Source organism: Pseudoflavitalea sp. G-6-1-2, assembly GCF_012927185.1.
Taxonomy (GTDB): domain Bacteria; phylum Bacteroidota; class Bacteroidia; order Chitinophagales; family Chitinophagaceae; genus Pseudobacter.
Map to the genome: position 1 here is coordinate 1,844,368 of NZ_JABBGB010000001.1, position 115,343 is coordinate 1,959,710.

A 115,343-nucleotide genomic window follows, 5' to 3' on the forward strand; every position below is an offset into this window, starting at 1 on the left:
GGTATGGCGGTGATCTATTTCTCGCACAGAGTTAATTACACCATCTACACACGCGTGGCGCGGATACTGTTTCTCGTTTCGATACCATTACTGATCTACACCTACTTCTTCGGGGTGAGGCTGAACGAAGGAAGCCGATGGCTCAGGCTCCCGATCATCAACCTCACCATCCAAACGTCGGATCTCGCCAAGCTCGCACTGTTCATGTATCTGGGGCGGTTGTTGAGCAAGAAGCAGGATGTGATAAAAGATTTCAGAAAAGGCTTTATTCCTGTGATCACTCCGGTAGTGATCATTTGTGCATTGATAGCCCCCGCGAACCTTTCAACAGCACTGATGGTTGGTGCAACCAGCATGTTGCTGCTGTTCATTGGTCGCGTTAACGGAAAACACCTGCTGATGACAATCGGCGTGGCGCTTGTGCCGGTGATCATTCTCGTTACCATCGCAGTGGCTTACTACGATAAATCCGAAGGACGATCGAAAGACCTTCCTGCGATGCTCGAAGTTGGCCGTATGCCCACCTGGATAAAACGTGTACAGAATTTCGTATACGACAACAAACAGCTGGATAAGGACGAGAACTATCAGATCAACCAATCGAAAATAGCCATCAGCAAAGGTGGCATTCTCGGACTCGGACCCGGCAACAGCGAAACAAGAAACTTTTTGCCTCACCCTTATTCAGACTTCATCTATGCCATCATCATAGAAGAATATGGAATACTGGGTGGTGCCATCATCATATTTATCTACCTGATCTTTTTGTTCAGGTGTATACGCATCTTCAGAAAATGCCCGTATGCATTCGGCGCATTTCTGGCATTGGGACTGAGTTTCACACTGGTGATACAGGCCCTGATCAATATGGCGGTAACAGTGAATCTCTTCCCCGTAACAGGTGTAACCCTGCCGTTGGTGAGTATGGGAGGAAGCAGTTTTCTCTTTACCTGTCTGGCTATTGGCATCATTCTGAGTGTGGCGAGGAACGTAGAACAACTCGAAGGAAAAGAACCGGTACCCGAAGTAAACGCATAGCGAACTGAAATCATGAGCACGAGCAATCAACATAGCGGAAAACGAATCATCATAGCAGGAGGCGGAACAGGCGGACATATTTTCCCCGCCATCGCAATCGCCAATGCACTGAAGAAAGCCGATCCATCCATCGAGATACTGTTCATCGGAGCGAAAGGAAAAATGGAAATGGAGAAAGTGCCGCAGGCAGGTTATACCATCAAGGGTATCGACATTGCCGGATTCAACAGAAGTTCTTTGCTTAAAAATATCGGACTGCCATTCAAGCTCATCAAAAGCTTCTTTCAGGTAAGAAAGATCGTGAATGAGTTTGGTCCGGCTGCCGCCATCGGTGTTGGTGGATATTCCACTTTTCCTGTACTGAAATATGCACAGGCAAAAGGAATTCCCACTTTCATTCACGAATCGAATTCGTTTGCAGGCAAGAGCAATATGATGCTCGGAAAAAATGCAACGAAAATATTTGTGGCAACAGATGGCATGGAGAAATTTTTTCCGGCCGCAAAGTTGCAGATAACGGGCAATCCTGTTCGCGAAGCGATCGTGCAGCAGCATGTAACGCGTGAAGAAGCGAGCAGAAGTTTCGGCCTCGATCCTGCAAAGGAAACGGTGCTGGTAACCGGTGGAAGCCTTGGTGCCAAAGGCATCAACGAAGCCATCGATGCAGAGCTGGAAGCGTTTGCGCAGAACAATGTGCAGCTGATCTGGCAAACCGGAAAGCCTTATGCAGCAAAGGCTGCGGCCCGTGTGAAAGGATTCGACAATGTGTGGACCGATGCATTCATCACTAAGATGGAGAACGCATATGCAGCAGCAGATATTGTGGTGTCGCGTTCCGGAGCCATGGCCATCGCTGAATTATGTGTGCAGAAGAAACCGGCTGTTTTTGTTCCTTATCCGTTCTCTGCAGAGGATCATCAGACGGTGAATGCGAAACATCTGGTAGACAAAGATGCCGGACTGCTGGTGAAGGATAGTGAAGCGAGAGAGAAACTGGTTCCAACAGTAATTGCACTGGCAAAGAACGAAGCACAACAACGCGAACTGCAGCAGAACATCGGCAAGCTGGCCGTAACCAATGCAGATCAGCAGATCGCAACAACAATTTTAGAAGCAATCAAATAAGCGGCAGCAATGCCACAGGATATATGGTTCAATTGGAAGACATAAAAAAGGTATACTTCATCGGCATCGGTGGAATCGGAATGAGCGCCATTGCGCGCTACTTCAAATTCCACGGACGTGAAGTGAGCGGATACGACAAAACTGAAACAGTGCTCACAAAGCAACTGACAGCAGAAGGTATTCCCGTTCACTACGACGACAATCTGGAGCTGGCTCCCAAAGATGCCGACCTGGTTGTGTATACACCTGCCATTCCGAAAAACCATAGCGAACTGAACTGGTATCAGAACAGCCACATTCCTCTGATGAAACGCAGTGAAGTGCTGGGTGTGATCACTGCCGGTTCATTCAATATCTGCGTGGCAGGCACGCATGGCAAAACCACCATCACTACCATGATTGCGCATATCCTCCGCGATACCGGATACGGATGCAATGCCTTCCTCGGTGGAGTGGCCGTGAATTACAACAGCAACTACTGGAGTAACGAACGCAATGTATGTGTGGTGGAAGCAGATGAATACGACAGGAGTTTCCTTCGTCTCAGTCCGGATATCGCCGTGATCACTGCCATGGATGCAGATCACCTCGATATCTACGGAACACCAGAGGCAATGGAAGAAGCCTATATCGAATTCTCCAGAAGAGTGAAACAGGGAGGATGGATGATCAGCAAGCATGGTCTCAAGAGAAGCGATGCACTGGAATCTACTCACCAGATCACTTACAGTCTGCACGATAAAAATGCAGACATCCATACGGACAATATCCGCATGGAGAACGGCAGTTACCATTTCGATGTGATCACGCGCCTCTGGCAGCTGAAAGATATCACACTCAATATGGGCGGATTGCATAACGTAGAGAACATCACTGCTGCCATCATGATAGCACATCATCTCGGCATAGCAGACGATAAGATAAAAGCGGCAGTAGCCAGTTTCAAAGGAGTGAAGCGCCGGTTCGAGTACATGATCAAAACACCATCGCTGGTGTTTGTGGACGATTACGCGCACCATCCCGAAGAGCTGCGGGCATTGATCAGCGGAGCGCGCAAGCTCTTCCCCGACAAGAAATGCACCGTGATATTTCAACCGCATCTCTTCACCCGCACGCGCGACTTCGCAAAGGAATTTGCCGAAAGTCTCGATCTGGCGGACGAAGTAGTGCTGTTGCCGATCTATCCTGCGAGGGAATTACCCATCGAAGGAGTGACCAGCAGTCTGATACTCGACCAGATGACTTTGGAAAACAAACAAATTCTGGACAAGCCGCAGATCCTGGAATACATCAAACAAAATCAGAAAGAGAACTGGTTGTTGATCACAGCCGGCGCAGGAGATATCGATACCCTGCTTCAGCCGATCAAAACCATGCTGACACAATAAGGAACAGTTGATACAATGGCTAAAAAGGGAAAAGCAAAGAAAGTACTCATCTTCTTACTCTGGTTGATCATCGGAGTAACAGTGATTGTACTGTCTGTGAAAGCCATGAATCAACGCAGTGATGATACCTGCAAAGGATACGATATCGAAATCGCAGGTGGAGGAGATCACTGGTTCATCGACAAAAAAGATATTCTGGCAGTACTTTCCAACGACGGAGCAAAAGTTATTCGTGGCCGTTCGCTAAAATCGTTCGATCTTCGCGCGCTCGAAAATAAACTGGAGACATCACCATGGGTGAAAGATGCCAATCTGTTCTTTGATAATAACAATGTATTGCGCGTATCCATTACAGAAAGTGAACCGCTTGCGAGGATCTTTACTGTAACAGGAAATAGTTTTTACATCGACAGCGCGGGCAACCGGCTGCCGTTGAGTTCCAAGCTGTCTGCAAGATTGCCTGTGTTTACAGCATTCCCTACAGACAAAGCAAAACTCGGAACGGCAGACAGCGCATTGATGGCAGATATCAGGATGATGAGCGCCTTTATGCTGAAAGATCCTTTGTGGATGGCTCAGATAGCGCAGGTAGATATCACACCGGACAGAAAGTTTGAAATGATACCCACCATCGGGCGTCACGTGATAGAGTTTGGAAACGGAACAGATTATGAAAAGAAATTCCGCAGACTGCTGATCTTCTACAAAGATGTGCTCAGCAAAACCGGAATGGACACGTATAGCAGAATCAATGTGCAGTTCGAGCGTCAGGTGATTGGAGTAAGAGGAGGAGCTGCACCGCCCCCTAAGCCTTTGCCCGTATTGGCAGATAGTGCATTCAGCCGCACTACCTCCACCTTATCGGCAGCGAAGGTGAATACGGTTAACACCGAAAAACCACCCATAGATTCCAGGCCTGTACCGAAACGGACTAACCAACCCAACGGTAAGAAAAATCCACCTTCGAAAAGCCGTTCCTATGAAACCCCGGCTAAACCGTTGAATGTTCAGGCGAAGCCAACGGATAACAGACCCAAGGCAGTTATGCCAAAACCCAATTCCCATTAGCGAAGAACCGTCAATAACTAAAAAAAACAAACTAGTCAGATAACAACAACTAAAAACAGGATAATTTATGAACAATGAGCAACAACCCATCATCGTTGGGCTGGATATCGGCACAACGAAGATCGCAGCGATTGCGGGTCGAAAGAACGAATACGGGAAACTGGAGATCATTGGGTTTGGTCGTGCTAACTCCAACGGAGTAAAACATGGCCAGGTTTTGAACATCGATGAAACCATCAAGGCCATTCAGATGGCGCTTGACAACTGCTATGCTTCCAATCCCAATCTCGAGATCAATGAAGTGTACGTAGGTATTGCCGGTCATCATATCAAGAGCCTGCAAACCCGCGGTGATATTGTGCGTCAGCATACCGAAGAGGAGATCACTCATCGCGAGATCGACCAGCTTATCGCAGATCAATACAAAACTTATATCCCTGCAGGAGATCAGATCATCGATGTGATCCCACAGGAATTTACGGTTGACAACTTTCAGAACATCCCTAATCCAATCGGATATGGCGGTGTGAAGATCGGCGCCAACTTCCACATCATCACCGGCGACAAAAATGCCATCCGCAATATCAACCGTGCCGTTGAGAAGAGTGGACTGCATACCAAAGACCTGGTGCTGCAACCGCTGGCATCTGCTGCGGCTGTGATGGGACACGAAGACCTGGAAGCAGGTGTTGCCATTGTTGACATTGGTGGTGGTACAACCGACCTCGCCGTGTTCTATGAAGGTATCCTGAAACATACAGCAGTAATTCCTTTCGGAGGAGAAAATATCACCAACGACATCAAGACCGGCCTCGGTGTTCTCAAAACCCAGGCTGAGCAGATGAAGGTGCAATTCGGAAGCGCACTGGCCAATGAAGCAAAAGGCAATGCGTTCATCACTATTCCCGGTCTCCGAGGCATGCCTGCAAAAGAGATCAGCGTGAAGAACCTCGCCAACATCATTCAGGCGCGTATGAATGAGATCATGGATTTTGTGACCTACCATCTCAAACAGGTTGGGTTGGATAACCGCACATTGAATGGCGGCATCGTGCTCACTGGTGGTGGTGCGCAACTGCGTCACCTGATTCAGCTGACAGAATATGTAACCGGACTGAATGCAAGAATCGGTTTCCCTACCGAGCATCTCGCAGCCGGACATATCGAGGAGCTGGCCAAACCAACTTACTCAACCTGTATCGGTCTTATCCTCAAAGGATATTCCGATTACGAGAACAACCGTAAACAATTCGAACACCAGTTCAGAAAAGTGGAAATTCCAGAAGCGCTGAAAAAAGCAGCGATCGAGGAAAAGGTTATGGAAGAACCTGTAGAAATGGAGCAATCCGAAAAAGTAAAGAATCGCAAAGGGATCAAAGACTTCTGGGGCAAGTTCAAAGATGGTATCATCGACTTGTTCAAAGAAGAAGAAGATCACGCTCTTTAACCCCCGGAACCCGACCGATTTTTACTAACCCATTATTAGAAACAGTCTCCGGATGGGCTTTCAGGTGAGTAGAGGCCTGGTGAGACACAAAACGAAAGCTATGATTCATTTTGATTTACCGAAAGAGAAATCGTCCATCATCAAGGTAATTGGTGTGGGTGGTGGCGGCAGCAATGCTGTCAATCACATGTTCGATCAGAATATCGAAGGTGTGAATTTCATTATCTGCAATACAGACGCACAGGCTATTGCGCAGAGCAAAGTTCCCAATAAAATTCAGCTGGGGCCGCACCTCACACAGGGGCTGGGCGCCGGCGCCAATCCAGACATTGGCCGTCAGGCTACAGAAGAAAGTCTCGAAGAGATCAAACGCATTCTGGAAGTGAATACCAAGATGGCATTCATCACAGCAGGCATGGGCGGTGGTACCGGAACCGGTGGCGCTCCCATCATCTCCAAGATCTGTAAAGACCTGGGCATTCTCACCGTGGGCATCGTTACCACTCCTTTCACTTATGAAGGAAAGAAACGTCAGATCCAATCCGAAGAGGGAATCAAATCTCTCAAACAATATGTAGACACCCTGCTGGTGATCAGCAACGATAAACTGCGTCATCAGTTCGGTAATTTGAAAATGAAGGAAGCCTTCATGAAGGCAGACAATGTACTGGCCACTGCTGCAAAATGTATCACGGATGTGATCAACAGCACGGGTCAGATCAACGTCGATTTTGCGGATGTTTGCACAGTAATGCGCAATGGTGGAGTAGCCATCCTCGGAAATGCTTCCGTAGGTGGTGAAGACCGTGCACAACGTGCCATCGAAGAAGCGCTGAACTCTCCGTTGCTGAACGATAACGATATCAGCGGAGCAAAATGGATCCTCATCAATATCAACTCAGCCGAAGGCGAACACGAGTTCACCATGGACGAAGTGGATACCATTCAGAACCATCTGCTCAGTCAGGCTGGCGAAGGAACCGATGTGATCCTTGGTCTGGGATACGATAATTCGCTCGGAGAAAAGATCGGCATCACGCTCATCGCAACAGGCTTCGAGTACAACGATCCTTTCACCAGAAAAGCAGTGCAGCCTAAGAAAGAAGAAAAAGTATTGTTCAGCCTGAATCAGCAGGCAGAAGCACCGGCAGTTGCTCCGGCTCCTCCGGTTTCGCAGCAACCCGCCAACAGCACATCTACCAAAGCTGCTGTGATGATGCCGAAGAAAGAAGAGCCGGTTTATCCGATGGTAACACCGGAACCACCTGCCATCAAAGAAGAGCTGCAACCAAAACTGGTTGATCTCGATTCGCAGGAACCTTCTGCTCCGATGGTGCTTTTCCATAGCGACGAATCAGCTGGTACAAACGATACCAACGAACGCATCGAGTGGGTACTTTCTGAACCTGCTCCCGTTCAAAATCCTCAACCTCAGAAATCAACACAGCAACAGCAGATTGAAAACGGCAATGCCGCTTTCAATAGCAGCAGCTCCGGAAATGCCGGAGGGTTTCTGAACAGGCCTTCAAATATCTATGCAGACAATACGAAGAATGCATTTGAAGAGCCTAAGCAACAAGCCAAACCTGTGATTCAGCCCATCCAGCAACAACCGGTTGCGAAGCCCGTTAAGGAAGAAGATCCTAACGACATGCAGCTGGTGTTCAAAGATGATACTCAGGCGGCGGATATGCCTGGGGCCTACCAGACTCCACCAGTTGTTACGGCCTCTTCTGTTGAGGAACCTGCGATGCAGGACGAAGCTGAAGATCAAAAACGTCGCGCTGCTGAACGTATTCAGAAACTGCGTAATCTCAGTTTCAATATCAACGGCGCCGACCCTAACAATGAGTTTGAAACTGTGCCGGCTTATATCCGCCGCAATCTTGAACTCTACAACACCATCAGCAGTGTTGAGAATTTCTACAGCAATTACGAAGTAAAGAATGATGAGAACAATAAATCCAGCATTTCCACCATTAATACATTCCTGGATGGTGAGAAACCGGATTGATTAAAATAGTTATCTCTTTCCTGTATTTAAGTCTATTACCAAATACAGCGATTGTTGTTTTTAGTTGTTTCCCTCCTGATTCCTCGGGAGGGATTTTTTTTGACTAAATTTGTACAGGCACTCAATTTTCGTGTATGCAAACAATACTTATCTCCGGTGGTACCGGACTGTTAGGATCCGCTCTCACAGAAATGCTGACCGCAAAAGGATACAGCGTAATCATCCTCACACGAAAAGCGAGACCTTCCCATGGCGCAGTATCCTATGCTGAATGGGATCCCGCGGCAGGAACCATCGACCTGAATGCAGTGCAGCAGGCCGATCATATCGTTCATCTCGCCGGAGCCAATGTTGCAGATAAACGCTGGACGAAGAAAAGAAAGAAGGAAATTGTAGACAGCCGTGTTCAATCAGGGGAACTTATTGCGCAGACCCTCCAATCGCATCCGAATAAAGTTAAGTCGGTGATCAGCACGTCTGGCATCGGCTGGTATGGCGATGATAAGATTCGTCCCAAAGAAAAGAATATGTTCACCGAAGAAGATCCTGCCGACACGGAATATCTCGGAGAGACCTGCCGTCAATGGGAACTCAGCCTGAAACCTGTAACAGCAGCAGGAAAAAGACTGGTGATACTTCGTACAGGAATTGTGTTGAGCAAAGCCGGAGGAGCATTGCCGAGTTTTGTAAAGCCCATCAGAATGGGCATTGCAGCTATTCTTGGTAACGGAAGGCAGATGATCAGCTGGATCCATATCGATGATATTACGAGATTGTTTCTCTATGCCATCGAGCAGGAGTCTATGCAGGGCATCTACAATGCAGTATCTCCGCAGCCTGTAACTAATGAACATCTGGTACAGGGCATTGCAAAAAAGATAAAAGGAAAATTCTGTATAGAAGTGAATGTTCCTTCGTTCTTACTGAAACTGGTACTCGGTGAACTGAGTGTGGAAGTGCTGAAATCTGCTACTGTAAGCAGCGGAAAGGTTACCAGACAAGGGTTTCAGTTTTTATATCCCTCCATGAGTGTTGCGCTCGAAAATCTATTGAAGAAATAGGGACATCTCTTTTTCGGATCATCGTCCGGACGCGGGATATAAAAAGGACGGTAGAGAAATCTGCCCGGCAGAGTTGTGTCTACGATCGACACTAACGGGGAGGATGGGACTGAAGTGCTATGATGGAATCCGGAACAACAGATTTCAAGACCGCACTTTTTATATCCCGCGCCCGGACTGTTCCCTAAAAGATATGCAGCGGGAGCTGGGGTATCGGAAGTAGCCTCTGTGCAGGTGGTTGAGAGGAGGTTGTTTTGCTTTTGGGTTAGATGCTGTTTAGGAGTGGGTTTTGTTTTTTGTGGGGAGTTTTGGGTGTATGGTTGAGGCGTGTCAGGATGGAATGTGCTTCTCGTGATAAATACTGGTGAATTCTCCCACAACCGCCATCCCGTTTTCATTGAACAATAATCTGTGCAGCCGCAGATCATCAACATCGGATGGCAGTACTTTGCGCCATTGCGGATCGAGCGTACCTCCTTTTTGTCCGGCAGCAACATTCGGATCGTACTGAAATTGCGGATCACAGAGCGTTCCGCGCGGATACATGATGCCGGGAATGCCTTTGCCACGTATATCGAGCACAGTAGGGTGCTCTAACCCTAATGTATGACCGTATTCGTGTGCTGAAGTGGTGGAGGTTTGCCGCAGGTTGGCGATCTTGAAGTATCCTGTATTGCTGCCAAGTGCATCCACAAAAGAGATATCGATATTGGAATACTCTTCGATACGGAAGAAGTTAAGCCGTGGGTTATCGTTGTACCAAATGTCTTCGGGTTTGAGATCGGGTGCGTAGATACCTTCTATCTGAAATTTCAGCACATAGTCTTCGTGACGAATTCTTACGAAGGCTTCCGGTTCGTTCCAGATCCTCGCAATATCATCGGCGATGGTAATGGCGAGCGATGCATCGGCACAATCTCCGTAGATATGCACTGCGGAATGGATGGTGAGTATATTGTTTACCTGGTCGAGTGAAGCTTCTCCCATAACTGGCAAAATTGGTTGCCAGATAAAGATAAGATATACCTGAAAAGAAAAGGGGTACCCTGTTAGGAGTACCCTCTGTTTTTCTCTCATGTGACTTGCCCCCAGGGCCGAAGTCTGTTTATTGTGGATCCACTAATTGCGTAAAGGTTTGCCGCCTTTCAGAACGCTTTGGATGCGCTCCAGCGTTTTCTTCTCACCACAGAGACTGAGGAAGGCTTCTCTTTCGAGATCGAGCAGGTATTGCTCACTCACCAGTGATTGTTCACTGAGATCGCCACCACACATTACGTAGGCGAGTTTTTTGGCAACTACAACATCATGATCAGTTGCATAGTTGGCGCGCCACATGCCGTTGATGCCGGAGTAGAGGGCGCCGAGTGCGGAACGGCCAAGTACTTTCACATCGGTACGCTGCACAGGCATGGTATAGCCATTATCGTAAATATCGATCACGCTTCTTCTTGCTTCGGCAATTCTTCTTCCCTGGTTCATCACTACTTCATCATGTCCTTTACGGAGGATGCCGATCTCGAATGCTTCTGCTGCAGAGGTAGCCACTTTAGCAGTTGCGATGGTGAGAAAACGGTTCTTCAGTGTGATGGTATCGGGTTCGTCTTCGTGCATTTCGTCGGCTGCGCGCAGTACAAATTCTTTGGTGCCACCACCGCCGGGAATGAGGCCTACACCGAGTTCTACCAGTCCGATATAAGTTTCTGCTGCTGCATGAACTTTATCGGAGTGAAGGCTCAGCTCGCAGGCGCCGCCGAGTGCGAGCGCATGTGGCGCTACCACAACGGGCACTGCCGAATAGCGGGCACGCATCATGGTTTGCTGGAACATGCGGATGGCCATATCCAGTTCGTCGTACTCCTGTTCGATGGCCAGCATGAAGATCATACCAACATTTGCTCCGGCACTGAAGTTGGGACCTTCGTTGGCAATCACCAGTCCTTTGTATTGTGATTCTGCGAGTGCGATCGATTTCTGAATTCCTTCCAGTACTTCACCGCCGATGCTGTTCATCTTGGTGTTCCATTCGAGACCGAGTACATCGTCACCGAGGTGATAGGTACGGCAGCTGCTGTTCTTCCAGACTGTCTGGTTCTCGAAATTCTTCATTACGAGGAAGGCTTCGCCGCCGGGTAATGCTTTGTATGATTTGGAAGGGATATCGTAGTACAGTTTGCGGCCATTCTCCACTTTGAAGAAGGTGGCTGCGCCGGATGCGAGCATTTCATCTACCCATGCTGCTATGGTGTAGCCGGCATCTTTCATTTTCTTTGCGGTGTTGGCTACGCCGAGTACATCCCAGCTTTCGAAAGCGCCGATCTCCCAGCCGAAACCCGCCATCATGGCGTCGTCTACGCGATAGATATCATCGCTGATCTCCGGTATGCGGTGTGAGATGTAAGAGAACAATCCGTAGTGAAAATGACGATAGAAGTCGCCCGCTTTGTCCATGCCGGTTACGAGGGCCTTCAGTCTTGTCTTCAGGTCGTCGATAGGTTTGGCCGCTTCAACCGTAGCGAACTTGGGTTTTTTGCGGGGCTCGTATTCGAATGTATCGAGATTGAGTGTGTAGATTTCTTTTTCACCGCCTGCGCCTTTTCTTTTGGAGAAGAAGCCTTGTCCGGTTTTATCACCGAGCCAGTTGTTGGCTACCATTTTATCGAGCCATGCGGGGATGGCAAAGGCGGCGCGTTGTTCGTCGTTGGGACAGTTATCCGCAACGCCTTTGGCTACTTTCACCAGTGTATCGATACCTACTACATCGGCAGTTCTGAAAGTGGCAGATTTCGGGCGGCCGATGATGGGGCCGGTGAGTGCATCCACTTCGTCGATGCTGAGTTTCATCTTTTCTACCAGTCCGAAAATGGCCATGATGCCATACACGCCGATTCTGTTGGCGATAAAGGCAGGCGTATCCTTACACAATACAGTGGTTTTGCCTAATTGCAAATCTCCGTAGTGCATGAGGAAGTCGATCACAGACTGATCGGTATACGGTGTTGGGATGATTTCGAGCAAACGCAGGTAGCGCGGAGGGTTGAAGAAGTGCGTACCGCAGAAATGTTTTTTGAAATCGTCGCTTCTGCCTTCGGCCATCAGATGGATGGGGATACCGGAGGTGTTTGAAGTGATGAGTGTTCCGGGCTTGCGGTATTTTTCTACTTCGGTAAATATCTGTTGTTTGATATCGAGGCGTTCTACTACCACTTCGATGATCCAGTCGTAGGAACCGATATCTTTCATGTTATCGGTGAAGTTGCCGGTTGTGATGCGTTTGGCTACATCTTTGGTGAAAACGGGAGAAGGATTGCTCTTGAGAGCGGCCGTCAATGCGTCGTTCACCAGTTTATTCCTTTCGGCAGGTTTAGTACTTTCTTCAGCTCCTTTGGTCAGCATATCTAACAACAGTACCTGAAGTCCGGCTCCTGCAAAATGGCAGGCGATCCTCGATCCCATGACTCCGCTTCCCAGTACTGCTACCTTTCTGATGATGCGATTGGACATAGCGAAAAAATTAGTTAGTTAAACAACTATTTCCACCGAAGATAAAACAAATATCAATAGGCGGGTAGTTGGAAAATGAAAAAATTATTCCAAATGTTGAATGGGCGGCAACTGCTTTTGTTTGAGTGCTTTGTGGTACCGGCGCATATATTTTTTGTTTCTTTTGACGCCCACATTGCTGGCGGCGCCGCTGAGCGTCATCTTTATCCAGTAATTGAATATGGAGCGATCGCGGAAGCGCGGGAAGTACACCACGCCGGTTCTTTTGGTATTCTTTTTACGGAGTACGATATGATTGGCCACCCAGGTGAGCAGTCGCGTAACAAAAGTGGTCTGGTCTTCGGCGCTCAGTTTCAGGAATTGCACATTGAGGTTGTGATAATACATATTCATGGTTCCCAAACTGAGATGGTCGCGGCCAACGGCATGCATCACCATAGTGTCTAATTGGCCTCTGCGAACTTTGATGCTCGTGAGCGGTAAGAGCACAGGATTGAGAATTCGCAGGTTGGCAGGCGACATCTGCACTTTGAGCACAAAACCCTGCAGACTGTCGGTATAACTTTCATCCATATGCAGTTTCACACCGATAGAGTCGAGGAAAGTGGCGCTCGCGCGAAGCCTCAGACTATCAGTTGAACCAAGATTGGTATTTCTGACAGGGGATAGCGATGCGTCGAGTTGAGAGAACCGCACCACACCTACTTCATTGGTCTTATTGCTCAACTCTGCGTAATTGGCTTTCATGTTGTGCAGCCTGATAGAATCGATAGAAAAGAAGAATGGGATCTTGCGTACCAACCCCGTAGGCAATGGTTTGTAAATGCCATGCTGAAAAGGTGGACGCTTATCCCTGAACACATCGATGCGCGGATGCGCAATGTCGATGGTATGAATACTCACCGTGCTATCCGCGAAGTATGGATACGGATCGAACTGTGTAATATGTACTGCTCCTGTACTTGCCCTGATATAATCTGTCTGGTAAGGATGCGCAGCAATAAATGCATCCTGATCCATAACAGGAGAGTATCTGAACGAATCGAGTGAGAGACTTTTTTCCGGTCTGCTGTACTGAACATTCTCCCAACTGAAATGATCAGCGCTTGTGGTGTAGTAGCCGGTAAATCGTTGCAATCTGATTGCAGGGCTATGCCTGAAGAACTTCTCCGATTCGTTCACCCAATCGGAATTGAACTGAAAACCCGCTACCAGTGCGGAGTCTATGTGAAAGGTTTTGTGTTTTAGGTTGTTTTGCTGATGCAGTTGCTGAATGCTGCACCGATCGATAAAACCAGAAAGCCCTAACTTCTTAGTGCGTTGCAATGCAAAATCGTGCATGCTGAAACTAAGAGCGGCAATAGATAATTCACTGCTGTCTTTGCCTTCGGTAGACAGTTGCAGCGCATGATTGCTGAAGTGGATCGATGCAGCGCGCAGCTGATCATGCGGCTTGCTGTGCATGCTTAGCCTTTCGATATCGATACGATTATTGGCTGTATTGCTTTTGAATCTGCATGCCGTGATTGCAGAATCTTTGTGAATGGTGAATTGCAGATCCGGGTTTATCAGCGACAAAACATTTACGGTAAGTTCAGGCCAGGGTTTGTTCTTTTGATGACTGCTTTCTTTTTGCTGCATGCGGAAAATTCCTGCCGGATCGTGTATGGAAATGTTATCGATACGTGCCGGTCCCCGTTCAAAAGATGCAAAGTATGGCGTGAACTGAAGCCTGGTGGCAGTCAGCTGCATCGTATCATTCGGCTCTGTGTACGCGAGCTTTACGTTATTGAGTGAAGAAGGCCGTTCGTCACTGATGGAGTATTCAGCAGCTTCGATGCTGGAGCTTCCCTGATTGAATTGGAGATTGTTTCCTTTCAGCAGGAACTCTTTCAGATCGAGCGGTGCATTGGGTGCTTTGATAATGCTTGTTGCCGCTGCCTGTTGTATAAAGGTATGGATCGATTGTTTGGGTGTGGTGAAACTGAAATCTGTATTGTTGAGCTGAATGCCATTCACATGCAGTTTGAGCGGAGGAAGCGGAGCGCTGCTGTCTTTGTGTTGCTTGGTAGCAATGGCCAGCTTTGCATTTTTCCAGCTGATATGGTCGATGCGAAGCAGTTGGATGCTGTCGTTGAGCAGCAGATCTTTCAGTGCTAGGTCCTGCGCTTTCAGGTTGATATTCCCATCCTTGCTTTTCAGATTGAACTGATTGATCACCAGCGATCGGCCACGGCCTTCGAAGAAGGCTTTGTTCATGTCGATACTGAGATGCGGAGTAGTAACGGTTCCTCTGGAAAAAGATAAGCCGTCCACAGCACGTTCGATAAACCCGGATGATCGGGCACTGAGCAGCCGTTCTGTGTTTACCTTGGCATTTACATGATTGAGGATAATGCGGGTATTGCTGTTGAGTTTGTAATCGAGCTCGCCATCGATCATACTGATCTGTTTGAGGTTGATGAGCGTGTCGAGAATGGTAAAGAGTTCGTAGATGGATCGTTTGTCTTTGCTGCCTTTTCCGGCGTTCTTCGCGTAGTTCATCACCGGGCGATGGAGAATGGCTTCGTTGGCTACGATATGTTTGTGAAAGAGCAGCTCCTGCCAGCTCAACCCTTTCAGTTCGAAGAGCGGCATATGATAATTGCGTTGTGCGTCTACGTTAGCGCCGTTTCTTGTGGTCACCGAAAAATTGTTTAACCTCACTGTGTTGTTGGTGAACCGGATGCTGTCGAACTGCAGGCGATAGGCGCTGTCTTTTCCATAAGCATCGTAATTGCGGATGGCCATGAGAAACTGCTCAACCGACACCGGTTGTTCTGCTTTGGTATCTACCACCACTTTGTAGAGTTCAAAATTGTTGTGGCTGCTGGCGAAAGTATTGATCTGATTGTCTTTCTCGGTTGTAACATTCACGCTGGCGTTCTTCACTCCGATATAGGCCAGTTGCATATCACTGGCGAGTCCGCGCAGCACGCGCTGCATCTCCGGCTTTTTATTGCGCTGATGCTGCATGAATCTGATGCTGTCTTCTTTCAGCCGGAGCGTAATATCGCTGTTCACCAGATAGACCGAATCCGCACGGATAAGGCCGTGCCGCGATAATGCCAGGAAGTCTACATTGGTGAGCTTCATGGTGTCTACGAACATGCTGAAATTGGCGGGTGAACCGGGATTGCGGAAAGCCAGGATGGTACAGCTGTCCAGCACTACCAGCTTCTGTCGGATATTGATGCCGAACCCCCTGAAAGCAATATGGTGCCTGCCATCGGGCAACGAAAAGCTTTGATGGTTTGTACTGAGCACTACATTGTCTGAGAAAAGAAATTTATCGAACTGCTTGTGCTTGCTGGTGTCTACTTTGAAATTGTCTATATGAAAATGCAAGCGCGAGATGGTGAGTGGCTGCAGTTGCGCATCGGTTTTATCGAGCAGTGTAATGCGTGCATCATCGATCTGAAAACGTTGGATGGAAAGAACAGCGAGTGCTTTCTCGATGCTCTCATAGATCTTTCCCATCTCTTCCGGAAGCGACAGGTGTTTTTCTTCGCTTTCTCTTCGTTTGGTGATGGTGATATCGGGGTTCTGCACCAGAATGGAATCGATCAGCAATTGCTTATCGAAAATCAGGGAACGCACCGACCGTACTGTCAGATGCAGTTCCCTGATGTGGAAGTTGTACCCCAATGCTTCTTTGGTGGTATCAACCGTATGAAATGAAATATTCTTTAGCGAAAGCTTTCTGCCGTAATTGTATTTGATCTTTCCGATCTCAACTTTCAGTTTGCCGTTCGATTGAAGGCTCACAATATCTTCGATGGCCTTTTCTGCATGATGTATGAACCAGATGTAGAAAACTGCCAGAAGGGCCACGAGTATTGCTACTGTGATCCCGGATATTTTCAACGCTTTTCTGGTCAGCTTAATAAAGGTCATCGAAGTGGTTTCGGATGTATCAGTAATTTACTGATTTATCGCGAACCATCAGCTTACTCCTGCGCCAGGATCTACTACATTTTCAGGTTTAACAAAATGTAGTTTTCCTGATGAGTCTTCAGCCATCAGTATCATGCCATTGCTTTCGATGCCTTTCATCTTGCGCGGAGCGAGATTGGCAACGATCACTACCTGTTTGCCGATGATGTCTTCGGGCTGGTAATGAAGGGCAATACCGGACACGATTGTACGCTTTTCGAAGCCAAGATCTACTTCGAGTTTCAGCAGTTTGTCTGCTTTGGCAACTTTCTCCGCGGAGAGGATGGTGCCTGTACGAAGATCGATCTTAGCGAAATCGTCGAACTGGATCACTGGTTTCACCGTGGCTGCGGTTGGTTCAACAGGAGCCGGCGCTGCTGCGGGTTTTACCAGATTGGCATGCAGCTTCTCCACCTGTGCTTTCACTACGTCTTCTTCAATTTTGTTGAAGAGCAGCTCAGGCGCACGGAGTGAATAGCCGACACTCAGCAGTTTTGTTTTACCTGCATTCTCCCATTCGAGCATCTTTTCCACCACTTTCATTTTCTGGAGCATCTTCTGAGCCGTGAATGGAAGGAATGGATTGATGAGGATGGCCAGGTTTGCAGTCAGCTGCAAACAGATATGCATGGTGTTGTCGATATCTTTCTGAAGCTCCGGATTGTCGGCGAGTTTCTTCTCTACTTTCCAGGGCTCTTTCGTTTGCAGGTATTTGTTGCCTTTGCTCGATAATTCGATCACTTCGGCGAGGGCATCTCTGAATTTGAATTGTTCGAGATGCGCTTCCACTTTGCCTTTGGTGATTTCGAACTCGGCCAGCATGTTCTTGTCTTCCTCTGTGAGGATGTCTGTATGCAGGGCCGGTACTTTGCCTCCGCAGAGTTTGTGCATCAGCACAAATGTGCGGTTCTCGAAGTTTCCGAACGATGCCACCAGCTCGTTGTTCACTCTGTCTGCGAAATCTTTCCAGGTGAAATCGTTGTCCTTCGTTTCGGGAGAGTTGGCGCAAAGTACATACCGGAGCAGGTCCTGCTGTCCGGGGAAATCTTTGATGTATTCATCGATCCATACTGCCCAGTTGCGGGAAGTGGATACTTTTTCTCCTTCGATATTCAGGAACTCATTGGCCGGAACGTTATCGGGCACTACATAACCGCCATGCGCTTTGAGCATGCTTGGGAAGATGATGCAGTGGAATACGATATTGTCTTTACCGATGAAGTGGATGAGACGGCTGTCGTCTTTACACCAGTAATCGGCCCAGTTTTCGGTGAGTTCTTTGGTGGCAGAGATATAGCCGATCGGAGCATCGAACCAAACGTAGAGCACTTTGCCATCGGTATCGGGAAGCGGAACTTTTACGCCCCAGTCGGAATCACGTGTCATGGCGCGGCTCTGGAGGCCGTTCTCGATCCAGCTTTTACACTGTCCGTATACGTTGTTCTTCCATTCTTTGTGGCCTTCGAGGATCCATTCTTTCAGCCATGGCTCATAGTTCTGCAATGGGAAGTACCAGTGTTTGGTTTTTCTCTTAACAGGAACGGCGTCGCTGAGTGAGCTGCGCGGGTTGATGAGCTGATCGGGACTGAGCGAAGTACCGCATTTTTCGCACTGATCTCCATAAGCGTTCTCGTTTGCGCAAACGGGGCAGGTGCCCACAATGTAGCGGTCTGCGAGGAAGAGTCCGGCTTTTTCATCGAAGAACTGTTCGGTTTCTTTCTCTTCGAAGAGTTTATCGTCGTAGAGTTTTTTGAAGAAAGCCTGAGCGGTTTCGTGATGAATTTTATTGGAAGTGCGGGAATAGATGTCGAAAGAAATGCCCATCTGCTCAAAACTGTCTTTGATAAGGGCGTTGTACTTGTCTACCACCTGCTGAGGGGTAACACCTTCTTTACGTGCGCGGAGGTTGATGGGAACTCCATGTTCATCGGAACCGCAGATGAATTTGATATCCGTTTTGCGTGCCCGTTTGTAGCGGACATAAATATCTGAAGGGAGATAGCAGCCTGCGAGGTGACCAATATGCACGGGACCGTTAGCGTAGGGCAGTGCTGCTGTTACTAAATATCGTTTGAAATCTGTCATTTGAATAGTTGAGCTTTTGTATCTGAATCATCAGAGGGTGGCTGCAAAAATACCGCAAAAGGGGGCAACGTCAAAATGCGCGGATTCGATAACTTTAGCGTATGAACCGTAAACATTTCCTGCGTTCCCTGGCGGTGGCCGGGGTAACGTTGCCCGCGATACCAGCATGGGCAGCCCCATTGAAAACTGCGCAACCTGCGGATAACGGGCAGAAAGCTGCTGATCCGGCCATGGATGCGGCAACCGGGAATGCAGACCTGCCGAAGATTCCGCCGTATCTGAAGCCTGGCGATACCATTGGAATTACCTGCCCTGCAGGATTCATTACATTGGAGGCCATCAAACCTGCCATTCAGCAGATGGAAAGCTGGGGTTACAAGGTTGTTCCGGGCAAAACGGTAGGCCGGAGGGATTTCACCTTCGGTGGAAGTGATGCCGACCGGGCTTCGGATATGCAGGATATGCTGGATGATCCTTCCATTAAAGCTATCATGTGCGCCAGAGGCGGGTATGGCGGGGTGCGGATCGTAGATCAGCTGAACTTCTCAAAATTCATGGTTCATCCCAAATGGATCATTGGATTCAGCGATATAACTGTCTTCCATTGCCATCTCAGCGCCAATTATCCTGTGGCGAGCATCCATTCTAAAATGTGCAATAGCTTCCCCGATGATTGGAGCAAGGCAGATCCTGCGCAGCAGGATACCATTCTGAGTATCAAAAGAGCGTTGTCGGGAACGCAGATGAGTTACAGCATTCCGCCTTCAGGGTTCAACCGTACCGGCTCAGCCGAAGGAGTACTGGTGGGCGGCAATCTGAAGACCATCGAAAGTCTGGCAGGCAGCAATTCTGAGATCAACACCGATGGCAAGATCCTGTTTGTGGAAGATACCGGCGAATACCTGTACAGCATCGACCGGATGTTCTGGAACCTGAAGCGTTCCGGAAAACTGTCGAAGCTGGCGGCATTGGTGGTGGGAGGATTCAAAGTAAAGGCCGATGATCCGGGTGAAGAATTCGGAAAAACCGTGATCGATATTGTGATGGAGAAGGTGAAAGAATTCAAATACCCTGTGTGTTTCGATTTCCCTGTAGGGCATCAGCGTAATAACTATGCATTGAAATGCGGAGTGATGCATTCATTGAAAGTTGACGGGGAAGGAGTGAAGCTAACGGAGAAATAATGCCATCCTGGTCAAAAAAAATACGTGTAGTGTTGGTGGACGATGCGGCATGGTGTGCATCCCTGGTAACCGGAGCTGGCGCTACGCTTGCTTTGGTGGGAGCTTACCGCCTCGCCGGTGATCTGGCGGCGGCTAACGGAGCACATATTGCTGCGTTCAGCACTTTGAAAACGGCTACCGGAAGATTGTTGAATACAATCAGTTGCAGGTATTCACTGGCTTGCTGGTGCCACAAACCAGACTGGGCATCTGGGCACGCAATAGTCTGATGCGTTTGCCTGTATTGGGGACAATATCTGCAATGGAACGCAAATTAAACAAGAGCAAACCTGCTGTACTTTCTGAATATAAATAGAGTCAGCCGTTAGTATTGGTATACACTATAAAGACCGGAGGATACTTTTTTTACCGGGTATTGATTAGCTCAGCGGCCTGTTTCAAGTGAGACAGGCCGCACTTATTTTCGTATGTTTTCAAAAGTGGTACCTGATTGTTTCCTGTCTGCATTTTTCCTGATAGGCGGCATTGCATAACTGCCGGATTCCTGCCTTATTTCCGCATAAGCGACATGGTTAGAGAATATTTCAAAAAAAGTTCGCTCCTGGCTAGTAAAAAAAACACCGGATTTTGTTTTCAGCATGGACTGCGTACAAAGAGGGAAAAAAAATTTTCTTGCAGTACGCAAAATGCGAACAATATTTTATAACTTTATTTTGGAATTGAGATGAGAGTACATCTTGTGAAAAAACTAACCTTATTGCGGTATGCAAATGAAAACGCCAGGTTCAGAAGTATAGTCAGGTATTGGCTGAAGAAGCTACAGCAGGCCAATTGGTGCAATACGGCAGACATACTGCACACATTTGGAACCGCAGATATCATCGGCAATGGAACAGACAGGGTGGTATTTGATTTGGGTGATCAGTGCAGGTTGATTTGTCATTATGTATTTGGCGTGCAGGAGGTACACTTGTTTGTGTGTTGGATAGGAACACATTCGGATTATGATGAACTGTGCCGGAAACGGATGCAGTATTTTGTTAGAGCGTATTAAAACTTTTTTATGGAAATAAATCTTCCTTACAAGGTTATCAGAACTGATAAGCAGTACTATGAATATGCAGATATTCTCGAACAGCTTACAATGGTGAAGAAGAGAACGAAGGCGCATCAGGAAACCATCGATCTGCTAACGTTGCTCATAGAAACTTATGATGCGGAACATACCCCGGAAGAAGAGGATATCGATCCGGTGGATTTGCTGAAGTCGCTCATGAAAGATCATGTCTTGAAGTCGGTGGAGCTTGCTGAAGAATTAGGAATCAGCAAGAGCCTGTTGTCTGATATCCTGCATTACCGCAGGGGATTTTCCAAGGAGATCATCCGGAAACTGGCTGAACGCTTTAAGCTAAGGCAGGAAGCGTTCAACAGACCGTATAAACTCCTACCTTCATCCAAAACATCAGTACTCAAATGATTAAAATTCCGGATTATCTTAAACCAGGTGATACCATCGGTATCGTATGTCCTGCTGGATACATGGCCAAAGAAAAAGCGCAGACCTGTATCGATGTGCTGCAGCAATGGGGCTATAATGTAAAAGTGGGCAGCACGCTGGGAAGCAGTTCGGATAATTATTTCTCCGGCACTGATGCCGAGCGCCTGCAGGATCTGCAACAGATGCTGGATGATGATACAGTGCAGGCCGTACTCTGCGGAAGAGGCGGTTACGGAGTTGGTCGCATTATCGATCAGATAAATTTCAGGAAGTTTAAAAAACACCCGAAATGGCTGATTGGTTTCAGTGACATTACAGTGCTGCATTCGCATATCTATGCCAACTATAAAATAGCCACGTTGCATGCGCCGATGGCGGCAGCTTTCAATGATGATGGCTTCAAAGGCGAATATGTACTTTCTCTCAAGAATGCATTAGAGGGCAAAAAGGCTAAGTACTCCTGTGTGCCGCATGTATTCAATAAAAAAGGAGAAGCTGTGGGCGATCTGATTGGCGGAAATCTGGCATTGCTTGCGAACATTACAGGCACCGCTTCTCAGGCTAAGACCAAAGGTCGGATTTTGTTTATCGAAGATGTAGGAGAGTATCTGTACAGTATCGACAGGATGTTCTATCAGTTGAAACGAAGCGGTCAGCTTGATAAACTGGCCGGGTTGATCATCGGTAACTTTACGGATATGAAAGATACTGAGCGGCCGTTTGGAAAAACAGTGAATGAGATAATTCAGGATATAGTGAAAGAGTACGATTATCCTGTTTGTTTTGGATTTCCGGTAAGTCATGGTAAAGAGAATTACGCGCTGAAAGTGGGCGGTGGGTATAAGTTGAAAGTGGGCGCAAATAAGGTGGCGCTGGAAGAATAAAAGCTGCTTTTGTTTCCCGACATTATTCCTTCTCTTGTTATCGCACTGGTTTTTATTTTAAAACCTACATGGTTATTTTATAGCCTGAAGTAACAGTATTGCATAGCTGCGAAATTATTTTGAAAAAAGTTGATGCGCGACTAGTAAAAAAAACACCGGATTTTGTTTTTAGGGAAATAGGTGGGTATGAATTATGACAGGTATGAGTTTGGATATGTGTCGGAAGACGCCAGAGAATTCAGATTTTGCAGTAGTGGCCCGAAGGGGGAGATTGAGATGAAAGTTCAGATGGATGATATCAGTATGCCCCAGGCCTGCAACTTGTCATTCGGCAATTTATTGCCAGATGGAAGCGTGGATGATCAGGTCATAAACCGAAATCTTGATAGAAATAAGGTGTTGGCAACTGTAGCGTCCGCTGTATTTACATTTACTGCAGTATTCCCTGAGAAGAAAATTCTGTTTGTCGGAAGCTGCTCGGCAAGAACAAGATTGTATAGGATGGCAATTGCTAATAATCTGGAAGAGCTTTCTATAAACTTCGACATCTATGGAATTAAGAGCGCAGGTGGATTATATTATCAGGAACCCTTTAGCAAAGGAGTAGATTACTCCGTATTATTAATTCAAAGAAAAATGTATGAAAACTGAAAAAACTCAAAAAAAGAAAAAGTTTAAAGGTGGGGTGTATTATGGTGTTAAATGGATTGTTGATCCGTCAATGAATGCTGAAAACAGGAAAGTAATGTTTCCTGAAAAACTGGCAAGAGTAAATGAAATTCTAAGTAAGTTGGTTGTAAACCCTGAGGCTATGAATAAGTAATTACAAGCCTTCTCATCTTGTCAGAAAGCGATAATTCCCCCCCCCCTGCTACTCATAATTCCTCAAAAGTCTCTACTTTTGGTCATAATTAAGATCGATTGGATTTCCTCCAGTCATAGTCAAAATCTATAGCCGAAATTATGACCTTCGTTCAACTCGAATATATCGCAGCCGTTGATACCTTCCGGCATTTTGCCCTCGCCGCCGAGCATTGCTTTGTTACCCAACCTACTCTGAGCATGCAGATCCAGAAGCTGGAAGAAGAAATGGGCATTAAGATCTTCGACAGAAGCAAGCAGCCTGTGGTACCCACTGAGGCCGGAATGGAGATCATCGAACAAGCCCGCAAAGTACTGGCAGAGCGCAATCAGATCAACGAAATTGTTCAGCACAGGCGTGGCATCCTCACGGGAGAACTCCGCATCGGCATCATCCCCACACTGGCTCCTTATCTTCTGCCATTATTCGTTCCTGCGTTCAATAAGAAATACCCGCAGGTGAAACTGATAGTGCAGGAAATGCGCACCGAAGAAATCATCAGCAGGCTCCGCGAAAGCCGCATCGATACCGGCATTCTCGTAACCCCATTGCAGGAAAAAGGCATCAAAGAGCATGTGCTGTTCTATGAAGAGTTCCTCGCGTATGTGTCCCCTAAAAACGCGGCATACAAAAAGACTTACGTACTGCCACAGGACATCGATCCCGGTAAACTCTGGCTGATGGAAGAAGGACATTGTTTCCGATCGCAGATCGTAAATCTCTGCGAACTGCGAAAAGCCACAGAGATGGGAACTCAATTCGAATATGAAGCAGGCAGTATCGAAACGCTACGGCGAATGGTAGAACTCAATGATGGCATCACCATTCTTCCTGAGCTCACCACCATGGACATGGATGCAAAGAAAATGCAGCTGGTAAGGCATTTCAAAAAACCTGCACCAATGCGTGAAGTAAGTGTGGTTGTGCACCGCGATTTTGTGAAGAAAAGATTGATCGAAGCGCTGAAAGAATCCATCACTACGGCTGTGCCCGACAAAATCAGGAAGAACAAAAACCAGAAAGTTGTTCCGGTCGACTGATCATTTTTTCAGCAGCGAATCCATCTTTTGCTGATACAAGGGAAATTTCGGCAGATCGTTGTGGCCTCCATCTTCAATGGTTACAAACTCATCTCCTGTTTTGAGAGAAGGTTTCAGTTTGCTTGCATTGCGATAAGGGATCACGCCATCGGAAGTTCCATGGAAAATAACTACAGGGGCAGTTACTTCTTTCAGATACTCCCAGGTGGGAAGTTTGTATTTGATCATCCTATCCATCGGATAGATCGGCAGTCTCGAACTCCATATGCTGGGGAGACTGTAGTAAGGTGTTTCGAGTATCAGCCTGTTGCAGTCCCTCTTTGCTCCCAGCCAGGCTGCAATGCCCGATCCCATGCTTCTTCCGTATAAGATGATGCTGTCTTTGGAGTACTTGGCGCGTGCGAGTTTGTAAAGCAGCAAGGCCCAGTCGTATAACTTTTGCTCGGAGAATGTGCCGGTGCTTTTACCGAATCCGGGATAATCGAGCATCCATACTTCGTATCCGTTGCGGGTGAATACAGGAGCGTTCTGCGCATATGCACCGATATTATGGCCATTACCATGAAAGTAAAGCACTACTCCTTTGGGGACAGAATCTTTTGTAGTGAACTGAATCACGTTGATGTTTACATCAGCAGAGAAGGGGAGATTCACTTCACGGTAAGGAGAATCGAATTTGTACTTGTATGTTTTCTCCAGCGCCAGCGGATGGAACATGAAGTAATCCTGCAAGCCGTAAATGAGGATGCCGATAACGCAGTAAACCAGCACTAATATTTTGATCCAGCGGATGATCTTTTTCCTGTTCATATCCTTGTAATGGCGTGCAATTTAGGTTGGATGGGCTTATTCTTTCAGAATATCTCTGATAAAATTATGGTATTCCGGAAAACTGGTGAGGTTGTTATGTCCACCTCCATGTATTCTGATCAGGGTGATCCTTTCTGGGTTGATCGCCTGCAGTTGCTCACTGTGCCGGATGGGAATCAGCCAATCTCTTGTGCCGTGAATGATGTAAGTGTGGCACTGCACTTTCCTGATCCAGATATCTGTTCGGAGATGATATTGCAGCACAATATTCACCGGCAGTATCGGTAAGAAGCGCCTGACCACTTTCTTAAAATTGTAATAAGGACTATCCAGAATGAGGTAGCGCGGATTATTATCCGATGCTATCTTGGTGGCAAACCCGCTGCCGATGCTTCTTCCGTACAAAATCAGGTGATCTTCGGGGTATTGTTTTTTCAGCGTGTTGTATACAGACTGCATATCGGATAACATATCTTCTTCACTTCGTTTGCCGGTGCTTTTGCCGAAGCCGCGGTAATCTACCATCACCACATCGTAATCATAGCGATAGAAGTCGCGCGCGTATTTCGCCCAACCCTTGATGCTGCGCGTGTTTCCGTGGAAGTAGAGGATCAGCCCTTTTGCATCTTTCCGATAGAAATGCAATCCGTTTATCCGAACACCAGGCTCGATTTCGAAGAACAGTTCCCTGAACGGAACATCGTATTTGAACTGAAAATTGGCAGGAAGTTTTTCAGGTTTGAAGATAAATCTGTCCTGAACAAAGTATGCAATGATGCTGAGGGCCGCAATTCCGATGATGATATACCAGACGAATGTGGGCAAATGCAGTTGGTTTGTACCTAAGATAGCGAAAGATCAGGGAATAAAGAAAGCCCCTTCGGTATGCTGCGAAGGGGCTTCGAATATATTGAATGAGGATAGCTTAGTATTCTTCTCCGGGGTCGAATACCCGTTTCAGGTTGAGATTGGTAACCGGCGCTACGATCAGCGGGAACTTCTCTACCGTTACATTGCTCACGTCGAGACCAAATCCTTTTTCTTCTGAAAGACTCCAGTCTTTGATCCAGAAATAGAGTTTCATGATCATTCGCTCAGTGATTGGCAGCTCGATATCCTGACTGAGGAATTTCTCCATCACAATGAACTGAAAATCGCCCACCACATTGTTGCGTTCGAGACTTTCGTAGCGGCTGGTGATATTCACTTCTTTGTTGGCTACGAGATCGGCCACCACTTTGCGGAACATGAGATTGATCTTCGGCTCGATTCTGAATCCGAGCCTGAATTCCACGCGGATGATATCGTTTGGAATGATATGGTCTACACTGTATTCTGTAGTATACGGATCGTCGAGTGTATCAACGTGCACAAACCAGTAGATGTCTGCACGTTTGGGTTTCTTGTTGAGTATGGAGTAGATGATCTTATGCTCGATCTCCTTAGGGTTATTCGCACTGGTGAGATATACCAGGTGAGTGGCGTATTTGGGAACGGTTTTGTCGTTGCTGAGTTCCTGAATCTGCGGAATGTAATGTTCGAGACGCACAAACTCCACGTAGCGGTTCTTGATCTTGCGCGCGCGATACCAGATATACATCACGGCAAAGAGTGCGCCGCCTACTATCAGGGTTACATAACCGCCGTGCGGGAATTTATCGAGGTTGGCAGATAAGAAGCTCAGTTCTATGCTGAGGTATACTGTGAGAAAGAGGTATATGAAGATGGGCTTTACTCTGCGGCTTACCATGTAATTGGCGAAGAGGATGGTGGTGGCGATCATGCACATGGTGATGGCTAATCCGTATGCCGCCTCCATTCTGGACGATTTCTGAAAGTAAAGCGTGATGCCGCAGCATCCTACAAACAACATGGTATTAATGCCGGGGATGTAGAGTTGTCCGCGTTCTTCCGTAGGATAGTTGATGCGCATCTTCGGCCACTGGTTCAGTCGCATGGCTTCACTGATGAGTGTGAAAGATCCGCTGATCAATGCCTGGCTGGCAATGATCGCCGCAGCCGTAGCGATGATGATACCGGGAATCACAAACCATTGTGGCATGATGGCGTAGAACGGATTGAAACCAGCAGCGAGCATATCGGCTCCCATTTTATGCCCTTCAAAATTGGCCAGCAGAAAAGCACCCTGTCCGAGGTAGTTGATAATCAGACAGCTCTTTACGAAGATCCAGGAGCGGCGGATATTTGAACGGCCGCAGTGACCGAGATCGGAGTAAAGGGCTTCGGCTCCGGTGGTGCAGAGGAATACGGCGCCGAGGATCCAGAATCCTTTCGGATAGGTGGTGAGCAGTTCGATGGCGTAATGCGGACTGAATGCTTTGAAAATATGCAGGTCGTCGCTCAGGTGGATGCTTCCCAGCGTGGCCAGCATCAGGAACCAGCAGAGCATGATCGGACCGAACATCTTTCCGATGCTATGCGTGCCGAACTGTTGCAGAAAGAAGAGCACCGTGAGTACGCCAAGTACAATGTATACGATGGTAGAATCGGGGATAGGCCCCAGTTCTTTGATATTTCGCAAACCTTCGATGGAAGAAGTGATGGAGATGGGCGGAGTGATCATACCATCGGCAAGCAGGGCTGCGCCGCCAAGCATGGCCGGCAATACCAGCCATTTCTTCTGTCGTCTCACGAGGGCATACAACGAAAAGATGCCACCTTCTCCGCGGTTATCGGCCCGGAGGGTGAGAATTACATACTTTACTGTTGTTTGTAATGTGAGCGTCCAGATGATGCAGGAGAGGGCTCCGAGGATCAGTTTTTCCGTGATCACCTTATCGCTGATGATCGCATTCAGAACGTATAAAGGGGAGGTACCGATATCGCCATAGATAATTCCTAAAGCAATCATTAAAGTGCCTGCCGTGACTTTATTAATATTTTTGCCCACAGTGAGTTAGCTTATCCCGTTTCAAAGGGTTTTACAAAAAATAATGGCGCCCGGTTATTCCTGGGCGCTGATGCAAAGGTATAAGCAAAAAATTGAATCCGGGAGCGGCTTTTTTGCACTATTCCCAAATGAACATAAATACTTAAAATTAGTCGTAAATTTTGGGTGTGGAAAACACATTGCTTAATTTGGCGTATATGAAAAACGGAATGAAACCCCGGTGGAGCCTGCTTGCCATTCTGCTGGTAGCAGCGCTGCTTCCCCTCACATCATTGGCCCAGAAAATTGCCTACTCGGAACCGGAGCGCGAAGACAACCGACGCACCAATTTCGAGATCATCGGCAAAGTGGGCGCCAATATCCTGGTGTTCAAAAATAATCGCAGTGAAAATGCTATCAGTGTGTACGACAACGATATGAAGCTGATCAACCGTGTGAAGCTCGATTATATGGACGACCGCTGGATCAATGTGGATTTTGTTCCCTATACCGATCATGCCTGGATGATCTACCAGTTCCAACGCAAGAATACCGTTTACTGCATGGCAGTAAAACTCAATGAAGAAGCCAAAAGACTCACCGATCCCATCGAACTCGATACCACACGCATCGGATGGTCGGCCAACAATAAGATCTACACCACCGTTTTCAGCGACGACAAACAGCAGATAATGGTGTTCAAGATCAACAGCCGCAATCAGAGAAACTTTCTCTTCACCACCATGTTGTACGATGCCGAGCTGAAATTGAAGCAACGGCATAATTTCAATCTTCCGATGGAAGAGCGCAACGATTACCTCACAGATTTTCTGGTGGATAATGAGGGAGACCTGGTTTTCGGAAAGTTCAGAAGAAAGAACAGCAGCGATTACGTTACCGATCTGCATATGCTCGTGAAAAAGAGCGACCAGGAGAACCTGGCCGATCACAGGCTCAACGGCGAGGAAAAGATTCTGCTGGACGAAGTAAAGATCAAACTCGACAATACCAATCGCCGCTTCCTCTTCACCGCTCTCTACTACAAACAGAAACGAGGCAATATCGAAGGGCTCTACACGGCGGTGTGGGATAAAGCCACCGATAGCTTGCTTCGCGAAAATACCATGGTGTTCAGCGAAGAGCTTCGCAAGCAGGCCAAAGGCTCCGATGCCAATCTGCGTATAGCTTTCAACGATTATTTCATTAAAAATATCATCATCAAAAAAGATGGCGGCTATATTCTGGCGGCCGAATCGATGTACACCACTTCCCGCGGCGGAGCCTTCAACCGCTGGGATTACATGGGCTGGGGTAACCCCTGGGCTTACCCGATGGATTACTATTCCTGGAACTATTACAACGCGCCCTGGTCTTCTCCCTGGAACCGGTACGGCAACAGATGGGGTGGCATGCAAAGCACGCGCTACTTCGCTGAAAACATTATGGTGCTGAGCTTCGACAAAGACGGACAGATGGTATGGAACAACGTAATTCCCAAGAGCCAGTACGACGATGATACCGATGATCTCATCAGCAACTACATCATGAATACAGGCGGGCAGCTGCACTTCCTTTTCAATGTTTATGAAAGAAGGACCCTCATCTTAAACGATCAGAGCGTAGATGCCGATGGTAAAATTACGAGGCATCCTACGTTGAAGGGGCTCGATAAAGGCGCTGACTTTATGCCCAGAATGGGCAAACAGATCAGCAGCCGCAGCATGATAATGCCTTGTGTGTATCGAAACTATATTACTTTCGCAAAAATAGATTTCTAAACTCTTTTTTGCGTGACAGGAACCTTTAAACAAAAAAACTCCGGCAATGTGCTCGTATTGCTGGTTTATGGTTTAATACTCAAATTCAGCATCTTCCTGCATCCGCAGGCACCTCTTCAGCAACCTGATGATCATTTTCTGTATCGATGGCTGATCAGCTTTTTGCATCCGCTGAACCTATGGCCAGGTGTGTACTCGCTGATCTCTTACCTGTTATTGTACAGTCAGGCTTTGCTGCTCAACAGAGTGTGCAATGCGCAGAAAATGATGGCGAAGCCGAGCTACCTCGTAGCCATGAGTTATATGCTCACCACTTCGCTGATAGTGGAGTGGAATTATTTCTCTGCTCCGCTGCTGATCAATTCGCTGCTGATCTGGTTGTTCTATCGCCTCAATACTTTGTATAATTCTCCCAGACCGGGTTCGGTGGTGTTCAATGCCGGACTGATAATGGGTTTCATCACACTGCTCTATCAGCCGGCGATAGTATTTGTGTTGTTCCTGATGTTCGCCGTGTTTATAGTTCGGCCATTCAGAATAAAGGAATGGCTGATCGGATTGCTGGGAGTAACAGCTCCTTATTATTTTTTGGGGCTGCTGCTGTTTCTCACCAATCAGTGGGACTGGAAAAAGATACAACCGGATATTTCCTTTAGTCTTCCTCCGATGCCGGGCTCCATATTTGTTACCATCAGCATTGCATTGCTGGTATTGCCATTCATCATCGGCGGATTTTACGTGCAGAATAACCTCAGCAAAATGTTCATCCAGGTAAGAAAGAGCTGGAGTTTGTTGCTGGTTTGTCTGCTGATTTCCATGCTCATCATCCTCATCAATGGCGGCACCAATTATGTGAACTGGAGCCTCTGCATAGTGCCGCTGGCGGTATTTCATGGGGCGGCCTATTTTTATCCGCACAGCAGATTGTTTCCGGCAATTATGCACTGGATCATATTCGGATATGCTTTGTATGTGAATTACTGGCTTCCTGCATGATTCAACTGCTGAAACCAATTCTATTTCCTAACTTTGCAATCCTCAATAGATACTCATTATGAAATTTGGCGTTGTAGTATTCCCCGGTTCCAACTGTGACAGAGACATGCAGGACGCACTGCAGAACGATTTTAACAAAGAAGTGATCATGCTCTGGCATAAAGACAAGAACCTCAGCATGTTCAGCACAGACGACTGTATCGTTCTTCCCGGTGGCTTCTCTTATGGCGATTATCTCCGTTGCGGAGCCATTGCACGTTTCAGCCCCCTGATGCAGAGTGTGATCGAATTCGCCAACAAAGGCGGTAAAGTACTGGGTGTGTGCAACGGATTTCAGGTGCTTTGCGAAGCAGGATTACTGCCGGGAGCACTCTTACGCAATGCAAATCAGCAATTTATCTCCAAGAATATTTACATGAAGGCCCTGGGTTCAGACAAAGCCCTCAAAATTCCTATCGCACACGGAGAAGGCCGCTACTACGCCGACGAAAAAACTCTGGATGCACTGGAAGCCAATGGCCAGGTGATCTACAAATACTGCGACGAAAACGGATTCATCACTGCTGAATCCAATCCAAACGGGGCGATCCGTAATATCGCCGGTATCCGCAATTCCAATGGAAATGTATTCGGAATGATGCCTCACCCGGAGCGCGCTTCTACCGAAGCATTGGGAAATATCGACGGACGTACCGTGTTCAACGCCTTGTTGATAAACCCGGATGCCGCATTGGTAAAGGGTTCCGCCGAGTTGGTCAACTTTTAAACATTTGTTAGCGTTTTTTCATAGAAATTTACAGGCATGATCGTCAGATAGTTTTTTCTCCCGTACCCACGCGTACAAAAACACTGACGAAAACTGTAAACTTTTAATATTACTACAATGAAAAAGTTCCTGCTACTCGGAATAGTTGCCCTGATTGGCTCTGTTGCTATGGCTCAATCTTCAAAGGCTGTTAAATGGACATTTTCCTCTAAGAAAATCGCTGCCGGCACTTACGAAGTTCGTATGAGCGCCGCCATCAGCGGAGACTATCACATGTACGCCCAGAATGCAGGCGTTGACGGTCCTCTGCCAACCGCTATCAGCTTCAACAAAAACCCACTCGTTACCGTAGATGGTAAAGCAAAAGAGGTAGGTAAAATGGTGAAGAAATTTGAAAGCGCATGGAGCGGTACTGTAAACTACTACGAAAAAACTGTCGACTTCGTTCAGGTAGTGAAAGTAAAAGGAAAAGCCAAGACCAACGTGTCTGGTAAAGTTGAGTTCATGGTTTGTAACGATGAACAATGTCTCCCTCCTTCCGAAGAAGAATTTACTGTTAATATCGGAGGTTAGTCGTAATGCGACTAAACCAATCATCATACAAACGGGTTCTTTATTCTATGAAGACCCGTTTTTATTTTTTGTACCAGCATTAATTCATCGTAATGAAGCAATTTATTACCCGGTCGCTCTCGTTGCTCCTTTTTGTGTTCCTCTCTGCAGGCGCCTGGGCACAGGACTCCACCCCCGTAAAATTCACGTACTCTTTTGAAAGACTGAACAAAGAAGAAGTTCTCCTCACCATTAAGGCCGCTGTGGTTGGTGAAGGAAAGATCTACTCTGTAAACAAAACCTCAGAAGACGCTCTCGTTTCTATTGTAGAGTTCGACTCTGCATCGAAAAAATACCTCAAAGAAACCATCATCGAGAAAGGAAACATCCTCGGTGAAAAAGATACTACTGTTGGCGTAGAGGTGAAGTTCTCGAAGGACAGCCTCATCTGGCAACAGAAAGTTGCTCTGCCCGATACCGTAAGCAAAACATTTGAAGGAAAGATCACTTACCTGGTGAATCAGGGAGGTGAGTTCAAGAATGATGATGCTGAGTTCAGCATCAAAGTAACAAAGCCTGGAGATGATGCAGCAAAGAAAACTGCCGGAGGAGAAGAACCTAAATCTCTTTGGGAATTCTTCCTTGTAGGATTGCTCGCAGGCTTCGGCGCATTCATTATGCCCTGTATCTATGCGATGGTGCCTGTAACGGTAAGCTTCTTTACAAAGCGCAGCACAAGCCGCGCAGCTGGTATTAAAAATGCCCTGATCTATTCTGTTTCGATCATTGCTATATACACTCTCATCGGTTTTCTGATCACGCTGATCTTCGGGCCTGGCGCCTTGAATGAAATGGCGAGCAGTGCCGTATTCAACATCTTCGTGTTTGCGATGTTCGTGATATTCGGTATCTCCTTCCTTGGAGCATTCGAGATCACGCTGCCCGCATCATGGGGCAATAAGGTCGATTCAAAATCAAACTTTGGTTCTCTCTCCGGTCTGTTCTTTATGGCGCTTACGTTGGTGATCGTTTCGTTCTCCTGTACAGTTCCATTTATCGGAGGACTGACCGCATATACAGCTAAAGGAGGATCCATGGCTGCACCACTCGTTGGCTTCTTCGGATTCTCTCTCGCATTGGCATTGCCGTTTGCCGTGTTCGCATTCTTCCCTGCATTGCTCAATAAAATGGGTAAATCGGGCGGATGGCTCAATACCATCAAAGTGGCACTGGGCTTTATCGAACTGGCACTGGCACTGAAGTTCCTGTCGAGCGCCGACCTCGCTTACCACTGGGGGCTCCTCGACCGCGAAGTATACCTCGCGCTCTGGATCGTGATCTTCGGATTACTTGGTCTGTATCTTTTGGGCAAACTCAGGTTCCATCACGATAATGATCTTCCGCTGAACGATTACGGCAAACCATACCTTACTGTAACACGACTGTTCTTCGCCATCGCAGCACTGTCGTTCACTGTATTCCTTATTCCCGGTATGTGGGGTGCGCCATTGAAAGGATTGAGCGCCTGGTTGCCAGAAATGAAAACACAGGATTTCAATCTCAATAAAGTAGTAACCGTTTCTGCATCTGAAGGAACTTCCGGTACTGCAAATAATGCAGGTGGCGAAAGCATCAAACCTGTGAAGTATACCGACTTCCTCGAATCTGAAATTCCTGGCGTGCATGCATTCTTCGATTATCAGGAAGCACTCGATGCAGCGAAGAAAGTAGGCAAACCTATTCTGGTAGACTTTACCGGTCACAGCTGCGCTAACTGTCGTAAGATGGAGCAGGAGGTGCTGACCGATGAAGAAGTGAAGAAAAGACTCAGTCAGGATTTCGTTGTAGTATCTCTGTACTGCGATGATAAATTCAGACTGCCGGAAGAAGAGCGCTTCGAGTCGAAACATGGTCTCGGTACCATCAAGAATCTCGGCGATAAGAACAAAGAGATATCACTCGAAATGGTGAATAATCTGGCGCAGCCGCTTTACGTGTTCATCGATCACGACGGAACAGTAATTAAAGATGCCGGTGGATACAATCCGGACATCAAACGTTTCGTAGGAATTCTGGATGAAGTAAAAGCAGCTTACAAAGCCAAACACGGAAAATAATCCAGCAGTAATGTTTTAAATAGGAGAGTCCCGGCAATTACTGCCGGGATTTTTTTGTGTCCACAGGAAAAAGGGAAGGTTTGTTTAAAATGAGGTAAACTGGCGTAAGCCAATAGGAAGCCGAGGTGATACCGATAGCGAGCCGAGATTGAGCCGAGAGGAGCCGAAGGTGAGCCGAGAAAGAGCCGATAGGAGCCGAATAAAACTGATATGTAGCCGGGAATAACCTGTATTGGATTTGTGGTTATTCCGTATTGGAGCTGAACCTGGAGCTGAGTTGGAACTCCCGCAATAAACAAAAAGCCCCGCTTTATTCAAGCGAGGCTCCTCAATTAGGCGTCATTCTGTTCCAGCCTTCTGACCAGCAAGCAAATCAGTAAAAAAGTCTGATGGAGGACCAGAATGACAATATGTTTCCAGTCAATTTCCTGTCAAATGTAGGCAGCGTAACCATTCGCACGGTTTCTGCGCCGTTAATGTTTTGCCAAGAAGTAAAACCGGTAGTGTCAAATTGTTTCATCTTTCAGAAATAGCATTTCGTACTTGCTATTCTCTTTGATTCGTTTTGTTGAACAAGTTGTTCAGTGAAAAAGTTCGATGGAATTGTAAAAGCGATGAACTATAACGCAATCTTTTTCTGCGTCATCATTTTTCTCAGATTGATGAGTCCGTAGCGCATTCTTCCCAAAGCCGTATTGATACTGCAATTGGTGAGGCTTGCGATCTCTTTGAAACTCATGTCTGCATAATGACGGAGAATGATCACTTCGCGCTGATCATCAGGGAGAAGATCCAGCATCTGGCGAACGCGGTCATAGCTCTGGCGTTTCATCATCTTCATATCTGCACCATCTTCCGTGAAATTGATCACTTCAAAAATGTCGCGGTCATCACTTGTTTTGATTGCCGGCGTTCTTTTTACTTTTCTGAAATGGTCTACACAGAGATTGTGTGCAATGCGCATCGCCCAGGGAAGGAATTTTCCTTCTTCAGTGTAGCGGCCGCTGCGGATAGTGTCGATGATTTTGATGAGTACATCCTGAAAGATATCCTCTGCGAGGTACTTGTCTTTTACGAGGAACAGGATGGAAGTGTACATTTTGTCTTTGTGACGAAGAACTAAGGTCTCAAGAGCATAAAGATCCCCATCCTGGAAGTCCTGGATGAGTTCATGGTCGGTTTTTTTGCGTAGTAAATTCATAAACTTCTACGGGTTTTGACGGTTATAGGATATTATTGTTGGATTTATTGGCTGATCGGTTTTTCTGTGTAGAAGTGCTCTCTCAATAGGCGTTAAAGTTTTGTTTGCGGGGGGTGACCGCATTAATCACTAATTAAAGATAGTGCCTTTTTTGAATCTGCCAAATTTTAACCCTTTTTTTAAACTTCCCACATACTATTGACTATTACATATTTACCATATATCAATCTGTTTGATCTTTGTCAAGTTTAACCGCATATTCAGCGAACTTTTACCTTCTTTTTCTGTAGTATACAATATTCTCCTTATTGCAATATTTTTGTGCTCCATACTATATGACAGTCACCACCAAAAAGAATAAAGCCGCCAAAGCGGTAACTTCTCCTACCACTTCCGACAGCATTTACGTTAAAGGCGCGCGTGTACATAATCTGAAAGATGTATCCGTTCACTTCCCTCGTAATAAATTCATTGTGGTAACAGGGGTTTCCGGCTCCGGCAAATCATCACTCACCATCGATACGCTTTTCGCAGAAGGTCAGCGCCGCTATGCAGAAAGCCTCAGTGCATACGCACGCCAGTTCATGGCACGTATGGTGAAACCCGATGTGGATTTCATCAAAGGGCTTTGTCCGGCTATCGCCATCGAACAGAAAGTGGTTACGCGTACTCCGCGTTCCACCGTCGGTAGCATGACGGAGATCTACGACTATCTCCGCCTGCTCTTCGCACGTACCGGCAAAACCATTTCCCCCGTATCCGGAAAGCAGGTGAAGAAAGATGATACGGCCGATGTGATCAACGCCATCAAAGCCCTCAAAACCGGTGACAAGGTTTTACTGCTCATCCCATTCAAACAACATAAGAACCGCAAGCCGCAGGAAGAACTGAACATACTGCTGCAAAAAGGTTTTACCAGATTATACGACGGCTCAGTAAATGCCATCGAAGATCTGATGGAAGAGAAATCGTGGAAGCCCGCCAAAGAATGTTACGTGCTGGTAGATCGTCTGGTAGTGAAGGATGAATTTGATGAAGATGATATGCACCGCATGGGCGACTCCATCGGAACCGCTTTCTACGAAGGTGAAGGCAGCATGCTCATCGAAGTGAATGGCGAAAAGAAAATCACTTTCTCCAATAAGTTCGAACTCGATGGCATCACATTCGAGGAGCCTGTTCCCAATCTCTTCTCCTTCAATAATCCTTTTGGTGCCTGCCCTACCTGCGAAGGTTTCAGTCAGGTACTCGGTATAGATGCGGATCTGGTGATACCAGACAAACGCCTCAGCGTGTACGAAGGCGCTGTAGCGCCCTGGAAAGGGGATAAGCTCAGCGCGTGGAAAGATCAATTCGTGAAGGGTGCGAAGAAATTCGATTTCCCGATCCACAAACCCATCATCGACCTCACCAAAGAACAATACAATCAGCTCTGGGAAGGAAACTCATTTGTGCAGGGCATCGACGATTTCTTCAAAGAAGTGGAAGCCAATCTGTACAAAGTGCAGTACCGCGTACTGCTCAGCAGATACAGAGGAAGAACTACCTGTCCTGATTGTAAAGGATATCGCCTCCGCAAAGAAGCGCTCTATGTAAAAGTAGGCGATAAGCATATCGGAGAGCTCTGCGAAATTCCTGTACGTGATCTCACAGAATGGTTTGCCAAACTGAAGCTGAGCGAGTACGATCAGCAGGTGGCCAAGCGCATTCTCATAGAAATAAATCATCGCCTGAAAACCTTGATGGACGTAGGTTTGGGCTATCTTACGCTCAATCGTCTCGCCAACTCTTTGAGTGGTGGCGAAAGTCAGCGTATTCAACTCACGCGTTCACTGGGCAGCAATCTCACCAACTCGTTGTACATACTCGATGAGCCTTCGATCGGATTGCATTCGCGCGATACGGAAAGATTGATCCGTGTACTCAAGGAACTCCGCGATCTCGGTAACACAGTTGTTGTGGTAGAACACGATGAACTGATGATGCGCGAAGCAGATCATATTATCGACATGGGACCACTTGCATCGCATCTTGGTGGACAAGTGGTAGCCGCCGGCAATTACGACGAACTCATTGCCAACGAGAACAGCCTCACCGGTCAGTATCTCAAAGGCACACTCACTATCGATGCACCGAAGACCGTTCGCAAATGGAACCGAAGCATCAAAGTAGAAGGAGCACGACAGAATAACCTGCAAAATGTAACAGCTGAATTTCCGCTGAACACTTTCACTGTAGTAAGCGGCGTGAGCGGAAGCGGAAAAACAACACTCGTAAAACAGATCCTCTATCCCGGACTGCAGAAAATAAAAGGAGAGTTTGCTGAAAAAGTAGGATTGCACAAAAGCATCACAGGTGATATCGACAGCATTTCCCAGATCGAAATGATCGATCAGAATCCTATCGGTAAATCATCGCGAAGCAATCCGGTAACCTATATCAAAGCATACGATGAGATCCGCGATCTCTATGCGAAGCAGCCGCTGAGCAAAACACGCGGATTTCAACCCAAGCATTTTTCTTTCAACGTAGACGGAGGCCGATGCGATACCTGTAAGGGTGAAGGCGAACAAATTGTAGAAATGCAGTTCCTGGCAGATGTGCACCTCACCTGCGAAGTATGCGGTGGAAAGAAGTTCAAGGAAGAAGTGCTGGAAGTGCAATTCAAAGGAAAGAACATCTACGATATTCTCGAACTGAGTGTGGACGAATCGCTGATCTTCTTCGAAGGAGAGAAAGATATTGTGAACAGGATCCGTCCGCTCAGCGATGTGGGACTGGGTTATGTGAAACTGGGACAATCGTCCGATACACTTTCCGGCGGCGAAGCACAACGAGTGAAACTGGCATCATTCCTTGGCAAAGGAAAGGGGCAGGGCCAGATACTCTTCATCTTCGATGAGCCTACAACCGGACTGCATTTTCATGATATCCGAAAACTGCTGGCATCGTTCAATGCATTGATAGAGCAGGGGCATTCGATACTGGTGATCGAGCACAATACAGATGTGATCAAGAGTGCAGACTGGGTGATCGATCTCGGCCCCGAAGCCGGCGACGGCGGTGGTACCATCATCTATGCAGGCGTGCCATCCGGATTGAAAAAGGTAAAGGAAAGCTATACAGGGAAGTTTCTGTAATACTTCCTGTTTCAACATATTTTAACTTTTTCGGCACCGATCAGAATTGTTACTTCGCCTCACAATTTTACCCCGGATGGTCAGATATTTATTGCTGGTAATTGTTTTATTGTCTGCACAGTGGACGTTTGCGCAACGCGTAACGCTGAATTCAAAACCAAAGCAGCAGCCGCTGCTTCCGGTTAAGACAGAACTTACCATTCCCGACCTGCAGAAATTAATGGAGTACGACAATTTCCGCATCGATACCACCATGAAAAAGAAAGGGTATCTGCTGATGCAGAAAGATGTGGATTCTGCCACTTCACTTTATCAATACTCATTTCTGGAGCACAATACGGAAAAACCTTCTACTGTCCGGAGCCTGCAATACATGGATGTAAACACCAGCAAGTATTCCAGCCGCCTGCTCACCTATCGCACATACGATAAGGATGAGTACAAAGACCTGTCCATTTATCTGCTCAACAATAACTACCGCAGCACTGATAAGTATACTTTTCAGGGAGCGGAGAATATCGTCTACAGCAACGGAACCCAAACTATCCGTGTAAAAATATTTGTTACGCCGATGCCTGATGGCAGAAGATTCACAGCCTGGGAGCTGGAGTTCGGAAAGTAACGCAACATCAGTACTGTTATGTCAGAGTACCAAAAGAAAGCGGCTGTCTGTTGATCAGGCAGCCGCTTTTGAATTATGTGGAAACCGGTAATTATCTCAGTCTGTCCAGGCTCTTCACCAGTTTCTGATCTCTGTAGATGCCGCGCATGGCGAGAATCAGCAGAATCGGAATGATCAGTGCAACCAGTGCGGAGATGCCGTAGTTGCCTTCACCTGGAACGAATTTTTTTGTTTGCAGATAGAACAGCAGCAGATCGAGTATCGAAAGCACCAGTGATGCCAGTACCAGTTTCTGTTGCAGCTTCCTGTCTTTAAAAAGAAATATAGCGATCAATGCGGTAAGGCCTGTTGCAACAGTAGAGATCAGCAAAGGGATGCTGCTCTGTGCTGTCAATGCAGTGAATTGTTTCATGGCCATTCCTTCCTGAATGATATTGCCTGTATAGAAGAACAATTTCAGTGTGAGGAAAGCTGCTACGGCAGCCAGCAACAACCACAGCGTTTGAATGCGTTGGATCATAATGGTTAATTTGACTGAGTCAAAAATAAAGAAAAAAGAGAAAGCCCCGCGAAATCCGCAGGGCTTTCAGTATTATCATCCTTACCTTATCCTAATTCAGGATAGAGGGGGAATTGTTGCATGAAGGTGTTCACATCATTCTTCACTGTAGCAATTACAGACTCATTGTCGATATTGCTGAGCACCTGATCGATGAAGCCGGCCACAGTATCCATATGACCTGCATTCATTCCTCTCGAAGTGATGGCTGGTACACCGATGCGGATACCGCTTGTTACAAACGGGCTCTTATCGTCGAATGGTACAGCATTTTTGTTGAGGGTGATATGTGCTTTGTCCAGTGTTTCCTGTGCTTTCTTGCCGGTGAGGTTCTTGTTGCGGAGATCGATCAGCATGAGGTGGTTGTCGGTACCGTTGCTGATGAGGTTGTATCCGCGTTTCACCATGGCAGTGGCCATTGCCTGTGCGTTGGTGATCACATCTTTTGCGTAGGTAGTGAAACCGTCGCTGAGTGTTTCGCCGAATGCTACAGCTTTAGCAGCGATCACGTGTTCCAGCGGACCACCCTGTGCTCCGGGGAATACAGCGAGATCGAGCAGTGCGCTTACGCTGCGGATATTTCCTTTGGGATCTTTGATGCCCCATGGATTGTCGAAATCGTGACGCATCATGATGATACCGCCGCGAGGTCCGCGCAATGTTTTATGCGTAGTGGATGTTACGATATGGCAATGATCGAAAGGATCGTTGAGCAGTCCTTTCGCAATCAGACCTGCAGGGTGAGCGATGTCGGCCATTACGAGCGCACCGATCTTATCGGCTACTGCACGGATGCGCGCATAATCCCAGTCGCGGCTGTAAGCAGATGCACCGCAGATGATCATCTTAGGTTTTTCTGCGAGTGCAGTGGCTTCGAGTTGATCGTAATCAACCAGGCCGGTATCTTTTTTTACACCATAGAAAAGTGGAGTGAACCACTTGCCGCTGATATTGGCAGGGCTTCCGTGTGTGAGGTGTCCGCCCATGCTGAGGTCGAGACCGAGTATCTTATCGCCGGGTTTGAGACAGGCGAGGAACACGGCTGTATTGGCCTGCGCACCGCTATGCGGTTGAACGTTGGCCCAGCTGGCGTTGAATATTTTTTTGAGTCGGTCGATGGCAAGAGTTTCGATCTCATCAATTACTTCACATCCGCCATAATAGCGTTTGCCGGGGTAGCCCTCTGCATACTTGTTAGTAGCAACAGAGCCCATGGCCTGTATTACCTGCAACGATGTGAAATTCTCAGAAGCGATCAGTTCAATGCCGTGGCGTTGGCGGTCCAGTTCCTTACGGAGAAGGTCAAAAATGAGCGTGTCTTTTTGCATGGCGCAAAAATAGTCGAAACGCCCCATAATTTTCACTATTTTCACGGTTTCGAAAGAAGCATATGAAAGCAATCATTCCCGTAGCAGGTGCAGGCACCAAACTGCGGCCACATACATATACGCAACCCAAGGCACTCATTCCTCTTGCAGGCAAAACCATCCTCAGCATCATCGTTGATCAGTTGCGCGATGCGGGCATCGACGAATATATTTTCATCATCGGTTATCTGGGACAGAAGATTCAGGACTATGTGAAAGAAACCTACCCCGATCTGAAAGCACATTTTGTGTATCAGACCGAAAGGCAGGGCATCGGCCATGCCATTCAGCTCACCAAAGAAATAGTAGGGGATGATGAGATCTTTGTGGTGCTCGGCGATACCATCTGTGAGTACGATGTGAAGGCAGTACTGGAAATGCCACATTCTGCGCTGGGTGTGAAACGCGTGGATGATCCCCGTGATTTCGGCGTGGCAGAGATCGGAGAGGATAATTTCATTACCCGTGTGGTGGAGAAACCTCAGATCCCCAAATCGAATATGGCGCTGGTGGGCATCTACCGGATAAAAGAAACGGCCTTTCTGTTCCAGTGCCTCGAAAGCAATGTGCGCAACCAGGTGATGAGCCGCGGCGAGTTCACCATTACCGATGCATTGGAATGTATGATCCAGCATGGAGCACGTTTCCAGGCCTTCAAAGTGCAGAACTGGTTCGACTGCGGAAAGAAAGATACCCTGCTCGAATCGAACTCCACCATGCTGAAAAAATTCGGCAGCATGATCTCTCCCGACCATAACTTCGAGAATACCATTATAGTACCACCGGTGAGCATTGCCCGCGGATGCGATATCCGCAATTCGATCGTTGGCCCCAATGTAAGCATCGGGGAGAAAACAGTGATCAACTACTCCATTCTCAAGAATTCCATAATCGGTTCATTTGCCGATTTGTACGACATTGTATTATCAGAATCTCTCATAGGTAGCGATACCGAAGTGAAGGGAGAAAGCCGGAGTTTAAACATCGGGGATAATACGGAAATCGATCTGGGGAAAAGCTAAGTTTCGTCTAAAAATTATGCCAGGGCGTGCGGGATGTCGGGGAGATTGAGTAACTTTCCAGACTGAATGCAACATTCCGTTTAACTGTTTTGTCTTTGCAGATTGAAGCAGTTGCGGACAGTGTGATTGGCAGGTAACAAAACTTAGCCACCTTTTAAACTCCCATCTATGAGAGTTCGGAAAACATTACTCCTGCTGACGGCCCTTGTGCCCCTATCCCTGCTGGCGAAAGCTAATTCGGATAACAATGGAGAACGTGAGCGCGGCAAAACAGAGCCCGTGCTTTACGGTGTGGTAGCAGATGCTGCTACTAAAAAACCTGTTCAGGGAGTGGTACTGTCCATCACTTCTACAGGTAAAGAAAAAGAAAAGGACAAAAAAGAATTTGTAACCGACGCATCAGGGAATTTCAAAGTTCCTCAGATGCCGCCAGGTGAGGTAGTGATCGTGTTAGAGAAGAAAGGCTACAAGACTATCAGAAAAGAAAATGTTGTAATTAAAGAAGGCGTATCCCTCAGAGTGAATTTAGATCTTACTGCCGATGAAGATGAAAGTGACGTATTTCATCCCTTTATGCGGATGATGGACGGTGATTAATACACATCTGGGTTTACCCAACAAGTAAAGAGCCGCACTGTAGACCAGGGCGGCTTTTTATTTTTACAGATTTTATCGCGCATTTATTCAGTGCAGTTTTGGGTGCGAAGTTGCAGCGGTAATAGTCACACTTTTATTGGTAACCGATGCAGATCTGCCTGTACATGCTTACAAACAAAAAAGCGGAACTGAGAACAGTTCCGCGTCGTCTTTGAGAAAATTACTATCCCTATTCGTGGGATGTAACAAACTTTTTATTTTCCTTTTTCAGAATTGTTTTCTTGTCTTTGAAGTATTTGCTATACTTGTCTGCTATCGATTTCGGTTGCTCTTTATCGGTAATGGTGAGTGTTCCGTTGTTGAAGCTGATGGTGTAATCGCCCTTAGTGCTTAGTAATCCGGCTGCTTCCATATCATAGATCATTTCCTGATAACCTTTCAGTTCAACTTTCGCTTTTTCAATGTGCTCTTCTGCATCTTCGAATGTTTTTTTGAAATCGAATTTTTCCAGTTCAGTGGCTTTTTTAGTGGCAGCTTCTACATCCTTTCTTGCTCTTTCGAGATCGCGTTTCAGTTGCTCCTGTTGCTGCTTTCTGTCACGATCAAATTCTTTTCTTGCCTTTTCAATTTCCCTGCGGATCTCGGCGCGTTGTTCTTTACTGAGCTTTGAAGCAGTATTGCCGGCTTCAAAAGCAGATTCGATGCTGCGCTGGATCTTTTCAAAGTCAACAGCCTTCAGGGCCGCTTCGGCCTGCGCGAAGTTCTTTTCGTAGTCGATGTTTTTGAGGGTTTTTCTCAGTTCTTCCTGACGCTCGGTCCAGTCTTTGGAGCTGAGTTTTCTTACGTTCTCGCTGGCGGTTTCGAGCTTATCGAGTTCACGGTCGAGGTCGCGTTTGTATTCTTTCTCTTCTTTGTTCTTTTCGCGGGTTGGCTTATCCTGAGCATGCAATGCCGGGCCGGTGATAAGGAGGGTACCGAAAATAGCTGCCACTGCAATGCGGTGAGGGAGTTGGAGGTTTAATCTTTTCATGTTCATGGCTTTTTATTGTGTGAATATTGTTTCCTTACCAATAAGTACGAGGTGTTTCGTAAAATGTTGCATGGCATAAAAAGAAAAAGGCATTCCGGAAAGCCGGAATGCCTGAGACTATAGAAAAGGCTGAGACAAAACTAGTTTTTACGGAAGGCCCATTTCCACATTTCTTTCCAGGTGATTTTTTTACCGTACATGAGAATGCCGGTGCGGTAGATCTTTCCGGCCACCCATGTGGTGCCGAGGAAACCAACGATCAGGAGGGCCATGCTGATGAGTATCTCTGCAACGGATACTCCTTCGGGAACTCCGTGTGCTATGCGAGCGATCATTACCACCGGAGAGGTAAGCGGGAAGATGCTGCCGAATACAGCGAGGCTGCTGTTTGGATCATTCACAGCTTTGATCATGATCATAATGGCGAAGATGATCGGCATGGTGATGGGAAGCATCAGCCCCTGTGCTGCCTGCGGATCTTCATCCACTGCAGTACCTACTGCAGCAAAGAGAGATGAATACAGCAGGTACCCGCCTAAGAAGTAGAAGATGAAGCAACCTAAGATAAGCGGAATGTTCACACTGCTCAATGCGCTGAAAAAGGCAGCCGCACCTTCGGCGGGAATCTGTTGTCCCATTGGCGAAGAATCCATGCCTGAAAAAATGACCCCTTTCAAAACGAGTGTGAGTACTATCCAGATCAGGAATTGAAGTAAGCCTACGGCTCCGATGCCAATGATCTTACCCATCATCAGCTGAAATGGTTTCACACTGCTCACAATCACTTCGGCAATGCGGTTTGTTTTTTCTTCCATTACTCCACGCATAACCATGGTTCCATAAATAAGAAGTACAATGTAAATGATCATGCCAGATCCAAATCCAACAGCATAAACAGTGATGGCTTTATCGGGTTTGTTATTGCCATCGAGACGGCTGATTGTGAAGTTTGCATTGCGCTGTGCACTGTCCAGCTGCGACCTGGAAACGAGGGCCAGCAGCTTCTTTTCACGAAGTGCACTATTAATTCGTCCTTTTATCTTTTCCGAAGAAAACAGGCCGATCGATTTTACTGATTTGATATTGAGTGAATCAGTGGCCAGGTTGATATTTTCCGGGATGTAGAGATAACCGGTATATTTCTTAGCCCTCACACTATCTTCCAGCTGCTTTGCAGAAAGATCGTTGAGGAAAGTGAAACTGATGTCGTCATTGTTCTTCAGTTCGTTTTGAAAAATATTGGCTTTATCGCTTACCGCAATCTTCACTTCATCATTTCCTTTTACGGAGAAGTAGATCATGCCTGCATATACGCCGGCCAGCAATATGGGCAATAATATGGTGCTGAGCAGGAAAGTTTTTTTACGAACCCTGCTGAGAAATTCTCTTTGTATGATTATCCAGGTCTTGTTCATGTGAGTGTTGTTTAAGCAGTGATCTTTTCAAATTGTCTGGCGAGCGGTGTATTCTCCACGAGTCTGATGAAGATCTCGTTGAGTGAAGGCAATATCTCCTGAAAAGCAACAATGCTGTGCTGCTGTTGCAGGAAGTACTGCAGCACATCGTTGGGCTTATTGCCTTCGTGGATCTTCACTATCAGGTCGTTTTCCTGTGTGGAGATCACATCGAATGCAGGAGAGCTCACAGCTGCTGCTTTCTCTTCGAGACTGATGCGGAAAAGATGCTCCTTGAATTGTTGTTTCACCTGCTTAACAGTGCCATCGAGTATTTTCTGGCCTTTGTTCACAAGAATGATATGATCGCAGATCTCTTCAACCTGCTCCATGCGGTGCGTACTGAAGATGATGCTGGCGCCATTTTTGGCGAGCCTGTATATTTCGTCTTTGATGAGGTTGGCATTCACGGGGTCGAGGCCGCTGAAGGGCTCGTCGAGAATAATCAGTTTCGGTTCGTGAAGAACAGTAGTTACGAATTGCAGTTTCTGCTGCATGCCTTTACTGAGGTCTTCTACTTTTTTGTTCCACCAGGTTTGCATTTCAAAACGGATGAACCACTCTTTTACTTTGGCGGTAGCATCGGCTTTGCTCATGCCTTTGAGTTGTGCGAGATAGATGGCCTGTTCGCCGATCTTCATCTTTTTATATAATCCGCGTTCTTCGGGCATGTAGCCGGTTTGAAGGATGTCTGTCTGCGGATTGAACTTTCGTCCATTGAAGAGGATCTCTCCCTCATCGGGGTAGAAGATGCCTGTGATCATTCTGATAAGCGTGGTCTTGCCTGCGCCATTGGGACCCAGCAGTCCGAATATGCTGCCCGCATTAAGTGTAAAGCTGATATCGTCCACAGCCTTCTGGGTAGCATAATACTTCCTGAGATTCCTTACTTCGAGGATGTTCATGAGTTAAGTTTGGGTAATAGTTTGAAGTTGGGCTGGTTATCCCATCGGACGGAGCAACCATCTCTTTAGTAGCCCGAAAGTTAAAATTGTTACAAACTATTATACGAAAACTTTGAATTCAGGTGTGATTGCGGCATTATGCCGGCTGCAGTATCGCTGAAATGGCGGCGGCTACCCGTTCACCATCCATCGCAGCACTCACAATTCCACCTGCATAACCAGCTCCTTCGGCACAGGGATACAAATTGCTGATCTGCGGATGCTGCAATGTTTCGGGGTCTCTGGGTATTCTTACCGGAGAAGAAGTGCGGCTCTCTGTGGCAACGAGTACCGCTTCGTTGGTGAAATAACCTTTGTTGCCGTGGCGACCGGGCATCTTCTTGCCAAACTCTTTGAAGGCATTGCGGAGTGCGTGGTGTACAAATCCTGGCAGCACCTCTTTCAATGAAGTGGAATTGATGCCGGGAAGATAGGAGCAATCGGGCAGGGAAGAAGATACTTTGCCTTCCACAAAATCTACCATGCGCTGCGCGGGAGCTACGAGATTGCCACCGCCTGCTTCAAATGCTTTCTGTTCAACAGACTGCTGAAAATGCATGGCTGCAAGCGGACCGAATTGTTTGAATGCACCCATGTCTGATAATTCAACAGACACTACCATACCTGAATTCGCATAGGGGTTGTTTCTTTTGGATGGACTCCATCCGTTCACTACCAGCTCGCCGGGATTGGTAGCAGCCGGTGCGATAATACCACCCGGACACATGCAAAAAGAGAACACTCCCCGGTTGTCTACCTGTTGTACCAGACTGTAACTGGCAGGAGGAAGAAATTCATCGCGCACAGGGCAGTGGTATTGAAGCTGATCGATCAGTTGTTGCGGATGTTCAATGCGTACACCAAGCGCAAAGGGTTTTGCTTCGATTTTCAGATTGAGGTTATGCAGCAATTGAAAAATATCGCGGGCAGAGTGGCCGGTGGCGAGGATAACAGCATCGCCGTCGAATCGGCTGCCCGCTGCGGTGCTCACTCCTTTAATAATACCATTGCTGATATGGAAGTCGGTTACTTTTTGTTCGAAGAGAAATTGTCCGCCGTAATGAAGGATCGCTTCGCGGATAGCGGTGATGATCTGCGGCAGTTTGTTGGTGCCTACATGCGGATGTGCTTCGTACAAAATCTTTTCATCTGCACCGAACTGAACCAGCAGCTGCAGAATGCGGTTAACATCGCCACGTTTGTTGCTGCGGGTGTAGAGTTTGCCATCGCTGTAAGTGCCTGCACCGCCTTCTCCGAAGCAGTAATTGCTTTCGGGGTTAACGATGCCTTCTTTATTCATTTGTGCGAGATCGCGTCTTCTGGCTCTTACATCTTTTCCTCTTTCGAGAATGATGGGCTGAATGCCAAGCTCAATAAGTTTCACTGCAGCAAACAATCCTGCTGGTCCGGCACCAACGATGATCACTTTATGGCGCGAAGCAGATACATTGTGCAATTCAATGGAAGCAGGAGATGCAGCATGAAAGGGCTCATTTGCGAATACGGTGATAGTGAGCAGTATCCATGGTTGTTTGCTTCTTGCGTCGATAGATCTTTTCTTAATCTGATAACCGGTGATGGAAGAAACGGGCAGACCGAGATGGCTGGCGGCGTATTGCTGAATGATGCCGGAGTTTGCAGCTTCGGCAGGAAGCAGCTTGATAGTGAATGTTTGTTGCATGGTGTCAGGTAGTTAACCTAAAAAACCTGTTTAGATGAAATGTGTAAATGAGTACTCTGAGGCGCAAAAGTAATGAATGAGGGTGAGAAAAAAATGTAAACACATCTTGACCCGAAAGTGATGATAAGTGTGGAATTGCAGGCAATTTGAGTAGCGTGGAACATTACCGGAAAAGGGAAAAATTATTTCGGAAAGGGAGGTAAAAAAAAGAGTGTGAAAATTCGGTTCGTATCAAATAATTTGTATCTTCAATTACATCAGTCATTAGTTATTTTTTTATGAAGAAAGGTGAGATATACAATATTAAACCTGTTACTTTCTTCATCCAGATTTCCTGCAAATCCACCTGCGAAGAATTGTCTGAAAAGTGTGAGAAGCAAGATATCCGGCCGGAACAATTGCATGTAAAAGATGTTCCGCGGTATAGGCTTCACAATCCCTGCTACCTAACAACAACGAGTGAAAAAGCTTCAGTCAGAATTGGTCGTATCAAACGGTTTTTGGTAAACAGTGGAAGAATGTTTTCCACATCGTTAAATGTTTACAAGTTAATTTCTTTAAAACAGTAAGTGTCGAACGGATTGATCAGGCTATGCTGATCAGCAGGCTACGTCTGTGTTTTAAGATGAATGTGATAAAAAGTTTGTTCAGAATATTCGATGTGTTTATTCCCGAAAAAACAAGTGAATAAAAAATTTTTTCTTTCACGAAAAATTTTGATATTCGCCCCCCTGCTCAAGTTTTTTTTTGAAGATTTAGTTCGGAAAAATCCTGATTCTGTGAAGAATTTTTTGCGGTTGGCATGATTAAGCGTATTTCTATAACTCAACATAAAAACTGCTTGTTGAATAATGGCAAAATCTTTTGACAAAGTTTGGAGCAATTGTTTGGAGATCATCAAGGACATAGTTGAGTGGCAACATTTCAAAACATGGTTTGAACCTATCAAACCTGTTGAGTTAAAGACGAACATTTTGGTAATCCAGGTACCCAGTCAGTTCTTTTACGAATACCTGGAGGAGCATTATGTGAATTTGTTGGCAAAGACTTTGCGTAGAGTGCTGGGGAAAGAGGCCAGGTTGGAGTATCGTATTATGGTTGATAGTGGAAATCATTCCAATAAACCATTAACGATGGATGTTCCTACGCATGGGTACAAAACATTTTCCAGTAATGAAATGGATTTTCCACTCATCATACACAATCCGGTAAAGAATCCGTTCGTAATTCCGGGATTGAAGAAGATGCAGATCGATCCGCAGCTCAATCCTATATATACGTTCGAAAACTTTATTGAAGGTGACTGCAACAGGGTTGCCCGCAGAGCCGGTAAAACGGTGGCGGAAAAACCAGGCGCAAGTTCTTTCAATCCGCTTGTAATATATGGAGGAGTTGGATTGGGTAAAACGCACCTCGCGCAAGCCATCGGCAATGAGACCAAGCGTCTTCAGCCGAATAAGGTGGTTTTATATGTGAGCTCGGAGAAATTCATCAATCAGTTCCAGGATCATAGCCGGAACAATGCAATCAACGACTTCATTCACTTCTATCAGCTGATAGATGTGCTGATTATAGACGACGTACAGTTCTTCAATCGTGCAGAGAAATCGCAGGATGCGTTCTTCGCCATCTTCAATCACCTGCATCAGAGCGGAAAACAACTGATCCTCACTTCCGATAAACCTCCCAAAGATCTGGAAGGTGTTCAGGAAAGACTGCTCAGTCGTTTCCGCTGGGGCCTCAGTGCCGATCTGCAGGTGCCTGATTATGAGACCCGCATCGAAATCCTCGAGCGCAAGATGAAGAACGACGGTCTCGAAATGCCTCGTGAGGTGGTGAAATACCTTGCTTATAATGTAAACAACAACGTGCGCGAGCTGGAAGGCGCCCTGATTTCATTATTGGCACAATCTTCGCTTAATAAGCGGGAAATTGACCTCGATTTGGCAAAAAGAGTACTCCGTAATTTCGTGAAAACCAGCAGTAAAGAAATTACCATCGAGACGATCCAGAAGATGGTATGTGAGTATTTTGATGTGCCGTATGATAAGCTGCTGCAGAAAACCCGCAAACGGGAAATTGTTCAGGCGCGTCAGATAACGATGTACCTGGCAAAGGCCTTTACAAAGAACTCTCTCAAAACCATCGGCGAACATTTCGGCGGAAGAGACCACACCACTGTGATCCACTCCTGCCAGACTGTAAAAGACCTGATGGATACAGATAGTACCTTCCGCGAAAGCGTGATGGAGCTGCAACAGAAAGTGCAGCTGGCCGCGATGTAACAACACAATTAATTGCTTAGATAGATCCCGCTACGAGGCGGGATTTTTTATTTCGGAAAAAAACTTTTCTATTTAGTTGGGAATAAGGATGATTTGAATTTGGAAATTGAAATTTTCCCCTTATTTTTGCCGTCCATTAAGCGAATAGCTTAGTGTTGTTCAAAAAAGGTGAGGTGCCTGAGTGGCCGAAAGGGCCGGTTTGCTAAACCGTTGTACGAGCTTAAACTTGTACCGAGGGTTCGAATCCCTCCCTCACCGCTGGAAGTAATTCAAACTTGATTAAAGGGTTCATAAGACGTTGGTTTTATGGACCCTTTTTAATTTTCTGCACCAATTTGAATCAAATCATATCAAACGGTTTGGTGTCCCATTCGGTGTCCCGGAATTTATTTTAGATTTGGGACACCAGAAATCACTACAACACCCTACTGGTCTCGATTTGAACCTACCTGAGCTTTCGAAGAGCCTTTAGCCAAATTCGAAAAATCAAACAAGGAGGTTTTAAAATGGAACACAGTATCAGTCTGCTGTTTTACATCAGAAAATCAAAAACAACAAAAGAAGGTCTCGCACCGGTTTATGTTCGTATTACCGTGAATGGTAACAGAATTGATCAGAGCTTACAGAAATTTGTTTTGGTTGCGCGTTGGGATGCTGCCGCGGGGCGGGTGAAAGGCAACAACCCTGAAGCAAAAGAGCTGAATACCTTTCTCGATGCCATCAGAGCAAAGGCTCTGAAGATGGAGCGTGAAATGGTGCAGGATGGTGTCTGCATCACACTTGAAAGTTTTCGCGAGAAATGGTTCGGTGTTCACGATCGACCGCGCATGTTGCTGGAAATATTTCAGGAACACAATAATCAGGTTACCGCCCTGATCGGAAAGGAATTTGCAAAAGCAACGCTCACCCGCTTCAATACTTCAAAGGACCATGTTAGCGCATTTTTGCAGTGGAAATATAAAATCCGCGATATTGACATCAACCGGCTCAATTTTGAATTTGTGAGTGATTATGAGTTTTGGTTGAGAACACAGAAAAATTGCGGACATAATACAACGCTGAAGTATATCGCAGATCTCCGAAAAGTCATCAACACCTGCATTCGCAAACGGTGGTTAGTTCGTGATCCCTTTATCGGCTTCAAAATGACCAGGCATGAGGTAGATAAGGATTTTCTCACCGATGAAGAACTGCAAACAATTTTCTCCAAAGACTTCGAGACAGATCGGTTGAACCAGGTGCGAGATGTTTTTATCTTTTCCTGCTTTACTGGTCTTGCTTATGCAGATGTGCAGAAATTGAAAAGAACGGAGGTTGCGCGCGGAATTGAAGGGGATTACTGGGTTTTCACAAAACGACAAAAAACGGAGACAGCTTCAAGAATTCCACTTTTGCCTGTTCCGCTGCAAATAATAGAAAAATACAAGGATCATCCTGCTTGTATCAATTCGGGTAAAATTCTTCCAATTCCCAGTAATCAGAAGATGAATGCGTATTTAAAAGAAATCGCCAACATCAGTAAAATCCATAAAAATCTCACTTTTCATATCGCCCGCCACACTTTTGCTACAACCGTTACTTTGAGCAACGGCGTTCCAATGGAGTCCGTCAGCAAAATGCTCGGCCATAAAAATCTTAAAACAACCCAACACTACGCCAAGATCCTCGACAGAAAAGTAAGCGATGATATGAAGCTGCTGCGGGAAAAGTTTACCGCTAAAGAAAACCTGAATAAACAGTCAAAATCTATCGGTTAAACAACCGGCTTCGCCGGTTTTTCATATGACCGTGCCTGTGTTTTGCACGGAGCAAGATGTATAGTTGTATACAACAACGGAATATTGCCTACCATTTTTTAACTTCTAACAGCGACTAAAATGCGTAATATGTAAACTAAGGGGAGTAAGGCCTCAATAATCTGGTATACACCTGCATCAATGATACGAAATATAAAGAGCAGTCGGATATCCTATCCAAGACTCAATACGAAACAGATATCAGACTAATCCGGAAAATAATTTACGTTAAAAAAATACGGATCTATGTGTACGATGAATCAATGGATATATTGATTGAAGAGCTTTCTGCATTAAGAGGAGAGATAATGGTTATTCGCAAGAACATTAATCAATTGACCAGGATTTGCAATATTTCAGACACAGCAAAAACTATTTTTTGCTAGGAATGGATATAGAGAGTATTTGAGAATGGAAAGTAAAAATGATACGGCAATTAACTTAATTAGCATTCTTGGAAGAAAGTGGCTTTCCGGTGAGAACTAAAGATTTTCAACTTTCTTATGAAAGTCGGATATGCTAATCTTAAAGTATTTGCAAAGCGCAGATAATGTACTTACGGAAACGTTAGCCTTGGCTGTTTCGATACGGCCGATATGGATGTTTGTTTCATTATATACATCCTCTTGAGTGACATTTCTCTCTTCTCGTAATTCTTTAATTACGATTGCAATTTGTTTCAAAAACCTACTATCTCGAACCTGCTTCATTAAAATCAAATGTTAAGTAATAAAATGCTATGCTTAATGGGAAAGCTGAAGGGAAATAAGCTAACATAATGCTTGAGTTTTACCATCTTTTGCTTTATATTACCGTTAGAGTGGTAATTTAAGGTTATTTGGCTAATTTTGCTTATAATGAGTCAATTTGATTATATAAAAGAGATAGCGAAATCTGGTCTTGAAAATGATCAGGAAAAGCTATTGTCAGTTCTCAATGACTTTATTGAATATTCAAAAAAAACCAAGAAAATTAATTTTGCGCTCCAGCTTCAGTCAATACTCAAGGAAGCAACTTTTGTGCAAAAAAGTAATACCCTGACAAAAGTTGGTTCGGATAACTATTACAATAGAATAGATGAGAGAGAAGTTAGTGATCTTATTTTAGAGAAACTAACTTCTGATTATTCTTTTAGCAATCTTGTAGCGAGTCAAGACACGAAATCTCAATTGGAACTCTTTGTGAAAGAACACGAGGCACATGAATTGCTAAAAAAATTTGATCTACCGATTGCAAATAAACTTCTTCTTTATGGGCCTTCAGGTTGCGGTAAGACACTCGCATCTTATGTAATTGCAGGAGAGCTAAAAAAGATGATGGTTGTTGTAAATCTTGGTGCAATCGTGTCATCTAAATTAGGTGAGACCAGTAAGAATCTTGCAAAAATTTTCAGGAAAGCGGCATCAGAAAACTGTATTATTTTTATTGACGAGTTTGATTCGCTTGGAAAAGTAAGGGATTATGACCAAGATCATGGCGAGATGAAACGGGTTGTAAACACTATACTACAATTATTTGATTATCTACCTCAAAGTAGTATAGTCATAGCGGCTACTAATCAAAAAGACATGCTAGATGATGCATTATTGAGGAGATTTGATCTGAATGTAGGATTTGACCTGCCCGATGAAAGTCAAATTAGAGAGTTAATTGAACTTACATTAAAAAATGATCAGTTTAGTTTTGATAAACCTCAAAGCCTTTCATCAATTATTAAATCTGCGATTGGGTTATCCTTTTATAGTGTACAGAAAACGCTAGTTACGGCAATTAAGCATAGTCTTTTCAAGCATTTGTCGCTAAAAGCAGTACCGATGCAAACGTTAATTGATACCAAAATATGGAAGGAGCTTATTTTTAAAGAAAAGAAGTCTTTAAGTAAAAAATAGCTACTATTCTACATCAAGTGTACCTTCTTGTTCGATGTTAACATCTCCAATATTTTCGACGTAATTAGTTAAGATCATTTCATTATAGAGCTTTCCTGTTAATTTTGATTCTTTCAAACTTTCCTCTATTGTAATGACAATCGAAAAAGGATGGTCTTTTTGATAAGGAATCTCTGTCCCTGGAATTAGCTGAGGATTGATTCTACATTGAACTGCTAACTTGAATATACCGTTTTCATTGATTAAGTCTTGTACATTAACTGGGAAAGTGATTTTTTGTGTATTACAGTATGGAATTGGTTTGCTAACGTGTCTGCCAGATTGCGTCCAACGTAAATTACTTTTTAAGAGTGATTTAATATTTTCATCAGTAGCTTGTATTTCAGTTCCTGTTTGATTTTTGAAAAAGCAGAATGCTATATGAATTGGACAATAACCTAACTGATGATTTATTACAGGAGCAAAGCTGAAACATAGCGTCGCTGTAATTTTTAAAATTCCATTTTTTTTACCTAATCTGTCTTTCACCAAATATTCTGGAAAATGTAGAGGGAATAGTCTTAATGTCTCAGGCTTAATTTCTTCTTCCAGCAAAAAAGTGATAGAATCCTCATCAGAATACACACTTTTGACTTCATTCGTTAATCCATGACCAGCTATTTTGTTAATCATTTTAGAAGTTGGAGTAGGAAATCTAATTGCATTTAAGGATGCACTATTTATGATGAGAGCTTTTATAGATTGTGATTTTATGTTAGGGTATGCTCTTTGAATTTGAGCAGCAATATTTGCTACTAGAGGAGTGGAGTAGCTAGTACCAACATGTGAAATAAATCCTTCTGTTTCATTTGCTGATAGAACTTCCATAGATGCATTAGCACCACTTCCAATAAGTCCGCTTTTGCTAAACTCATAATCTCCTCCGCATTCTATTACGTCGGGCTTGAAATAATGCTTGTTGATTTTGTTAAAAGGGAATATTTTATGAAGATCTATATGGCTTTTTCGAGTATATAAAGTTGGAAATTCTTTAGATGATGAAATGCCGACAAAATGCCCTGCACGTAATGAATCTGCTGCAGCCCCAATCGTAAGGTTATTCATTGATTCTGCTGGTGTGCAGATATTTGTGTCTTCATTTAAGAAATACCTAGGATCGTAGGTCGTATTCGCAAAAGCAGCGTTATCATTATTTGCAGTACAAATGAGAACTAGACAATCATTTTCATGTGCAAAGGTATCCAATGCAAATGCATATGCAGAGTGGTCTTCATTATATTGTTTATGATGCTGGAAGCAAGTTGTTAAGACAAAGAGCTTAATTTCGGGGTATTCTTGTTTGGCTCTATGTAATAAAGCAAGTATATCCTTTTGAGAAAGATAGCAAGTTGAGTTGTCTGAAATTTTCATAGAAAGTAAACGCGCATCACTAGAAATTTTACCTCGATATCTGGCAGAGTAGGCTTTTTTTCCTAAAGCAGCAAGCGCTGCTACAGCGGTCCCGTGGTTGACATTGTCCTCAAAAACATTGCTATTTGTAAGGTCATAAGTTTGGTCGTTTATCAAAATATTTTTGAGTGGGGTCTTGTCACTTATGCCTGTATCTAATATCCCAATTATTGGGAGAGGTGTATTTACGTCGTTAATTGTAAATCCATAAGATCTTTCAGGTAAATTCAACTCACTCGGGCTTATTACCGCAGAAAGTGCTGATGTTACACTTAGGACGATATCGTAATTCTTGACAATTTCTTCTATTTGAGCCTGAGAAGGCGTAATGACTTCAATATGTTTGTCTTTAATTGAATACGAAAATGGAATATTTCTTTCGGTTAAATAATTTTCTAGCGCTAATAGAATAGGTTGGAAGTGAGAGTTTCCTAAAGGGAAGTCATCTACCAATCTAAGATTCATAAGCGAGCCAAGGTTTTGAAATTGAATAATATCTTCTGAAGTAAGCAACCTAAACTCCTTAATATAGATTACAAGGGGTGAGTAATTTACCTCTCTTTTATTAAGCTCTTTATCAATAAAGTTCTCAATTTCTTGATAGAATTTATTAAATTTTTCTCTGTCGGTAATTGCGAATAGAACTTCGGTATTGAATTTTGAAAAGTTTACTCCTAATATTCCGAATTCATTAAACCATCTATTGTAGAACGCTGATGTTACAAATTGTGAGAAGAATGTTATTTGTATATAATCAATATGGTGGGGTACATTAAGGGCTTCATTTCGCTCACCTTCTCTGCTCTGGATATCTGATCTAAAGCGATTTAGGAAGCTTTGAAAAGCCCTAGCCATTGGCCTATAATCTTTATCGTTGTTATCATCTCTTACTTCCTCGTCAGAAAAGCCATAATTGAACTTTAACGTAATTGAACCTTCATTCTGCCTTGATGTGTTTAATTTCACATGAGGGAGTTTGGGCATTCGATTTGAGTTTTGGTATGAATGATAACGAATATATTATTTTTATTAATTTATTTGTCAAAGTTTTGAAGGACGAAATCCAAATTTCCTTTAAAAGATAAATTACGGAATTTGATTTACTTGTAACTTTCTTATAACCAAATTAATGGAGCTGGAATGTGAAAATTGATCACTCAGATTATTAGGGCTATTAAATCACATAGCTTGGCTCTTTGATTATATACCCTATTTTTGTATGGTTTTTTTCCAAAAGCCCAGGTGTCAAATTCGGTGCACCAAATCATCTTACAGAACCTAACATATTGAAAATAACCGCGCTTAGGGACCAGGTTCATTTCCCTCCCTCACCGCACTACGAACTCAAAATAAAAAGCAGTGGTTTACTCAACCACTGCTTTTTATTTTCAGCTACTCCGGCTGATGTAACCAAAGTCCTGAACTCCGGTTCACATCAGCCAGGCCGCCTTCAATCTATTTTACCAACACATTTACTGTTGCTTTCTGCCCATTACTCAGCAATAATGTTATACTATATATTCCTCCATTCATTGGCAGGATGATGGAAGTTACCGGCTGCACAGTGGTTATCTGCTGAACTATTGTACCATTCGATGCACTTATCATCAATCTTGCACCGGCCAGGACAGATTGATCAAAATTGCACGTAACCTTTGCCGTACTCCCTCCTGCGCCCGGATTAGGAAATACTTTGATCCCCTCTTTTGCACTGTTACTGCCATTTAAAGAAAGCGGACAAGTTTGAATAACATTCCCGTTCTTGTCGGTGGCAATGGTATAGTAAGTTCCGTTGAGCGCAGTTGTTTCGCTGTAATAACCCATAGTGGCACCAGGCACTGCAGTGCCGTTTTTGTACCATTGCCATTGTGCAAAATTGTTATCGGTATTGTCGAACAGCAAAACATCATTCCAGTGCTGTCTTACTTTCGATGGCGACTGGTATGTAAACGTATTGATGGCAGGAGCTGCTGCAAAATGATTCTCATCTCCTGACTGCATTGCTGTAATCAAGGTGCTGCCTGCGTTTAGAGGCGTGAGTGTTGAACCGCTCACCGTAGCGATGCTGGCATTGCCTGTAGTATAGGTAACCGGTAGGCCGCTGCTGGCGGTTGCAGATAGCGCTATAGAAACTGCACCATTGCAGCCGGTTATCAAACTCTGTGTCCAGGTAATGGTCTGAGACGCTTTGGTTATTGTGAGATTATTGCCGGTAAATGAAATGTCATAATTGTTTCCGGCATTCAATGTACCCCGATTGATAAGATAAATGCCCACATTCTCTCCGGCAACTCTGCTGGCACCACCACTGAATATGCTTTGATTATCTCCGCTTGCATAACTGGTTACAGTGTAGGTAAAGGCAGGATCTGCTGTGCCATAGACTTTCGTTTGAGCATCGGCTACAATAACCAGTGCTGCTTTACTGATGGTTAAGCTGCCGGCTATGTAACTAATATCATAATTGCCAGACGACAATCCTCCGGGAACGATGGTATAGCTATTTGCATTGATTGCCCCCTGCGATGTACCGTTGTACGATAACGTGCCTGTTAATGCTGCCGCTGTTTCGTTGTTTACAAACCCGGAATAAGTAACGCCATTACCGCCATTATATGCCAAACCATCGTACACTTTAGATGCATCGTTGGCCTTAACAGCCAAAGCTGCTTTGCTGATAGTTAAGCTGCCATTTGTATAGCTGATAGCGTAATTGCCAGACGACAATCCCCCGGGTGTGATAACATAGTTGTTTACATTGGTAGCTCCCTGTGATGTACCATTGTATGTTACTGTACCATTCAGCACAGCTGCTGATTCACCGTTTACAAAACCAGCATAGGTAACACCATTGCCACCACTGTATGCCACACCATCGTACACTTTAGCTGCATTGTTGGCTGTTATCATCAGGTTAGCTTTGCTGATCGTTAAAGATCCGCCGGCATAATTGATAGCATAATTGCCTGATGATAATCCTGCGGGAGTAATCACATAATTATTTACATCAACAGCTCCCTGTGATGTGCCTCCGTAAGTTAATGTCCCTGTTAACACAGCCGCAGTTTCGTTGTTCACAAAACCAGTATAGGACACTCCATTGCCACCACTATATGCCAGACCATCGTAAACTTTGGAGACATCGTTGGCCTTAACTGTCAAAATAGCTTTGCTGAGGTTTAAGACGCCATTCATAAAAGTGATATCATAGTTGTCTGATGATAATCCCCCTGGTGTGATCAAATAAATGTTAGCGTTGATGGCTCCCTGTGATGTACCAGTATAAGATAACGTGCCTGTTAATGCTGCCGCTGTCTCATTGTTTTTAAAGCCCGTATAGGTAACCCCGTTGCCGCCGCTAAATGGCAAACCGTCGTATACTTTGGATGCATTGTTGGCTCTGGCAAGTAGAGTAGCTTTGCTTATATTAACAGTAAAACTTTTGCTGGCCGAATAGTAACCTGCGCCACCTGCCTGACTTGCCGTAATGAGCACTACACCGGCTTTTAATATTTTTATCTTCCACTTGTTACCGTCAGCCGCATCCTGATAAGGTTGGGCAATGGAATTATCTGCAGAGGAATACGACAAAGGCAGGTTTGAAGTAGTGGTAGCTCCGGGTTCAAAATCAGCATTGCCATATGACTTTACGTGGTGGGCTGCCGTAATTGTTTGTGTTTGCACTTCATAAGCCCCGATATCTATTATGCCTCCGGTGGAGTAATCCGTAACGCGGACTCCGCCTTCCAGATCTTTGGAACCTGCGCTCAATCCAGGGTGCAGACTATTGTTTCCTGTATTGATAAGCGGACTGTTCAACCCCAGCTTATAATTCGCGTTGCTGAAAGGTGCACTGCTGTAAGAAGGAGCATTTGCAAACAATGGATCCACAGCCGGATCCAATATGTGTTTCGTTGCATCAGCAGCCATTCCCTGAACGAGGCTGTATTGTACGTTAACTGTATTATCGCCATTACTTCCGGGAGAACTCCCTATCCCACTTGAATTGCCATGAATAACACTATTATTAATTGTGATACTACAGCCATTATAAGCATGTATTCCTCCTCCATTGCTGGTTCTGTTGCCACTGATAACCACATTTGTTAAGATCATGGATGTATGCCCAAGCCCTATCCCGGCTCCATAGTTGCCTCCAGCATTGCCGCTGATAATGGTATTGGTAATAGGAAAATCGACTGCTTCTGTTATGCATACACCTACGCCGTAATTATCAGCAAAATTTCCACTGATTATTAAGTTGGATAATGGCACCAGACTACCATTAAGGTATATGCCGCCTCCATTAAACAAATAAAAATCCTGCCCATTCACGGTTACATAACTACTGCCGCCGTTTGCAAAGCCTTTAGTTATGGTAAAACCATCCAGTAATGCTGTACCCATTGGTCCTGCCGCTGTTACTACATGATAGGCATTATCTGAATTATTAATTGCCACTCCCAGATCACCGCTTAAGATCGAAGCATTGGCAGTAAGCGAGAGATTTCTGTCTGCAGGAGAACCCTCAGTTCCGGCAAAACCGCCATATACCTTTACGTCTTTTGTCAGATGAAAAGAATTGTTCCGGTTCGTAAAACTTGGCGTAGGCGTCGGACCAGCATCGATGGCATACATCGGAGAATAAGTGCCGCCACTTACCCAGATTTGTTTTACAGTTCCTGGAGTTGAAGCATTATAAACTCTTGCCTTCTGTAGGGCAATGGCCAGCTCGGCAATGGCATTGTCCCAGCTATCGCCTCTCTGGTTGCCTGTACCTCCTTTTTTTACATAGAATATTCCATTAACATCAGGATTCTGCGCATAAAGGTTAGCTGAGGTCAATAGCCACAGGCTTACAATGCAGAAGGAAGAAAATACTGAGAATCGGGATTTGCTTTTGCCGGATAAATAAGAAGCAGCCCTGAATGCCAGGGAATTTGAGATTGAGGACATAGCGTGTTAGTAGGGGTTAGTGAATACACTTGCAATGTTATGAAAAATACCCAGATTAACCTGTAGTAATGCCAGGGCGATCCATGTATGGTCTGCGTCGCGAACTACAGGCTCATATTCGCAAAAAAAAAGAGAATCCGGGTCAGATAACCTGGATTCTCTTTGATCAATGGAATATAATGCTCTTCTACTTATTCTTCAAATCATACACCAGCACCAATACAGGGCTCAGCTTATCACTGATCCCTTTCGCTGATTCGTTGTTGTTGTTATAATCTCTCAGATGGCTGTTCGACAACACATACAACTTATCTTCATATAAAGCAGCCGTAGTGGGCGAATGAAAAAACTCATTCCCTTTATCAAGCTGTGTTTCTTTGATGATTTTATCTCCGGCTTCATTCAACCAATACTGTTGAATTGAATTGTCCTTATCTGTTTTTTCGCCATTGTGCACGGCTATGATGCTATTATTCCAGTATACCAATCCGTCAAGATTATATGCCCTTGCCGAATCTGAATATCCTTTCAATTGTTTCAGTCCTTTTGTGTTTACATCTAATTGTACCGGCCCATTGCTGTAAGTGGCTATATACACTTTTCCTGCAGGCGTATTGGTGATCCCATTCGGATAAGTGATCAGCGAATCCGTGATAAGCACCTTCAGATCTTTCCTTGCTGCATCGATCACGTAGATAGAAGCTCCATATGTATCAGTAATGTAAATGCTTCCATTTGGATGAAGTATCAGATCGTTGAACAGATGCTGTGTTGTATCTGTAATTACAAACTTGTGTTTCTCGGCTCCTGTTCTGATGTCGAAGGCATGGACCATCGATACATAATCGGTGCCCTGCTTCTCATTTGATAAAGCCCATACCAATTGTTTCTTTGCATCCACCTTCAATCCTAATCCTTCAAGAAACCCATGCTGCCTTTCTTTGATGAGCTCTTTGTGTTTGCCGTTTTTTTCTATTTCAAGGATCTTGTGCAAAGCGATACTGCTCACATAGATCTTCCCATCTGTTGGATTAATGGCAATGCCTTCCGGTATTACTTCGCGCTCTGAATTTGTTTTGATAATGGCCGATTGATGCTGAGCAGTGAGTGGCAGGGATGCAAGTAAAGCAATTACCCCGGACAAGATTTTCTTCATGGCGTTTGGTTAAGGTTTCATGTAAAAATGGGGATTAAGTTAACAAAAAAGGGACAGTATGCAAAGCCGCATACCATCCCATGTTTCTGAATTTATCTTGTTGTTTCAGTTATCCCGCCAATGCCGGCATTCGCAGGTTTATCTTTCTGTAAATGCCTGGCGTGAAACCGGTGCTTTTCTTGAATTGTATGGTGAGATAAGCTGCGCTGGAATAATTAAGTTCTTTCGCAATTGCTGCAATTGGCATCTCACCGACCGAGAGCAATAATTTGATCTTTTCTATCCGTTGCTGTATCAGGAATTTTTCGATCGTAATCCCTTCCATTTCTGAAAACAGGCTGCTGAGATAATGATAATCGTATTGCAGCGTTTCCGAAATGTATCCGGATAGCTTTAGTCTTGTTTCAGCCTGATGATGCACCAGGTATATGATCAGTACTTTGATCTGTTCGGTCAGCACTTGTTTTTTATCTTCCAGTATCGAAAACCCGGATCGTTCCAGCAGCTCCTGCAATCGCATCAGCTTTGCAGTTGAAACAGATGCTGCTGTTTCAACTGCTCCGGGTCTTATTGCAATAACGCGTAGTTTCATCTGCCGGAATGCTGCTTTTACAATCGCTTCGCATTCCGGACTTATCATATTCCGGATATAAATTGTCATTGAATATACAGATTAGATGATCTGATAAGAAGAAGGCATAACAATTTCAGACAATCGAATGCAATAGACGACTGCCTGAAGAATGAATGTTCATTATCAGATTCTGTAAACGCAATGCAGTACAAAAAGGGGAGCACCCCGCGGAGGTGGCAGGCTGTCTACTTCACAGCGATTGGCAATAGCAGCGCTCCACAGCAATTCGTCAGATAAGGCTTCAGCAAAACGATGGAGACCGGCATCTTCCCAAACCTTCGGCGGTAATTTGCAGTCGGGAGTTTTCTGAACTTTATCGGTTAGCTTAACCAGTTCGGAACGTTGCGTGCAACATCCTTTTTTAGGAGCTGTCTGATTTTTGTTTCTTGCCTTGCAGTGCCCGCAGGGTTGATCAGGATCCTGTTTGCTGAACAACAGCAATTCTTCCAGTCCCAGTTTTTTGCAGGTATGCCGATTGGTGATGAATCCTGTTGAAAGTATCAGGTAAAGAAATGAAACGAATATGATTGCGGCTTTTTTCATCAACCAATGGCGCTGAATTCACCTGCAAAACTACCCATATTCTGGCTGTTTGCCATTACAAAATTTGATGAATGTCTTATAAGATTTTGTGTTTTTATGTGCTGGAATGCCTTGCTGGCTTCACTGACAGCTGAGAACGAATTCTTATATTTGACGCCAAACCCCTTACTGATTAATGCCCCCGTGCCTATGCCCAAAGTCTGCATACTGCTTTTTGTAGCATTGCTGCTGTGCCATTGCTTCGCAAGTGCACAGAATTCTCCATACAGGATTACGCATTTTTCCACCAATGATGGCCTCCCTCAGAACAGCGTCACCAATATCGAGTTCGACCGGTGGGGTTTCTGTTGGCTTGGAACAGAGATGGGAGCAGTACGCTTTGATGGCAGGCACTTCACCACATTCAATTCGGAAAATATCAGTGGCATCCATTCAGACCGTTTATCTATCGCCAAAGTGGATGATAACGGTGACCTCTATTTCAAAAATGAAAAGCTGGAATTGGTGGGTATCCGGCAACCGGCGCCGGGGATAGCCCCCATTGCCAAACACATCACCGATGATAATATCTGGCTGCCCAACAAAGGAGGGAAAGCTGTCAGCAATAGCCAGATTGCCAATAGATCACGTGAATTGTTTCGCTCTACTGGTTTTACCAACCTCAGCTCCAGCGGGCTGAACCTTGGCAATGGAGGCATCTACTTCGTGGAGAGAAGTCAGCTCTTCTATTTCAATGGAAAAGATTTTAAAATGGTCGACAGCTTTCCGGGCAATGCATGGCCCGCTTTTATTGCTGTTGATGATCACTTATTGCTGCTGTTCGACAATCATTCCATCATTGCATTGAAGAACGGAGTAAGAGTTGAAAAGTCAGTTACCATCAAAGGCCCGCTGTTGCAGGATCCTGCATTGAGAAAAGGCGATTTTCTTGTTTTCTATTCAAATGGGCAAACATATTTGTTCGCAGAAAAAAAACTGTATGGATTTTTCATGGAGAACGGACAGGTGTTCAGCAAAGTGTTGCTCGATAACCTCGACATCCCGGTTCCCGGCTCCCTTTATTATCATCAGCAACAAAACAAACTATACATCGGCTCATTGGTATCTGGATTATACATTATCAGTTTCCCCGGATTTAAGGTTCCTGTAACCAGCGGAGAATCCCTGAATGAAGGTTTCTACGCGCAATCACTTACGCCGGGAGGCGAACTTTTGTGTAACCGGTATTTATACAAAATGGATGGTTCAGCAGAGCGCCTTCCGATGAACAGGTACATTGGTCCCTCCTTGTTTGTTGATAAGCATAAACAGGTATATTATGGAGATCATCCTGCATTGTTCAGGTATGATCTCAATAGCAAAATCAATTGCAGGCTGATGGCACTCGACAGCAGGCCGGCTTCCATATTCTGCGACCAGACGGACAGCAGCACCATCATAGTAGGAACTTCTCTTTCAGTTGGGAAGATGAAAAACGACAGCTTGCTGCTGGTACGCAAACTTCCCGGTACTCCAATGATCATGAGTCATTTTCAAACGGGGAGAGATAGTTTCGTGATCGCCACACAGTCTGGAGTGAAATGGTTTGATTTTAACAGCGGGAAAGTCTACAGATCAGTACTTGATTCTGTTTATATCCGCAGTGTTTATCCTGAGTCCAATGGCCGGGTTTGGATCTCCACACAGGGGAAAGGATTTTATCTGTACCAAAACGATAAGCTTCATTCCTTTCCAATTAGGAGTTCTGGCGGATTGAAAACGATCCATGCATTTGTTGATGATGGACGGGGCAATTTCTGGCTCACCACCAATGATGGATTATTCACGGTAAAAAAACAATCTCTCATAGACTATGCAGCCGGCATTCAGAACGATGTGTACTATTATCGTTTCGGAAAAGATGATGGACTGCCTTCCAATGAATTCAATGGTGGATGCACACCGGCTTTCTGCTGGTTGAAAGACAGCTTGCTTTCACTGCCCACCATCGCCGGGCTGGCACAATTTTATCCGCATAGAATAACATTCACTTATCCTGACAGGCCGGTATACATTAACGCTCTGCTGTTGAACAACAACAGGCTGCTGTATGAAGATGCAATGCAATTAGAGCTGGAACCCGATTACAGCCGATTGTCGCTCAATGTTGCTGTGCCGTATTTCGGTAACAGAGAAAATCTTCAGCTGCTTTATATGATCGAAGGCCTTGATCGGGAATGGCAGACTGTACCGGATGATGGAACCATCATCGTTAACCGCCTGCAGGCCGGCAACTACCGCATAGTTGTGAAGAAACGAAACGATGCCGGGGAGCCTTCGCCGATGCTGAGTTTTACAGTAAAACCATGGTTCTATCAAACCTGGTGGTTCTACTCCTTGCTGGTGTTATTGGTTGTTGCCGCATTGCTGCTTACATCTTATTTCCGCGAAAAGTTATTGCATGAAAGGAATCGCAGGTTGCAGGAGATCATCAACAGGCAAACACAGGATCTCAGCAATACAGTGAAACAACTGAAAGATTCAGAACAGGCACTGAAAGAAAGCAATGTGATGAAAGACAACGTTACTACCATGGTACTGCACGACCTTCGTTCGCCCATCCGCTTTTTGCATACCATCACCAAACAGTTGATGAAGAAACGGGATACGATGGCTGTGGGAGAAAGAAACGAGTTGTTAGCACTTCTCAAAAACAGTACTGCCTCATTGAATGATTTTACAGAACAGTTCTTCACATGGGCAGCCAGCCAGCACAAAGATTTCAGGATCTCCGTTGAATCATTTCCCATTCAGGAGCTGCTCAACGAAATGCAGGATCTCTATGCAGACATTGCCATGATCAATGGGAACCGTCTCATTGTAATACCTTCCGATGCTGTTGCAAAAACCGACAGACAACTGCTGGCCATTATCATCCGCAATCTCGTGGATAATGCCAACAAGAGTACGTTTCAGGGAACTGTAACCATTGCAGTGTCATATGCTGAAGATAAACTTGAAATTTCTGTAAGCGACACCGGCAAAGGCCTCGACATTGCTGCGATGAACAGTTTCTATGAAGGAAATGCGCCCGGCAATCAGGGCAATGGCAGCACTATCGTAAAAACTTTGCTCGAAAAGATCGGTGGCAAGCTCCGTATCGGATCAGTGAAGGGAGAGGGTACTACTTTTGTTATTCTGCTGGATCGTTATGGCTGATCTGAAAACTTTTGGATAATTGTTCCATCTCCACCAGTGAACTGATCCCCAGTTTTTTGAATATTTTCCCCTTGAATGTACTCGCAGTTGAAGTGTTTATACCAAGCATATTGGCTACTTCCAAAACTCCGTGTCCTTTCAGCAGCAGTGTGGCTACATCCAGTTCACGCGGGGAAAGGGTAGTGAATGGATTTTGCTGGCTGCTATCGGTTAGCAGATTTTTCAGCATCTTATCAGACATATATTTATTCCCTGCCATCACTTCTTTTATCGCCTGAGTCAGTTCCTCATCACTGGCAGTTTTGGAGATAAATCCTCTGGCGCCGAGCTGCAGACACTTGAGAGCGAAAACATCTTCGGGATTGACGCTGAGCACCAGTACCTGCAAAGCAGGCCTGATCGCTATTACTTTTTCCAGCAGAAAAAGTCCGCTGGGGCCGGGCATTTGCATATCGGTGATGAGTATGTGGTATTCCGATGCTTCCAGTTTGCTGATCAGGTCGTCGCCTGAAACTGCATGTTCGTAACTGTAGCTATCGCCGGGTATATCTTTTATCAGCATCTCAATGCCGATGCGTACTGTAAAATGGTCATCTGCTATCAGGACCTTCTTCATTCCACGTAGAAATTTAATTGATCACAAGGGTGTTGAAACTGCCATGCAGTTCCACAGGAAAGGGTTCATCATTTACCGGCAGCAGGATGCAATATCAGGTTTTTTTATGGCCGCTAACGTTGTTGCTTAGTTGCTGTAGTACGATTACTACAGTGCGGTGCTTAATTACTACACGTCGCATACAGTTACTCGTACAAGGTATAATAAAAATATGTAATTACTTGCTGCATCGTTTGGAATGTATCAATAACAGCAATTATGCCGGTTTTATTTTCAGACGATTACCCATATCCAGCTTGTTTTCCGACCCCTGTGTACCCTGTGCCTCATCAGTGATGCATGCTTGCATGAGTTGCTGATTGGCTGTTATGTTATTCATATATCCTTTTAAAAATAAAAGTCCACACATATGACAAAACACTACCCTCTGTGGGGGAAGCTGCTGAGCAGACAGGTTCCCTTCTTGCTGATGCTGTTCTTTTGCAGTATCATCTCTTCATCCTCCTATTCTCAGGCCTTCGTAAAAGGCGGACGTATTTTATCAGGAAACCAAACAGAAACATTAACCGATCTTATTGTCGACAACAGTGGCAACAGTTATTTGCTGCTGGCAACGAACTCCAACAATCTGCCTGTTACCATCTCTGCGCCTGTCGGTGGATCTGGTACAAAAGGAGCGTTGTATAAGATTAGTCCTTCAGGCAATATCATATGGAGCCGTTATCTGCCGCATCAGACCACCGGAAGCCTCAATGTGGGCTTGAACAAAGTAGCGATCGATAATGGCATACTGTATCTGGTTGGTCCTTCCGGTGTGCCCAATCTTCCCGTAACGGATGGCTCAACAGGGCAGGGAGGAGGAAATGATGTGCTGTTCATGACCATGGATGCAAACAACGGATCGATACTGCAATCGAAATATCTCGGAGGAAATGGCAATGATGATTCTCCTTTTGCCATCAAGGTTGAAAGCGGCGCCGTGTATCTTTCTTATGCTACTACTTCCACCAACATTCCGGTTACATCGGGCCCGGCACTGACAAGCGGCACCGATCAGATTGTACAGAAGCTCTCGCTGAGCGGCACGGTGCTTACCAGTGTGATGGCGCGTGCCGGAGCCGCTGCATCTTCCATTGTATTTGAGAATAGTGTAGCAGCCATGGCTTTTTCAACAGCAAATACAGCTAATTTCATCACTACAGACGGCAGTACCGGCAATGGAGCCACTGATTTCGGAATAGTGAAGATCGATGCTTCCGGCAACAGAGTGTATGGTGTACTGTTAGGTGGTGCAGGGGATGAAACACAGCCCACCATCAAACTGGTGAACGGGCAGGTATATCTCGCTGGCACAACCACTTCTGCCAATTTTCCTGTTACTGATGGAACCAGCTTTTCGAACACTTATAAACATATCCTCACAAAATTTGCAGCCAATGGAGCTGTATTGTACAGCAGCATCAAAGCTGGCGTAACCAGTGGCACTGATTACCCCTGTATCGAAGTAGGTGATGGATCGGTGTACTTAATGGCATCCGGCTTCGGTACGGCTCCTGTGGTGAATGCAACTGATGGCACATCGGGTGGAATATACCTGATCCGTTCAAATGCGGTGAACGGGCAGACAATTTTTGCAACCACGATAGGATCAATTCCTGGAATTTCGGCCCGTACCGGTTCTGCATTGCTCTATCACAATGGAAAGATACATTTGGCCACTCCCACTACAGGTGTTGCCAATAACCCGGTTACGGATGGTTCGGTCAGGCCCGGTCAGGCCGGTTCTTATATCAACACTTATTCAAAAGAAGGGAAGCTGTTATTTGCCACCTATAGATCATCTGGCGGTTCGGTAGGGAATTTCATTCCACCAAAACTTGCGGCATCCGGCAACTATCTCTTCATTGCGGGCAATGCCTTGCAGGCGAGTGCCACTCATATTCCTATGACTGTTCCTTCTACTGTCACAGGAGCTACTACACAGGATATTTCCTGGATGTCCTATGAGTATTGTCCTCCAATGCCAACCACCAATAATATTGCGCCTGTGTCGCAGACCATTTGTTCAGGTGGATTCACACAGGCGCTCACCGGGAATAAGGTAGCATACTCTTCGGAGAATATGCCGCTGCTGATAAGACTTAACGCCACATCTCAGCAAACGGAGATCACGGCCAGATATCAATGGCAGGTAGCGCTTTCTCCTTCCGGCCCATGGACCGACATCGTAGGTGTGGGCACTCAAAAAGATTACACACCGCCTTCCGCTGCGGAGAGCAGGTATTATCGCAGACTGGTGCTGCCTCCTGCAGGATGCAGTGATGTTCCGGTAAGCACTTCTGCTGTTGCTGAAGTATTGGTAGGAGCTGATATGGCTCCTGATGTAACTTCTTCCATTTACAATACCTGCGTGAATGCTGCGGTGAATGTGGGTGTAACGGTCAGTGGCGGAACTGCTCCATATACCTATGCATGGGATAATGGTGTAACGAGTACAACCGAAAATGCCACTGTTACTCCTGCAGGAAACAGCGTGTACACAGTTACTGTTACCGACAATAAAGGTTGTCAGCAGAAAGGTCAGGTAATTGTGAATGCTTATGCTGCAAATGCCGGCCCGGCAAGCATCAACAGCTGTGCAGGCAAAGCAGTCAGACTGGGTACGGAACCACCTGCCGGCCTTACCGGTGTTACTTATTCATGGAGCCCTGCTGCTGGTCTCGATAATCCAAATATTGCGCAGCCAATGGCGTCTCCTGCTTCCAATACCACTTACACGCTTACCATGACTGTACCGGTCACTGGCGGAGGAACCTGCCAGACAACCGATGCGATCGATGTGGTAGTTGCAGCCGGGCCAACCACCGCTAACTTTGCAGGCCCCGATGTAGCACTCTGCAAAGGTGAGTCAACTACGCTGGGAACCCCTGCTGAAGCGGGTTTCAATTACGTGTGGTCGCCCGGCAGCTATCTCAGCGCAGTGAATACCAGCACTGTTACTTTCAATCCGGGAAGCAGCATCCCTACTGCTAACCCTATCACCTATACGCTTACTGCATCGGCCAACGGATGTTCCTTTACCGATAATGTGACCGTTGCCGTGCTGGATGTAAATGCAGGAAAGGATTTCTGCGGACCACGCACTGTTGGTACTAAAGATGCATTGCCAAATGTTGTGGGTGAAACATATCTCTGGGAAAAGATATCCGGTCCCGGAACTATTACCGGAGCTGTTGATCAGCCAACCACTACGGTGTCTGCTTCCCCAGGCGCTACAACTACGTATCGTCTCACCGTTACCTATCTTGGCAAAAGCTGCACGGATGAGGTAGTGGTAGGAGATTGTGGTGGTGTTATCTGTCCTATTACAAAGATCGATGTGAAGGCAGATCAGGGCTGTCCCAGCAAAGCGCTCGGCAATGTTACTCTCTCTGCATTTCCTTTGGTGAACACAGATGAGTGGACCTATTCATGGACTGCCGTTCCCGCAGGCGGATTATCTTCCGCAACTGCATCGTCTGTTACACTCACAGATAATGTGGAAAGGATGGTGACGCTTACTGTTACCAGCAAGATCAATCCATCCTATTCCTGCTCACAGACCATTCATGTGAATGATCCTGCATGGAGCGAACCGGTATTCCATGCAAAAGATATCGCTATCTGTGCAGGCACCACTGTAGGTATCGGAGAAGCAATAGTGGCCGGATACGAATACACCTGGACCAGCGTAGCTCCCGGAGACGTCAATGCTTCAAATCCGCAGGTAGCGCCAACTGTTACAACAGACTACAGAGTAGCGGTTAAAGAAACTGCTTCCGGATGCATCAAACTGGATACATCTACCGTTACCGTAAAAGCTGTAATCGCTGATCCTGGTGGCGATTGGGTTGTCTGTGCCAATTCTGTAGTAAGTCTGGGCTCACCAGCACTTGCAGGTTACACTTATTCATGGACACCGGCGGTAGCCAGCTATCAGGGAGGAACAGATCATACATCCGCAGAACCGAAAGTATTGATAGCGACTTCACAGGATTTCACGCTTCGTGCTACAGATACTGAAACAGGCTGCTTCAAAGACAGTACCGTTCACATCATTGCGGACAACAGCGGCACGCTTCCGGCAATGACCGATCAAACCATTTGTGTGGGTGGTTCTGTGAAGATCGGCAATGCCGCACATCCAGGTGTTACTTACAGCTGGGCTCCTGCAACCGGGCTGAGCAGCACAACAGATGCGCAACCCATTGCAAATCCCACTTCGACTACTACCTATACTCTTATTGCAACCTACTATGATGCATTCGGCAATGTCAGCTGCAGTAAAACAGGCAGTGTAACGGTTACTGTGAACGGACCAACCATCACCATGCCGGATGATGTGGTTTGTCAGTCAGCAGCTCTGTACAACCTCAGCAAAGATGTAGTGGTGAACGGAGCTCCAACGCTTACCTATGCCTGGACTTCTTCCGCACTGCTTACAAATGCCAATACACTAGGCGCAACTGTAAGAGCAAACCCCACAGTTCCTACGAGCTATACACTCACTGTAAGAGATGGCAGCGGTTGCAGAGCTTCTGCAACCAGAACCATCAGTCCGTCTAAACCTGCGCCCATTGCAGGAAGCAACGGCACAGTATGCGTAGGCAGTTCTGTAACGCTGGGAGATCCATCGAACAGCGGAACCCTTAACTGGACTTCAAGTGCAGTACTTGCCGGAACGCTTACCACAGCGTCTTCTCCGGCTCCTGTATTCACTCCGGCTGCCGGCGATGCAGGCAAGACCATCACGTTCACCGTGTCGTCTAATGATGGAACCTGCACCAGCACCTCTACAGTGAATATTACTGTGGCACAGTTCACACTGCCTGCCATTGCTCCGAAAACAGTCTGCAACAATGCCTCTGCAATCATAGGAGTGGCTCCTGCTGCGAATGTTACTTATTCATGGTATCCCACAACAGGTCTTTCTGATCCTGCAGCGGCTACCACTGTTGTGAACAATGTAACAAGCAATGCCACTTATACACTCACGGCAATCGATCTGAAAGGATGCGTTGCCACCACTCAGGCTACTGTTGGAGTTAACCCAACACCTGCGCCAACTGTAAGTATCGCTGATGTAGTGAGTGAGATCGGTAAACCTGCTCAGGCATTCAATCCGCAGATCAACCCTGCTGCCGGAACCTACTCCTATAGCTGGACGCCCGCCAACAGAGTGAACGATCCTTATATATCCAATGCGGCTCCGCTGGCCAATGGCATCGGCACAACCGTATACACTCTTTCCGTAACGGACCTCAATGGCTGTACTTCAACTGCACAGGCAAAACATCGTGTAACTGCACTCAATAATACGCTGCCTGTTACACTTTCTTCCTTCACCGCCACTGCCCGCAATTGCGGTGTGAACGTGAACTGGAAAGTAGAATCCGCTTCCAACTTCTCCCATTTTGTGGTGGAAAGAAGCGTAAATGGAAGCGCCTTTGTTGCTGTGCAAAAATTGTGGTACGAGTTCAACCGCGCCAACTACATCTATCAGGATGCAGAGCCCGGCAATGGCAAATGGACCTACCGCCTGAAACTTGTAGACCTCGACGGAAAATTCACTTACAGCAATATGGCAATAGCGGAAGTGAAGTGCAATCAGGCTGCATTACTGAAAGTATATCCGAATCCTGTTCGCAGCGTCGTATACATCAGCAGCAGCAAACCTGTGAAGAGCGTTAGAGTGCTTTCACTTACGGGTAATCTGCTGGCCCGCCACGATTTCAATCAGAAATCTGCCGCAACGGTTCAGTTGTCTGTCAGCACCCTCATTCATGGCATATACATGGTACAGGTGATGGCTGAAGATGGTACCGTTCAGACTTCAAAACTTGTGAAAGAATAATAGCAAACCTCCAGCAATTAAAAGCCCGCAGCGATTGTCTGCGGGCTTTTTGCTGAATGTATTTTCTGTTAGATTATTCCGATCTGTTCAAGAAAGGGCGCCTTGTAAACACTGCTCAGCGAAATCTCATGATCGGCTACATACACGGTGCTGTTGTTGTATCCGGTTACATGCCTGATATTGATGATATAAGATTTGTTTACGCGGAAGAATACTTTTCCCGGCAGTACCTGATGAATATCTTTCAAAATCATATTGGTAAGTATCCGCTTGTCTTTCAAATGCAGTACCACATAGTCTTTCAGGCCTTCGATAAAATACAGGTCTTCAAAATTCACGCGGGTATGCCTGCCGTTGGCCCTGATAAAAATATGATCTTTCTCCACTGTAGATTGTGTGCCGCTGATTTTCGTCTGCAGCATAGTGTGATACAGGATGGCTTTCTCTACAGCTTTGCCGAATCGTTCGGGGCGTACAGGTTTGATAAGGTAATCGATTGCTCCCACATCATAGCTCTCCAGTGCATACTGCTGATAAGCGGTAGTGAATATGATCAGCTTATCGGACAGTTTTTTTGAAAACTCGATGCCGTTAGGCCCCGGCATTTCAATATCGAGAAAAACCAGTTCCACCTGATTGGTGCTCAGAAAACCTTCAGCGGCTTCCACATTGTTGAAGCTGCCAACAAGCTGTAATCCGGAGTGGGACTGAATCAACTGGCGCATGCCTTCCCGCGCGAGGGGCTCATCGTCGATAATTATGCAATTCATTTTTGCAATATGAGGGTTATGGAAAAACTGTTGGATAATTCCTGAATATTGAGATGGTGTTTGCCGGGATAAAGCAGTTCTAGCCTTCGGCGGACATTGGATAATCCGAGCCCTCCCGGTCCGTTCAGATTGGGTATTGGCTTCCGCGGTTTTGAATTGAAACAGGTAAACACCAGCTGCTTGTCGACCATGCCAAATTCGATATTTACAAACGAAGATTGTTCCGGATCTGCACTGTATTTCACAGCATTCTCTACAAAAGTGATGAACAGCAATGGCGGAACCATTTCGTGCTGAATGCCACCTGTTTGCCTGAGCGTGAAATTGAAATTGTCTTTCCTCACTTTGGCCAGGTCGAGCAGATCGTGCAGAAACCTGATCTCGTTCACAAGCGGAACGCGCTCAGATGTGCTGCTGTACAACTGATATCGCAATAAATCGCTAAGCGTATATAAAACTTCCGATGCTTTCTCCGGATTGGTGCGCGTGAGCACATTAACATTATTGAGCATATTGAGCAGAAAGTGAGGATTCACCTGACTTTTCAGCTGATCCAGTTCTGCATTGAGCTGTTCGTTTTCGAGCCTTGCCAGCCGGTAATTGTCTTTCACCCATCGCTGAAAAAGTTTGATCGCACTGGTTGCTGCAATCAATATGCTGAGGCTGATCACAAAAGAAGCGATCGATCCGAGGGTTTCTTCTTTCGGCGCTGCCGGATTAATCTGATACTTTCTCAGCACAAATGCCACCGCACTGAACAGCACTGCAAACATCGAAACTGAAACGATCACCGCAATCGTATACTGCACATATTTCCCTCTGAACAAAAATTTCGGAACCAGCAGATACATATTCAGGTAGGGAAGTGCGAGAACCATCAGCAAAGTACCGGTGAGCAGAATCCAGTGCATTTTCGCAGGGTATTCCGATGCGTCTCCTGTGAAAACGATGATGGCCAGTAACGAGATCACCAGTCCATGTCTCAGCCATCGTTTATCCGGAGCCAGCAGTAGTCTTGCAAACGGATCGTTGTACATCGTTCAAAAATAACATAATGGCATTGGGTCTGATTTACAGCTGCCAACCTTTCATCTAGTTTTAACAATCGCTTGTCGAGTTTAAGATTCCATTTTTTTATGAAGAATAGCTTTGGGACTGAATTCCATGCAAACATGAAAAGAATGGCGCTTCTTCTTTCGGGGCTTATCATTTCCTTGCAGGCGGCCGCCTGGCAATACGGTGAGCATTTGCTGATCGGTGATATTGCTTTCGCTCGTTTTATGTTCAGCCTCAACAGCAATAAAGCTGCTTCCGGTTTCCTGTCGGTGATGAATTGCATGAGCGACAGCAGCCGTCAGCGATTCTTCTTTCCTGCATGGAGCAGCGGACATCCTGTTTCTTATGGAGTGCTGAATGCACTCAGCGGCGATCATGTAGCAGATCCATTTCTAATGGATGAACAGCTGAGATCGCCCACTTCTGTATTGCAACGGATCATGCATCTGCACCAAACCTATATTCAGATGGGGTTTACAGCTGCGCCTGATAATAAACTGGTGAAAACTGATTTCAATTACCTGTTGCTGGCGGCATCCAATCTCCCGCATTTTTACGAGTACAACAGAAATTTCAGACAGCAGTTGCAAAAGTTCGATACCGGGCTTGTACGCCTGTGCCAGTCGCCTGCAGGCATGATGAAAGCAATAGGCAAACTGAACAAATCGAATGCACTTAATATGTATGCAACCATGCATCTTGCAGCAATGGAGCTGGCTGCAACTGCCGGAGCAATGATCAATCAAAATAAAGAGGAGGCCGCACTTTTGCTGCAATATGCGTTTCTGCTCAATGGCTTTGCTGATCATTTTCTCGAAGATGCTTTTTCTTCAGGCCATCTTGTGGTGAACAGAAATTTGTTTGCATCCGTTACAAACAACAAACCTCTCCACGATTTCTACAGTGCCATAGGTACTACCGTGGTGAACAGAAAAGGACAAATATGGAAAGCCTTTGGTGATGGCAATTTCAATAACAGGCACCATGCATGGCAGGCCGCGGATGATATTCGTGATATTAGCTATGCGCCGTTTACAACAGAAGCCGAAAGGGTGATCGAATCAGTACGTCTCAGCATCGAAGATCTGTATCTCGCCTTCACAGGCAATGAGGAAGCTGTTGCTCTTTTGCATTGGCCGGCGTCTTCATCCGGTTATCCTGATCATCTGATAAAACATCTCCGGAGTTTTTCTCTGGTGCCGATACCTTATAATACAAAACCGGAAACCGTTATGCCTGATCAGATCTCCATCACGGCAGACATGCGGAAAGCCAGTTCCCTGCTGCCTCAGCGGAATTTTATCCGTAGCCGTATCGCCAATTCATTTGTATTCTGCATCAACAGCGAAGCTTTTAACGGAAGTTATTACAGAGGAGGTGAAGTTCGGTTGAATTTCGGCAGCCTGCTCAATAAGTATCGTCTCAACAAAAAGGGAGAGAAGAGCGGAACACTCGATTACTGGAACGGCTATACTTTTTCGTTCAGTTACGGCAACTATGGCATAACCGAAAATAAGATAAGAGTGAGAAAGGAGGTGAGTTATCAGTTCCGGGCAGGCATCCGCAGCAATGTTGATTTCTGGATCAGCAACAAAAGATTCATTGCACTCTACAGCTATACCGAAGCAGGCATACAGTTCGTGAATGGTAAAGGCTCTTTCGTATTTGTTCCCGGCATTGGTTTCCAACCCGGAGCGCTGTTGAACTGGAATTATTATAATATGTCGCCATGGTGGAGGATTCCGGCACAGTACTTCCTTCCGCTGAAAATCCGCTATGGGATGGTGATCTCGCCCGCAGGAGAGCCGAAGTTTTTCAGCGGAATTGATATTGATTTCGTTTTTTGAACTGCTTCTTCATAATTACATAATCTGTGAGCATTGGAGCAGCCATTAATTTTGCTCCCGATTCTGTTACCCGGATCGCAAAACAAAATAGGATGCGTGCAGTAACGCAACAACAGGTTAAGGATACTGAACTGGAGCAGTTCGATCGATTGTATCATCAATATCATCAGGCAGTTTATGCTAATGTGATCAAGATGGTAGCTGATGCTGCAATGGCCGAAGATATTCTGCAGGATGTGTTTCTCGCTCTCTGGGAAAACCGCCACCAGCTCGATGTTCAGAATGCAGGCGGATGGCTCTTCGTAGTGAGCTACAACAAATCCATGACCTGCCTCAAAAAGAAACTGAAAGAATCTTCTCTCTTCATCCCCGATATTTTGTTCTCTCAGGAGATCGCCTCCGAGAACTCAGAAGACGAACAACTCTTTCTGCTTCGGTTGTCTGTAGTGGAAGAAGCCATCGATCATCTCCCCGCAAGAAAAAAAGAAGTGTTCAGGCTTTGCCGCTTTCAGGGAAAGTCACACGACGAAGTGGCCGATCTGATGGGCATTTCCGTATTCTCCGTAAAAGATTATCTCAAGCAATCCACTCAGTTCATCAGAAAATATATCAGCAGCCGTCACGCCAATCTGGAGCTTCCCGGAACCTACTTCCTGCTCCTTTATTTCAGTCAGCAACTCTGATAACATTTTGGTAATACTGAAAAGCATCCCCTTTTTTCAGGTACGGAGTATTTATAGTGAACCGCACGGTTTTGTACAACATGACTGAACAGTATAAATCATACATACAGAAAGTCTGGAGAGAAGCACTCAGCACCGAAGAAAAGCAATGGCTGCTTCGCCAGCTCGATGCCAATGCTGCTAACTGGAAGGCCAGTTTGCAGCAGGAGTATCAACAGCAGTTGTACAAAAATGAAGAAGTATTGTCTGCAGAGAGATCATCGGCCATTCTTCAGAAGTTGCACGAAAGGATACATCTGATGGATGAAGCCGCCACTTTCACTGAACGGAATGCCATGCCAAAAATATTGCGCATGCGCAAATGGAAATGGGCTGCCGGCATCGCTGCTGCCATCCTCGGTGTATGCTGGCTGGTTTGGCAACCAGGGAAAGTAGCTTCAGTTCAGACCGCTGAAAACACTTTCCCCGTCTATGTTTCACCAGATCTGAGGGTGCTGCGGAATAAAAGTACGGAGATCAAAACATTCACATTGGAAGATGGGTCTGTTGTGAAATTATCTCCGGCTTCGACACTTGTGTGGGACGATCATTTCCCCGGCAACAAAAGAAACCTGCGTTTATCGGGACTTGCAATATTCGACGTAGCGAAAAACAGCCGCAAACCATTCTCCGTAACAACAGGTGAAATAACCACCACTGCATTGGGTACAAAATTCATGGTGAACAGTTCCGGGAAAGGAAAACTCTCTGTGCATCTCTTTGAAGGCAAAGTGGTGTTGCAGGCTGCAAACGGCAGCCGCATGCGCGATGTTTATCTGAGTCCGGGTCAGCTATGTATGATCGATCAGTTATCGATGCAACCGAAGATCAGCGCCATCGTAGCCGACTCTGTAACTCAGTCCGGGCCTGCAATAAACGAAAACAATAAAGTAAGAAAACTCGCTCCGCTGGAGTTTGTACAAACTCCTTTGGAGGATGTATTCCATCAGCTGGGTCAACGATACAAGGTTCATTTCAAATACAACAAAGAAGAGATCGGCAACGATCAGGTAACCGGCAGCTTCCTGGCCTCGGATCCGTTGGAAGTAACGCTGAAATTACTCACTACGATCAATAGCTTATCCTTCAGCCAATATCAGGATACCATTCTCGTCAGCAAACTAAAATAACCAACTATTCCAGATCCTTATCGCAAACGTCCGCAGGGGCGCAGGGATCTACATGCGTATGCTCAAAACGTTTTATATGATAGCAAACAATTTCAAAATGCTGAACCGCTGTCTGATGCTGGTTTTGCTCCTTGCCGGAGCAGTATCGGTAAATGCACAGCAGAAGGCACAGCTGAACGGTATCGTTACAACTGAATCAGGTGATCCGTTAAGCAGTGTAAGCATCTCCGTTATTCTGGTTAATTCCAAAGACACACAGTCGCTTTCGTCGAACGACAAAGGCCTTTTCTCTGTAACCAATCTTCAACCCGGAAGCAAATATCATTTCAGCTTCTCTCATGTTGGGTTTCAGGTACAGACAGTAAAGAATTTCGAGATCCGTGTCGGTGTAAACAATTCGATCATCATCAGAATGAAAGAACAACCTGCCGGACTCAACGAAATAGTAGTGATCGGGTACGGCTCAGTTAAGAAGAAAGACCTCACCGGTGCGCTCAGCTCCGTAAAAGGAAGTAAAGCCAATGAAGTTGCTGCGGGCGACGTAACCAATGTGTTGCAGGGCCGCGCTGCAGGCGTATTGGTGCAGACACAATCGTGGAAACCCGGATCCAACGCGCAGGTACGTATCCGCGGATACCGCTCCATCAATGGCGACAACGAGCCGCTCTATGTGGTGGACGGTGTACCAATGGTGGATGCCATCAGCATGGTTAGTCCTAACGACATCGAATCATTCGAAATTCTCAAAGACGCCTCTGCAACTGCCATCTACGGCAACCGTGGTTCCAATGGTGTGATTCTGATCACTACCAAAAAAGGAAAGAAAGGCCGCTCCATTGTGGAGTACAACGGTTATTACGGAATTCAGAAAAATCAACCCCTCCCCGAACTGATGTCTGCCGCCGAATTTGTAGAGTACTCCCGCGAAGCACAACGCAATGCACTCGGTGGCACTTACGATGGCAAACCAAATAAAGAACTCGATTTCAAAAACGAACAGCTTGTGGCCACTCCTTACATGCAGGAAAATATGAAACGCGCATGGGCAAGCGGAACGTATGATCCTTCACAACTCACTACCACAGACTGGCTCGATTACGGGCTTCGTCAGGGAACGATTCAGGATCATCAGCTGAGCGTTCGCGGAGGCAGTGATCAAACAAGGTTTCTGCTCTCTGCAAACTACTTCGGGAACACAGGTGTGGTACGCGATCAGGATTACCAACGATATTCCGTTCGTCTCAATGCCGAGCACGACATCAGAAAAAATATCAGAATCGGAACACAGATGAGTTATGCCAATTCCGCACTCAATGCAGGATGGTCCGATGTGTTCGATGGCTATGGTCTTAAAAGTTTCAATCCACTGGCAAGCCCTTACAATGCAGACGGAACCCTGGCCATGTTCCCCACCAATAACACCCGAACTCCGAATCCTGTAACCAATTTCGGTAAAACAAAAAGACTGCGCAAGCAGGACAGAATGCTGGGCAATTTCTTTCTTGAAGTAGACCTCCTGAAAGATCTTCGCTTCAGATCCAATCTGGCACTGGATTACAGAGCTTCGCAATATTTCGATTTCAATAGTGAGAATACGGCAGTTGCTGGCGGACAAGCCCCTTCTTCAGCAGTGAATGCATCCGAAAGAAAGTTCATGTACACACTGGAGAACATCCTTAGCTACACCGGCAATATCGGAGAAGATCATTCACTCTATGCCACAGTGGTGCAATCTATTCAGTCGGAAAAAATTGAGTCCAACAAGATCGATGTAAAAGAGCTGCCTTATGATGGTCAGCTTTATTACAATGTAGGCAGCGCACTTACCATCAACGGCGTGAACAGCAATCTCAGTGAATGGGCACTGGCTTCTTACATGGGAAGGATCAACTACGGATACAAAGGGAAATACCTCGCAACAGTTTCTGCAAGATGGGATGGTTCATCGAGACTGGCAGCAGGAAGACAATGGGTGATCTTCCCTTCAGTAGCACTCGCCTGGAGATTGAAGAATGAACCATTCCTTCAAAATTCAAAACTCATCAGCGACCTCAAACTCAGGCTGGGGTGGGGAAGAACCGGTAACTCCGGTATCGCTCCTTACAAAACATGGGGAAGACTCAATACCATCCGTTATGCATTTGGGGATGCGTCTGCACTCGGCTACACACCTGTTGAAATGATCAATCCCAATCTCACATGGGAAACTACTGATGCGTACAACGCAGGTGTAGACCTCAGTCTCGTTGATGGAAGAATCAGCGGAAGTATCGAAGCATATGTGCAGAATACTTTCGATCTGTTGCTCGACAGGCAGCTGCCGACTGTATCGGGTTTCGGTTCCATTCTCAGCAATGTGGGCAAAACGCGCAATAAGGGAATTGAACTTACACTGAACACGGTGAATGTGCGTCAACGCAACTTCGAATGGCGTTCGGACTGGATCTTCTCGCTCAATAAACAGGAGATTGTCGAACTCTACAATGGCAAAAAAGATGATGTAGGTGCGGGCTGGTTCATCGGCAAGCCGATAAACGTTTACTACGATCTCGGCTTCAACGGTATCTGGCAGAACACAGATGCAGACAAAGCTGCCATGGCGAAATTCAATACCAATGGCTCTACTTTCAAACCTGGTGATATTCGTCCGGTTGACCGAAATGGCGATTTCAAGATCGATGCAAACGATCGTTACATCATCGGACAGCGCGATCCCAAATGGACTGCCAGCTGGGCCAATAATTTCCGATACAAAGATTTCGATCTCTCCGTATTCCTCGTCGGCATGTTCGGTCAGACCGTGAATCACGATATGGATATGCGTTTCGACGGAAGGTATAATCAACCCAAACTCGATTACTGGACGCCGGCCAATGCAAGTTCCAAATACCCGCGCCCGCTGCTCGGTACAGCAGGACTGAACTACGTGAGCACACTCAATTACTACAGCGGTTCTTTTGTACGTGTAAAGAATATTTCACTGGGGTATACGCTTCCGGCGAAACTGGCTAAACGCGCATTCCTCGAAAAATGCCGCATCTATGCCAGTGTGCAGAATCCATTCCTGATTACGAAGTTCCCCGGAACAGATCCGGAAGGAGCAACAGGTTTTGATGAACCAAGTGTAGTAACAGGACTTATCGGCGTAAACATTTCGTTTTAAAGATTACAATTGATTATCATGAAAAATATCATTTGCGGTGCACTGCTGTCTTCGATGCTGCTGGGCACAGCCTGTAAAAAATTTCTGAGGGAAGATGTGGTGAGCAGCGTTTCTTACCAGCTCTATACAACAGAAAAAGGAATTGAAGGTGCGCTGGTAGCGGCCTACAATACCCTCCGGATGGGCGTTTCCGGCGAAAGGAAACTGACGCTCTCCGATGCCGGTACCGATCTGTTTACGCTGGGCTCCGATGGAAACCCGGCATTCAATCAGTATCTCGCTACGCTTTCTTCACTCGATGGAAAGATCACCGATTACTGGGATTATCATTACAAAGGTATTTCCGAGTGCAATATCATTTCTACTTATCTGCCTAAAGTGGAGATGGCGGAGAAGAGAAAAACGGAGATCGAAGCGGAAGCAAAATTCCTACGTGGACTCTACTACTTCGATCTGGTGCAGCAGTTTGGAAATGTTCCGCTGGTGCTGCAATCTTTCGACAAAGTAAAAACCGATTTTAAAAGAGCGTCTGTAAAAGAAGTGTACGAAAGCATCATTGCCGATCTTACGGCAGCATTTGAAAAGCTGCCGGTAACAGCACCAGCACAGGGACGGGCAACGAAAGCTGCTGCTGCACATCTGCTGGCAAAAGTTTATCTCACGCGCGGAAGTGCGGAAACGGCCGCGGAGCGCGCCATTCGTGGTACGCAGGCCAGTGATCTCGACAACGTGATTTTGTATGCAGGAAAGATCGTGAACAAAGAACTGGGCAACTTCGCGCTGGTGGCTGATTTTGCCAATTTGTTCGATATCAAAAATCAGGTGAACTCCGAAGTGATCTTTTCCGTTCAGTTCACCACAGTGCAGCTGAACAATGGAGGCGGTAATCAGCAGCACCTTTATCATGTGCCGCAATATGATGCCATCAATACAAAGATCCTTCAAAGATCTGTTGAGTATGGCCGTCCATACAGAAGGGTGCGTCCTACTCCCTATGTGTACAATGGTTTGTTTGGCGCCACTCGTAAATACGATTCGCGATTTGTAAAATCATTTGTGTGGGGGTATATCGCCAACAAGGATGCAAAAAATATCGTAACCACTGCCGGCAATACCATCAACGTAACAGCAGGAGATACCGCCTTGTATTTCTCTCCGGTTTTCTACGAAACACCAAATGAACTGAACAATGCAGTGCAGGAGAATAAACGTTTTGCGCTGTACTATCCGCAGAATACCTACAGGCCGCTGACGATGAACAATATTTTCCCCGGTCTGAGAAAGTGGTTGGATTCCAGCCGCCCTACCACCAACGAAACCAATGGAACCCGCGACTGGGTTATGTTCCGCTATGCAGAAACACTGCTGATGCTGGCCGAAGCTTATGGACGTAAATCTGATTTCGATAATGCAGTGACCTACCTCAATCAGGTACGTGAGCGCGCAGCATACAAGGAAGGTGAAGAGAAAACGGTACAGTACTGGACGTTTGAAGGTGGCAATTATGCCGATCGGAAAACATCAACCGTGCAGCAAATGAAAATCACTCAGGCAGATATCAGCGCGCAGTTTGTAGACTTCATGCTCGATGAGCGTGGACGCGAACTGCTCGGAGAACTCAATCGCTGGGAAGATCTGGTGCGTTGCGAAAAGTTGACGCAGCGGGTGAAGGATTACAATCCGGATGCAGCGAACATCCGTGCTTACCACAAACTTCGTCCGATTCCGCAAACTCATATCGACAGACTGGATCCCCGCGGACCAATCGAAGAAGAGCAGAACATTGGCTACTATTAATTTACAGGCAATCAAACTACATTCAAATGAATAAGCATATCAGCATCGTTTTTTTCTTCCTGCTTGGCATTTTTTCAATTGCGCAGGCGCAGGAACCCACTGCAAGGTTTCAGCAGATTCAGCAGACATTCAAAAACACGGGCAGCCCGGTTATCATGATTGCGGCGCATCGTGGTGCTCATCTCGAAGATCCTGAGAATTCAATCGCTGCATTCCGCAGAACAATTGAAATCGGAGTGGATATTATCGAACTCGATGTTCGTTGCACCAAGGATGGCGTGCTGATTGTTATGCACGATAAATCTGTAGACCGCACCACCAATGGAAAGGGGCTTATCAAGGATCTCACATTCGAAGAGATCCGTCAATTGCGATTGAAACAAAAAGATCAGCTGACAGAAGAAAAAGTGCCAACGCTTGAAGAAGCATTGCTCTTCACCAAAGGCAAGATCATGATAGATCTCGATATCAAAACGGAAGAATGTGTAGATGCCATCATGGAAACCGTGAACAAAACCGGTACCGCCGATCAGTGTCTGTTCTTCGTAGGCGAAGCGAAGCATGCAAAAATGATCAAGGAAAAGAACCCCGCGTTTATGACATTGCTGCGCACGCACAGTGCAAAGGAAGCGGTGAAAGCATTTAAGACAGTTAAGTCCGAAGCCATTCATATCGACGAAACGCATAATACTGCTGAAGTGATTTCCGGCATCAAAGCCAATGGCGCACGCGTATGGCATAATGCACTCGGAGATGTAGACAGGGAAGTGGCTGCAGGAAATGCAGAAGCATTTGAAAAAGCTATTGTTACAGGAGCAAATATTATTCAGACGGATTATCCTGCACTGCTGAAAAAGTTTCTGGAGAGCAGGAAGCTGTATTATTGATCCTTAGCCCAATCCCTATACCGAAACGGCCAATCTTATTCATTAAGGTTGGCCGAATTTTTTAAATAGGATTTGAAAACATTAGTGCGCAATATTTGAAATTATCAGAAAAGGGGTTAACATCAGGCCGTACAGGAGACTTAGAAAAGCTAAAGCACAAAGGAATGTGAGAATTATCTGAGATATTTTAATTGCAGGTTGGGGCATTGTTTCAGGAGTGTACATTGCAAGTCTGGTTGAAGCCATCAAGTCTCCCAGTCTTTTTTCCGGATTTACCAATGCCATTACCAGTTCTACAATCCATAGAAAAGTAGGTGCATTTCTGAATAGGCATTTCATAGGACTGGCTACCTGTCCGGTTTTGCTGTCCAGTACCTGAAATTTGAATATTCTTTTGGCTATGCTTCTTCCATTGAAAGAGTCCTTGCAGAGATAGATCGCCTTGCCAATAACTGACCCTGCAATTATATAAAGGAAGAGGGTAAAGTTGAAAGGGAATATTTTTTTTCCGAAATGGCTAAAGCCCTCATTAATGAGTTGTATGAAAAATGGCACAGTCATTATTCCAGTGATGATGAGCGAGAAAAGATAGTCGATGGCCAGGCTGGCCAATCTGTTCCCAATTTCAGGTTTGGTGTCGGGGATAGAAAAAGGAGCATTCATCTTACGTAGGTACAGCGTAAATTTTGAATTTCCAAATTGCCACTCTTGTTTCCTCACCTGTAAATACTCCTGTGAAACTGATTTTAAGTTTTCTCTACTGACATAGGGTTGTCACTCATCAGCAGTTCCTTTGCCTCCATAAAAACTGACTATGGAAAAAACAGACCTCGTAAAACTGTACAAAGACTACTATACTGCCAAATCGAACCCTCAGGTACTTGAGTTGCCGCCGGCGCAATATCTTTCCATAACCGGCATAGGAGATCCTTCCGATGCTGCCTTCATCGAAAATATTCAGGCGCTTTACACTACTGCCTATGCAGTGAAGTTTTTCTACAAAGCAGGAGGGAAAGACTTCACCGTTTCCAAACTCGAAGGCCTCTGGCATTTCGATCTGAAAAAGTATGAAGGCATATCGATGGACGAAGCGCCTCTGAAAATTCCGAGAAGCGAATGGAGCTATCGGTTATTGATCAGAATGCCGGACTATGTTTTGCAATCGGCAGTTGAAGGCATGCTCGGTGAAATCGCTGATAGAAAAGAGAATCCGCTCGTAAAAAAAGTGGAGTGGTTTACACTGCACGAAGGTAAATGTGCGCAGGTATTACACACCGGTCCATTTTCAGAAGAGCCAAAGACTCTGCAAAAACTGAGTGCATTCATGCAGGAAAAAGGTCTTCAGCATAATGGACTGCATCATGAAATCTATCTGTCTGACTTCAGAAGAACAGCGCCTGAAAAATTAAAAACAATATTGCGTGAACCTGTGAAATAACAAATGAAGCGCCCGGGCGATTCTTGCTTCAATGATTACGCACTCAGAGTTGCACGCTTTCCAAACCTTTTTCCAGAGCGGTTTCCATGATGCCGGGGATACCGCCTCCTTCCACTCTGAAAGTAGTTATATTGCTGAGTCCGATAAAGCCGAGGATATGCCGCAGATAGGGTTCTGCAAAATCCCAATGCTTTGTGGGGCCATCGGAGTAAACTCCATTCGCTGCCAGTGCGAGATACACCTGTTGCACTTTGAGCAGCCCCTGTGGTTTTCCGTTTTCATAAGTGAAGGTCAGTCCGGGCCGTACAATATGATCCAGCCAGGCTTTCAATCCTGCCGGAATTGTGAAGTTGTACAACGGAGAACCGATCACCAGAATGTCTGCTTCAGCCAGCTGCGCCACAGCTTTGTTGCTCAGACTAAGCAGTTGCTGCTGTTCCGCATTCAATGCGTTCGGTGGAGTTTTGAAAGCAGCTATCTGCGCTTCCTGCAATGGCGGGTAGTGGGTTTGGCTCAGGTTGTGAGTGGTAACGCTGCTACCCGGATATTGCGTCAGCAGTTTTTCTATGATCCTGTTCCCAAGCTTTATGCTGGAGGATTCCTGTTGACGCGGGCTCGAAATAATATGGAGTATGTTTTTCATAATGCAAACCTACCTACCTTTGCTAATAAATAGTTAGTAGTATACTGAAGGTTAGTAGTAACCTTTGGGTTAGCTAAACAGGTTTGTATGAAACAAATGAAAGAAAACTGCCGCCCGGGACCGGAATGCAACAATGCGCTGGCATCGGTAGGAGATGCACTCTATGTGATTGGAGGTAAATGGAAACTGCGCATCATCATTGCATTGTCCGAAGGAGGATTGCGGTTCAACGATCTGCAAAGAAAAGTAGAAGGAATATCTGCGAGGGTATTGTCGAACGAACTGAAAGATCTGGAATTGAACGGATTTGTTCAGCGAACGGTATATGCAAAGGAAACGCCTGTGCTGGTAGAATATGAAGTAACAGATTATGCAGACACACTGGGAGAGGTAGTGCGTGCGCTCCACGACTGGGGCCAGATGCACCGGCGCAATATCATGGAGCGCAGCAGAAAGAAAAGATCTCTACCAGCTTAATCGTTTCTTTTATCGAGATTGAGAATAAGCCCGCCATTGCCGGTTTGAACCTGCGGCAGCTTACCATCCCACTTTTGAATTTTGAGATAATCGATATAAGTGCTGTTCAGTGAAACCTGCTTTCGGCGGATCGCTTCAGCTTCACCGGCAGCGGCAATTACCTGTGCAGCGCTGTCCGCGCGTGCCTGTGCAATTTTTCTATCACCTTCTGCAATGGCCACCAGACGCTGGTTTTCGGCTACCTGCACTTCCTGAATGGCTTTTGTTTTTGCCTCGATCGATTGCTGCAGCGCAGCAGGAGGAATGATATTTGTTCTCAGCTGTGAAATAGTGAACCATTTCGCTACGCGCTTATTGGCTTCTGCTACAATGTCGGACTCGAATTTTTCTCTCTGATTGAAGATATCATCTACCGCCCATTTGTTGGCCACATCGTTCACTGTCCCCACGATAGCTGTCTGCAGCCATTGCTGTTCTATCTCCTTGATGCCTAACCGAAGATTCTGAAACATATCGCCCACATCTCCCGGTTTCAGAGAATAGTTGAAACTTGGTTTGATGGTAGCGGAAAATCCACCTTTGGTGATCACCTGCTGTTCCGGGTAATCGATATGTTGCTGGAAAGTGGGAAACTCATAGAGCTTGCTGATCCAGGTGTTGTAGATCACCCAGCCGGTTTTGTATTCGAATTTGCTCACGCCGCGGTTGTCGCCGGTGAGGTTCACTTTAATGCCTACATGGCCGGCATCTACCCGTTCCATATTGAATGGTTGTATGGAGCTGATGATGAATCCGGTAATGAGAATGAAAATGCCGATCCAGAATTTGGAAGATGCAAATACAGATGCACTGCTGCGAATGGATGTCCAGTTAGCCCTGTAATAAAGAAATACGATCAGCACGGTGCCGATCACAAATAATGAAGTAATCATTTGCGTATGAGTTTTTTAATCGGTGGTAACAACAGGAATTGAAATAGAATTGCCTCGATTACTATTGCGAGTATCAGCAGGGCTGTGGAACTGCTTCTGTTGATGAGGTACTCAACGTTTACAGTGGTGAGTGCGATAAAGGCAATGATTCTGATGAGCGTAAACATAGGTTTGCTTTCTACGTAATATTGGTCGTGCAAGATCCAAATTAATTACGTAGAAAGCGAGTGGGGCTCCGAAAATACCCGTTTAGTCTACCTGCGAGCCACAGGTGAGATTGGCTACCGTACCTGTAATGGCACTGGCATGATCCGATGCCATGAACACTGCGGTATTGGCTACTTCTTCGAGTGTAGGCAGTCTTTTGAGCAGCGGGCCGGACTGCGCATGCATTGCCAGCATTTCTTCAATGCTGATGCCTGCTGCTGCCGAGGCTTTTGCAAACACTTCTTTACTGTGAGATCCTGCTGCAATGGCTTCGGGGATTGCATCCGGACGAAGACAAACCGATCTGATGCCGTAGGCGCCGAGCTCACCGGCGAAATGCCTGTTCAGCGCTTCGATGCCGGAACAGGCGAGTCCGTATCCCATAAAACCTGTTCCCGGAAGTTTAGAACCCGGTGTTGAAATGCTCAGCAATACACCTGATTTTTTCGGTATCATATGTTTCGCTGCTGCTTGTGCCGTAATAAAATTGGTGCGGATATAATGATTGACGGGGAACATAAAATCTTCCACACTCAGGTCTGCAAATGCCACTCCCTGTATATGGAATACGCCGGTAACATTCACTGAAATATCGATGCTGCCTGCTTTTTCAACTACTTCTGCTGCGTGTTTCTTCACGGCATTTTCATCCGAAGCATCTACGGAAGCAGTATCTACACGTTGCTGATCGGGGAGGGTGGCGGCGAAGGCATCCAGCTTTTCTTTATTCCTCCCAACCAGAAACAGATGGGCGCCGGCAAGATGAAATGCCCGGCTGATATGGCTGCCAATAGCTCCCGAAGCTCCGTATATAATGGCGTTCTTATTTGCAAGTAACATAGTATCAGGCTTTTGATTTAGTCAAACTTACCACCTCTTCACTGGAAGAAGCGGGTGCACTTACGTCAAAAAGCGGGCAAATTCATCATGAAAAGTTTAAATAGTTCTTGAGGTTTAATAAAATATTAATGCACTTTTTGCATTTGTTTAAGAAGTTCTTTACCTTGAACTCGTTATTCTGGTCGTAATGTCTAAATTTTCGCCTGTGTCTGAAAAGCAATTAGTGTTCAAGCAGAGCCTCATCAAACACCTGTACTTTAATAAGGAGTTGTCTTGCGCTGAACTCAGCAGCCTCACCTCCAAAAGCCTGCCCTACACTGCCAAAGCACTGGCGGAACTGATGGAAGAAGGTGCCGTGATTGAATCGGGACATGCTCATTCAACCGGTGGCCGCCGTCCGCAGAATTATTCATTGAAGGCAGATATCATGTATGTGGTAACAGTGGCGATGGACCAGTTTATTACTCATGTAGGAGTATTGAACATGCATAACGAATATGTAGTGGAAGTAGAGAATCTAGAACTGGATCTCAGCAATCAGACCGACGCATTGAACCAGCTCGCTGAATTTCTGAATGGGTACATCACCCGTTCGGGAATTCCCAAAGAAAAAATTGCTGGCATAGGAATTGGAATGCCAGGGTTCGTTGATGTAACCAAAGGAGTGAACTACACTTTTCTGCAGGCCGGTGCCGGAAGCATTACCAGTCATATTGAAAAAGTAACAGGATTAAAAGTACAGATCGATAACGACAGCAGTCTGATTGCACTCGCAGAACTCAGGCTGGGTGCGGCCCGCGGAAAGAAGAACTCCATGGTGGTGAATATCGGATGGGGCATCGGTCTCGGATTGATCCTCAACGGAAAACTTTTCAGAGGCACCAATGGATTCGCAGGTGAGTTCAGTCATATTCCACTTTTCACCAACGATAAGATCTGCAATTGCGGAAAGATGGGTTGCCTGGAAACAGAAACCTCTCTGCTGGTGATTGCACAAAAAGCCATCGCTGGTTTGAAAGAAGGACGAACCACTTCCATGAAAAACCTCAGCAGCGAACAGGTGGAAGATACTTACAGGTCTATCATGGAAGCCGCCAGCAAAGGAGACAAATATGCGGTGGAATTGCTGAGCCAGGCTGCCTATCATATCGGCCGTGGTGTTGCCATTCTCATTCACGTGCTGAATCCCGAACAGATTGTGCTGAGCGGAAGAGGTGTGATGGCGGGCAAACTCTGGCTGGCGCCCATTCAACAGGCGCTGAACGAACATTGCATTCCGCGCATCGCAGAGAACATTGAAATTATGATTTCAACATTAGGGTACGAAGCTGAACGCATGGGAAGCGCTGCCCTGGTGATGGAACACTTTGATAGTACCAGGCCTCAGAGAAAAAGCAAACAGCTGATCTCAGCCTGATGGGGAAGGCTCTTTGTGCCGCTCTTTATGAGGAGTGAAGAGCAGCACGTATTTATTAACCAAACAATTCAACACTGCATGAGACAAATGCTTTGCCGCCTGTTGCTCTGCACCGGTTTGATGGTACTCGGCTACCTCACCGCTAACGCACAGGAGAAGAAATGGGTTTCGGGATCGGTAAAAGATCCGTCCGGAAATCCGGTAGCTGCAGCTACCATCGCAGAAAAAGGAACCAGCAACCAGACTGCTACGGATGCGCAGGGATTATTCCGCATTCAGGTAGCGGCGGGTGCAAAACTGCTGATCACCGCTATTGGCTTCGGCTCAGCCGAAGTACCAGCAAACGGTGAAGTAAATGTTACACTTCAAACGGCTGCATCCGGCCTCGATGAAGTGGTGGTAACGGCATTGGGTATCCGCCGTCAGAAAAAATCACTGGGCTACGGTGTGCAGGAGATCAAAGGCCGCGCACTGGTGGAGGCCCGCGAACCGAACGTAACCAATGCATTGTCTGGCATGGTAGCCGGTCTGCAGGTAGTTCGTTCAGGAAACGGCCCCGGGGGGTCTTCCAAGATCGTGCTCCGTGGTTACAACTCACTTACCGGAAACAACCAACCCCTCATTGTGGTGGATGGTATTCCCCTCGACAACACCACTGGTGTGCAGAATAACGACTACTGGAATCCGGAGATGGATCAGGGTAACAATCTGTTCGATATCAACCCTGAAGACATCGAGAATATTTCGGTGCTGAAAGGTGCTGCATCTGCTGCCCTCTACGGTAGCCGCGCCGGTAACGGAGCCATCCTCATCACTACCAAATCAGGTAGAAAAACGAATGGTCTGGGTATCACCGTAGGTCAGTCTTTAGGTGTTGAAAGCATCTTCACTACTCCTGACAGACAATCAAATTTTGCTCAGGGAACTGAAGGAAATTTTAACGCTGAAAGCGGCTCCAGCTGGGGACCAAAGATCACCGGTCAGGAAGTTACCAACTGGGCGGGCAAGAAAGAGAATCTGCATGCCAACGATAATCTCAAAACATTCTTCGGAACAGGGATCAACTCCAATACCAGCCTTTCATTCTCTCAGCAGTTCAAAGGAGTTAGCTTGTACAGCTCCATGAATTATATGAATGATAAAAGCTTCATTCCGGGCGTGAATCTGAAGCGTCTCAACCTGATGACCAGGATGGTGGCTAAATTCGGTAAGGATGATCGCTGGACTACTGACTTCAAAGTGCAGTATTCCAATTCCAAAGCCACTAACAGACCTCAGAGCGGTAATAACTCCAATAACTACGCATCAGTGGTGTACAACACACCGGTGAACATCGATTTCAACGACTTCGTATATCCGCTGAAACCTAACCGTACCATGCTCTGGTGGCCTAAGGATGGTAATGCAGTGAACCCATACTGGAACACGAAATATCGTCAGAACTACGACAAAAGAGGTCGTGTTATCCTGAACGGATCTATCAAGTATGCATTCACAGACTGGCTCGATGCTGAAGTGAAAGCAGGTGCAGATATCTACAATACAACGATCGAAGCAAAAGTATATGCAGGAAGCCCGATCGTAACGAACGGCAGCTACTCAAAAGGACTGAAAGAATTCCAGGAAGCAAACTACAGCACGCTCATTACTGCCAAGAAAGATAATCTCTTCGGCAAACTGGGCGGTATGGTCACCATCGGTGGAAACCTGATGGATCAGCGCTATACTTACCTCGCTGACAATGCAGGAGAACTTCAGGTTCCTGATTTCTTCCATGTTGGCAACGGAAAAAATCCAACCACTGTAACTGATGAAGTGAAGAATAAGAAGATCAATTCAGTGTTCGGAACATTCGGTGTGAACTGGGATGGATATCTCTTCCTCGAAGGATCACTGCGTAACGACTGGTCTTCAGCACTTGCCAAAGCCAATCGTTCTTATGCATATCCTGCGTTGAGCCTGTCTTATATCTTCACAGAATCATTCAAAGGTCCAAAATGGCTTAACTACGGTAAACTGCGTGCTTCAACAGCAGTGGTGGGTAATGATATGGATGCGTACCAGCTTTACAACACTTATGTGATTGGTCGCGATCCAAACAGCAATACGACTGCAAAACGCTTTAATATTCTGTTTGATTCAACAGTAACAAACGAGAAGATCACATCGGTAGAACTGGGCGCTGAACTTCGTTTGTTCAACAATCGTCTGGGACTCGATTTCAGCTACTATCATACAAGTGCAACCAATCAGCTGATCAATCTTCCAATGGACCCGGGTTCTGGTTATGAGTTCAGAAAGATCAATGCCGGCAAAATCACCAATACAGGTTTCGAGGTAACTGCTGATGCAAAGATCATTGCCAGTCCCGCAGGCTTCAACTGGAATACACTGGTGAACTTCTCCATGAACAGGAACAAGATCATTGAAATTTATCCAAAGGAAAATGTTATCCAATATGCCCTCGGCTCTTATGATGATGTGCATGTTGTAGCGGCTGCAGGTGAGCTTTATGGTCAGATCTATGGAAGCGCATTCAGCCGTGTAACAGATCCGAAGAGCGAATTCTATGGACAGCTCATTCTGAATGCAGATGGAGCCCCTCAGAAATCATCAGAAACAAGAGTGAATCTCGGCAATCAGCAGGCAAAAGCCTTGTTGGGTGTTACCAACTCATTCTCTTACAAGAATTTCAACTTCTCATTCCTCGTGGATGCCCGTTTTGGTGGCAAAATTTTCTCTGCAACCAATGCTAACCTTCAAAGAAGCGGAATGGCAGCTGCAACTGTTGTGAATGGAGAACGTAATCCATTTGTTGTATCAGGTGTTGTTGCTAAACCAGGCGGTGGTTATGAAACCAATAAAAAAGAGATCACTCCTCAGCGTTACTGGGCTGCTGTGTCTGGTACCGGCAACCTCGGTATTACAGAAGCAAACCTGTACGATGCATCCAGTGTTCGCGTACGCAACGTAACGCTCTCTTACGAACTGCCTAAGCGCTTCCTGGGCAACACTCCCATTCAGCGTGCAAGAGTGGGCGTTAGCTGCAACAACGTTTGGCTGATCTCCAGCCACCTGAATGGTCAGGATCCTGAGTCTGTACTCGCAACCGGCAACAACGCGCAGGGCTTCGAGTACTTCGCTCCTCCTACAACCCGTCTTGTAACGTTCAACCTGAGCCTTACTTTCTAACACTGAAATTGAAATGACAATGAAAAGATTCAAAATAGCTTCAGCACTTGCACTGTCTGCCATCGTTCTGGCATCATCCTGCAAGAAGTTTGACGATCTGGGGACCAACCCCAAGCAGGCTAGTCCCGAGCAGGTAGAAGTGGAGTACTTCCTCAATAACGCTATCATTGGTGCACAGATGGACCCGCACATCGGTGAAAGGGCCTTTGTACTGTACTGGAAAGTCGCCTCTCACCAGATGCTCGAAAACACGCTCAATGTCGGTGAGGATGATGACGACTGGAACAAAGATTATTTCCGATATATCTCCGGATGGTTGAATCACGTCAATACTGCCATTCAGGTAGCTGACGATAAGAAAACCAACGGAACAGCCTGGCCACACAACGATAACATGAAACAGGTTGCCCGCATCTGGCGTGCTTATCTGATGAGTGAAATGGCTGATAACTACGGACCCATTCCTGTCAATGGCTTCCAGGGTACGAACCCTGATTTTGCTGACGTGAAAACTGTGTACTACCATATTCTGGCGGAACTGAAAGATGCCAGTGCCAAACTGGATCTGAACGTACCTACTCCGGAAAATATCAAGGCTTATGATGCGGCATACAGTTTCAGCTGGGCCAAATGGCAGAAATATGCCAACTCACTTCGCCTTCGTTTAGCGATGCGCCTTTCACAGGTGGATGCTCCAAAAGCAAAAGCTGAATTTGAAGATGCTGTGACCAAGCCACTGCTCACCGCCATGGGAGATGCGTTTCAGGTACAGGAGAAATCCGGCTGGAACGACCTCAGTGGTGTAATGAGCCGTCCATGGAGTACGCTAATGCTCTCTGCAACTGTGAAGAATCTCTACACTGGTTTAGGTGGTATCAAGTCTGCTGATCAGCTGACTGCTTCTTATGCACCTTATATCAAGCCCGCCAACTACGCCGGCCTGAGATTGCTGGATCATTTCTCTACCAAAACGAATGAACCATACGCAGGATACTGGCTCGATGGTCTTCCCAATATGATCGACCCAAGGGGCTATCTGACTTTCCCTCCTGCAGGGGATTTCAATAATCCTGATTTCGCCAAGCTCAATAACTGGAGCTCTACACTCAAAAGACTCACTGACGGTACCAATACAGTTCGTACGCTCGAGAGTGCATTCACCTGGAATGGTGCAGCAGGTGGTGACTGGGGTGTTCCCGGTTCCAAGAACCTGTGGGTATTCACATCCGGTGGATCTCCCAGGCTGGCTCTCAAATTCCGTAACGATTCAAACAAGCGTCTGTTCTTCGCTCCATGGGAAACTTATTTCCTGATCGCGGAAGCTGCCGTACGAGGCTGGACTGTTCCCCTCACTGGCGAAGATGCTTATACAAAAGGTATCACATCCAGCTTCGAATACTGGGGTGTGAGCAGCAAACTCCCTGCTTACCTGGCTTCTACCAATTATAACAATGATGGAACTTCTGTAAGCTGGAGCCATGTTACTGAACCACCTGCTACGTATGCGATGGACTATGTTGATGGCTACACTGCTGCAACCGGCTCTGTGAACATCAAGTATCCTGTAAATACACTGTACAAAAATGGTACTGTAAAGAATGATCTGCTCACTAAGATCATCACTCAGAAATACATTGCGCAGATGCCATGGCTGCCACTCGAAGCATGGAGCGATCATCGCAGACTCGGTCTGCCATTCATCGAAACTCCGGTTGTTGAGAACACATTAAACAATCTGCCGGCACTCACACAGGCTAACTTTATGACGCCAACTGTGAAATGCTTCCCACAACGTCTCAGGTATCCGTCTTCACTCATCAATGCAAACGCAAAAGGCTACGAACAGGCCATGACTGCGCTTGGTAATGGTGCCACGGACGCAATAACTACCCCACTCTGGTGGGCCCAAAAATAATTCGCGGGTAATCGTTTGTCGACCTGCGGGTACATGAGAAGAAAAGGCCGTTCTTTCAAGGGGTTAGAACGGCCTTTCTTATTGTATCGACTGAAGCATCGATTATGCTGCTAATTTCAGAATCATCCACAAGGTTGCTGTTGCAATCATCACCCACAATACCAATCCCTGCAACATCGGTTTAACGCCTACAGACTTCAGCACTTCTTTCGATAATCCTGATCCGATCAGAAACAGCGTGAGCGTTAATCCTGCCTTTGCTATGCCTGTTGCAAATCCACTGAACTGCTGCACTGCCGGCACGAATGTATTCGCCAGCATCGCCAGTATGAATAATCCGATGAACCAGGGGATCTTTACTTTTTGCCCTTTTTGTTTGAAGAAGAAAGAGGAGAGAATGCTCACCGGTATGATCCATAATGCACGCGCCAGTTTCACTGTAGTAGCCACTTCCAGCGCTTCTGCTCCATACTTGCTTCCTGCTCCTACTACCGATGATGTATCGTGAATGGCAATGGCACTCCACAACCCAAACTGTTCCTGCGTCATGGCCAGTGCATGCCCTATCACGGGAAATATCAGCAACGCCACTGCATTGAAAATAAACACTGTTCCCAGTGCAACAGTCATCTGGTTTTCTTTCGCTTTGATGGCCGGCGCTACTGCCGCGATAGCGCTTCCTCCGCAGATGGCTGTCCCTGCCGCAATGAGGTACGCAGTTTTGTTTTCGATTTTCAACCACTTTCCCAGCAATACGCCTATGATCAGTGTGGCAAGGATGCTCACCACGGTAATGCCGAATCCGGTGCGCCCCGCTTCCAGCGCCGCATGCGCGTTCATGCCGAAGCCCAGTCCTACTACAGATACCTGCAACAATATATGTGTGGCTTTATGATTGAGATGAAGATAGGGGTGGCCAACAAACTGAGCTACCAGCAGCCCCATCAGCAATGCTACCGGTGCACTGATCAGTCCACTGATGCAAAGCAATGCCGCTATGATGAAGATGATTTCCCTCGCACTGAGTTGCCTGTCTAAAAATTTCCGGGGTACAGATTTAAGTTTGTCCATTTCACTGATTTTCTGAGGCAAAGTTCAGTGAAATGGTATTCCCTGGGAAATGGTAAATGGTGATGATCGATTACCTGAAGTTATAGGTCAACGCAAACTGCATGAACAGTTTTACCATGGCAGAAGCTTCGCCATGCGGGCTGATGAAGAAGAAGTCCCGCTGAATATTCAGCCCTTTTACATCGATCACGGAGAAGAGCCGTTGCTCCAGTTCGGGTTTGATGGCATGCAGGGAAAGAAAAGCCATGCATTGGCTGTGTTGCAGATAAGATTTGATGCTTTCTGTACTTCCCAGCTGCATTTCTTTTTTCAGCTGTGTGATTTTTATGCCGAGTGGTTTGAGAGCATGTGCGATCACTTCGAGTGTGCCTGATCCTGGTTCGCGCAGCAGCAGCGGGATCTTCAGCAGTTCATCGGGTTTGATGCTCCCTTTGCGCGCAAGCGGATGCGATGCATTGGCCACCAGCACCAGTTGATCTTTGAGAAAAGGTGTATAGCGGAAAGCGCTGTTCTTCGATCTTCCTTCGATGATGCCGAAATCTACCTGATGCTGCTGCAATGATTGCTCTACCTGCTCAGTGTTGTCTGTATGAAGCGTTACGCGTATATCGGGAAACTTCTGATGAAATGATGCCAGCACAGGTGGAAGCACATACTGGGCAACAGTGGTACTCGCGCCCACACGTAATCTGCCTGCCTTCTTATCGGCCTGCGTATGCATTTCAAATTCGAGTGTTCTGTACAATGCAAAAAGATCTTCTGTGTGGCGCAGCAGTGTTTGACCGGCTGGCGTGAGCCTTATCTTTCTTCCATCTCTTTCAAACAGCTTCACTTTGAAGTACTGCTCTATTTCGTGGATATGTTTGGTTACTGCAGGTTGTGTAATAAATAGCTCGGTGGCAGCTTTGGTGAAGCTGAGCCGCTTTGCCACTGTATTGAAAACTTTTAACCTGAAGTCGAACATACTGTGAAGGTAGGCAGTTAACGCAAGAATAACCAAAAGCGCCCGAATTCATTATCGGGCAGCGGAGGCGCTGAGATATGAATAACTGACTACGAAGATTTGTCGGTACACTCCGTTAATGCTGCGATTCAGCGTTGGCTGCATTTTGATTTCATCTCCTGAATGTAGTTTACAGATGTACTTTTCATTTGCAAAACATTCAACTATGAACGTACTCAGGGTTTATCATACATCCATGTTGCTGTTGTGTATCGTGTCTGCGCAATTGTTGCATGCGCAGGAAGGAACCAGATTGTTTACAGAGAAAGGTGCATTTCTGGCGGCACCTGCCGGGCATCCGCTCGATGCCAAACGATCTGGATATTCTGATGCGCAGATTCAGGCTTTCTTCAGCAATATGAAACGTTTTATGGAAAAAATGCATCAGTCCATTCCCTGCATCAACCCTCCTCATGGATACAATGTGAATGTGTGGAATGCTGCCTGTTCAAACGGAACCTGTTCCGATCAGAAAGTGATGGCGGGAGTAACCGGACTGTTGATCAGACCATTTCTGGTTTCGGATAAAGACCCTGCTCCAAAGATGCAGCAGGAAGGCGCGTCCATTAAAGTTTATGTGAACGATATGGTTACTATGCTGATGCTCGGATCGAGAGAAGGAGACTGGTTCTACGAACCAAAGATCATCGAAACCATCGATGGATGTCCGGTTTATGAAGGTGGCTTTCTGGTGCTTACCAAAAATAAAAAGCCTTTGTTTGCTCAGGTGCCTCCTCAGAAGGTGGAAGAAAAACTGCCGGGCATGTCGGGGAAACTCCGGTTGGTGGTACCCAATCCTGCATTCTACGATTCTACAAGAAAAACCGAATTGCAGCTGGTGATCATCGACCTGTTCAGATACAAGCTCAAAAAAGAATGGGGGCACGAACTGATTGCCGAGATCCGCAAAACCTTCGATGTGCCTGCCTTGCTGAAAGAGCTAAACTAAGTGGATCCTTCAACACACAGCAAATTGCGAAGCCGGTATCTCCCTCAATCCGATGTGAGATACTGGCTTTTCTGCAATAACGGCCTCGGATCGAATACTTCGCGCAGTTTGGTGATCTTTCCGTTTGCCAGCTGAAACCAGCCGCAACAGAATATCAGCTGATCTCTGAACAGCAGATCGTACAGCACGCATACATCATTGCCTTCGGCGAATACTTTCCTCACATTATATTCCAGCTGCAGTTTCTCCATGTCCGAAAAAAAGATTGCTGCACTTTCACCTGATCCCGGCACTCCTTTAAATCGGAAGTCGGCGTGAACATAATTGCGGGCCTCCCTGTAATCGTGATCATTCAGCGCACGAAGCAGTCCCAGTACAAGTTCTCTGGAGGCATGAGCTGAAATTGAGTTCATAAGCTTTTATGGAAGGCCATAAAAAAATCCATGCCAGCAATGGCTAAGCTTATGAGTGTGAATGATTGGGAAATGCAATTCCCATTCTGTTTGATGATGTTTCTCTCGCGCAATGATAGATCGGCAATGGTCAGTTTTGCCAGGCCGGTTTACTGAATTTCAATAACCATTGCACTGATAATTTCAATGTTTTCTAATGGGAGCGTTCCCTGCCCAACGAATTTGGATGGTGTCTGAAAATTACGCTATCATTGCGTTTTAACCCCCTAACTGCAAATGAAATATCTGAAAAGTCTGTATGTGCAGGTGACCATCGGAATCGTCCTGGGCGTCTTTGCTGGTTGGCTCTTCCCTTCTTTCAATGGTACTGCCAAACTGATCAGCGAAACTTTCATCAACATGATCAGGATGGTGATTGCCCCCGTGATCTTTCTCACCATCGTTGCGGGTATTGCAGGTGCAGGCGACATGAAAAAAGTAGGCAGGGTAGGATTGAAAGCCTTCGTGTACTTCGAGATCGTAACCACACTGGCACTGGTGATCGGATTGCTCACCGCCAATCTCATAAAACCCGGCAAGGGGGTAGACAGACCCACCGGCACCAGTGAACAGGTAGCGAAATACACAGCACAGGCACAGGAAATGAACTGGGGAAAATTCTTCTCCGATATCGTTCCGCATAATGTGTTAGAGGCATTCGCCAAAGGCGATATTCTGCAGGTGCTTTTCTTCAGCATCCTTTTCGGAATAGGATTGAAAATGCTGGGAAGCAAAGGGGATGGATTACTGTCCACATTCGATAAGATCAATCAGGTACTTTTCAATGTGATCAGGATAATCATGAAACTCAGTCCCATTGGTGCTTTCGGTGGCATGGCCTACACTATCGGCAAGTTCGGATTTGCCAGCATCATTGCACTGGGAAAATTATTACTCACCTTCTATCTTACAGGATTTCTCTTCATATTCATTGTACTCAACTTCGTTTGTTTTTATTACAAGATCAGTCTCTGGAAACTGCTTGGCTATATCAAAGAAGAGCTGCTGATCGTTCTCGGCGCCAGCAGCAGCGAAGCTGCATTGCCATCGCTGATGCAAAAACTAACCGCCGCCGGTTGTGAAAAAGAAGTGGTGGGATTGGTAGTGCCAACCGGATACAGCTTCAATCTCGATGGTACCACCATTTATCTCAGCATGTCTGTGATTTTTCTGGCGCAGGTATTCGATATCGATCTGTCCATCGGGCAGCAGCTCACCGTTATCGGCGTATTGCTGCTCACCAGCAAAGGCGCAGCTGGCGTTACCGGCAGCGGTTTCATTGTGCTGGCATCTACACTCACAGCCCTGAAAGTGATACCTATCGAAGGATTGGGCTTGTTGATCGGTGTAGACCGTTTCATGAGCGAAGGCCGCGCTATAGTGAACATCATCGGAAATACCATCGCAACCGTAGTTATTGCAAAGTCGGAGAAAGAGATCGACATGGATACATACAAACGCGTAGTGGAGAAAAAACAGCTGGCCGCCTGATGTTCAGCGAAAACATTACCTTCGCGCGCATATTTTAAATCTCTAAGCATGAAACTGGTTGACTTACTGGCGGCAAGAAGCAATAATCAATGTGAAATCTGCACTTCAACTGATGGTCTGAAACCTTATGAAGTACCCCCAACTTCAGATGGAACTATCGACGACACTATCCTGATCTGCGAGAAGTGCCGCCTGCAGCTCGATAAAAAAGAAGAGCTGGATACAACCCGTTGGAACTGCCTTACCACCTCAATGTGGAGTGAAGTACCTGCCGTTCAGGTGGTAACCTGGAGATTGCTCAACCGTCTCCGCAACGAGAGCTGGGCTGCGGAAAATCTGGATATGATGTATCTCAGCGATGAACATCTCGCCTGGGCCAAAGCAACCGGCGATCATGAGAACGATGCCTCCGTTGAACTGCACCGCGATGCCAATGGCCATGTTCTTCAGCACGGGGACTCCGTTGTGCTTGTAAAATCACTCGACGTAAAAGGATCTACCCTCAACGCCAAGATGGGAACAGTGGTTCGGAACATCAGACTGGTAGAAGACAATAAAGAACAGATCGAAGGAAGAGTGGAAGGTCAGCTGATTGTTATTCTCACAAAATATGTACGTAGACAGAACGGATAACACTTGCAATTTTATTGCATATTTTGTATTTTGGCGCTGAACCAAGCCCCAAAAAGAACTGTACATGTACACGCCGGTATCTAAGATCCCAGATCTGGAATTGTTCACCCATGGATCGGGAAAATACGAGATCAGGAACCTCGAAGGCCCCATTGTAATCCCCTGCTGGAGCGGATTTCAGAGCAGGCAGGATGTAGACAGTTTCCTTCCTGAAATTGAGCCCTCCGACGGTCATGCAAGCATCAATATCGGTGGTGATATGGTGAGTGAAGATCCGCAGGTTCAGTATTTTCATCTCAATGCCTACAATTACCTGATGGAACATCAGGTTCGCATACAGGAAAATATTCTGCAAACACTGCTATCCGAATATGGTAATCTGCAGGAACTCTACGGTTTCACCGACGAAGAAGCTGCTGCGCTTTTACCTGAAGTGAAAAATGTAGAGGATCTGAAAAAACTTATCGGCCTTTCAGGCGTATATCTTCTCAACGTAAGTAAAGATGATATCGGTTATGTAGGCTACGAATTCGGATGCACCTGGGATGATGAGCGCGGCCTCGGCATTATGACGCATATGGACAGAGTGATCGAAATCGGAGATGGCAGCACTGCTTTTCTCACATGGATTGCAGACAGAGACCTCAATCCCGATGACGATTCATACGACACGGTGCTCAAAGCCATCGAAGAACAAGCTGCCATGCTCCCCGCAAAGAAGCCCTGGTGGAAATTCTGGTGATCATAATTTCATCTCGAATAAACTGAAGCTTCCGTTCTGGTAATGCGCCGGCAAATCCGGTGTAGTGCCCGGTTCTGTAATGCCCAGATAGGTAAAGCCACAACTGATGTAGTAGTTATTCAGCCGGTCGTTGCCACTGCCGGTATCGAGTCTGATATAGTCCAGTCCATGAGTGGCGGCATATTCTTTTGCCCAGCTCACGATCTGCTTTACAAAATGTTGTCCACGGAAAGCGGGATCGGTGGCAATGCGATGCAGATAGATACATGCATCTGTATCCTTTTCGCCCCAGATATACGGATCATTGAAGGCTGTCATGAATACGCAGGCAATCTGATCGTTCACCACAATCTTCCATTGGCGCTGCTCGCTGATCTCTCTCTCTACCAGTGAACGCTCAAACCCAAGCCAGTGCTTCTTTCCCACCAGTTTCTGGTAAGAGGTGGCCAGATCGTACAACTCAAAAATTCTGTTGATGTCCCCGATATTGCTGTTGAGTATTTTCATGTGCCTTTTCAACTTTACTGTGTTGCTGATGCAAAGCTGAGAAAGTTTGCTGATTGAAAATAGATTCAGATTTTCAGAAAACCGGGGTATCAGTTTGCTGCTGCGCGGTATTTGTTGCGGTAATCGACAGGTGTCATACCCGTTACTTTTCTGAATACAGATCTGAAGGATTGGATATCGGCGTACCCGGAGTCGAGCATTATTTCACTCACTGTTTTGCTGCCGGATTCCAGTTGTTTCTTGGCTGCTTCGATCTTTACTTTCTGAATGTAGCTGATGAGCGAATGACGGGTGGCTTTGCTGAATCTTCTTTCAAATGTTCTGCGTCCGCAATTGAAACGGGCAGCCAGTTCGTCTACCACAAATCTGTCGAAATAATTTTGCTCTATGTATTCCTGTGCCTGCAAAACCATATCATCTCCATGATCTTTGAGACCATTGAAAATGATGAATGGACTCTGCAGATTCTTGTCGATATCGATCACAAAATATTTGGCTGTTCGAATGGCTGTGCGGCGATCTGTAAGTTTTTCTGTGAGATGAAGCAACAGGTTCCAGTATGCATTGCTTCCCCCGCTGGAGTACAGTCCGCTTTGATCGGTGATGATCTTTTCATCTACCAATGTACTGAGCGGATAAAAATGCCTGAACTCATTTGCATAAGCCCAGTGAGTGGTGCATTGTTTGTTCTTCAGCAGCCCCGAGAATGCCAGCAGGAAAGTGCCGGTACTCATGGCAGCAATCGAAGCGCCTTGTTTGTATTGTTTTGCGATCCATCCTCCGAACTCGCGGTTGAGGTGGGTAGCCGTCATCATATTCCCTGTGAGGGAAGGAATGATCACCAGATCCGTTCTGTCTATTTCTTTGATATGCACCTGCGGAAACACGGCAAACAGCTGATTGCTGAGGGTGGTTGTTTTATTGATACCTGCAAGGCGAATCTCGAACGGCTCTTCCTGTCCTGTCTCCTGCAGAAATTCATTCACTTTGGCAAAGAGCGTATAGCTGTCTGCAATGGATGCAATCGATGCATGGTGCAAGGCAAGAATGGTAATGCTTTTCATGCTGTAAAAATAGGGATTGAAGTTGTCGCGATCACCAACCATAGATTGTCGTAATTACGCAGCATCCATTTGGTTTCCGGTTCTTACTTTCGTTTTAAATACAATTACGACATGCAAGACTTTGTTCCTTATCTGCAATTCGCCGGCAATGCCAAAGAAGCGATGCACTTTTACAAATCTGTTCTGGGCGGTGAGTTCACCGGATATGCACGGTATGCCGAAATTCCCGGAGGTGAAAAACTGTCCGAAGCAGAACAGGAGAAATTCATTCATATTGCGCTGACCATCGGCAACGGGCATCGCATCATGGCCAGTGATGCCGTTGAAGGAATGACAGCCGGTATGGTATTCGGTAACAACCTGCATATATGCGTATTTGCCGATTCCGAAGCCGAAGCGGATCAATTCTTTGAAGGTCTTTCCGATGATGGTAAAGTGATGATGCCGATGAACAAAACTTTCTGGGGCAATTATTATGGCATGTGCGAAGATAAATTCGGCATCAACTGGATGATCACCCACGAACCAAAAAAGTAAATCCAAAACAGTAACCCTCAAAATGTAATCATATGTCGTTCCAGGCTTACCTCGATAATATCAAAGCGAAAACAGGCAAATCTGCCGAAGACTTCAAAAAACTCGCAGAGAAAAAGAAGTTCGTCATCAAAGGAGAACTCGATCCTAAAGTGAAAGCCACAGAAGTGCTGAACTGGCTGAAAGAAGAATATGAGTTAGGGCATGGCCATGCAATGTCGCTCTATGCTTATTTCAAAGGCAAGCGCGAGTAACTGCGTTGGTTGGTACATGCAACATTTTTAAGTTCTGCGCGACTTATACATCATGACCAACTTGCTGCTACTCCGAAAATCGTTACTGATGGCAGGCTGTTTTGTCTGCCATTTTTCATTTGCGCAATCCCATCGGGTTGTTATCGACTCAGTTATGCAACGTGCCTTTCGCATGGGGCTCTTCAATGGAAATTTACTGGTAGTCGATAAAGGAAAGCCTGTATATTCGGCTGCTATTGGTTTTGCGGACTCTACGCATACAAAAAAATTAACCACCGATCACCGTTTTCATATTGGTTCCATTGCAAAAGAATTCAATTCGGTTGCCATTATGCTGTTGGTTCAGCAGGGCAAGCTGAAACTGAGCGATCCTGTAACATCCTTTCTTCCTGATATGCCTGCGTGGATGGGCAAGATAACTGTACTGCACCTCCTTCAGTACAGAAGCGGGCTTCCGAACGTAAACTGGGATCAGGCAAAATCGGATGCGGACATCATGAAACAGCTGAAGGAGACAACAGCACCCATGTTCGAGCCTGGAACTTCCTACGCTTACTATAACACGAATGTATTTTTGCAGCGAAGGATTGTTGAAAAAATTTCAGGACTGTCTTTCAATCAGTTTGTAAAACAGTATTTGCTTATTCCGGCCAAAATGAAAACAGCACTGGTTGATCCCGCTGAAAAAGATCCATTGGTTGCAAGATGCTTCGACAATGATAACAAGCAAGGAAGGCTTGAATATACGATGAGCGGATGGACCAGTGTAACATTGGCCGATTTTTACAATTGGTCTGTCTGTCTCGAAAAATTCTGTTTGCTCACTCCGGACAATACCCGCCAGATATTGATACCGGCTGCATCTGGACAGCAGGCTGGGCTTGGTAAAGGAGCCATGGAAAACAACCTGATCACCCGGCACGAACATGATGGAACTGCAGATAGTTATCAGGCGCTCCTCGTGAGTAATCCTACAATAGGCAGGCTGGTGATTCTGCTTACCAACAACAAGCAAAATAATCTCGGTGACATCAATACCTGCATTCAGGCCATCCTCGACGATAAACCCTATACAGCTCCCAGAAAGAAATTTTCAGTAGCCATACAAAAAGAACTGGATACCATCAGGGCCAGTTCGCTGATAGATCAATTTGAAAAGCTGAAGATGCATTCGCCGGATGAATACTATTTCAATGATGAGTATGAATTCAATTCCATTGGGTATGTATTGCTTTCCAAACAGCGGATCGATGAAGCCATCAAAGTTTTTGAATACAACACAAAGCTCTTTCCGGCATCAGGGAACGTCTGGGATAGCTTGGGTGAAGCTTATCTGAAGCAGGGCGATAAGGCAAATGCATTGAGGTGTTACAAGAAGGCAGTTTCTCTCGACCCCGGCAATACAGGTGCTTTAAAAATTATTGCTGAATTGGAAAAACATTGAGTCTATCTTCTGACCAGCCTGCTGAAGAAACTGGTTTCTCCCGTGATGATGCTTGCTTTGCCATTCAATACCGAAGCGCTTTGTATACGCTTTCCGGTGGTTGTTTGCAGGCCATTGTTCAGGTATACCGTTACAGCCATTACAGAATCATTCAGTGCGGTAGGAATGCCCGTCACCCGCCCTTCGAGCAATCCAAATTCATTTTCGGGATAAGCATATAACCGGATGAAGACCTGCTGCCCATCCTTTACAGGCACAGAGCCTTTGGCAGGAATTTGCACAACAGTGATCGAATTGGTAGGGTTGATATGCAGCTGAGCATGGCCATCGATGCTATCCGGATACCTGAAGAAATACGCTGCACACAGTAGCCCCAATAGCAGCACACTGATAATGATGATTCCCCATCGGATGATCCACGAAGGCATCTTGCCGATGATCTCCTGCACTTCACTTGAGCTGCTGCGAGGCAGATGGTTGGTTGGCTTGCTCATGAGTTACCCAGCTCCAGCTGGTTTTTTACAAGTTGATAATAGTTTCCTCTTCTTGCGGTGAGTGTTTCATGAGTGCCGGTTTCTTTGATCTCTCCATGTTCCAGTACAATGATCTGGTCTGCATGCCGTACAGTGCTGAGCCGATGTGCAATCACCACTACGGTTTTTCCTTTGAAGAATTGTTGCAGATTGCGCATGATCACCCGCTCGTTGTTGGCATCGAGCGCACTGGTGGCTTCGTCGAAGAAAAGATACTGCGGGTTTTTGTATACTGCGCGTGCAATGAGCAGCCTTTGTCTTTGGCCGGCACTGATGCTGTTGCCTGTATTGCCCACTCTGCTTTGGTAACCTAATGCAAGCGACTCGATAAATTCATGGATGTTGGCAACCCTTGCAGCATCACGCATTTTCTGATCATCGGGTTCATCATCACTCACTGCGATGTTTTTTGCAATGGTGTCCGAGAATATGAAGCCATCCTGCATAACTGTTCCGCACTGGCTGCGCCACCAGGCCGGAGACCAGGCCTGTAAAGACTTTCCGCCGACTGCAATTTCTCCCTGCTGCGAATCGTAGAAGCGAAGCAGCAATTTCAGCAGCGTGGTTTTCCCACTTCCGCTCGATCCTACAATAGCGGTTACTTTTCCTTCGGGGATCAGGAGGTGGATGTTTTTCAGCACCCAGGGTGATTGCGGTCCCTCATACTGAAAAGAAATATTTCTTAGAGCAATGCTATAGTCTTCGGGTAATGTTTTTTCTGTTGCCTCATTGGGTGGTTCCTCATTCTCCCGGTTATGGATCTCGCCGAGGCGGCTGAGGCTGATGCCGGCATCCTGTGCAGATTTGATGAAGCCGAGCAACTGTTCAACCGGACTATTCATCTGCCCGATGATATAGCTTACGCTGAGCATCATGCCCAGCGTCATATCTCCGGCCATTACACTGCGCGCGGAGATATAGGAGATGAGGATGTTTTTCAGCTGATTGAAAAATACACTGCCCACCTGCTGATATTGCTCCAGCGCCAGTGTTTTGATGCTGATCTTGTAAAGTTTTGCCTGTATCCTTTCCCATTCCCAACGCTTCTGGGTTTCGCAGTTGTTGAGTTTGATCTCCTGCATGCCGGTGATCAGTTCATAGATATTGTTCTGACTATCGCTCATGCGCTGGAATCTCTTGTAATCCAGGTCGCGCCTGCGTTTGAGAAAGAATGTGATCCATACTACGGATAGCGTACTGAAAAACAGAAAAACCATCAGAATGCTTCCGCTGTAAATGCCCAGCACCACTGCGAACACTGCAAGGTTCAGCATGGAGAACATGGTATGCAGAGCAGTTCCGGTGAGAAACTCCTGTATGCGCGTATGATCCTGTATGCGTTGCAGCAGATCGCCCAGCAATTTGGAGTCGAAGAAACGGATAGGCAGCTTCATCAGCTTGATAAGAAAATCAGAGAGTATGCTGAGGTTGATGCGGCTGTTGATATGCAGCAGCATCCAGCTTCTGATGAGGTCTATTGCCGTGCTTCCCACAAAGAGCAGTAATTGACTAAGCAGCACAAGATATACGAACTGGAGATTGTTGCGGCTGATGCCATAATCCACAAGCCCTTGTGTAAGCAAGGGAAATATAAGCGACAGCAAACTGGCAAAAAGCATGCTCAGTATCAGTTGCAGCAGGTAGCGTTTGTAAGGTTTGAGATATCGGAAAAGAAACCTGAACCCTCGTCTTTCTTTTACATCATCTTCTTTTTGATAGAAAGCATCTGTGGGTTCGAGCAGCAGGGCAATGCCGGTTTGTTGCGGACCCGTCCAGCATCGAAGGAATGTTTCCTTGTCCACGCGAACGAGACCATGTGCAGGATCTGCAATCTGAATGGTGGCGCGTTTGCTGTTGCTGTTGTAGTTCTGCGGAGGAAGCACCACAAAATGTTCCTGATTCCAGAAGAGGATGCAGGGCAGCGTGGCTTCTTCATCCAGCTGATCGAAACTGAGCTGAACATTCAGGCTCCTGAATCCGATGGATTCCGCTGCCTGACTGATTCCCAGCAGACTCACCCCTTCTCTCGAAATAAAAGATCGCTGTCGGAGATTTTCAAGGGTATATTCTTTGCCATAATATTTTGCAATCATCCGGAGGCAGGTAGGCCCGCAGTCCATCGTATCAAGCTGTGTATAAAATGGAAAGCTCATATTGTTTTTTTATCGAGAATGGCTGCCTGTGATGTATGAAATTTCAATAACAAATGATAAAGCGTCAACTCATATTTCTTGTTGTCGGTTGCAAAGAGCCGGTTGATGAACATATGCAGAAAACTGCCGAGCAACTGATCGGGCAACTGATTCCTGCGCCTGCAATCGATCATTATTTTTTCTACTGCTTCTCTGTTCTGAATGCTGCGTCTTGTAAAAACCTGCCGGAACTTTTTATGCAGTCCATCCTGCTCCTTGCCGGAAAAGATTTTGAACAGAGGATCTTTCAGTGACCGGTATTTATTGTTGAGGCTGAGTTGCAAAGATTTTTGTCCGCCAAAATCCTGAAAGAAATGCTGCTGCAGCAGATTGAGATAACTGATCTTATCGGGAAGAGAAAATCCAAAATCATCGAGGTACTGATCTATTCCGAGAATGGCTGCTTCCCATTTCCGTTCTGCTGCATCGGCCTGTGAAAGATGAAAGAGCAGCTGCAATACAGCCTGACTGTCGTGATAGAAAATGCACTCTGCGTCTGCAATCAGTTTGCCTCCATATCTTTCGAGTTCGCGTTTGTATGTGTCTATTTGCAATGAGGTGACCATCTTGCTGTTGAGGTAGCGGCTGATAGTATTGCGCACAGCTTTTGAGACCGGAAGGAAATGTTCGTTTTTCGTTAACCTGAAGCGGAGCCTGATGTGCGGCTCAGGATCGAGGTAACGGATGAAGAAGAATTTTTCCGCGAAACCCAGTTCCTGCATTGCTTCTGTGAGCCGCTTAACCGGACCGGCGAGCAGTTCCTCGGCAGCATGGGTGCCACAATAGATCTTGTAGTAGAGCCATTCATCTCCCGGAAGAAAGAAACGCTGAGGTGTAGAAGTCTGCTGCGTTGCATCCGGAAGTACAGCCAGTTTTTCGTTTTCGATAAATGCCGGAATGAGCAGCTCATTGCAGTGGTTGCCTTCCGGACCTTGGACAGCTCCGAACTGTGTATCATCCGCAAATGCAGCCACCATGGCCATGCCTTCTTTTTTGATGTAGGAGGCAAGTATCCTGAATGACTCCGGGTATTGAAAATCGATGAGCAGTTCGTTGTCGAATTGCAACAGCACTACCCGTTGAGGCAGTTTTCTTTTCGCTCTAAGATTGTCGATATAGCTGATCAGTTCTTCGTCTGTGTCGGGCATCTGTTTGATGTCGGCCTCCAGCATCCGCCACATGGCTCTTCGCAACAGCAGATGTTTGTAAGTAACGGCGGGATAAAACAGTGCATTGTCGTTTCCTGCATCTTCAAACATCATCCCTGAAAACGCATGCTGGTACTGCAATTCGCAGAGAAACTGATACATCGGCAAACTGTTCACCGAAAAGTTGTGCGCAGAAGTGAGGCGGGGAATGATGTACTTGTTCAGCGATTTGCTGCGGATCAAAACCTGATCGTTTCTCACAGATACCATAAGATCCGTAACGGGCAATTGCTGGTCCGGAGCGCTCCCCGCATTTCCAAGCCAGGGGATCTCATAGGAACGCAGCACAGGACGAAGCAGAATATTGCCCACTCTTTCCTGTGGGAGATGTATCAGTTCTGCAAACACCATATTTTGCGGCAATGATCTTTCTTCTTCTTTTGTAATGTCGCATACCCAAGATTCGATTTCAGAATCGAGGTGACAAAATCTTCCCAGCAGATTAGCTCCTGAAGGTCCGCTGATGAATTTCACGAAGAACCGGAAATCACCGCCGTCGATAGTTGCTCCGCTGTTGCCATAGAGACTGCCCATGATGGCAACAGATTGCCGCCAGGGAAATTGCAGGTCGGGGTTTGGACCGGGCATCAGCGATTGAATATCCTGCTCACTCAATTCGATGGAAACACTGGCGGAGCTGCTGTCTGCAGCCAGTTTCTGATCGAGCAGAAAAGCGAAGTCGGGTTGCCGGTTATTGCTCTCCTTGCCAAAATCGAGATCGCTTACAAAAGAGCCTGTGTTGTTGGAGAAATTTCCATAGCCGATTCCGTACTCAACATCAAGCGCTTCACAGAGTGGCACTTCCTGCATTTCGTAACGCGCGAGAAAGCGGCTGCGGAACTGATCCATTCTTTCCTGATTATTCTTTTTGCGATACACTGCTTTGAGCACCGTATCCACTTCCTGCAAAATGGTTTGCACCACAGGTAATGCAATGTTGTTTGCAGTGACGTTGGTGAGCATATCACTCTGAAATAAAGTAGTAACGGCACTGTGGTCGATCCCTGCAGTATTCAGCTGATTGGTAACCGCCACAAGCCTCGATATATTGAAGTGATTGTTTTGGAGCAGCTCTGTGATGGAATCGATATGAGTGGGGAACTGATCTGATGCAGCATGATTTTTCAATAACCTGCTCAGTCTTTCAAACGGCTGCTCCCCTGAAATGCAGGGCTCCAGCTCTGTTTGGAGCACCTGGTTTTCTGCAAGTGTCCGGAGATAGGCGAGGGCATCGGATTCGTCCACTCCCATGAGTGCCAGTTTTTCGGCGAGTTGCTGAAAGCTGGCACCATTAACGGCAGCGTCGATTACCTGTTGCAGAAAAATAGTGTGTTCCGCTTCGGAGAGAAAATATTTTCGTTTTCCGTTGGTGATCTGATACCTCACGTACCTGTATTTTTTTCCCTGTCTGTACAGTGAGTTGTTCGACCAGTAACGCAGTTGCGATCTAAGTGCTGAATTCGCATACAACGCATCCAGCAATTTGAACACAAGATCCATGTCGAGCCGGCATGCTTCTTTGTGCTGATCTGGCTGCCCCAGTACGATGCTGGTAGCAGCGCTGAAGCTGCCGAGGGCGCATCCTGCGAAATTCGCATAGGGCGTGCATCTGGCGCTGGAGCGGAGCCAGTATTTCTGCAGTGTCTGCCGCATCTTGCTGGTGATGGTTCCTGCACTGATCTGCTTCTGCAACTCCTGATACAGGGCTGCGGAAGTGATGTAGAGTCCGTACAGAAATTGCGGATGCTGCATCCACTCCGTATCATCCTCAAAACATTTGGTTGCCTGTTGGATGGGGAAGAGCGGTGTACGAAGCAGGTAGTTGTTTCCGTTGAGTGCTAACATAACTTAATTGATATCGAGGAAAAATATCTCATCCCATGCCGGCCGAACGGGCGCCACTGCACTAAGGATGGTAAGTCCTGCACCCGAAATGCCATTCAGAATTTCAGGGCTGTCGTTCCATCCGGCTTCACCATCTTCTACTTTTGCGATAGCCAGTTGTTTGGTATTGTACCATGTGAGTTCAAGTGCACGATGCAACCAGTAACGCGTTTTTTCTTTTGCCAGCGGATGCTGATTGAAATGCCAGAGTCTGTTAAAAAGATGCGCAATGCCCCATGCACCATGGCAAAAAGTGGCATCGCCATCCATCACCTGTCCTTCATCGTCACGATTGAGAATATGCGCAATGATATTATCGGCTTCTTCACGAAACATAGGATGGTTCACACTCTTAGCCGCCTGCAGAAATGAAGCGGCTACGCCCATATCGCCATAACACCATCCCAGTCTTGTGGGAGGATAGGGTGGCTCTTCACCCGGTAACACCATCGAAGGGTATCTGGATACGCCCTGCTTATGATGATGGCGCAGCAGAAATTTTGCTGCTCCTTCAATCATCGATTCGCAGAGGTCTGAACATATTTTATATCGGTTCACCTTGCTGAGAAAAGACAGCACCGAAGGGATTCCATGGCTCATGCCCAGCGAAACTTCGCCGGGATATTTTGATGGAAGCATGTACTCCCAGTAGATCATATCATTTTCGAATCCGGTGGCGGTTTCTCCCAACGCTGCAATGATCTTTTCGAAATAAGTTTTGTGTTGCATTACCAGTTCTTCCGAACCAAGCAATGCGGTGGCTACACTGAGGCCCTGATGCATATAGTCGTAACGGCCTGCATGGATGTTTTCGAGCGATGTGTTGCAAAGCGTCTGCAACAGATCCTCACTGATGAGATCGGGTTGTGGCTGAATGATGTTTTCTCTTTGCAGGTAAAGCAATAACCAAATAGTGCCTGAAATGCCTGAGCAAAATGAATGAGCGTGCTGCGGGCCAATATCTTCCATCAGTTGACCGAGATGCAGCAATGCTTTATCATAGAGCTCTTCTTTGTTCTGATAAAGGGCTGAATGAAAAAGGTAGAGAATGGCTCCTGCATCGCCGGCCATGATGCCGGGTGAATAATATTCGGGACCAGGATATTGATCGAGTTTTTGTAAAACAGACTTGTCGATAACAGGGAGAAGTCTGTTGAATACGATAGACTCCTGCCGGTTGAGGCAGGGGTTCCAGTGGTTTGTTGTGGTAGCATCTGACATTGCGGATAGGTTTTTAGAAAAGCAGGCAGAGCGCTGTTTTGCAGCGTTCTGCCATGCTTTGATTCGGGATGAAACCCGGCCTGTTGGCAACAGGCTGATGGCACGCAATCGTGCGAATGAATTCTGACTAACTAACAGCTATCTGCTATGGAATAGGCAGGCAGCGTGTTTGACGATCACGACCACATCTTGATACGCAATCAGAAATGCAGGTGTTCTCAGTACAGTTAGGAGATGTTGCTCCACCTTTGATGGCAGCAGCAGCAGTATCAGACAATGCTGATACGTCCTTCACTTTGAAGGACAGTTTTTTGTTGATTGCTTTCTTTTTCATACAGCAATAAAAAAATGGAATGAATCCTACTCTGTCTCAGGTTTTCGGAATCCCTGGCCTGCTTTGTTTGGGGCATAGCATATCCCTTTCAAAAGCTAATAGCAATTGTTGATGAGTGTCGATAACGAATGTCAGAGGGTATGGCAATGCAGTATCGCTATGAGGGAATAGCAATGCATGCGAATCGTTACACCGGAAAACTGGTGTGTGGTGAAGTCATGGCAATACAATGGGAAAGAAGAATACTAAGAGGGAATAGTATAGTGTGATGTGAATATACAACAGGATAAATTAGAAATCAAAATTCATATGAAGAAAAAATTGTTATCGCTTTTTCCACAGGGAGTAGGCGTGCTCTACGTATGCGGTGATCCGCTGATCGAGTTCGGTTGGATACGCATAGCCCAGTTGTGCAGCAAGCTGTTGCCCAAGCTCTCTTCCGAAACTGATGTACGCAAATAGTGCACGCCAGTTCTCTTTGATATCGCTGGCAGCGAATGTTTCAGTGGCTTTCTTCCACATATCTTCACTGAGATACTTTTTGAAGAGCCTTCCGTATTTGTTGGTGGTTACACTCCAGTTGTGTTGCGAGCCGATAAACCATTCGAGCAAAACCTGCTGATGTTCGAATCGCATGATCTGTTCAGACATGAATTTTGCAAAGTAGAGCTCATCGCGGTAGAGACATTTGGCAACATAGGTGAGATCCCACCAGTAATTGTTGAGCAGCCATTGGAATTTTTCTTCGGTGGGTTTTTGGATATTGAATGCGGTATGCGTGGGAGGCTTCATGCCGGTGGTGAGACCGTCTTTGTCGAGCAGCACTTTGTAGCCGATATCGTAATCTTCGTGCAGTTCTTCTGCTTCAACTTCTTCGAGAAATTTCTCTACGGAGAATATGAGGAAGTCGATCTTGGAATAATCCTGATACAATACCATACGGCTGGCGCAGCGGCCGTCGAAAGATTCTGTGCCTTCCACGATGGTGGTGATGATGTCTCCGAAATTGGCAATCCAGCTATCGTCGGAAAGGAATTCCTCCTGATTGTTTACTACGAGGTCGATATCGAGATCACTGAAAATATCAACCGGCGCATGGGGATTGGTGGTGGAACTGGTAACCAGTACTGCGCGGATATTGTCCTGCTTTGCTGCCCATTCAACTACCTGATTAAGCTGTGCGGTACGCTGTTCGTGAGTCATGTTCAGAAATTGTACCGCAAAGCTAGGGTGAAAATCAGAATAATGGCTTCTTCATCCACAATGCTTTCTGAGCATCGTTGCCGCGCATCATGATGGATGTGTCCATCATTTCAAAACCATAACTGAGATAGAATTGTATGGCTTTATGGTTTTGCTCCCAAACGTTTAACCAGAGCGTGTTGTAGCCTTTTTCTGCTGCAAGGGTAATGCTGTGGTCCATCAATGCTGCACCAATCTTTTTTCCGTGAAAGCTTTTGAAAAGATAGAGTCTCTCCAGCTCGATGTAACGGATCACCTCTGCTCTTTCTTTGCGGTTGGTGGTGTTGAGTTTGGCATATCCTGCCCACTCATTGTTGCAGGTAGCTATAATGAATGTGATATGCGGATTATTCATTTCCTTTTGGAAGATCTCAGGCGTGAAAGCTTTCTCCACATATTCGAGCAGATCTTGTTCCGGCATCATTCCGGTGAATGCTTCCCAGAAAAGTTTGCCGGCCATCCTGCAGAGCGCATCGATATCCGCCTCTTCTGCTATTCTTAAACTGATCGCTTGGGGTTGCACCATGGTGTTCATTGTGAATTCTTTTCTTACTGCAAAGCTCTGTGGTTCTGCATTTACAGAATGGTGCAATCGGGAGAAAAAATAGTACAATCGGGAGAGCAGCTATGCCCCTTTGCGCAACGACAATGGATTAACACCGAATTTTTTCCTGAAGGCTTTGCCGAAATAACCTGCAGAACCAAATCCTGCCTGATATGCAATTTCATTTACAGGCAATGCAGTGTTCAGCAATTGCTCTTTTGCCATCTCCAGTCTGTGGCTGATGAGGAAATCGATAACAGGACTATTGAACAGGGCTTTGAATCCTTTCTTGAGCGCAAACTCATTGAGGCCGGCTTGCTTTGCGAGTAACGACAGTGAGATGTCTTCTGCAAAATGTGTAAGCAGATAGTCGCGCACGAAATAAAGCTTCTCTTTGTCTGTTGCTGCAATCTCTTTGTGGGTGCGGCTTTCAGAAAGGCTATGTGCAATCAGCACCATCAGCTCTATCGATTTTGAATGGAGATAGATCTTTTTGAGGGAGGGTGCAAAGTTGCAATGGATCATCTGATCGATGCAGCTGTCCATAGCGGTATTCATTTGCTGCCATTGCTGTGTGAGCAGGGAAGGAGCGCCGCTGGAAACCTTTGCCGTGAACTGGTCGGGAAGATTGTAGCCGTCTTCTCTCAGCTGCTGAAAACATTCGCGTGTGAACTGGAGGGAGAACATTTCAGACTGATCACCGAAATGAGATAGCCGGCTGTTCAGTTGGTTGGCATAAAGAATATTGAACTGCCCGGAGCCAACCATCGACTGGCTGTTCAATTGCTGATAGTGGATGTTCATTCTGCCGCGCTTATTGAAGTAGATCTTCACGGCGTCGATATGATTGCTCACATCATAGATGGTATTCTGTTGCTGCTGCAATTTGTTGTAAGCCAGCCGGAATCCACCGAAACACCAGTTGCTGAACTGCATGCTCACTTTGCCAGCATCGATCTGGTGAAGGCTTTCAACCAGTTCAGCAGAATTGAGATCTTTATCAGAGATGGAATTCTGATAAATGGGGTTAGGTGAACTGGAGTGGCGGAAAACTAATGACATTTTATTCAGTAAGCTGATGTAAATGTACCAATTCCGGGAAATTTTTTTTGATTAAATTGCTGTAAGCAAACGCTTCTTCCATGTTATTCCGGCAATTCCAGCCTATAGAACCATTGCGGCAATATATTTTGAAGATCTGGTACTTCAGTAGTGAAGCAATTCTGCCGAAAGAAGATATGAAGTTGATTGTTCCTACAGGGAGGGTCAAATTGCTGGTGCCTTTCAGACCTGTCAGCACTATCCGAATGAACGGGATAGTGCATACTTCCAAAGAACATTCCATCACACTCATTGGTATCACTGATGCTCCTCATCAGGTAAGTACGGATGATCCGACAGGCACAATCGGTATAGAATTCAGTGCTGCCGGAGCTTACCGTTTTTTTCAACTTCATTATCAGGAGCTCAGGAATCATATGTTTCCTCTGACGGAAT

The 115,343-nt window shown here is 46.1% G+C and carries 85 protein-coding genes, 1 tRNA gene and 1 pseudogene (2 of these 87 only partly in view); 48 read left to right on the forward strand and 39 right to left on the reverse strand.

The features are described 5' to 3' along the window. The 7 genes from HHL16_RS07700 to HHL16_RS07730 form a co-directional block, all read left to right on the forward strand. On the forward strand, positions 1 to 1,038 hold the 3' portion of the coding sequence (locus HHL16_RS07700) for an FtsW/RodA/SpoVE family cell cycle protein (protein ID WP_206022284.1). The gene continues 228 nt to the left of window position 1, outside the view; the window shows 1,038 of its 1,266 coding nt (coding positions 229-1,266); the start codon falls outside the window, past its left edge; its stop codon occupies positions 1,036 to 1,038. A 12-nt stretch (positions 1,039 to 1,050) separates the two neighbouring features. Beyond that, positions 1,051 to 2,163 (forward strand): undecaprenyldiphospho-muramoylpentapeptide beta-N-acetylglucosaminyltransferase, encoded by a 1,113-nt coding sequence (gene murG, locus HHL16_RS07705; protein ID WP_169424543.1) that lies wholly within the window; start codon positions 1,051 to 1,053, stop codon positions 2,161 to 2,163. A 23-nt stretch (positions 2,164 to 2,186) separates the two neighbouring features. Then, the gene (murC, locus tag HHL16_RS07710) at positions 2,187 to 3,551 is read left to right on the forward strand and encodes a UDP-N-acetylmuramate--L-alanine ligase (protein WP_169424544.1); all 1,365 of its coding nucleotides are present in this window, start codon (positions 2,187 to 2,189) and stop codon (positions 3,549 to 3,551) included. A 15-nt stretch (positions 3,552 to 3,566) separates the two neighbouring features. Next, on the forward strand, positions 3,567 to 4,619 hold the full coding sequence (locus tag HHL16_RS07715) for a cell division protein FtsQ/DivIB (protein WP_169424545.1): 1,053 nt from the start codon (positions 3,567 to 3,569) through the stop codon (positions 4,617 to 4,619). A 67-nt stretch (positions 4,620 to 4,686) separates the two neighbouring features. Further along, positions 4,687 to 6,066 (forward strand): cell division protein FtsA, encoded by a 1,380-nt coding sequence (ftsA, locus tag HHL16_RS07720; protein WP_169424546.1) that lies wholly within the window; start codon positions 4,687 to 4,689, stop codon positions 6,064 to 6,066. Positions 6,067 to 6,166: 100 nt separating this feature from the next. Then, on the forward strand, positions 6,167 to 8,080 hold the full coding sequence (gene ftsZ, locus HHL16_RS07725; RefSeq protein WP_169424547.1) for a cell division protein FtsZ: 1,914 nt from the start codon (positions 6,167 to 6,169) through the stop codon (positions 8,078 to 8,080). A gap of 134 nt (positions 8,081 to 8,214) precedes the next feature. Further along, positions 8,215 to 9,141: a TIGR01777 family oxidoreductase gene (locus tag HHL16_RS07730; RefSeq protein ID WP_169424548.1), complete on the forward strand. Its 927-nt coding sequence runs from the start codon at positions 8,215 to 8,217 to the stop codon at positions 9,139 to 9,141. A gap of 330 nt (positions 9,142 to 9,471) precedes the next feature. On the opposite strand, the gene HHL16_RS07735 is transcribed toward HHL16_RS07730, so the two are convergent. The 4 genes and pseudogenes from HHL16_RS07735 to metG form a co-directional block, all read right to left on the reverse strand. After that, entirely contained in the window at positions 9,472 to 10,128 is a 657-nt protein-coding gene (locus HHL16_RS07735) for a peptidase M10 (RefSeq protein WP_169424549.1), read from the reverse strand. Positions 10,129 to 10,260: 132 nt separating this feature from the next. Further along, positions 10,261 to 12,642, reverse strand: a complete 2,382-nt coding sequence (locus tag HHL16_RS07740; protein ID WP_169424550.1) for a 3-hydroxyacyl-CoA dehydrogenase/enoyl-CoA hydratase family protein — start codon at positions 12,640 to 12,642, stop codon at positions 10,261 to 10,263. Positions 12,643 to 12,726: 84 nt separating this feature from the next. Next, on the reverse strand, positions 12,727 to 16,578 hold the full coding sequence (locus HHL16_RS07745; RefSeq protein ID WP_169424551.1) for a hypothetical protein: 3,852 nt from the start codon (positions 16,576 to 16,578) through the stop codon (positions 12,727 to 12,729). A gap of 48 nt (positions 16,579 to 16,626) precedes the next feature. Next, a pseudogene (gene metG, locus HHL16_RS07750) lies at positions 16,627 to 18,711 on the reverse strand (methionine--tRNA ligase); the annotation flags it as partial. 92 nt (positions 18,712 to 18,803) lie between these two features. Between metG and HHL16_RS07755 the strand changes: the two are divergent. The 7 genes from HHL16_RS07755 to HHL16_RS07790 all read left to right on the forward strand — a co-directional run bounded on the left by HHL16_RS07755 (position 18,804) and on the right by HHL16_RS07790 (position 24,170). Continuing rightward, a complete protein-coding gene (locus HHL16_RS07755; RefSeq protein ID WP_169424553.1) occupies positions 18,804 to 19,886 on the forward strand; it encodes an LD-carboxypeptidase in 1,083 nt (360 codons plus the stop codon). Further along, complete coding sequence (locus HHL16_RS07760; RefSeq protein ID WP_169424554.1) at positions 19,886 to 20,155, forward strand: hypothetical protein; 270 nt, start codon at positions 19,886 to 19,888, stop codon at positions 20,153 to 20,155. Before HHL16_RS07755 ends, HHL16_RS07760 begins: the two co-directional genes overlap by 1 nt. 794 nt (positions 20,156 to 20,949) lie before the next feature. Continuing rightward, the gene (locus HHL16_RS07770) at positions 20,950 to 21,363 is read left to right on the forward strand and encodes a helix-turn-helix domain-containing protein (RefSeq protein WP_169424556.1); all 414 of its coding nucleotides are present in this window, start codon (positions 20,950 to 20,952) and stop codon (positions 21,361 to 21,363) included. Beyond that, positions 21,360 to 22,268 carry an LD-carboxypeptidase gene (locus HHL16_RS07775; RefSeq protein WP_169424557.1) on the forward strand — a complete coding sequence of 303 codons (909 nt, stop codon included), beginning with the start codon at positions 21,360 to 21,362 and terminating at the stop codon, positions 22,266 to 22,268. The genes HHL16_RS07770 and HHL16_RS07775 overlap by 4 nt, the downstream gene beginning before the upstream one ends. Before the next feature lie 186 nt (positions 22,269 to 22,454). After that, a complete protein-coding gene (locus HHL16_RS07780; protein ID WP_169424558.1) occupies positions 22,455 to 22,919 on the forward strand; it encodes a hypothetical protein in 465 nt (154 codons plus the stop codon). Further along, positions 22,909 to 23,091 (forward strand): hypothetical protein, encoded by a 183-nt coding sequence (locus tag HHL16_RS07785; protein ID WP_169424559.1) that lies wholly within the window; start codon positions 22,909 to 22,911, stop codon positions 23,089 to 23,091. Before HHL16_RS07780 ends, HHL16_RS07785 begins: the two co-directional genes overlap by 11 nt. A 140-nt stretch (positions 23,092 to 23,231) precedes the next feature. Continuing rightward, positions 23,232 to 24,170: a hydrogen peroxide-inducible genes activator gene (locus tag HHL16_RS07790; RefSeq protein WP_169424560.1), complete on the forward strand. Its 939-nt coding sequence runs from the start codon at positions 23,232 to 23,234 to the stop codon at positions 24,168 to 24,170. Here the strand turns inward: HHL16_RS07790 and HHL16_RS07795 are convergent, their stop codons facing one another. The 3 genes from HHL16_RS07795 to HHL16_RS07805 all read right to left on the reverse strand — a co-directional run bounded on the left by HHL16_RS07795 (position 24,171) and on the right by HHL16_RS07805 (position 27,852). Beyond that, positions 24,171 to 24,980, reverse strand: a complete 810-nt coding sequence (locus tag HHL16_RS07795; protein ID WP_169424561.1) for an alpha/beta fold hydrolase — start codon at positions 24,978 to 24,980, stop codon at positions 24,171 to 24,173. 36 nt (positions 24,981 to 25,016) lie between these two features. Next, a complete protein-coding gene (locus HHL16_RS07800) occupies positions 25,017 to 25,805 on the reverse strand; it encodes an alpha/beta fold hydrolase (RefSeq protein WP_169424562.1) in 789 nt (262 codons plus the stop codon). Positions 25,806 to 25,905: 100 nt separating this feature from the next. Beyond that, positions 25,906 to 27,852, reverse strand: coding sequence for a KUP/HAK/KT family potassium transporter (locus HHL16_RS07805; RefSeq protein WP_169424563.1), 1,947 nt, complete (start codon positions 27,850 to 27,852; stop codon positions 25,906 to 25,908). Between the two features lie 236 nt (positions 27,853 to 28,088). Between HHL16_RS07805 and HHL16_RS07810 the strand changes: the two genes are divergently transcribed. From HHL16_RS07810 to HHL16_RS07830, 5 genes are all read left to right on the forward strand, one after another. Next, entirely contained in the window at positions 28,089 to 29,648 is a 1,560-nt protein-coding gene (locus tag HHL16_RS07810; RefSeq protein WP_169424564.1) for a hypothetical protein, read from the forward strand. 12 nt (positions 29,649 to 29,660) lie between these two features. Beyond that, positions 29,661 to 30,644, forward strand: a complete 984-nt coding sequence (locus HHL16_RS07815; protein ID WP_169424565.1) for a hypothetical protein — start codon at positions 29,661 to 29,663, stop codon at positions 30,642 to 30,644. A gap of 58 nt (positions 30,645 to 30,702) precedes the next feature. Further along, positions 30,703 to 31,410, forward strand: coding sequence for a phosphoribosylformylglycinamidine synthase subunit PurQ (gene purQ, locus HHL16_RS07820; protein ID WP_169424566.1), 708 nt, complete (start codon positions 30,703 to 30,705; stop codon positions 31,408 to 31,410). A gap of 117 nt (positions 31,411 to 31,527) precedes the next feature. Further along, positions 31,528 to 31,983, forward strand: coding sequence for a protein-disulfide reductase DsbD domain-containing protein (locus tag HHL16_RS07825; RefSeq protein WP_169424567.1), 456 nt, complete (start codon positions 31,528 to 31,530; stop codon positions 31,981 to 31,983). 92 nt (positions 31,984 to 32,075) lie between these two features. Further along, positions 32,076 to 34,079, forward strand: a complete 2,004-nt coding sequence (locus HHL16_RS07830; protein WP_169424568.1) for a thioredoxin family protein — start codon at positions 32,076 to 32,078, stop codon at positions 34,077 to 34,079. A gap of 619 nt (positions 34,080 to 34,698) precedes the next feature. On the opposite strand, the gene HHL16_RS07835 is transcribed toward HHL16_RS07830, so the two are convergent. After that, complete coding sequence (locus tag HHL16_RS07835; protein ID WP_169424569.1) at positions 34,699 to 35,280, reverse strand: sigma-70 family RNA polymerase sigma factor; 582 nt, start codon at positions 35,278 to 35,280, stop codon at positions 34,699 to 34,701. 335 nt (positions 35,281 to 35,615) lie between these two features. On the opposite strand from HHL16_RS07835, the gene uvrA reads away from it, so the two are divergent. Together uvrA and HHL16_RS07845 are read left to right on the forward strand one after the other, a co-directional pair. Continuing rightward, the gene (gene uvrA, locus HHL16_RS07840) at positions 35,616 to 38,420 is read left to right on the forward strand and encodes an excinuclease ABC subunit UvrA (protein WP_169424570.1); all 2,805 of its coding nucleotides are present in this window, start codon (positions 35,616 to 35,618) and stop codon (positions 38,418 to 38,420) included. Between the two features lie 76 nt (positions 38,421 to 38,496). Further along, positions 38,497 to 39,042, forward strand: coding sequence for a hypothetical protein (locus tag HHL16_RS07845; protein ID WP_169424571.1), 546 nt, complete (start codon positions 38,497 to 38,499; stop codon positions 39,040 to 39,042). 91 nt (positions 39,043 to 39,133) lie between these two features. Here HHL16_RS07845 and HHL16_RS07850 read toward each other — a convergent pair whose 3' ends face one another. Further along, a complete protein-coding gene (locus tag HHL16_RS07850) occupies positions 39,134 to 39,562 on the reverse strand; it encodes a DUF4293 family protein (RefSeq protein WP_169424572.1) in 429 nt (142 codons plus the stop codon). Between the two features lie 86 nt (positions 39,563 to 39,648). Beyond that, positions 39,649 to 40,929 (reverse strand): serine hydroxymethyltransferase, encoded by a 1,281-nt coding sequence (gene glyA, locus HHL16_RS07855; RefSeq protein ID WP_169424573.1) that lies wholly within the window; start codon positions 40,927 to 40,929, stop codon positions 39,649 to 39,651. 62 nt (positions 40,930 to 40,991) lie between these two features. Here glyA and HHL16_RS07860 point away from each other — a divergent pair, with 62 nt between their 5' ends. Then, on the forward strand, positions 40,992 to 41,990 hold the full coding sequence (locus HHL16_RS07860) for a sugar phosphate nucleotidyltransferase (protein WP_169424574.1): 999 nt from the start codon (positions 40,992 to 40,994) through the stop codon (positions 41,988 to 41,990). 168 nt (positions 41,991 to 42,158) lie between these two features. Beyond that, on the forward strand, positions 42,159 to 42,587 hold the full coding sequence (locus tag HHL16_RS07865) for a carboxypeptidase-like regulatory domain-containing protein (protein WP_169424575.1): 429 nt from the start codon (positions 42,159 to 42,161) through the stop codon (positions 42,585 to 42,587). A 229-nt stretch (positions 42,588 to 42,816) separates the two neighbouring features. Here the strand turns inward: HHL16_RS07865 and HHL16_RS07870 are convergent, their stop codons facing one another. From HHL16_RS07870 to HHL16_RS07885, 4 genes are all read right to left on the reverse strand, one after another. Then, complete coding sequence (locus HHL16_RS07870; protein ID WP_169424576.1) at positions 42,817 to 43,617, reverse strand: hypothetical protein; 801 nt, start codon at positions 43,615 to 43,617, stop codon at positions 42,817 to 42,819. A gap of 140 nt (positions 43,618 to 43,757) precedes the next feature. Then, positions 43,758 to 45,032 carry an ABC transporter permease gene (locus HHL16_RS07875; RefSeq protein WP_169424577.1) on the reverse strand — a complete coding sequence of 425 codons (1,275 nt, stop codon included), beginning with the start codon at positions 45,030 to 45,032 and terminating at the stop codon, positions 43,758 to 43,760. Positions 45,033 to 45,043: 11 nt separating this feature from the next. Next, a complete protein-coding gene (locus HHL16_RS07880; protein WP_169424578.1) occupies positions 45,044 to 45,976 on the reverse strand; it encodes an ATP-binding cassette domain-containing protein in 933 nt (310 codons plus the stop codon). Between the two features lie 136 nt (positions 45,977 to 46,112). Next, positions 46,113 to 47,696 (reverse strand): FAD-dependent protein, encoded by a 1,584-nt coding sequence (locus tag HHL16_RS07885; protein ID WP_169424579.1) that lies wholly within the window; start codon positions 47,694 to 47,696, stop codon positions 46,113 to 46,115. 851 nt (positions 47,697 to 48,547) lie between these two features. On the opposite strand from HHL16_RS07885, the gene dnaA reads away from it, so the two are divergent. The 4 genes from dnaA to HHL16_RS07910 all read left to right on the forward strand — a co-directional run bounded on the left by dnaA (position 48,548) and on the right by HHL16_RS07910 (position 53,666). Next, positions 48,548 to 49,981: a chromosomal replication initiator protein DnaA gene (gene dnaA, locus HHL16_RS07890; RefSeq protein ID WP_169424580.1), complete on the forward strand. Its 1,434-nt coding sequence runs from the start codon at positions 48,548 to 48,550 to the stop codon at positions 49,979 to 49,981. A gap of 167 nt (positions 49,982 to 50,148) precedes the next feature. Continuing rightward, positions 50,149 to 50,239 (forward strand) — tRNA-Ser (locus tag HHL16_RS07895). Positions 50,240 to 50,487: 248 nt separating this feature from the next. Then, positions 50,488 to 51,738 carry a site-specific integrase gene (locus HHL16_RS07900; RefSeq protein ID WP_169424581.1) on the forward strand — a complete coding sequence of 417 codons (1,251 nt, stop codon included), beginning with the start codon at positions 50,488 to 50,490 and terminating at the stop codon, positions 51,736 to 51,738. A gap of 896 nt (positions 51,739 to 52,634) precedes the next feature. Next, complete coding sequence (locus tag HHL16_RS07910; protein WP_169424583.1) at positions 52,635 to 53,666, forward strand: ATP-binding protein; 1,032 nt, start codon at positions 52,635 to 52,637, stop codon at positions 53,664 to 53,666. A 3-nt stretch (positions 53,667 to 53,669) separates the two neighbouring features. Here HHL16_RS07910 and HHL16_RS07915 read toward each other — a convergent pair whose 3' ends face one another. The 5 genes from HHL16_RS07915 to HHL16_RS07935 all read right to left on the reverse strand — a co-directional run bounded on the left by HHL16_RS07915 (position 53,670) and on the right by HHL16_RS07935 (position 62,404). Then, positions 53,670 to 56,099 (reverse strand): S8 family serine peptidase, encoded by a 2,430-nt coding sequence (locus tag HHL16_RS07915; protein WP_169424584.1) that lies wholly within the window; start codon positions 56,097 to 56,099, stop codon positions 53,670 to 53,672. A 471-nt stretch (positions 56,100 to 56,570) separates the two neighbouring features. Beyond that, entirely contained in the window at positions 56,571 to 59,960 is a 3,390-nt protein-coding gene (locus tag HHL16_RS07920; protein WP_169424585.1) for an MBG domain-containing protein, read from the reverse strand. 298 nt (positions 59,961 to 60,258) lie between these two features. Next, positions 60,259 to 61,227, reverse strand: coding sequence for a hypothetical protein (locus HHL16_RS07925; protein ID WP_169424586.1), 969 nt, complete (start codon positions 61,225 to 61,227; stop codon positions 60,259 to 60,261). A 109-nt stretch (positions 61,228 to 61,336) separates the two neighbouring features. Further along, entirely contained in the window at positions 61,337 to 61,888 is a 552-nt protein-coding gene (locus HHL16_RS07930; RefSeq protein WP_169424587.1) for an AraC family transcriptional regulator, read from the reverse strand. A gap of 96 nt (positions 61,889 to 61,984) precedes the next feature. Next, on the reverse strand, positions 61,985 to 62,404 hold the full coding sequence (locus HHL16_RS07935; RefSeq protein WP_169424588.1) for a hypothetical protein: 420 nt from the start codon (positions 62,402 to 62,404) through the stop codon (positions 61,985 to 61,987). A 189-nt stretch (positions 62,405 to 62,593) separates the two neighbouring features. Between HHL16_RS07935 and HHL16_RS07940 the strand changes: the two genes are divergently transcribed. Beyond that, on the forward strand, positions 62,594 to 65,602 hold the full coding sequence (locus HHL16_RS07940; RefSeq protein WP_169424589.1) for an ATP-binding protein: 3,009 nt from the start codon (positions 62,594 to 62,596) through the stop codon (positions 65,600 to 65,602). Here the strand turns inward: HHL16_RS07940 and HHL16_RS07945 are convergent. Together HHL16_RS07945 and HHL16_RS25205 are read right to left on the reverse strand one after the other, a co-directional pair. Beyond that, complete coding sequence (locus HHL16_RS07945) at positions 65,577 to 66,218, reverse strand: response regulator transcription factor (protein WP_169424590.1); 642 nt, start codon at positions 66,216 to 66,218, stop codon at positions 65,577 to 65,579. The genes HHL16_RS07940 and HHL16_RS07945 overlap by 26 nt on opposite strands. 256 nt (positions 66,219 to 66,474) lie before the next feature. After that, positions 66,475 to 66,597 (reverse strand): hypothetical protein, encoded by a 123-nt coding sequence (locus HHL16_RS25205; protein ID WP_277349346.1) that lies wholly within the window; start codon positions 66,595 to 66,597, stop codon positions 66,475 to 66,477. Between the two features lie 30 nt (positions 66,598 to 66,627). Between HHL16_RS25205 and HHL16_RS07950 the strand changes: the two genes are divergently transcribed. After that, positions 66,628 to 72,111: a T9SS type A sorting domain-containing protein gene (locus HHL16_RS07950; protein ID WP_169424591.1), complete on the forward strand. Its 5,484-nt coding sequence runs from the start codon at positions 66,628 to 66,630 to the stop codon at positions 72,109 to 72,111. 68 nt (positions 72,112 to 72,179) lie between these two features. Here HHL16_RS07950 and HHL16_RS07955 read toward each other — a convergent pair whose 3' ends face one another. After that, positions 72,180 to 72,881 (reverse strand): response regulator transcription factor, encoded by a 702-nt coding sequence (locus HHL16_RS07955; protein ID WP_169424592.1) that lies wholly within the window; start codon positions 72,879 to 72,881, stop codon positions 72,180 to 72,182. Then, on the reverse strand, positions 72,878 to 73,918 hold the full coding sequence (locus HHL16_RS07960; protein ID WP_169424593.1) for a histidine kinase: 1,041 nt from the start codon (positions 73,916 to 73,918) through the stop codon (positions 72,878 to 72,880). The genes HHL16_RS07955 and HHL16_RS07960 overlap by 4 nt, the downstream gene beginning before the upstream one ends. Before the next feature lie 144 nt (positions 73,919 to 74,062). On the opposite strand from HHL16_RS07960, the gene HHL16_RS07965 reads away from it, so the two are divergent. From HHL16_RS07965 to HHL16_RS08000, 7 genes are all read left to right on the forward strand, one after another. After that, entirely contained in the window at positions 74,063 to 75,784 is a 1,722-nt protein-coding gene (locus tag HHL16_RS07965; protein WP_169424594.1) for a hypothetical protein, read from the forward strand. A gap of 92 nt (positions 75,785 to 75,876) precedes the next feature. Further along, complete coding sequence (locus tag HHL16_RS07970; RefSeq protein WP_169424595.1) at positions 75,877 to 76,467, forward strand: sigma-70 family RNA polymerase sigma factor; 591 nt, start codon at positions 75,877 to 75,879, stop codon at positions 76,465 to 76,467. Positions 76,468 to 76,547: 80 nt separating this feature from the next. Beyond that, positions 76,548 to 77,636: a FecR family protein gene (locus tag HHL16_RS07975; protein ID WP_169424596.1), complete on the forward strand. Its 1,089-nt coding sequence runs from the start codon at positions 76,548 to 76,550 to the stop codon at positions 77,634 to 77,636. A gap of 76 nt (positions 77,637 to 77,712) precedes the next feature. After that, the gene (locus HHL16_RS07980; RefSeq protein ID WP_169424597.1) at positions 77,713 to 80,799 is read left to right on the forward strand and encodes a TonB-dependent receptor; all 3,087 of its coding nucleotides are present in this window, start codon (positions 77,713 to 77,715) and stop codon (positions 80,797 to 80,799) included. An 18-nt stretch (positions 80,800 to 80,817) separates the two neighbouring features. Next, positions 80,818 to 82,596 carry a RagB/SusD family nutrient uptake outer membrane protein gene (locus HHL16_RS07985; protein WP_169424598.1) on the forward strand — a complete coding sequence of 593 codons (1,779 nt, stop codon included), beginning with the start codon at positions 80,818 to 80,820 and terminating at the stop codon, positions 82,594 to 82,596. Positions 82,597 to 82,622: 26 nt separating this feature from the next. Beyond that, a complete protein-coding gene (locus tag HHL16_RS07990; RefSeq protein ID WP_169424599.1) occupies positions 82,623 to 83,483 on the forward strand; it encodes a glycerophosphodiester phosphodiesterase family protein in 861 nt (286 codons plus the stop codon). Between the two features lie 814 nt (positions 83,484 to 84,297). After that, positions 84,298 to 84,921: a GyrI-like domain-containing protein gene (locus HHL16_RS08000; RefSeq protein WP_169424601.1), complete on the forward strand. Its 624-nt coding sequence runs from the start codon at positions 84,298 to 84,300 to the stop codon at positions 84,919 to 84,921. 43 nt (positions 84,922 to 84,964) lie between these two features. Here the strand turns inward: HHL16_RS08000 and HHL16_RS08005 are convergent, their stop codons facing one another. Next, complete coding sequence (locus HHL16_RS08005; protein WP_169424602.1) at positions 84,965 to 85,564, reverse strand: NAD(P)H-dependent oxidoreductase; 600 nt, start codon at positions 85,562 to 85,564, stop codon at positions 84,965 to 84,967. Between the two features lie 87 nt (positions 85,565 to 85,651). On the opposite strand from HHL16_RS08005, the gene HHL16_RS08010 reads away from it, so the two are divergent. After that, positions 85,652 to 86,041 (forward strand): helix-turn-helix domain-containing protein, encoded by a 390-nt coding sequence (locus HHL16_RS08010; RefSeq protein WP_169424603.1) that lies wholly within the window; start codon positions 85,652 to 85,654, stop codon positions 86,039 to 86,041. On the opposite strand, the gene HHL16_RS08015 is transcribed toward HHL16_RS08010, so the two are convergent. From HHL16_RS08015 to HHL16_RS08025, 3 genes are all read right to left on the reverse strand, one after another. Then, positions 86,038 to 86,973 (reverse strand): SPFH domain-containing protein, encoded by a 936-nt coding sequence (locus tag HHL16_RS08015; protein WP_169424604.1) that lies wholly within the window; start codon positions 86,971 to 86,973, stop codon positions 86,038 to 86,040. The genes HHL16_RS08010 and HHL16_RS08015 overlap by 4 nt on opposite strands. Next, positions 86,970 to 87,140: a hypothetical protein gene (locus HHL16_RS08020; protein ID WP_169424605.1), complete on the reverse strand. Its 171-nt coding sequence runs from the start codon at positions 87,138 to 87,140 to the stop codon at positions 86,970 to 86,972. Before HHL16_RS08020 ends, HHL16_RS08015 begins: the two co-directional genes overlap by 4 nt. An 82-nt stretch (positions 87,141 to 87,222) precedes the next feature. Then, complete coding sequence (locus HHL16_RS08025; protein WP_169424606.1) at positions 87,223 to 88,020, reverse strand: SDR family oxidoreductase; 798 nt, start codon at positions 88,018 to 88,020, stop codon at positions 87,223 to 87,225. Positions 88,021 to 88,207: 187 nt separating this feature from the next. Between HHL16_RS08025 and HHL16_RS08030 the strand changes: the two genes are divergently transcribed. From HHL16_RS08030 to HHL16_RS08040, 3 genes are all read left to right on the forward strand, one after another. After that, positions 88,208 to 89,437 (forward strand): ROK family protein, encoded by a 1,230-nt coding sequence (locus HHL16_RS08030; RefSeq protein WP_169424607.1) that lies wholly within the window; start codon positions 88,208 to 88,210, stop codon positions 89,435 to 89,437. Between the two features lie 78 nt (positions 89,438 to 89,515). After that, positions 89,516 to 92,629: a SusC/RagA family TonB-linked outer membrane protein gene (locus tag HHL16_RS08035; RefSeq protein ID WP_169424608.1), complete on the forward strand. Its 3,114-nt coding sequence runs from the start codon at positions 89,516 to 89,518 to the stop codon at positions 92,627 to 92,629. A 19-nt stretch (positions 92,630 to 92,648) separates the two neighbouring features. Next, entirely contained in the window at positions 92,649 to 94,544 is a 1,896-nt protein-coding gene (locus HHL16_RS08040; RefSeq protein ID WP_169424609.1) for a SusD/RagB family nutrient-binding outer membrane lipoprotein, read from the forward strand. Positions 94,545 to 94,646: 102 nt separating this feature from the next. Here HHL16_RS08040 and HHL16_RS08045 read toward each other — a convergent pair whose 3' ends face one another. Next, complete coding sequence (locus HHL16_RS08045; protein ID WP_169424610.1) at positions 94,647 to 95,615, reverse strand: putative sulfate exporter family transporter; 969 nt, start codon at positions 95,613 to 95,615, stop codon at positions 94,647 to 94,649. Between the two features lie 70 nt (positions 95,616 to 95,685). Next, positions 95,686 to 96,579: a LysR family transcriptional regulator gene (locus HHL16_RS08050; RefSeq protein ID WP_169424611.1), complete on the reverse strand. Its 894-nt coding sequence runs from the start codon at positions 96,577 to 96,579 to the stop codon at positions 95,686 to 95,688. Between the two features lie 205 nt (positions 96,580 to 96,784). On the opposite strand from HHL16_RS08050, the gene HHL16_RS08055 reads away from it, so the two are divergent. Next, positions 96,785 to 97,567, forward strand: a complete 783-nt coding sequence (locus HHL16_RS08055) for a hypothetical protein (RefSeq protein WP_169424612.1) — start codon at positions 96,785 to 96,787, stop codon at positions 97,565 to 97,567. Positions 97,568 to 97,611: 44 nt separating this feature from the next. On the opposite strand, the gene HHL16_RS08060 is transcribed toward HHL16_RS08055, so the two are convergent. Next, on the reverse strand, positions 97,612 to 97,980 hold the full coding sequence (locus HHL16_RS08060) for a nuclear transport factor 2 family protein (RefSeq protein ID WP_169424613.1): 369 nt from the start codon (positions 97,978 to 97,980) through the stop codon (positions 97,612 to 97,614). A gap of 276 nt (positions 97,981 to 98,256) precedes the next feature. Here HHL16_RS08060 and dctA point away from each other — a divergent pair, with 276 nt between their 5' ends. The 3 genes from dctA (at position 98,257) to HHL16_RS08075 (ending at position 100,885) form a co-directional block, all read left to right on the forward strand. Continuing rightward, entirely contained in the window at positions 98,257 to 99,510 is a 1,254-nt protein-coding gene (gene dctA / locus HHL16_RS08065) for a C4-dicarboxylate transporter DctA (RefSeq protein WP_169424614.1), read from the forward strand. Between the two features lie 48 nt (positions 99,511 to 99,558). Then, positions 99,559 to 100,143 (forward strand): alkylphosphonate utilization protein, encoded by a 585-nt coding sequence (locus HHL16_RS08070; protein WP_169424615.1) that lies wholly within the window; start codon positions 99,559 to 99,561, stop codon positions 100,141 to 100,143. Positions 100,144 to 100,207: 64 nt separating this feature from the next. Further along, on the forward strand, positions 100,208 to 100,885 hold the full coding sequence (locus HHL16_RS08075; RefSeq protein ID WP_169424616.1) for a hypothetical protein: 678 nt from the start codon (positions 100,208 to 100,210) through the stop codon (positions 100,883 to 100,885). Here the strand turns inward: HHL16_RS08075 and HHL16_RS08080 are convergent, their stop codons facing one another. Both HHL16_RS08080 and HHL16_RS08085 read right to left on the reverse strand, forming a co-directional pair. Next, positions 100,886 to 101,392: a GNAT family N-acetyltransferase gene (locus tag HHL16_RS08080; RefSeq protein WP_169424617.1), complete on the reverse strand. Its 507-nt coding sequence runs from the start codon at positions 101,390 to 101,392 to the stop codon at positions 100,886 to 100,888. A gap of 89 nt (positions 101,393 to 101,481) precedes the next feature. Beyond that, on the reverse strand, positions 101,482 to 102,456 hold the full coding sequence (locus tag HHL16_RS08085) for a helix-turn-helix domain-containing protein (protein WP_169424618.1): 975 nt from the start codon (positions 102,454 to 102,456) through the stop codon (positions 101,482 to 101,484). 111 nt (positions 102,457 to 102,567) lie between these two features. Between HHL16_RS08085 and HHL16_RS08090 the strand changes: the two genes are divergently transcribed. From HHL16_RS08090 to HHL16_RS08100, 3 genes are all read left to right on the forward strand, one after another. After that, on the forward strand, positions 102,568 to 102,993 hold the full coding sequence (locus HHL16_RS08090) for a VOC family protein (RefSeq protein ID WP_169424619.1): 426 nt from the start codon (positions 102,568 to 102,570) through the stop codon (positions 102,991 to 102,993). 32 nt (positions 102,994 to 103,025) lie between these two features. Further along, positions 103,026 to 103,244, forward strand: coding sequence for a DUF4287 domain-containing protein (locus HHL16_RS08095; RefSeq protein ID WP_169424620.1), 219 nt, complete (start codon positions 103,026 to 103,028; stop codon positions 103,242 to 103,244). Positions 103,245 to 103,398: 154 nt separating this feature from the next. Then, on the forward strand, positions 103,399 to 104,688 hold the full coding sequence (locus HHL16_RS08100) for a serine hydrolase domain-containing protein (protein WP_206022287.1): 1,290 nt from the start codon (positions 103,399 to 103,401) through the stop codon (positions 104,686 to 104,688). Between the two features lie 2 nt (positions 104,689 to 104,690). On the opposite strand, the gene HHL16_RS08105 is transcribed toward HHL16_RS08100, so the two are convergent. The 7 genes from HHL16_RS08105 to HHL16_RS08140 all read right to left on the reverse strand — a co-directional run bounded on the left by HHL16_RS08105 (position 104,691) and on the right by HHL16_RS08140 (position 114,908). Next, a complete protein-coding gene (locus HHL16_RS08105; RefSeq protein WP_169424622.1) occupies positions 104,691 to 105,182 on the reverse strand; it encodes a hypothetical protein in 492 nt (163 codons plus the stop codon). After that, positions 105,179 to 107,374, reverse strand: coding sequence for a peptidase domain-containing ABC transporter (locus HHL16_RS08110; RefSeq protein ID WP_169424623.1), 2,196 nt, complete (start codon positions 107,372 to 107,374; stop codon positions 105,179 to 105,181). Before HHL16_RS08110 ends, HHL16_RS08105 begins: the two co-directional genes overlap by 4 nt. Beyond that, positions 107,371 to 110,466, reverse strand: a complete 3,096-nt coding sequence (locus HHL16_RS08115; protein ID WP_169424624.1) for a lantibiotic dehydratase — start codon at positions 110,464 to 110,466, stop codon at positions 107,371 to 107,373. The genes HHL16_RS08110 and HHL16_RS08115 overlap by 4 nt, the downstream gene beginning before the upstream one ends. A 3-nt stretch (positions 110,467 to 110,469) precedes the next feature. Then, positions 110,470 to 111,726, reverse strand: a complete 1,257-nt coding sequence (locus HHL16_RS08120; RefSeq protein WP_169424625.1) for a lanthionine synthetase LanC family protein — start codon at positions 111,724 to 111,726, stop codon at positions 110,470 to 110,472. Positions 111,727 to 112,384: 658 nt separating this feature from the next. Continuing rightward, the gene (locus HHL16_RS08130) at positions 112,385 to 113,263 is read right to left on the reverse strand and encodes an aminoglycoside 6-adenylyltransferase (protein WP_169424627.1); all 879 of its coding nucleotides are present in this window, start codon (positions 113,261 to 113,263) and stop codon (positions 112,385 to 112,387) included. A 34-nt stretch (positions 113,264 to 113,297) separates the two neighbouring features. After that, complete coding sequence (locus HHL16_RS08135; RefSeq protein ID WP_169424628.1) at positions 113,298 to 113,837, reverse strand: GNAT family N-acetyltransferase; 540 nt, start codon at positions 113,835 to 113,837, stop codon at positions 113,298 to 113,300. Between the two features lie 90 nt (positions 113,838 to 113,927). Beyond that, a complete protein-coding gene (locus HHL16_RS08140) occupies positions 113,928 to 114,908 on the reverse strand; it encodes an AraC family transcriptional regulator (protein ID WP_169424629.1) in 981 nt (326 codons plus the stop codon). A gap of 80 nt (positions 114,909 to 114,988) precedes the next feature. Here HHL16_RS08140 and HHL16_RS08145 point away from each other — a divergent pair, with 80 nt between their 5' ends. Then, positions 114,989 to 115,343: the 5' end (the start) of an AraC family transcriptional regulator gene (locus HHL16_RS08145; protein WP_169424630.1), read on the forward strand. It continues 458 nt past the right edge of the window; only the first 355 of its 813 coding nucleotides appear in the window; it begins with the start codon at positions 114,989 to 114,991; its stop codon lies beyond the right edge, outside the window.

Bases quoted from the DNA above. Each gene is read 5' to 3' on its own strand.
- murG (WP_169424543.1), top strand. From the start codon at position 1,051: ATGAGCACGAGCAATCAACATAGCGGAAAACGAATCATCATAGCAGGA.
- murC (WP_169424544.1), top strand. From the start codon at position 2,187: ATGGTTCAATTGGAAGACATAAAAAAGGTATACTTCATCGGCATCGGT.
- HHL16_RS07715 (WP_169424545.1), top strand. From the start codon at position 3,567: ATGGCTAAAAAGGGAAAAGCAAAGAAAGTACTCATCTTCTTACTCTGG.
- ftsA (WP_169424546.1), top strand. From the start codon at position 4,687: ATGAACAATGAGCAACAACCCATCATCGTTGGGCTGGATATCGGCACA.
- ftsZ (WP_169424547.1), top strand. From the start codon at position 6,167: ATGATTCATTTTGATTTACCGAAAGAGAAATCGTCCATCATCAAGGTA.
- HHL16_RS07730 (WP_169424548.1), top strand. From the start codon at position 8,215: ATGCAAACAATACTTATCTCCGGTGGTACCGGACTGTTAGGATCCGCT.
- HHL16_RS07735 (WP_169424549.1), bottom strand. From the start codon at position 10,128: ATGGGAGAAGCTTCACTCGACCAGGTAAACAATATACTCACCATCCAT.
- HHL16_RS07740 (WP_169424550.1), bottom strand. From the start codon at position 12,642: ATGTCCAATCGCATCATCAGAAAGGTAGCAGTACTGGGAAGCGGAGTC.
- HHL16_RS07745 (WP_169424551.1), bottom strand. From the start codon at position 16,578: ATGACCTTTATTAAGCTGACCAGAAAAGCGTTGAAAATATCCGGGATC.
- HHL16_RS07755 (WP_169424553.1), top strand. From the start codon at position 18,804: ATGAACCGTAAACATTTCCTGCGTTCCCTGGCGGTGGCCGGGGTAACG.
- HHL16_RS07760 (WP_169424554.1), top strand. From the start codon at position 19,886: ATGCCATCCTGGTCAAAAAAAATACGTGTAGTGTTGGTGGACGATGCG.
- HHL16_RS07770 (WP_169424556.1), top strand. From the start codon at position 20,950: ATGGAAATAAATCTTCCTTACAAGGTTATCAGAACTGATAAGCAGTAC.
- HHL16_RS07775 (WP_169424557.1), top strand. From the start codon at position 21,360: ATGATTAAAATTCCGGATTATCTTAAACCAGGTGATACCATCGGTATC.
- HHL16_RS07780 (WP_169424558.1), top strand. From the start codon at position 22,455: ATGAATTATGACAGGTATGAGTTTGGATATGTGTCGGAAGACGCCAGA.
- HHL16_RS07785 (WP_169424559.1), top strand. From the start codon at position 22,909: ATGAAAACTGAAAAAACTCAAAAAAAGAAAAAGTTTAAAGGTGGGGTG.
- HHL16_RS07790 (WP_169424560.1), top strand. From the start codon at position 23,232: ATGACCTTCGTTCAACTCGAATATATCGCAGCCGTTGATACCTTCCGG.
- HHL16_RS07795 (WP_169424561.1), bottom strand. From the start codon at position 24,980: ATGAACAGGAAAAAGATCATCCGCTGGATCAAAATATTAGTGCTGGTT.
- HHL16_RS07805 (WP_169424563.1), bottom strand. From the start codon at position 27,852: ATGATTGCTTTAGGAATTATCTATGGCGATATCGGTACCTCCCCTTTA.
- HHL16_RS07810 (WP_169424564.1), top strand. From the start codon at position 28,089: ATGAAAAACGGAATGAAACCCCGGTGGAGCCTGCTTGCCATTCTGCTG.
- purQ (WP_169424566.1), top strand. From the start codon at position 30,703: ATGAAATTTGGCGTTGTAGTATTCCCCGGTTCCAACTGTGACAGAGAC.
- HHL16_RS07825 (WP_169424567.1), top strand. From the start codon at position 31,528: ATGAAAAAGTTCCTGCTACTCGGAATAGTTGCCCTGATTGGCTCTGTT.
- HHL16_RS07830 (WP_169424568.1), top strand. From the start codon at position 32,076: ATGAAGCAATTTATTACCCGGTCGCTCTCGTTGCTCCTTTTTGTGTTC.
- HHL16_RS07835 (WP_169424569.1), bottom strand. From the start codon at position 35,280: ATGAATTTACTACGCAAAAAAACCGACCATGAACTCATCCAGGACTTC.
- uvrA (WP_169424570.1), top strand. From the start codon at position 35,616: ATGACAGTCACCACCAAAAAGAATAAAGCCGCCAAAGCGGTAACTTCT.
- HHL16_RS07845 (WP_169424571.1), top strand. From the start codon at position 38,497: ATGGTCAGATATTTATTGCTGGTAATTGTTTTATTGTCTGCACAGTGG.
- HHL16_RS07850 (WP_169424572.1), bottom strand. From the start codon at position 39,562: ATGATCCAACGCATTCAAACGCTGTGGTTGTTGCTGGCTGCCGTAGCA.
- glyA (WP_169424573.1), bottom strand. From the start codon at position 40,929: ATGCAAAAAGACACGCTCATTTTTGACCTTCTCCGTAAGGAACTGGAC.
- HHL16_RS07860 (WP_169424574.1), top strand. From the start codon at position 40,992: ATGAAAGCAATCATTCCCGTAGCAGGTGCAGGCACCAAACTGCGGCCA.
- HHL16_RS07865 (WP_169424575.1), top strand. From the start codon at position 42,159: ATGAGAGTTCGGAAAACATTACTCCTGCTGACGGCCCTTGTGCCCCTA.
- HHL16_RS07870 (WP_169424576.1), bottom strand. From the start codon at position 43,617: ATGAAAAGATTAAACCTCCAACTCCCTCACCGCATTGCAGTGGCAGCT.
- HHL16_RS07875 (WP_169424577.1), bottom strand. From the start codon at position 45,032: ATGAACAAGACCTGGATAATCATACAAAGAGAATTTCTCAGCAGGGTT.
- HHL16_RS07880 (WP_169424578.1), bottom strand. From the start codon at position 45,976: ATGAACATCCTCGAAGTAAGGAATCTCAGGAAGTATTATGCTACCCAG.
- HHL16_RS07885 (WP_169424579.1), bottom strand. From the start codon at position 47,696: ATGCAACAAACATTCACTATCAAGCTGCTTCCTGCCGAAGCTGCAAAC.
- dnaA (WP_169424580.1), top strand. From the start codon at position 48,548: ATGGCAAAATCTTTTGACAAAGTTTGGAGCAATTGTTTGGAGATCATC.
- HHL16_RS07900 (WP_169424581.1), top strand. From the start codon at position 50,488: ATGGAACACAGTATCAGTCTGCTGTTTTACATCAGAAAATCAAAAACA.
- HHL16_RS07910 (WP_169424583.1), top strand. From the start codon at position 52,635: ATGAGTCAATTTGATTATATAAAAGAGATAGCGAAATCTGGTCTTGAA.
- HHL16_RS07915 (WP_169424584.1), bottom strand. From the start codon at position 56,099: ATGCCCAAACTCCCTCATGTGAAATTAAACACATCAAGGCAGAATGAA.
- HHL16_RS07925 (WP_169424586.1), bottom strand. From the start codon at position 61,227: ATGAAGAAAATCTTGTCCGGGGTAATTGCTTTACTTGCATCCCTGCCA.
- HHL16_RS07930 (WP_169424587.1), bottom strand. From the start codon at position 61,888: ATGACAATTTATATCCGGAATATGATAAGTCCGGAATGCGAAGCGATT.
- HHL16_RS07935 (WP_169424588.1), bottom strand. From the start codon at position 62,404: ATGAAAAAAGCCGCAATCATATTCGTTTCATTTCTTTACCTGATACTT.
- HHL16_RS07940 (WP_169424589.1), top strand. From the start codon at position 62,594: ATGCCCAAAGTCTGCATACTGCTTTTTGTAGCATTGCTGCTGTGCCAT.
- HHL16_RS07945 (WP_169424590.1), bottom strand. From the start codon at position 66,218: ATGAAGAAGGTCCTGATAGCAGATGACCATTTTACAGTACGCATCGGC.
- HHL16_RS25205 (WP_277349346.1), bottom strand. From the start codon at position 66,597: ATGAATAACATAACAGCCAATCAGCAACTCATGCAAGCATGCATCACT.
- HHL16_RS07950 (WP_169424591.1), top strand. From the start codon at position 66,628: ATGACAAAACACTACCCTCTGTGGGGGAAGCTGCTGAGCAGACAGGTT.
- HHL16_RS07955 (WP_169424592.1), bottom strand. From the start codon at position 72,881: ATGAATTGCATAATTATCGACGATGAGCCCCTCGCGCGGGAAGGCATG.
- HHL16_RS07960 (WP_169424593.1), bottom strand. From the start codon at position 73,918: ATGTACAACGATCCGTTTGCAAGACTACTGCTGGCTCCGGATAAACGA.
- HHL16_RS07965 (WP_169424594.1), top strand. From the start codon at position 74,063: ATGGCGCTTCTTCTTTCGGGGCTTATCATTTCCTTGCAGGCGGCCGCC.
- HHL16_RS07970 (WP_169424595.1), top strand. From the start codon at position 75,877: ATGCGTGCAGTAACGCAACAACAGGTTAAGGATACTGAACTGGAGCAG.
- HHL16_RS07975 (WP_169424596.1), top strand. From the start codon at position 76,548: ATGACTGAACAGTATAAATCATACATACAGAAAGTCTGGAGAGAAGCA.
- HHL16_RS07980 (WP_169424597.1), top strand. From the start codon at position 77,713: ATGATAGCAAACAATTTCAAAATGCTGAACCGCTGTCTGATGCTGGTT.
- HHL16_RS07985 (WP_169424598.1), top strand. From the start codon at position 80,818: ATGAAAAATATCATTTGCGGTGCACTGCTGTCTTCGATGCTGCTGGGC.
- HHL16_RS07990 (WP_169424599.1), top strand. From the start codon at position 82,623: ATGAATAAGCATATCAGCATCGTTTTTTTCTTCCTGCTTGGCATTTTT.
- HHL16_RS08000 (WP_169424601.1), top strand. From the start codon at position 84,298: ATGGAAAAAACAGACCTCGTAAAACTGTACAAAGACTACTATACTGCC.
- HHL16_RS08005 (WP_169424602.1), bottom strand. From the start codon at position 85,564: ATGAAAAACATACTCCATATTATTTCGAGCCCGCGTCAACAGGAATCC.
- HHL16_RS08010 (WP_169424603.1), top strand. From the start codon at position 85,652: ATGAAACAAATGAAAGAAAACTGCCGCCCGGGACCGGAATGCAACAAT.
- HHL16_RS08015 (WP_169424604.1), bottom strand. From the start codon at position 86,973: ATGATTACTTCATTATTTGTGATCGGCACCGTGCTGATCGTATTTCTT.
- HHL16_RS08020 (WP_169424605.1), bottom strand. From the start codon at position 87,140: ATGTTTACGCTCATCAGAATCATTGCCTTTATCGCACTCACCACTGTA.
- HHL16_RS08025 (WP_169424606.1), bottom strand. From the start codon at position 88,020: ATGTTACTTGCAAATAAGAACGCCATTATATACGGAGCTTCGGGAGCT.
- HHL16_RS08030 (WP_169424607.1), top strand. From the start codon at position 88,208: ATGTCTAAATTTTCGCCTGTGTCTGAAAAGCAATTAGTGTTCAAGCAG.
- HHL16_RS08035 (WP_169424608.1), top strand. From the start codon at position 89,516: ATGAGACAAATGCTTTGCCGCCTGTTGCTCTGCACCGGTTTGATGGTA.
- HHL16_RS08040 (WP_169424609.1), top strand. From the start codon at position 92,649: ATGAAAAGATTCAAAATAGCTTCAGCACTTGCACTGTCTGCCATCGTT.
- HHL16_RS08045 (WP_169424610.1), bottom strand. From the start codon at position 95,615: ATGGACAAACTTAAATCTGTACCCCGGAAATTTTTAGACAGGCAACTC.
- HHL16_RS08050 (WP_169424611.1), bottom strand. From the start codon at position 96,579: ATGTTCGACTTCAGGTTAAAAGTTTTCAATACAGTGGCAAAGCGGCTC.
- HHL16_RS08055 (WP_169424612.1), top strand. From the start codon at position 96,785: ATGAACGTACTCAGGGTTTATCATACATCCATGTTGCTGTTGTGTATC.
- HHL16_RS08060 (WP_169424613.1), bottom strand. From the start codon at position 97,980: ATGAACTCAATTTCAGCTCATGCCTCCAGAGAACTTGTACTGGGACTG.
- dctA (WP_169424614.1), top strand. From the start codon at position 98,257: ATGAAATATCTGAAAAGTCTGTATGTGCAGGTGACCATCGGAATCGTC.
- HHL16_RS08070 (WP_169424615.1), top strand. From the start codon at position 99,559: ATGAAACTGGTTGACTTACTGGCGGCAAGAAGCAATAATCAATGTGAA.
- HHL16_RS08075 (WP_169424616.1), top strand. From the start codon at position 100,208: ATGTACACGCCGGTATCTAAGATCCCAGATCTGGAATTGTTCACCCAT.
- HHL16_RS08080 (WP_169424617.1), bottom strand. From the start codon at position 101,392: ATGAAAATACTCAACAGCAATATCGGGGACATCAACAGAATTTTTGAG.
- HHL16_RS08085 (WP_169424618.1), bottom strand. From the start codon at position 102,456: ATGAAAAGCATTACCATTCTTGCCTTGCACCATGCATCGATTGCATCC.
- HHL16_RS08090 (WP_169424619.1), top strand. From the start codon at position 102,568: ATGCAAGACTTTGTTCCTTATCTGCAATTCGCCGGCAATGCCAAAGAA.
- HHL16_RS08095 (WP_169424620.1), top strand. From the start codon at position 103,026: ATGTCGTTCCAGGCTTACCTCGATAATATCAAAGCGAAAACAGGCAAA.
- HHL16_RS08100 (WP_206022287.1), top strand. From the start codon at position 103,399: ATGCAACGTGCCTTTCGCATGGGGCTCTTCAATGGAAATTTACTGGTA.
- HHL16_RS08105 (WP_169424622.1), bottom strand. From the start codon at position 105,182: ATGAGCAAGCCAACCAACCATCTGCCTCGCAGCAGCTCAAGTGAAGTG.
- HHL16_RS08110 (WP_169424623.1), bottom strand. From the start codon at position 107,374: ATGAGCTTTCCATTTTATACACAGCTTGATACGATGGACTGCGGGCCT.
- HHL16_RS08115 (WP_169424624.1), bottom strand. From the start codon at position 110,466: ATGTTAGCACTCAACGGAAACAACTACCTGCTTCGTACACCGCTCTTC.
- HHL16_RS08120 (WP_169424625.1), bottom strand. From the start codon at position 111,726: ATGTCAGATGCTACCACAACAAACCACTGGAACCCCTGCCTCAACCGG.
- HHL16_RS08130 (WP_169424627.1), bottom strand. From the start codon at position 113,263: ATGACTCACGAACAGCGTACCGCACAGCTTAATCAGGTAGTTGAATGG.
- HHL16_RS08135 (WP_169424628.1), bottom strand. From the start codon at position 113,837: ATGAACACCATGGTGCAACCCCAAGCGATCAGTTTAAGAATAGCAGAA.
- HHL16_RS08140 (WP_169424629.1), bottom strand. From the start codon at position 114,908: ATGTCATTAGTTTTCCGCCACTCCAGTTCACCTAACCCCATTTATCAG.